At 69.4% G+C, this 110,985-nt stretch carries 105 protein-coding genes, 1 pseudogene and 1 riboswitch (1 of these 107 only partly in view); of the genes and pseudogenes, 46 read left to right on the top strand and 60 right to left on the bottom strand.

Annotated features, from left to right (window positions below; all coding sequences use genetic code 11):
* Window positions 1–2,255, bottom strand: the 5' portion of a protein-coding gene (locus CDN99_RS21785) for a S41 family peptidase (RefSeq protein WP_088387010.1). It extends 1,093 nt beyond the left edge of the window; only the first 2,255 of its 3,348 coding nucleotides appear in the window; the start codon lies at window positions 2,253–2,255; the stop codon falls past the left edge of the window.
* 332 nt (window positions 2,256–2,587) lie between these two features.
* Here CDN99_RS21785 and CDN99_RS21780 point away from each other — a divergent pair, with 332 nt between their 5' ends.
* Both CDN99_RS21780 and CDN99_RS21775 read left to right on the top strand, forming a co-directional pair.
* Window positions 2,588–2,986 (top strand): hypothetical protein, encoded by a 399-nt coding sequence (locus CDN99_RS21780; protein WP_141100912.1) that lies wholly within the window; start codon window positions 2,588–2,590, stop codon window positions 2,984–2,986.
* Between the two features lie 75 nt (window positions 2,987–3,061).
* Entirely contained in the window at window positions 3,062–3,787 is a 726-nt protein-coding gene (locus tag CDN99_RS21775; RefSeq protein WP_088387008.1) for an aspartate/glutamate racemase family protein, read from the top strand.
* 16 nt (window positions 3,788–3,803) lie between these two features.
* On the opposite strand, the gene CDN99_RS21770 is transcribed toward CDN99_RS21775, so the two are convergent.
* Window positions 3,804–4,373: a hypothetical protein gene (locus CDN99_RS21770; protein ID WP_088387007.1), complete on the bottom strand. Its 570-nt coding sequence runs from the start codon at window positions 4,371–4,373 to the stop codon at window positions 3,804–3,806.
* Window positions 4,374–4,510: 137 nt separating this feature from the next.
* Here CDN99_RS21770 and CDN99_RS21765 point away from each other — a divergent pair, with 137 nt between their 5' ends.
* Together CDN99_RS21765 and CDN99_RS21760 are read left to right on the top strand one after the other, a co-directional pair.
* Window positions 4,511–5,254: a T3SS effector HopA1 family protein gene (locus CDN99_RS21765; RefSeq protein WP_088387006.1), complete on the top strand. Its 744-nt coding sequence runs from the start codon at window positions 4,511–4,513 to the stop codon at window positions 5,252–5,254.
* 56 nt (window positions 5,255–5,310) lie between these two features.
* Window positions 5,311–5,964, top strand: a complete 654-nt coding sequence (locus tag CDN99_RS21760; RefSeq protein WP_088387005.1) for a LysE family translocator — start codon at window positions 5,311–5,313, stop codon at window positions 5,962–5,964.
* 9 nt (window positions 5,965–5,973) lie between these two features.
* Here CDN99_RS21760 and CDN99_RS21755 read toward each other — a convergent pair whose 3' ends face one another.
* Entirely contained in the window at window positions 5,974–6,732 is a 759-nt protein-coding gene (locus tag CDN99_RS21755) for a DUF481 domain-containing protein (protein WP_088387004.1), read from the bottom strand.
* A 177-nt stretch (window positions 6,733–6,909) separates the two neighbouring features.
* Window positions 6,910–8,967, bottom strand: coding sequence for a beta strand repeat-containing protein (locus CDN99_RS21750; protein WP_238139648.1), 2,058 nt, complete (start codon window positions 8,965–8,967; stop codon window positions 6,910–6,912).
* Window positions 8,968–9,373: 406 nt separating this feature from the next.
* On the opposite strand from CDN99_RS21750, the gene CDN99_RS21745 reads away from it, so the two are divergent.
* Window positions 9,374–10,366, top strand: a complete 993-nt coding sequence (locus CDN99_RS21745; RefSeq protein ID WP_088387003.1) for a Bug family tripartite tricarboxylate transporter substrate binding protein — start codon at window positions 9,374–9,376, stop codon at window positions 10,364–10,366.
* 107 nt (window positions 10,367–10,473) lie between these two features.
* Here the strand turns inward: CDN99_RS21745 and CDN99_RS21740 are convergent, their stop codons facing one another.
* Complete coding sequence (locus tag CDN99_RS21740; protein ID WP_141100911.1) at window positions 10,474–12,063, bottom strand: hypothetical protein; 1,590 nt, start codon at window positions 12,061–12,063, stop codon at window positions 10,474–10,476.
* A gap of 235 nt (window positions 12,064–12,298) precedes the next feature.
* Between CDN99_RS21740 and CDN99_RS21735 the strand changes: the two genes are divergently transcribed.
* Window positions 12,299–14,569 (top strand): ATP-binding protein, encoded by a 2,271-nt coding sequence (locus CDN99_RS21735; RefSeq protein ID WP_088387001.1) that lies wholly within the window; start codon window positions 12,299–12,301, stop codon window positions 14,567–14,569.
* Between the two features lie 14 nt (window positions 14,570–14,583).
* Here CDN99_RS21735 and CDN99_RS21730 read toward each other — a convergent pair whose 3' ends face one another.
* Both CDN99_RS21730 and CDN99_RS21725 read right to left on the bottom strand, forming a co-directional pair.
* On the bottom strand, window positions 14,584–15,630 hold the full coding sequence (locus CDN99_RS21730) for a cell wall hydrolase (protein ID WP_088387000.1): 1,047 nt from the start codon (window positions 15,628–15,630) through the stop codon (window positions 14,584–14,586).
* Window positions 15,631–15,743: 113 nt separating this feature from the next.
* Window positions 15,744–17,588, bottom strand: a complete 1,845-nt coding sequence (locus tag CDN99_RS21725; RefSeq protein ID WP_158218919.1) for an HAD family acid phosphatase — start codon at window positions 17,586–17,588, stop codon at window positions 15,744–15,746.
* 130 nt (window positions 17,589–17,718) lie between these two features.
* On the opposite strand from CDN99_RS21725, the gene CDN99_RS21720 reads away from it, so the two are divergent.
* On the top strand, window positions 17,719–18,822 hold the full coding sequence (locus tag CDN99_RS21720) for a hypothetical protein (RefSeq protein WP_088386998.1): 1,104 nt from the start codon (window positions 17,719–17,721) through the stop codon (window positions 18,820–18,822).
* A 19-nt stretch (window positions 18,823–18,841) separates the two neighbouring features.
* Here CDN99_RS21720 and CDN99_RS21715 read toward each other — a convergent pair whose 3' ends face one another.
* The 3 genes from CDN99_RS21715 to CDN99_RS21705 all read right to left on the bottom strand — a co-directional run bounded on the left by CDN99_RS21715 (window position 18,842) and on the right by CDN99_RS21705 (window position 20,764).
* Window positions 18,842–19,138: a hypothetical protein gene (locus tag CDN99_RS21715; protein ID WP_141100909.1), complete on the bottom strand. Its 297-nt coding sequence runs from the start codon at window positions 19,136–19,138 to the stop codon at window positions 18,842–18,844.
* A gap of 77 nt (window positions 19,139–19,215) precedes the next feature.
* Window positions 19,216–20,367 (bottom strand): NADH:flavin oxidoreductase, encoded by a 1,152-nt coding sequence (locus CDN99_RS21710; RefSeq protein WP_088386996.1) that lies wholly within the window; start codon window positions 20,365–20,367, stop codon window positions 19,216–19,218.
* 1 nt (window position 20,368) lies between these two features.
* Entirely contained in the window at window positions 20,369–20,764 is a 396-nt protein-coding gene (locus tag CDN99_RS21705; RefSeq protein ID WP_088386995.1) for a RidA family protein, read from the bottom strand.
* A 159-nt stretch (window positions 20,765–20,923) separates the two neighbouring features.
* Here CDN99_RS21705 and CDN99_RS21700 point away from each other — a divergent pair, with 159 nt between their 5' ends.
* Window positions 20,924–21,832 carry a LysR substrate-binding domain-containing protein gene (locus tag CDN99_RS21700; protein ID WP_088386994.1) on the top strand — a complete coding sequence of 303 codons (909 nt, stop codon included), beginning with the start codon at window positions 20,924–20,926 and terminating at the stop codon, window positions 21,830–21,832.
* Window positions 21,833–21,862: 30 nt separating this feature from the next.
* The gene (locus tag CDN99_RS21695) at window positions 21,863–22,411 is read left to right on the top strand and encodes a TlpA family protein disulfide reductase (protein ID WP_088386993.1); all 549 of its coding nucleotides are present in this window, start codon (window positions 21,863–21,865) and stop codon (window positions 22,409–22,411) included.
* Window positions 22,412–22,473: 62 nt separating this feature from the next.
* Here CDN99_RS21695 and CDN99_RS21690 read toward each other — a convergent pair whose 3' ends face one another.
* Window positions 22,474–22,656, bottom strand: a complete 183-nt coding sequence (locus tag CDN99_RS21690; protein ID WP_088386992.1) for a hypothetical protein — start codon at window positions 22,654–22,656, stop codon at window positions 22,474–22,476.
* A gap of 86 nt (window positions 22,657–22,742) precedes the next feature.
* Between CDN99_RS21690 and CDN99_RS21685 the strand changes: the two genes are divergently transcribed.
* Both CDN99_RS21685 and CDN99_RS21680 read left to right on the top strand, forming a co-directional pair.
* Window positions 22,743–23,315 (top strand): GNAT family N-acetyltransferase, encoded by a 573-nt coding sequence (locus tag CDN99_RS21685; RefSeq protein WP_088387062.1) that lies wholly within the window; start codon window positions 22,743–22,745, stop codon window positions 23,313–23,315.
* A gap of 112 nt (window positions 23,316–23,427) precedes the next feature.
* Window positions 23,428–23,814 (top strand): VOC family protein, encoded by a 387-nt coding sequence (locus tag CDN99_RS21680; protein ID WP_088386991.1) that lies wholly within the window; start codon window positions 23,428–23,430, stop codon window positions 23,812–23,814.
* A gap of 12 nt (window positions 23,815–23,826) precedes the next feature.
* On the opposite strand, the gene CDN99_RS21675 is transcribed toward CDN99_RS21680, so the two are convergent.
* On the bottom strand, window positions 23,827–24,408 hold the full coding sequence (locus CDN99_RS21675) for a CcdC protein domain-containing protein (protein WP_088386990.1): 582 nt from the start codon (window positions 24,406–24,408) through the stop codon (window positions 23,827–23,829).
* Between the two features lie 85 nt (window positions 24,409–24,493).
* Complete coding sequence (gene mntP / locus CDN99_RS21670) at window positions 24,494–25,066, bottom strand: manganese efflux pump MntP (RefSeq protein ID WP_088386989.1); 573 nt, start codon at window positions 25,064–25,066, stop codon at window positions 24,494–24,496.
* 14 nt (window positions 25,067–25,080) lie between these two features.
* A riboswitch (yybP-ykoY riboswitch) is annotated at window positions 25,081–25,252 on the bottom strand.
* 163 nt (window positions 25,253–25,415) lie between these two features.
* Between mntP and CDN99_RS21665 the strand changes: the two genes are divergently transcribed.
* Window positions 25,416–27,311: a PAS domain-containing hybrid sensor histidine kinase/response regulator gene (locus tag CDN99_RS21665; protein ID WP_088386988.1), complete on the top strand. Its 1,896-nt coding sequence runs from the start codon at window positions 25,416–25,418 to the stop codon at window positions 27,309–27,311.
* Window positions 27,312–27,511: 200 nt separating this feature from the next.
* Here the strand turns inward: CDN99_RS21665 and CDN99_RS21660 are convergent, their stop codons facing one another.
* Window positions 27,512–27,742 (bottom strand): hypothetical protein, encoded by a 231-nt coding sequence (locus tag CDN99_RS21660; RefSeq protein ID WP_088386987.1) that lies wholly within the window; start codon window positions 27,740–27,742, stop codon window positions 27,512–27,514.
* Between the two features lie 355 nt (window positions 27,743–28,097).
* On the opposite strand from CDN99_RS21660, the gene CDN99_RS21655 reads away from it, so the two are divergent.
* Window positions 28,098–29,315: a GAF domain-containing sensor histidine kinase gene (locus CDN99_RS21655; RefSeq protein ID WP_088387061.1), complete on the top strand. Its 1,218-nt coding sequence runs from the start codon at window positions 28,098–28,100 to the stop codon at window positions 29,313–29,315.
* Here CDN99_RS21655 and CDN99_RS21650 read toward each other — a convergent pair.
* The 14 genes from CDN99_RS21650 to CDN99_RS21585 all read right to left on the bottom strand — a co-directional run bounded on the left by CDN99_RS21650 (window position 29,312) and on the right by CDN99_RS21585 (window position 43,354).
* Entirely contained in the window at window positions 29,312–30,286 is a 975-nt protein-coding gene (locus CDN99_RS21650) for a glucosamine inositolphosphorylceramide transferase family protein (protein ID WP_193531741.1), read from the bottom strand. The two genes, CDN99_RS21655 and CDN99_RS21650, sit on opposite strands and share 4 nt — an antisense overlap.
* Window positions 30,279–31,352, bottom strand: coding sequence for a glycosyltransferase family 4 protein (locus CDN99_RS21645; protein ID WP_088386986.1), 1,074 nt, complete (start codon window positions 31,350–31,352; stop codon window positions 30,279–30,281). Before CDN99_RS21645 ends, CDN99_RS21650 begins: the two co-directional genes overlap by 8 nt.
* A gap of 274 nt (window positions 31,353–31,626) precedes the next feature.
* Complete coding sequence (locus CDN99_RS21640; protein ID WP_088386985.1) at window positions 31,627–32,193, bottom strand: cytochrome b/b6 domain-containing protein; 567 nt, start codon at window positions 32,191–32,193, stop codon at window positions 31,627–31,629.
* Complete coding sequence (locus CDN99_RS21635) at window positions 32,193–32,513, bottom strand: PepSY domain-containing protein (RefSeq protein ID WP_088386984.1); 321 nt, start codon at window positions 32,511–32,513, stop codon at window positions 32,193–32,195. Before CDN99_RS21635 ends, CDN99_RS21640 begins: the two co-directional genes overlap by 1 nt.
* 98 nt (window positions 32,514–32,611) lie before the next feature.
* On the bottom strand, window positions 32,612–33,298 hold the full coding sequence (locus CDN99_RS21630; protein WP_088386983.1) for a Fe2+-dependent dioxygenase: 687 nt from the start codon (window positions 33,296–33,298) through the stop codon (window positions 32,612–32,614).
* 103 nt (window positions 33,299–33,401) lie between these two features.
* Window positions 33,402–35,705 (bottom strand): TonB-dependent receptor, encoded by a 2,304-nt coding sequence (locus tag CDN99_RS21625; RefSeq protein ID WP_088386982.1) that lies wholly within the window; start codon window positions 35,703–35,705, stop codon window positions 33,402–33,404.
* A gap of 149 nt (window positions 35,706–35,854) precedes the next feature.
* On the bottom strand, window positions 35,855–36,274 hold the full coding sequence (locus tag CDN99_RS21620) for an ExbD/TolR family protein (protein WP_088386981.1): 420 nt from the start codon (window positions 36,272–36,274) through the stop codon (window positions 35,855–35,857).
* Between the two features lie 13 nt (window positions 36,275–36,287).
* Window positions 36,288–37,031: a MotA/TolQ/ExbB proton channel family protein gene (locus tag CDN99_RS21615; protein ID WP_310732490.1), complete on the bottom strand. Its 744-nt coding sequence runs from the start codon at window positions 37,029–37,031 to the stop codon at window positions 36,288–36,290.
* On the bottom strand, window positions 37,028–37,819 hold the full coding sequence (locus CDN99_RS21610; RefSeq protein ID WP_088386980.1) for an energy transducer TonB: 792 nt from the start codon (window positions 37,817–37,819) through the stop codon (window positions 37,028–37,030). Before CDN99_RS21610 ends, CDN99_RS21615 begins: the two co-directional genes overlap by 4 nt.
* A gap of 7 nt (window positions 37,820–37,826) precedes the next feature.
* Window positions 37,827–38,393, bottom strand: a complete 567-nt coding sequence (locus CDN99_RS21605) for a Fur family transcriptional regulator (protein ID WP_141100908.1) — start codon at window positions 38,391–38,393, stop codon at window positions 37,827–37,829.
* Window positions 38,394–38,673: 280 nt separating this feature from the next.
* Complete coding sequence (locus CDN99_RS21600; protein ID WP_088386978.1) at window positions 38,674–41,121, bottom strand: TonB-dependent siderophore receptor; 2,448 nt, start codon at window positions 41,119–41,121, stop codon at window positions 38,674–38,676.
* 60 nt (window positions 41,122–41,181) lie between these two features.
* A complete protein-coding gene (locus CDN99_RS21595; RefSeq protein ID WP_088386977.1) occupies window positions 41,182–42,150 on the bottom strand; it encodes a FecR domain-containing protein in 969 nt (322 codons plus the stop codon).
* 1 nt (window position 42,151) lies between these two features.
* Window positions 42,152–42,649, bottom strand: a complete 498-nt coding sequence (locus tag CDN99_RS21590; protein ID WP_088386976.1) for a sigma-70 family RNA polymerase sigma factor — start codon at window positions 42,647–42,649, stop codon at window positions 42,152–42,154.
* 141 nt (window positions 42,650–42,790) lie between these two features.
* Window positions 42,791–43,354, bottom strand: a complete 564-nt coding sequence (locus CDN99_RS21585) for a (R)-mandelonitrile lyase (protein ID WP_375134457.1) — start codon at window positions 43,352–43,354, stop codon at window positions 42,791–42,793.
* Between the two features lie 141 nt (window positions 43,355–43,495).
* Between CDN99_RS21585 and CDN99_RS21580 the strand changes: the two genes are divergently transcribed.
* Window positions 43,496–44,476: a LysR family transcriptional regulator gene (locus CDN99_RS21580; RefSeq protein ID WP_088386975.1), complete on the top strand. Its 981-nt coding sequence runs from the start codon at window positions 43,496–43,498 to the stop codon at window positions 44,474–44,476.
* Window positions 44,477–44,499: 23 nt separating this feature from the next.
* On the opposite strand, the gene CDN99_RS21575 is transcribed toward CDN99_RS21580, so the two are convergent.
* Window positions 44,500–44,910 carry a RidA family protein gene (locus CDN99_RS21575; protein WP_088386974.1) on the bottom strand — a complete coding sequence of 137 codons (411 nt, stop codon included), beginning with the start codon at window positions 44,908–44,910 and terminating at the stop codon, window positions 44,500–44,502.
* A 129-nt stretch (window positions 44,911–45,039) separates the two neighbouring features.
* Here CDN99_RS21575 and CDN99_RS21570 point away from each other — a divergent pair, with 129 nt between their 5' ends.
* The 8 genes from CDN99_RS21570 (at window position 45,040) to eutC (ending at window position 51,589) form a co-directional block, all read left to right on the top strand.
* Window positions 45,040–45,948: a LysR family transcriptional regulator gene (locus CDN99_RS21570; RefSeq protein WP_088386973.1), complete on the top strand. Its 909-nt coding sequence runs from the start codon at window positions 45,040–45,042 to the stop codon at window positions 45,946–45,948.
* A gap of 142 nt (window positions 45,949–46,090) precedes the next feature.
* Window positions 46,091–46,417 (top strand): ArsR/SmtB family transcription factor, encoded by a 327-nt coding sequence (locus CDN99_RS21565; protein ID WP_088386972.1) that lies wholly within the window; start codon window positions 46,091–46,093, stop codon window positions 46,415–46,417.
* 13 nt (window positions 46,418–46,430) lie between these two features.
* Complete coding sequence (locus CDN99_RS21560) at window positions 46,431–46,925, top strand: arsenate reductase ArsC (protein ID WP_088386971.1); 495 nt, start codon at window positions 46,431–46,433, stop codon at window positions 46,923–46,925.
* Window positions 46,926–46,928: 3 nt separating this feature from the next.
* Window positions 46,929–47,417, top strand: coding sequence for an arsenate reductase ArsC (locus tag CDN99_RS21555; protein ID WP_088386970.1), 489 nt, complete (start codon window positions 46,929–46,931; stop codon window positions 47,415–47,417).
* Between the two features lie 67 nt (window positions 47,418–47,484).
* Entirely contained in the window at window positions 47,485–48,564 is a 1,080-nt protein-coding gene (arsB, locus tag CDN99_RS21550; RefSeq protein ID WP_088386969.1) for an ACR3 family arsenite efflux transporter, read from the top strand.
* Complete coding sequence (gene arsH, locus CDN99_RS21545) at window positions 48,557–49,279, top strand: arsenical resistance protein ArsH (protein ID WP_310732489.1); 723 nt, start codon at window positions 48,557–48,559, stop codon at window positions 49,277–49,279. Before arsB ends, arsH begins: the two co-directional genes overlap by 8 nt.
* 145 nt (window positions 49,280–49,424) lie before the next feature.
* The gene (locus CDN99_RS21540) at window positions 49,425–50,819 is read left to right on the top strand and encodes an ethanolamine ammonia-lyase subunit EutB (protein ID WP_088386967.1); all 1,395 of its coding nucleotides are present in this window, start codon (window positions 49,425–49,427) and stop codon (window positions 50,817–50,819) included.
* Window positions 50,816–51,589, top strand: a complete 774-nt coding sequence (gene eutC / locus CDN99_RS21535; protein WP_088386966.1) for an ethanolamine ammonia-lyase subunit EutC — start codon at window positions 50,816–50,818, stop codon at window positions 51,587–51,589. Before CDN99_RS21540 ends, eutC begins: the two co-directional genes overlap by 4 nt.
* A gap of 15 nt (window positions 51,590–51,604) precedes the next feature.
* Here the strand turns inward: eutC and CDN99_RS21530 are convergent, their stop codons facing one another.
* A complete protein-coding gene (locus CDN99_RS21530; protein WP_158218918.1) occupies window positions 51,605–52,135 on the bottom strand; it encodes a DUF2867 domain-containing protein in 531 nt (176 codons plus the stop codon).
* A gap of 108 nt (window positions 52,136–52,243) precedes the next feature.
* Here CDN99_RS21530 and CDN99_RS21525 point away from each other — a divergent pair, with 108 nt between their 5' ends.
* Window positions 52,244–53,359 carry a zinc-binding metallopeptidase family protein gene (locus CDN99_RS21525; protein WP_088386964.1) on the top strand — a complete coding sequence of 372 codons (1,116 nt, stop codon included), beginning with the start codon at window positions 52,244–52,246 and terminating at the stop codon, window positions 53,357–53,359.
* Entirely contained in the window at window positions 53,356–54,495 is a 1,140-nt protein-coding gene (locus CDN99_RS21520; protein WP_088386963.1) for a transglutaminase-like domain-containing protein, read from the top strand. Before CDN99_RS21525 ends, CDN99_RS21520 begins: the two co-directional genes overlap by 4 nt.
* On the opposite strand, the gene CDN99_RS21515 is transcribed toward CDN99_RS21520, so the two are convergent.
* From CDN99_RS21515 to CDN99_RS21485, 7 genes are read right to left on the bottom strand one after another with little or no spacing between them, the layout of a single operon-like run.
* The gene (locus CDN99_RS21515) at window positions 54,447–55,055 is read right to left on the bottom strand and encodes a DUF3299 domain-containing protein (protein ID WP_088386962.1); all 609 of its coding nucleotides are present in this window, start codon (window positions 55,053–55,055) and stop codon (window positions 54,447–54,449) included. The two genes, CDN99_RS21520 and CDN99_RS21515, sit on opposite strands and share 49 nt — an antisense overlap.
* Window positions 55,055–55,771 carry a DUF3299 domain-containing protein gene (locus tag CDN99_RS21510; RefSeq protein WP_238139647.1) on the bottom strand — a complete coding sequence of 239 codons (717 nt, stop codon included), beginning with the start codon at window positions 55,769–55,771 and terminating at the stop codon, window positions 55,055–55,057. Before CDN99_RS21510 ends, CDN99_RS21515 begins: the two co-directional genes overlap by 1 nt.
* Before the next feature lie 2 nt (window positions 55,772–55,773).
* The gene (locus CDN99_RS21505) at window positions 55,774–57,072 is read right to left on the bottom strand and encodes an ABC transporter permease (RefSeq protein WP_088387057.1); all 1,299 of its coding nucleotides are present in this window, start codon (window positions 57,070–57,072) and stop codon (window positions 55,774–55,776) included.
* 14 nt (window positions 57,073–57,086) lie between these two features.
* Window positions 57,087–57,797: an ATP-binding cassette domain-containing protein gene (locus tag CDN99_RS21500; protein ID WP_088386961.1), complete on the bottom strand. Its 711-nt coding sequence runs from the start codon at window positions 57,795–57,797 to the stop codon at window positions 57,087–57,089.
* Window positions 57,794–58,444, bottom strand: coding sequence for a DUF2796 domain-containing protein (locus tag CDN99_RS21495; protein ID WP_088386960.1), 651 nt, complete (start codon window positions 58,442–58,444; stop codon window positions 57,794–57,796). The genes CDN99_RS21500 and CDN99_RS21495 overlap by 4 nt, the downstream gene beginning before the upstream one ends.
* A gap of 15 nt (window positions 58,445–58,459) precedes the next feature.
* On the bottom strand, window positions 58,460–59,758 hold the full coding sequence (locus CDN99_RS21490; protein ID WP_088386959.1) for a GTP-binding protein: 1,299 nt from the start codon (window positions 59,756–59,758) through the stop codon (window positions 58,460–58,462).
* Between the two features lie 26 nt (window positions 59,759–59,784).
* Window positions 59,785–60,546, bottom strand: a complete 762-nt coding sequence (locus CDN99_RS21485; RefSeq protein WP_158218917.1) for a ZIP family metal transporter — start codon at window positions 60,544–60,546, stop codon at window positions 59,785–59,787.
* Between the two features lie 141 nt (window positions 60,547–60,687).
* Between CDN99_RS21485 and CDN99_RS29420 the strand changes: the two are divergent.
* Window positions 60,688–61,056, top strand: a pseudogene (locus CDN99_RS29420) (Fur family transcriptional regulator); the annotation flags it as partial.
* A gap of 249 nt (window positions 61,057–61,305) precedes the next feature.
* Here CDN99_RS29420 and CDN99_RS21475 read toward each other — a convergent pair.
* The 5 genes from CDN99_RS21475 to CDN99_RS21455 all read right to left on the bottom strand — a co-directional run bounded on the left by CDN99_RS21475 (window position 61,306) and on the right by CDN99_RS21455 (window position 67,522).
* On the bottom strand, window positions 61,306–62,601 hold the full coding sequence (locus tag CDN99_RS21475) for a DUF3526 domain-containing protein (RefSeq protein WP_088386957.1): 1,296 nt from the start codon (window positions 62,599–62,601) through the stop codon (window positions 61,306–61,308).
* The gene (locus CDN99_RS21470; protein WP_088386956.1) at window positions 62,598–64,001 is read right to left on the bottom strand and encodes a DUF3526 domain-containing protein; all 1,404 of its coding nucleotides are present in this window, start codon (window positions 63,999–64,001) and stop codon (window positions 62,598–62,600) included. The genes CDN99_RS21475 and CDN99_RS21470 overlap by 4 nt, the downstream gene beginning before the upstream one ends.
* Window positions 63,998–64,864 carry an ABC transporter ATP-binding protein gene (locus tag CDN99_RS21465; protein ID WP_088386955.1) on the bottom strand — a complete coding sequence of 289 codons (867 nt, stop codon included), beginning with the start codon at window positions 64,862–64,864 and terminating at the stop codon, window positions 63,998–64,000. Before CDN99_RS21465 ends, CDN99_RS21470 begins: the two co-directional genes overlap by 4 nt.
* Entirely contained in the window at window positions 64,864–67,071 is a 2,208-nt protein-coding gene (locus CDN99_RS21460) for a TonB-dependent receptor (RefSeq protein WP_238139646.1), read from the bottom strand. The genes CDN99_RS21465 and CDN99_RS21460 overlap by 1 nt, the downstream gene beginning before the upstream one ends.
* Before the next feature lie 73 nt (window positions 67,072–67,144).
* On the bottom strand, window positions 67,145–67,522 hold the full coding sequence (locus CDN99_RS21455; protein ID WP_088386953.1) for a DUF1090 domain-containing protein: 378 nt from the start codon (window positions 67,520–67,522) through the stop codon (window positions 67,145–67,147).
* A 240-nt stretch (window positions 67,523–67,762) separates the two neighbouring features.
* Between CDN99_RS21455 and CDN99_RS21450 the strand changes: the two genes are divergently transcribed.
* A complete protein-coding gene (locus CDN99_RS21450) occupies window positions 67,763–67,987 on the top strand; it encodes a hypothetical protein (RefSeq protein WP_088386952.1) in 225 nt (74 codons plus the stop codon).
* A 66-nt stretch (window positions 67,988–68,053) separates the two neighbouring features.
* Here the strand turns inward: CDN99_RS21450 and CDN99_RS21445 are convergent, their stop codons facing one another.
* On the bottom strand, window positions 68,054–69,256 hold the full coding sequence (locus CDN99_RS21445) for an esterase-like activity of phytase family protein (RefSeq protein WP_088386951.1): 1,203 nt from the start codon (window positions 69,254–69,256) through the stop codon (window positions 68,054–68,056).
* A 161-nt stretch (window positions 69,257–69,417) separates the two neighbouring features.
* On the opposite strand from CDN99_RS21445, the gene CDN99_RS21440 reads away from it, so the two are divergent.
* Window positions 69,418–69,870 (top strand): hypothetical protein, encoded by a 453-nt coding sequence (locus CDN99_RS21440; protein ID WP_202820308.1) that lies wholly within the window; start codon window positions 69,418–69,420, stop codon window positions 69,868–69,870.
* A 98-nt stretch (window positions 69,871–69,968) separates the two neighbouring features.
* Window positions 69,969–70,349: a hypothetical protein gene (locus CDN99_RS21435; RefSeq protein WP_088386950.1), complete on the top strand. Its 381-nt coding sequence runs from the start codon at window positions 69,969–69,971 to the stop codon at window positions 70,347–70,349.
* Window positions 70,350–70,421: 72 nt separating this feature from the next.
* On the opposite strand, the gene CDN99_RS21430 is transcribed toward CDN99_RS21435, so the two are convergent.
* From CDN99_RS21430 to CDN99_RS28355, 3 genes are all read right to left on the bottom strand, one after another.
* Window positions 70,422–70,814, bottom strand: coding sequence for a VOC family protein (locus tag CDN99_RS21430; protein ID WP_088386949.1), 393 nt, complete (start codon window positions 70,812–70,814; stop codon window positions 70,422–70,424).
* 57 nt (window positions 70,815–70,871) lie between these two features.
* Window positions 70,872–71,339 (bottom strand): hypothetical protein, encoded by a 468-nt coding sequence (locus tag CDN99_RS21425; RefSeq protein WP_141100907.1) that lies wholly within the window; start codon window positions 71,337–71,339, stop codon window positions 70,872–70,874.
* Window positions 71,340–71,451: 112 nt separating this feature from the next.
* On the bottom strand, window positions 71,452–72,711 hold the full coding sequence (locus CDN99_RS28355) for an SPM autocatalytic domain-containing protein (protein WP_141100906.1): 1,260 nt from the start codon (window positions 72,709–72,711) through the stop codon (window positions 71,452–71,454).
* A 409-nt stretch (window positions 72,712–73,120) separates the two neighbouring features.
* Here CDN99_RS28355 and CDN99_RS21420 point away from each other — a divergent pair, with 409 nt between their 5' ends.
* Together CDN99_RS21420 and CDN99_RS21415 are read left to right on the top strand one after the other, a co-directional pair.
* On the top strand, window positions 73,121–74,311 hold the full coding sequence (locus CDN99_RS21420) for an efflux RND transporter periplasmic adaptor subunit (RefSeq protein ID WP_088386947.1): 1,191 nt from the start codon (window positions 73,121–73,123) through the stop codon (window positions 74,309–74,311).
* 33 nt (window positions 74,312–74,344) lie between these two features.
* On the top strand, window positions 74,345–77,578 hold the full coding sequence (locus tag CDN99_RS21415; RefSeq protein ID WP_088386946.1) for an efflux RND transporter permease subunit: 3,234 nt from the start codon (window positions 74,345–74,347) through the stop codon (window positions 77,576–77,578).
* Window positions 77,579–77,727: 149 nt separating this feature from the next.
* On the opposite strand, the gene CDN99_RS21410 is transcribed toward CDN99_RS21415, so the two are convergent.
* A complete protein-coding gene (locus tag CDN99_RS21410) occupies window positions 77,728–78,978 on the bottom strand; it encodes an MFS transporter (RefSeq protein ID WP_088386945.1) in 1,251 nt (416 codons plus the stop codon).
* A gap of 142 nt (window positions 78,979–79,120) precedes the next feature.
* On the opposite strand from CDN99_RS21410, the gene CDN99_RS21405 reads away from it, so the two are divergent.
* Window positions 79,121–79,612, top strand: coding sequence for a winged helix-turn-helix transcriptional regulator (locus CDN99_RS21405; protein ID WP_088386944.1), 492 nt, complete (start codon window positions 79,121–79,123; stop codon window positions 79,610–79,612).
* A 66-nt stretch (window positions 79,613–79,678) separates the two neighbouring features.
* Here the strand turns inward: CDN99_RS21405 and CDN99_RS21400 are convergent, their stop codons facing one another.
* From CDN99_RS21400 to CDN99_RS21390, 3 genes are all read right to left on the bottom strand, one after another.
* Window positions 79,679–82,720: a sensor histidine kinase gene (locus CDN99_RS21400; protein ID WP_141100905.1), complete on the bottom strand. Its 3,042-nt coding sequence runs from the start codon at window positions 82,718–82,720 to the stop codon at window positions 79,679–79,681.
* A gap of 175 nt (window positions 82,721–82,895) precedes the next feature.
* A complete protein-coding gene (locus CDN99_RS21395; protein ID WP_238139645.1) occupies window positions 82,896–84,344 on the bottom strand; it encodes an FAD-binding oxidoreductase in 1,449 nt (482 codons plus the stop codon).
* Window positions 84,341–84,748, bottom strand: coding sequence for a DUF2069 domain-containing protein (locus CDN99_RS21390; RefSeq protein WP_238139644.1), 408 nt, complete (start codon window positions 84,746–84,748; stop codon window positions 84,341–84,343). The genes CDN99_RS21395 and CDN99_RS21390 overlap by 4 nt, the downstream gene beginning before the upstream one ends.
* 19 nt (window positions 84,749–84,767) lie before the next feature.
* Here CDN99_RS21390 and CDN99_RS21385 point away from each other — a divergent pair, with 19 nt between their 5' ends.
* Entirely contained in the window at window positions 84,768–86,030 is a 1,263-nt protein-coding gene (locus CDN99_RS21385; RefSeq protein WP_238139643.1) for a YihY family inner membrane protein, read from the top strand.
* On the opposite strand, the gene CDN99_RS21380 is transcribed toward CDN99_RS21385, so the two are convergent.
* Window positions 86,014–86,322 (bottom strand): hypothetical protein, encoded by a 309-nt coding sequence (locus tag CDN99_RS21380; protein ID WP_141100904.1) that lies wholly within the window; start codon window positions 86,320–86,322, stop codon window positions 86,014–86,016. The genes CDN99_RS21385 and CDN99_RS21380 overlap by 17 nt on opposite strands.
* A 407-nt stretch (window positions 86,323–86,729) precedes the next feature.
* A complete protein-coding gene (locus tag CDN99_RS21375) occupies window positions 86,730–87,308 on the bottom strand; it encodes a helix-turn-helix domain-containing protein (protein ID WP_088386939.1) in 579 nt (192 codons plus the stop codon).
* A gap of 144 nt (window positions 87,309–87,452) precedes the next feature.
* Here CDN99_RS21375 and kbl point away from each other — a divergent pair, with 144 nt between their 5' ends.
* The 4 genes from kbl (at window position 87,453) to CDN99_RS21355 (ending at window position 91,437) form a co-directional block, all read left to right on the top strand.
* A complete protein-coding gene (gene kbl, locus CDN99_RS21370; protein WP_088386938.1) occupies window positions 87,453–88,682 on the top strand; it encodes a glycine C-acetyltransferase in 1,230 nt (409 codons plus the stop codon).
* A gap of 89 nt (window positions 88,683–88,771) precedes the next feature.
* Complete coding sequence (locus CDN99_RS21365) at window positions 88,772–89,716, top strand: NAD-dependent epimerase/dehydratase family protein (RefSeq protein ID WP_088386937.1); 945 nt, start codon at window positions 88,772–88,774, stop codon at window positions 89,714–89,716.
* An 87-nt stretch (window positions 89,717–89,803) separates the two neighbouring features.
* Window positions 89,804–90,523: a hypothetical protein gene (locus CDN99_RS21360; RefSeq protein WP_088386936.1), complete on the top strand. Its 720-nt coding sequence runs from the start codon at window positions 89,804–89,806 to the stop codon at window positions 90,521–90,523.
* Window positions 90,524–91,023: 500 nt separating this feature from the next.
* Window positions 91,024–91,437, top strand: a complete 414-nt coding sequence (locus tag CDN99_RS21355; RefSeq protein ID WP_088386935.1) for a hypothetical protein — start codon at window positions 91,024–91,026, stop codon at window positions 91,435–91,437.
* Window positions 91,438–91,710: 273 nt separating this feature from the next.
* Here the strand turns inward: CDN99_RS21355 and CDN99_RS21350 are convergent, their stop codons facing one another.
* Window positions 91,711–92,787, bottom strand: a complete 1,077-nt coding sequence (locus CDN99_RS21350) for an ATP-binding protein (RefSeq protein WP_088386934.1) — start codon at window positions 92,785–92,787, stop codon at window positions 91,711–91,713.
* A gap of 630 nt (window positions 92,788–93,417) precedes the next feature.
* A complete protein-coding gene (locus CDN99_RS21345; protein ID WP_088386933.1) occupies window positions 93,418–94,101 on the bottom strand; it encodes a hypothetical protein in 684 nt (227 codons plus the stop codon).
* A gap of 315 nt (window positions 94,102–94,416) precedes the next feature.
* Here CDN99_RS21345 and CDN99_RS21340 point away from each other — a divergent pair, with 315 nt between their 5' ends.
* From CDN99_RS21340 to CDN99_RS21325, 4 genes are read left to right on the top strand one after another with little or no spacing between them, the layout of a single operon-like run.
* The gene (locus CDN99_RS21340) at window positions 94,417–94,917 is read left to right on the top strand and encodes a hypothetical protein (protein ID WP_088386932.1); all 501 of its coding nucleotides are present in this window, start codon (window positions 94,417–94,419) and stop codon (window positions 94,915–94,917) included.
* Window positions 94,918–94,932: 15 nt separating this feature from the next.
* Window positions 94,933–95,727, top strand: a complete 795-nt coding sequence (locus CDN99_RS28730) for a protein-glutamine glutaminase family protein (RefSeq protein ID WP_158218916.1) — start codon at window positions 94,933–94,935, stop codon at window positions 95,725–95,727.
* Window positions 95,728–95,741: 14 nt separating this feature from the next.
* Window positions 95,742–95,996, top strand: a complete 255-nt coding sequence (locus CDN99_RS21330; protein WP_088386931.1) for a hypothetical protein — start codon at window positions 95,742–95,744, stop codon at window positions 95,994–95,996.
* Window positions 95,997–96,028: 32 nt separating this feature from the next.
* On the top strand, window positions 96,029–96,376 hold the full coding sequence (locus CDN99_RS21325) for a hypothetical protein (RefSeq protein ID WP_088386930.1): 348 nt from the start codon (window positions 96,029–96,031) through the stop codon (window positions 96,374–96,376).
* Between the two features lie 2 nt (window positions 96,377–96,378).
* Here the strand turns inward: CDN99_RS21325 and CDN99_RS21320 are convergent, their stop codons facing one another.
* The 5 genes from CDN99_RS21320 to CDN99_RS21300 all read right to left on the bottom strand — a co-directional run bounded on the left by CDN99_RS21320 (window position 96,379) and on the right by CDN99_RS21300 (window position 101,683).
* Complete coding sequence (locus tag CDN99_RS21320) at window positions 96,379–96,870, bottom strand: DUF6265 family protein (protein WP_088386929.1); 492 nt, start codon at window positions 96,868–96,870, stop codon at window positions 96,379–96,381.
* A 210-nt stretch (window positions 96,871–97,080) separates the two neighbouring features.
* A complete protein-coding gene (locus CDN99_RS21315; protein ID WP_088386928.1) occupies window positions 97,081–98,964 on the bottom strand; it encodes an ATP-binding protein in 1,884 nt (627 codons plus the stop codon).
* A gap of 142 nt (window positions 98,965–99,106) precedes the next feature.
* A complete protein-coding gene (locus tag CDN99_RS21310) occupies window positions 99,107–99,460 on the bottom strand; it encodes an Mpo1-like protein (RefSeq protein ID WP_088386927.1) in 354 nt (117 codons plus the stop codon).
* 64 nt (window positions 99,461–99,524) lie between these two features.
* Window positions 99,525–100,373 carry an alpha/beta fold hydrolase gene (locus CDN99_RS21305; protein ID WP_088386926.1) on the bottom strand — a complete coding sequence of 283 codons (849 nt, stop codon included), beginning with the start codon at window positions 100,371–100,373 and terminating at the stop codon, window positions 99,525–99,527.
* Window positions 100,370–101,683, bottom strand: coding sequence for an O-acetylhomoserine aminocarboxypropyltransferase (locus CDN99_RS21300; RefSeq protein ID WP_088386925.1), 1,314 nt, complete (start codon window positions 101,681–101,683; stop codon window positions 100,370–100,372). Before CDN99_RS21300 ends, CDN99_RS21305 begins: the two co-directional genes overlap by 4 nt.
* A gap of 92 nt (window positions 101,684–101,775) precedes the next feature.
* On the opposite strand from CDN99_RS21300, the gene CDN99_RS21295 reads away from it, so the two are divergent.
* The 5 genes from CDN99_RS21295 (at window position 101,776) to CDN99_RS21275 (ending at window position 109,394) form a co-directional block, all read left to right on the top strand.
* Entirely contained in the window at window positions 101,776–102,234 is a 459-nt protein-coding gene (locus tag CDN99_RS21295; protein ID WP_088386924.1) for a CBS domain-containing protein, read from the top strand.
* Between the two features lie 159 nt (window positions 102,235–102,393).
* The gene (gene aroC, locus CDN99_RS21290; RefSeq protein ID WP_088386923.1) at window positions 102,394–103,503 is read left to right on the top strand and encodes a chorismate synthase; all 1,110 of its coding nucleotides are present in this window, start codon (window positions 102,394–102,396) and stop codon (window positions 103,501–103,503) included.
* 319 nt (window positions 103,504–103,822) lie between these two features.
* Window positions 103,823–104,977 (top strand): efflux RND transporter periplasmic adaptor subunit, encoded by a 1,155-nt coding sequence (locus CDN99_RS21285; protein WP_088387053.1) that lies wholly within the window; start codon window positions 103,823–103,825, stop codon window positions 104,975–104,977.
* Window positions 104,978–105,115: 138 nt separating this feature from the next.
* On the top strand, window positions 105,116–108,382 hold the full coding sequence (locus CDN99_RS21280; protein ID WP_088386922.1) for an efflux RND transporter permease subunit: 3,267 nt from the start codon (window positions 105,116–105,118) through the stop codon (window positions 108,380–108,382).
* 109 nt (window positions 108,383–108,491) lie between these two features.
* Complete coding sequence (locus tag CDN99_RS21275; RefSeq protein ID WP_088386921.1) at window positions 108,492–109,394, top strand: hypothetical protein; 903 nt, start codon at window positions 108,492–108,494, stop codon at window positions 109,392–109,394.
* A gap of 21 nt (window positions 109,395–109,415) precedes the next feature.
* Here CDN99_RS21275 and gntR read toward each other — a convergent pair whose 3' ends face one another.
* Window positions 109,416–110,456, bottom strand: coding sequence for an HTH-type transcriptional regulator GntR (gntR, locus tag CDN99_RS21270; protein ID WP_088386920.1), 1,041 nt, complete (start codon window positions 110,454–110,456; stop codon window positions 109,416–109,418).
* A 296-nt stretch (window positions 110,457–110,752) separates the two neighbouring features.
* Between gntR and CDN99_RS21265 the strand changes: the two genes are divergently transcribed.
* A partial coding sequence (locus CDN99_RS21265) for a hypothetical protein (protein ID WP_141100903.1) occupies window positions 110,753–110,985 on the top strand: 233 nt, incomplete at its 3' end.

Raw genomic sequence — 110,985 nt, 5'->3', positions numbered from 1 at the left:
TCGAACATCTGCGCGCGCTCGGCCGCGTGGTCGATGCGCAGCTCGGCCAGGAACTTGACCGGCTCGGTCTTCACGTCGCCCTTGCCGTCGCCGCCGGGCACCTTGAACTTCTGCACCTGGCCGCCGGCCATCACGAAGCCGTTCTCGCCCTTGGCGTCCAGCCACAACGCGACGGCCTCGCCGCGTCCTTCCGGCAGCAGGCCGACGCGGCGCGTTTCCTTGTCGCGCAGGCGGGCCTGGGAGACCTCGTAGCCCTCGCTGGTCTTGGCGACATAGAACAGCTGCTCGCCGTCCGGCGTGAGCGCGAAATCGCGGATATCGCCGGAGGCCGTCGTGAGCCGCGCGACGCGGTTCTCGAGGCCTTCCATCTCGATGACGACGGGCTTGACCGGCTCCTTGGGCTCGGCCTTCGCGTCGTCGGCCCTGGCGGTGTCCTTCCTGCCGTCCTTCTTGTCGGCGTCCTTCTTCTCCGCTTCCTTCTTGTCGGCATCCTTCTTCTCGTCGTCCTCGCGCTGCTTGAGCTGCGCGTACTCGGCCTTGTCGAGCTTGAAGCGGTCGTAGGCGGCGCGGGTCAGGAACATGCCGAAGATGTCGGCGTCGGTGCGCGCGCCGCCGCCGCTGCCGTGCAGGCCCTGGCGGTCGCTGAGCCAGATCATCATCTGGCCGCCGCGCCCGAACAGCGGGCGCACGTCGTCGTAGCCGCTGCGCGTCAGGTTGACCAGCTTGCCGCTGCCGTCGGCCGGCACCACGCCGAGCTCCTGGCCCCAGCGGGTGTGGTCGACGAACTGGACCAGCAGGCTCTTGCCGTCCGGCGCCCAGTCGAAGGCCTGATCGCCATCCTCGTAGGAGTAATTCCATTGGCTGGACAGCACCTCGCGCGTCTTGCCCGAGGCGACGTCCAGCACGTGCACCGCCGACCGGTCCTGCAGATACGCGACCTGCTTGCCGTCGGGCGAGTAGCGCGGCTGGAAGTTCTGATGCTCGTTCTTCAACAGCACCCGCGTGGTGAGTCGCGGCGCGTTGAAGAAGCTGGGCACGGCCTTCTTGTCACCGGCGATGGCGGACTCGCACAGGCTCCATTGGCCGTCCTGCTCGCAGGCGTAGAGCAGCTTGCGTCCATCGGGGCTGAAGCTGATCGAGCGCTTCTGGCCCGGGCCGTCGGTGATGCGGCGCGTGTTGCCGAACTCCGTGGACGTGACGAAGACCTGTCCGCGCACGATCACGGCGACCTCGCTGCCGTCGGGGCTCGCCGCCAGGTCGGTGGCGCCGTCGCCCAGCTTGAGGTTCTCCACGCTGGGCACCAGCGCGTCGGCGGCGATGCTGACGCTGAGCTTCCTGGGCGTGGCGGTGTCGCCGGCCATCGTGTACAGCTCGCCGTCGTAACCGAAGGACAGCGTGCCGTCCGCGGCCACCGACAGGAAGCGCACCGGGTTCTTGCTGAAGTGGGTGATCTGCCGAGTCGCCTCGGGCTGGTTCGCCGGCATCTTCCAGACGTTGAAGGAGCCGCTTTTCTCGCTGAGGTAGTAGATCGACTGCTCGTCGGCCGACCAGACCGGGTTGCGGTTCTCGCCGCCGGTGCTGGTGAGCTTGCGGTGCTGGCCGGTCCTGGCGTCCCACAGCCAGATGTCTCGGGCGACCGGCGAGATGTGGTGCTTGCGGAAGGCGTTCTCGTAACCCTTCCAGTCTTCGTAGACCAGGCGCGTGCCGGCCTTGTCGTAGCGGCCGGCGAGGGCGGGGTCGCTGAAGATCTGCTCGGGGCGGCGACCGCCTTCGATGCTGGTCTTGTAGAGCTCGCTCAGCGCGGGGGAGGGGAAGGCCATGCTCGCGCGCACGTCCTGGCGCTGGGCCGAGAACAGCACCGACCGGCCGTCCGGCGTGAAGGCCACCGGCAACTCCGACGCGGAGTGCGTCGTCAACCGGCGCGACGGGCCGCCCTCGGCGGAGACGAGGAAGACGTCGTCGTTGCCGTAGAGGTTGGACGCGTAGGCGATCAGCTTGCCGTCGGGCGACCAGAGCGGGGCCGAGGTGTGCTTGCCGTTGGACACCAGCAGCCGGGCCGCGCCGCCCGCGGCGGGCACCAGGTAGAGGTTGCCCTGGAAGGTGAAGGCGATCTGTCGCCCGTCGGGGGAGATGGCCGACTGGCGCAGCCACAAGGGATTCGTCAAGGGGCCGAGCGCCCCGGAGGCCGCCTGGGCGTTCGCCGCGGTGAAGGCCGTCATCAATGCCAGGGCAGTGCCCGCGAGTTTGAATCTCATGACGATGAAGGGAAAGCAGTCGGAACGGAGCAGTCTAGGCCTGGGGAACGAGGGTGTCTGGAGTCACGGATCGGGTAAACGCCAGGGCGTTTGAGGTCCAATGGGGCCGATTCGCCGTGCCGCGTTGGCAAGATGCAAAGCCTTGTGCGAATACCTGTTCAGTCGAAGCTCACCATGCCCATCACCGCCTTTGAAGTCCGGCGCTCCGTCGCGCCGCGAGGGATCGTTTCGCCGTGATCCGTCGCCATTCATTTCTCCGTCGCTCCGGCCTTGTGCTGGTTGCGTCGACCTTGCTCTCCAGCGCTGCCGTCGCGTCATCGGCCGGTGGCGACATGCTCGATCAAGAGAGCCCATCGGCGTCCGGTCAATCGCAGACCTACTTTCAGGACAGATCCCGCGACGCGCGCGGCCAGCGCGTGACGATGGCGGGCGTGACACTGCTGATGCCGGAGGCCGAGATTCAAAAGCGGACCACCGTCCAGGATCTCGCGGCCTTCGTCAAGACGGCGGAGGCCAGCGCGTCTCGCGTGCTCGAACTCAATCCGTCGGCGATGTCCGCGCGAGTGCAGTTCGAGTGCCGTGTCGCCAGATGCGGGATCAAGCTGGCGACCAAGGGCGATGTGGAGAAGACGGTCCGGCAGGCGCTGCAGGACGCGCTGGTCAAGCTGCCGCCGCTGAAGACCTCGGGCGAGGTCCACTTCCAGGTGGAGTTTCGGGTGGCGGCGCGATGAGGTGATGGCGTGCCATTCACGTTGGTGGCCGGCGATGCCGTGGCAAGCGCCGCGGACCTTCTCTAACATCGACCCATGTCCGCCTCCGCACCGTCCACCCCCTCCGCGCCTCTTCACATCGGCATCGTCGGCTGCTCGGCCGAAGGCGCCGCGCTGTGTTACCGCACGATCTGCGCCGAGGGCGCGGCGCTGCTGGGGCCGCATGCCCATCCGGAAGTGAGCCTGCATACGCCGTCGCTGCATCGTTACGTCGAGGCACTGGAGCGCGGTGACCGCGCCGGCGTGGCGGCGTTGATGCTGGACTCCGCCCGCAGGTTGAGCGCCGCGGGCGCGCAACTGCTGATCTGCCCCGACAACACCATCCATCAGGCCTTCGACCTGGTGGAGCCGTCTTCCCCGCTGCCCTGGCTTCACATCGCCCGTGTCGTCGCCGACGAGGCGCGCGCCCGCGGCTTCCGGCGCGTGGGCGTGCTGGGCACGCGCTGGCTGGTCGCCAGCGATGTCTATCCGCGGGCGCTGTCGGCCCTCGGCCTGGACGCCGTGCGGCCCACCGATGCCTGGCGTGACGAGCTTGGCGACCTGATCATGAACGAGCTGGTGCCGGGGCGGGTCGGTCCCGGCACGATCGCGCGCTTCCAGCAGGCCATCGAGGATCTGCGCTCACGCGGCTGCGACGCGGTGGTCCTGGGCTGCACCGAGATCCCGTTGATCATCGACGACAGCAACGCCGCGCTGCCGACGCTCGATTCGACGCGACTGCTGGCGCGGGCCGCGTTGCGGGCGGCGACGTCGGCGGCCTGACGGTCCGGCCGCGCGCCTACTTGCAGGCCCGCTCGGGGTTCCTGTTGTCGCACACGCGCACCGCGCGCAGGTACTCGATCCACGGCGCCATCTGCTCCGGCGTCGGCTGGTACGCGAAAGCCTTTTGCACCAGATAGAAGGCGTCCGCGCCCTTGATGGCCTTGAACCAGGTCAGCTCGTCCTTCGAGGGCGTGCCCTTGTGCTCGCAACCCTGGAACCACACCGACGTCGCATAGCCGCGCTCCACGCCGTCCGAGACCGGGAAGGACTGGCTGGTCTTGCACTGGCGCTTCCACGCCGCGCCCATGAGCTCCTGGAACTGCTTCGGCGTTGCGTTGTCGAGCTTGGCGAACACCTGGATGGTGACCATCTCCGTCCACGCCGGCAGTTCTTCGTTCTTCGGAATGAACTCCGTGATCGTCATGTTGCCGGCGGTCTTCTGTGTCACGACCTTGTAGCCGGCGGGCGGCGCGACGAGCAGGGTCTCGCCTTGTGGCTGCGGCTGCGACGGCGCCTGCGGCGGGGTCTGGGCGAAGGCGGAGGCGCCGGTCAGGAGGGCGGCGAGCAGCAGGGGAAGGGTGCGCATGAGGGGGGGAGGTTGGCAAGACTGAGCCTGCGATTCGCGCATTGTGGTTGAAACCTTGGCGGCATCGCGGCATTGCCTCGCGATCGCGCACGGGCCGCTACCATGCGCCGTGTCGTTGCTGCGTCATGGAGGAGCCCATGCCTTGCCTGCTGTGCGGTGCGAATCACACCTTGCTCCACTGCTCGACCTTCGCGCGTGTTCCCCAGCCTGTCAAAGACGCCGTCAAGCAGTTGTGGGACGCCGATCCGCAGGGCATCGCCGTCGGCTCGCCGCTGGAGGACTGGATCTACGAGAACGTCTACTCGCCGGGGTCGGGGCAGCAGCCGGCGCTCGGATGGACGTACCACTACAGCCCGTCCTACCAGGGCAGCGATATCGTGGCGTGCATCGAAGAGCGCGTCTACCTGTCGGTCAAGGGGGCGCGTCTGCTGTATGTCTGGCAGGCCATCCAGCCGCTGTTTTCCGGTATCGGCAACACCGACGTGATCCAGGCCAAGCATTGCCCGCATTACATCGCCGACGGCCGCCCCGATTCGATCGTGATCTACCTGCGCAACAAGGCGGCAGTCTGGCGCTTCTGTGACGGCCTCAGGGACCTGAGGCGGCAAGCGAAGATCACCGACACCGATTTCAAGACCGACACGCCGCCGGGCGCGGGCCGCATCGCTGACCTGCCGGGCGTTTCGACGGCTCGCCAGCCAGACGATCCCGGGCAGAGCTTCGGCGGCGAGTTGTGTCACTTGCTGGGCGAGACCTTCGATGCGAAGAACCGCCCGATGCGCATACCGTATTTGGACTTCCTGGCACTGTGCCTCGCCTCGATGAAGCAGGCCGGCATCGACATCACGAAACCCTGGAATCGGCCCCGGCAGATCCTCTGAGACGATCACACCCTGACCCGCTCAGGTCGTCTTTCATCGCGCATTGGGAGCCCCCCTTGGATTGGACCAGCTGGATCGGTTTTGTCGGAGTGGCGCTGTTCGTCACCTTCACGCCTGGCCCCGCGGTGCTGATGGCCATCTCCAATTCGCTGAGCGTCGGACCGCGCCTGGCCATGGTGGGATCGCTGGGCAACGCGGTCGGATTGCTGGCCGTGTCCGCCGCCACGACGGCGGGGCTGGGCGTGCTGCTGCGCACGTCCGCCCAAGCCTTCCTGGTGGTGAAGCTGCTGGGCGCCTGCTACCTGATCTACCTCGGCGTCAAGCAATGGCGGCAAGGCGACCAGGGCCTGTCCATCGCGTCCGGCGAGCCTGCCGCCAGCGCGGCGCCGATCCTGTCCCGCCGCGCGCTTTTCGGCCGCGGCATCGTCGTCGCGTTGACGAATCCCAAGGCCATCCTCTTCTTCGCCGCGCTGTTCCCGCAGTTCATGAACCACCCCGAATCCGCGGCGCGCGACTTCGCGGTGCTGACGGTGACGTTCTCCGGCTGCGCCGTGCTGGCGCATGCGTTCTACGTGGTGCTGGCGCGCGCGCTGCGGCGCGGCCTGTCGTCGTCCCGGCGCGTGAGGGCGCTGAACCGGATCTTCGGCGCGTGCTTCGTGGGATTGGGCGTCAGCCTGCTGGGGTGGCGCGGGCGGGTGGCGGCAGGCTGACGCCCGCCGTCAATCGATCCTGAACGACACCCCCGTGATGAAGAGCACGTCGCTCTTCTTCAGTCCGGGTCCCGGATCGCTGTCATAGCGATGTGAGACCGTGGCCGTGAGGCTCAGCCGTTTCGTCATCGCCACCGACACGCCGGCATCGAACACCGTCCGGTACTGATCGCTGTTGCGCAGGTTGGGCAGGAAGGTCAGCTTCTGGCGGAAGGTGGTGGTCTCGCTGAACTTGTGCGTCGACTCCTCCGCGAGCAGGACCTCGGTGTTGCCGTATGCATCGCGCGGCTGCCCGTCGACGATCTCCGGCTGCAGGTAGCGCTCGCGCGTGTAGCCCAGACCGCCCGAGACATCGAAGGTGAGGTCGTCCCGCTTGATCACGTGATACCCCAGGCCGCCGCCCAGCGAGTAACGCGACGACAGGTTGGCGGGCTCGTCACGCAGCGCGTCGAACTGGCCGAAGCCGAAGACGCGCTCGTTGAGGTCGCGCTGGTAGTGCGCGCCGGCGGCGTAGCGCTGTTCAGAGTCGGTGTCGTCGTTCTTGACGTAAAGCACGCGGCCGTTGAACGTGAGCTTGTCGGTCTTGGTGGCCTTCACCGCTTCACCGCTCAGGTTCACGGTGGTGGAGTCGCTGTTGCCCGAGGACAGGCTGGCGCCCGCGGTGAGCAGGGCGCGCCACTGGCCGTCGTCCTTGACGGTGACCTGGGCCCAGGAGGCCAGGGGCAGGGCGGCGAGGCAGGCGGTGGCGAGGAGGCGCGTCGGCGGCATGGAAGGTCCTTTCCAGAAAAATGGTGGCCTCCTTTTGGCAACTGCCGCTCCCGCGGCCTCCCCGCATGGCGAGGAGCGGATTGCAACGACGTGTGCGTGCTCGCCGCCCGCGCCGCCTCACGCCCTCACGCGCCCGTGCGGCGTCGCACCCTCGGGCCCTCTGGCCCCGATGGCGACTCAGGCCGCTGCTGTGGCCACCGCGGCGCGCCGACGCGCCCAGGGCAGCAGCACGGCCAGCCCGCCCAGCATCAGCACCAGGCTGCCCGGCTCGGGCACGGCGCTCAGCGTGGTGAGGCCGCCGTTGAAGCGGTAGGTCGCCGCGAGGCCGTTGACCGTGGTCACGGCCACGAGGTTCAGGAAATTGGCGTTGTGCGACAGGTCGCCGACGAAGCTCAGGCCACCGGCACCGTTCAGCAGCACGGTGAGCGTGCCGCCGACCGCGCCTACCGAGCCGAAGCTCAAGGTCGCGTTGCTCAGGTCGAAGACGCCGTGGCCGAGCAGCGCCAGGCTGGAGAAGCTCTGGTCTCCGCCGACGACCTTGAGCGTGCCGCCGGCCACTTCCAGTGCGCCGGCGTTGCCCAGGCGCGCGTTGCCGCGCAATTCGAGCTCGCCGCCGTTCAGCGCCACGGTGCCGATGCCGCGGCTCTGGCCGGTCATCACGATCTGGCCGTTCTCGACCTGCAGTCGGTCGAAGTTGACCAGCGCGTTGTCGTACTGGAAGCGATTGCCGGCGCCGACCTCGAAGCGCAGCGTCGCGCTGCCGCCACCGCTGGCGCCGTGCACGTCGCCCAGGATCGCGGCCTGCCCACCGCTCACCACCAACGTGTTGCGTCCCGCGCCGAGGTCCATCGCGACGCCGCTGGCGCGGCCGTCGATGGTGCCGGCGTTGACGACGGTGGTGTCGTAGTCCGAGGCCGAGCGCACCGCCGCGGCGGTGCCACCGCCGACGATCGTCGCGCCGGCCTGGTTGTCGATGCGCACCAGCTTGCCGCTGCCCCGCAGGCCGCCGATGTAGATGGCGGAATCGCTGTCGCCGCGGATCACGCCGCCCGCGCTGTTGATCACGGTGGCGTCGGCGTAGAGCGCCTCGCGCTGGCCGCTCAGCGGGCCGCTGGTGATGTCGTTGCCTACCAGCGAGATGCCGCGGCCTACCGCGTTGGTGTTGCCCACGGCCACCAGGCCCTCGATCAGCCCGGCGTTGCGGATCGTGCCGCCGCCCACGGACACGCCTTCGCTGAAGGCCAGGCCGTTGCCCAGCGCGGAGAACGCGTTCAACGAGCGGATCGTGCCGGTGTTGGTCAGGTTCACCAGCCCGTCGATGTCGACGCCGTCGCCATCGCCGGTGAGGCCGTTGCCCAGGATCGTCCCGGCGTTGGTCACCGTCACGACCTGCAGCGCGTTGTAGCCGTCGAAGTTCAGGCCCGCGCCATTCATGCCGCGGATGGTCGCGCCGGCCGCGTTGTTCACCAGGGCGGTCCAACTGACGGCGGCGCTGTCCGGGCCGCCGGTGAGGCCGTGGCGCGCGCCTTCGATCAGGCCGCCGGACAGGTTGTTGACGGTGATGCCGCCGTTGGCCTGGAAGTCGACGCCGTCGCTGCTGGAGCCCGTGGTGGTGATCGAGCGAATGGTGCCGGCGTTGTTCACCACGCCGTTCACGCCCGGCCGCACCGCGTCGGCCTCGTAGGACAGCATCAGCGCGCCCGCGCGGTTGGTGACGACATTGCTGCCCGAGGCGATCGCGTTGAAGTCGACGACCTGGTTGCCGGCGCCCGACGCGTTGAGCGAGATCATCTGCCCCCAGTTATCCAGCGACACGCTGGCGGGGGACTTGTTCATCTGGATCACGTCGCCGTCCTGCGTGCGGATCAGCGCGCTGCCGTTGAGGGCGCTGCCGTTGACGATCACCAGGTTCTGCACGCCGGTGTTGTCGCGGATCGCGCGGCCGGTGCCCGTCTGCAGGAGGCTGCCCAGGTTGGTGAGCGAGGCGTTGTTGCCGCTGACCGTGACGGCCACGGTCGAGCCGCCGACGGTGAGCGCGGAGCCCTGGCGCACCACGCCCGTCTGACCGCTGCCACTGCCCAGCGTCTGCGCGGTGGTGCTGTTGCCGTTGATGTCGAAGGACGCGGCACCGGCGCCGCCCGTCTGCAACATCAGCGCGGCGAGCGCCAGCCCTGTCAGGCGGCAGGCCGGGGCACGGCGGAGAAGGACGGAACGCAAGGTCGGGTGGCGCGGCATGGCGGGGCATTCGGCACGTGAGGATGCCCGCGATGCTAGGAGGCCTGACGGCGGCGCGGCACCGCCCATGCGGGGTGCCGGGCCGGGGTGTGTTGACACATCGTCGTCATCGAGCGATGGCAGAGGGGCGGTGTGCGTGACGCTGCCTCACGCTGCGCGGCCGACGCGGCCGACGCGGCCGACGCGGCTGACGGGGTTGATGGGGCTGACGGGGCTGACGGGGCGCCGGGCGGTCCTCGCGCGGCATGTGCCGACGATGCCGCGTTTCGCCCGGGCTGATGGGATCGAGGCCGGCCGGGCGGCGATCCTATGGTTCACTGCCTGGCAACGGGGTGGGCGATGACCGGCGAAGGCCGAGCAGGGCGGCCGGGGCCTGCCGCCGTCATCGATCAAGCAAGGAGACCGCATGAACCACCAACGATCTTCCCGTCGCCACTGGCTTCGCCTGGCCGGTGCCGTCGCCGTCCTGGGCGGCGTCGCCACGATGCCGGCGCTGGCGCAGACCTTCCCGTCCAAGCCCATCCGTTTCATCGTGCCCTACGCGGCCGGCGGCACCACGGACCTGGTCGCCCGCACGGTGGGCGCGCACATGTCGCAGACCCTGGGTCAGCCGGTGATCATCGAGAACCGCGGCGGCGCCGGCGGCAACCTCGGCATGGACGCGGTGGCCAAGTCCGCGCCGGACGGCTACACGGTGGGCATGGGCGCGATCTCGACCAACGCGCTGAACCCGCACATCTACCGCAAGATGCCCTTCGACCCGCGCAAGGACTTCACGGCGGTCGGGCTGCTGGGCAACTCCACCATCGTGCTGGAGGTCGGCCCGGCCCTGCCGGTGAAGAACGTCGCGGAGCTGCGCGCCTACGCCGCCAAGAACCCCGGCGTGCCATTCGCGACGGCCGGCGCGGGCACCTCGATGCACCTGGCGGGCGTGCTCTTCGCGCAGCTCAGCCACACGGAATGGGTGCACGTGCCCTACAAGGGCAGCGCGCCGCTGATCACCGACCTGATCGGCGGCCAGGTGCCGGTCGCCTTCGACAATCTGCCCGCGTCGCTGCCGCACATCCAGGCCGGCAAGCTGCGCGCGCTGGCGGTGGCGGGCTCCAGGCGCTCGCCGGCGCTGCCCGACGTGCCGACGCTCGCCGAGGCGGGCCTGTCGGACTATGCGATCGAGCCGTGGTTCGGCGTCTATGGCCCGGCGGGCCTGCCGGCGCCCGTCGTCAAGCGCTTGCAGCAGGCGCTGCAGAGCGCGCTGGCCGATGCGGGCGTGAAGGAGAAGCTGCTGGCGGCGGGCTTCTCGCCGCGCTCGTCGACGGCGGCGGAACTGGAGACCCTGACCGCGCATGAATACGAGCGGCTGGGCAAGGTCGCGGCGGGCGCGAAGATGACGGTGGATTGAGCACCGGAGCAGACCCAAAGGGGGCGTGAGCCCCCGGGGCCACCGTCCACGGGCCGGTATCAGCAAAATGCTGACCCTTCGCGGCTCCGGGCTTCCCGGCCGTCGAATCAGAAACCGGTGTCGGTCGACGCGGCCGTGCTCGAACTGGTCGTCGTCGGCACGTCCGAAGGCGGCGACAGCGTCAGGGGCATCGCGGCGGCGGAGGACGGCCCCGACCGGTCGGGGCGGTCCTGGTCGATCGGGACGCGGGTCTTCGATCGCTTCGATCGCTCGTCAGACCCTCGACCGACGGTCACGTGATCCCGGGCTATCGCCCTGTTCAGCGCGAGCAATCCGGGCTCGAACTCGTTGGAGAAGAGATCGACCTTCCCGAGCTGTTTTGCGAACTTCGATCGATACGCTTCGGGAATCTTCTTGATCTCCCCGATCAGGCTCAACAGGTGCTCGAAGTAGAACTCCTCGTCGTGCCGAATCGCTTCGGGGTCCTCGTCGTCGGCGACCCGGGGCAGGGACAGGCTGGAACTCGAGGACCCGGTGGTGGCGAGCGGCAATGAGATGGGCTCCCCGGTGGAGACGATCGGAGACAGCAGCGCCGAGCTGTCGTCCGCCAGGATCGAGTCCGGCAGAACGGTGGTCGAGGTCGTCGGAGCAATCGACGACGACAGCGGGGGAGAGGACGACAGGGGATTCGACGACGAGAGGACCGGAGTCGCGGTCGGCGTCGTCGCCAATGGCGATGCCGAGGAGGGGAGCGGCATCGACGCCGACGAGGAAGACGCGGATCCCTGCGGCAGCAGGGTGGTGCTTCGGTCCGTCACCCGTTTCCTGAAGGCCTCGTTGCGGGCGCGATAGGTCTTGGTGGCCACCGCCCCGGAGGCGGTCAGCCATTCCTTGTTGGTCACGGTTCTGTGGTTCCAGCGGGGATGCACGGCCACGGGCTCGACCCGCCCGGCTTGTGGATTGTCGACCTCGGCCCCCTTGTCGTCGGCGATGGTCGACGTCATCTTGAATCGGACCGGGGCGAGGTCGGCGACGGAGCTGACGGCGTCGCTCGGCATCGGATCGACTTCGACGCTGACGCGCAAGCCCACGGACGTTCCGTCCGGTGCGCCCTCCGCCAGTTCATGCACCTGATGCAGCTTGGCCTTGGTGTGATCCTCCTGTTGCTTGGAGTGCGCCGCGTTGTACTCCGTGGTGTGCGGGAACATGTTCTCCTGGACGCCGGCGCCCCCCAGATCGTGATTGAGCAGATGGCAGGCGATCAGCGACTTGCCGCTGGCCTGCCTGAGGCGCTCGACGTCGTAGATGCCGCGGCGTTCTTCATCCAGCGGGATCGAGCCGAGCACGATGTCGTCCGGGCAGAGCCAGGCCTCGGTCTTCCTTCCCACGTCCATCTCCTGCTCCGCGTCGTCGTCATCCACGTACTTGAGTTTGGCCGCGGAGGTCGAGAACCACGACTTCCCCGCCAACTGGGCGACCGCGCCGGCATCGACGCCAGGCGCGTGGCCCGCGATCAAGGTGTCCATCGCCCGGCGCTGGGTCAGCATGCGTGGGGACGCCATGAACCTGGCCACCACGGGCGTCGGTCCGCCCGTTGTCGGCATGCGGTGTGCCGTGCGAGTCGTACGCCCGGTCGTCGATTCCGCGATCGATCCGTCCGCCATTGCGCTTGCCGCGCGTTCGGCCCATTCACCCATCGTGGTTCTCCCCGCCGCTGTCGGCTGGTGGCAGCTTGAGCAGGCGATTCGGATTCGGCAATCAGCAATTTGCTGAAACGTCGCGGCGGACCGGCGACGCGGCGGGCGGGAGGGTCGGTGGGTGGGGCGGCCGGTGGGGCAACCCGTGGGCCGATGCCCGGTCCGAGGGGTGTCGTTCCTGGATGCGATACTGATTTTTCAATCCGAAACACCGACGCCCAGGCCCCGTCCAGCCATGACCCACGACGACATGCGACCCGCCGGATCGGCCGGCGAGCCGCCCCTCAAGCCCGACGGCACGCCAGACTTCCTCCACCGCAACGACTGGGCCGGCTCCGCGCTGGGCTCGCCGCTGCACTGGCCGCGTCCGTTGCGGGCCGCGGTGTCGTTGATGCTGGACTCGCAGGTGCCGATGTGGCTCGGCTGGGGGCCGTCGCTGAGCATGGTCTACAACGAGCCCTATGCGCGGATGCTCGGCCAGAAGCATCCCGCGGCGCTCGGCGCGCCGCTGAGCGAGGTCTGGGCCGAGATCTGGTCCGACGTCGGCGACCTGGTCGCCACGACCATGGCCGGCCAGGCGCTGTACCGCGAGGACATGCCGCTGGTGGTCCGCCGTGACGGGCAGGACCGCCAGGCGTGGTTCACCTTCTCCTACTCGCCGCTGCGCGACGACGACGGCGTCATCCGCGGCCTGATCTGCACGGTCTGGGAAACGACCGAGAAGGTCCTCGCGCTGCGCCGCGTGGCCGAGAGCGAAGCGGCGCTGCGGCAACTCGTCGCCGCCAACGAGCGGCTCGACGCGCAGCGCCGCGAGGAGGCGCAGGCCGCCTCTGCCCGCGATGCCGCCCGGCATGCCATGGCCGAGCGTTATCGACAGGAGGCGCTGGCCTCGGATGCCGCGCTGCGCGAGAGCGAGCGGCAGTTCGAGACCTTGTTCGATCGCATCGACGAGGGCTTCTGCGTCATCGAGTTCTTCGACGGTCCGCACGGCCCGCTCAGCGACTACGTGCACGTGATGGCCAACCCGGCCTATGCGGCCAACGCGGGCATCGCCGGCGTCGTGGGCCAGAAGGTCCGCGAGATGGTGCCGGACGAGGCGGACGCCTGGGTCGAGACCTACCGCCACGTGCTGCTCAGCGGCGAGCCGATCCGCTTCGAGCGCGAGCTGGAGAGGACCGGGCGCTACCTGGAGCTCGCGGCCTTCCGCGTCGAGCCGGTCGAGCGCCGGCAGGTCGCGGTGCTGTTCCAGGACGTGACCAAGCGCCATCGCGCGGAGAAGGCGCTGCGCGAGCTGAACGACACGCTGGAACGCCGCGTCGAGGACGAGGTCGCGCACCGCCTGCGCGCCGAGGAGGCGCTGCGCCAGGCGCAAAAGATGGAGGCGGTGGGCCAGTTGACCGGCGGCATCGCGCACGACTTCAACAACATGCTGGCGGTGGTGGTGAGCTCGCTGGACCTGCTGGGTCGCAAGTTCCTGGCCGACAACCCAGGCGCGATGCGCTACGTGGACGCGGCGCGCAACGGGACCAAACGCGCCGCGCAGTTGACGCAGCGGCTGCTGGCGTTCTCGCGGCAGCAGCCGCTCAAGCCGGAGGCGGTCAACGCCAACAAGCTGGTGGCGGGCATGTCGGACCTGCTGCGCCATTCCCTGGGCGGCGCGGTGCGGCTGGAGACGGTGCTGGCCGGCGGCTTGTGGCGCACGCACGTGGACCCCAACCAGCTGGAGAACGCGATCCTCAACCTCGCCGTCAATGGCCGCGACGCGATGCCCGACGGCGGGCACCTGACGATCGAGACCGCCAACAGCCACCTCGACGAGCGCTACGCATCGGAGCATGTCGGCCTGGTGTCCGGCCAGTACGTGATGGTGGCGGTCACCGACACGGGCTCCGGCATGCCGCCGGAGGTGGTCGCGAAGGCGTTCGATCCGTTCTTCACGACCAAGGAGGTCGGTCGCGGCACGGGCCTGGGATTGAGCCAGGTCTACGGCTTCGTCAAGCAGTCCGGCGGTCACGTGAAGATCTACTCGGAGCTGGGGCAGGGCACGACGGTGAAGCTGTACTTCCCGCGCCATCTGAGCGAGACGGAGCGGGACGCGCAGTCGGACCTCGTGCCGGACGTGCCGATCGGGCAGGGCAACGAAGCGGTGCTGGTCGTCGAGGACGAGGACGCGGTGCGGCTGCTGTCGGTGGACTCGCTGCGGGAGCTTGGCTACCGGGTCTTCGAGGCCGACGGCGCCGAGGCGGCGCTTCAGGTCCTGGACGCGCATCCCGACATCGACCTGCTGTTCACCGACATCGTCATGCCGGGCGTCAACGGCCGCAAGCTTGCCGACGAGGCGCAGCGGCGCCGCCCCGATTTGAAGGTGCTGTTCACGACCGGGTACACGCGCAACGCGGTGGTGCACAACGGCGTGCTCGACGCGGGCGTGCACCTGATCGGCAAGCCGTTCACGCTGGAGGAGCTGGCGGCGCAGGTGAGGAAGGTGCTGGATTCGGCGGGGTGATGCCGGGGCACGCATCAGGAAGGATTTCTGTAGAACAGATATCCGCCGATGTTCCGCGTGATCAACGCGGTCTTGGACCAGGCCGGGACTGGCGCCACCTGCATGGAGTGATACAGCGTCGCGCCGTCGGTCCGATCTCTCAGTTGGCCATCGATCGTCGCCGTGGCGATTGCCAGGCTTTCAGCGAATCTCTGGTCCGATGCGGTCACCCGCCTCGCGAGGGGACCGTTGGGGTCGTTCTCATTCCAGGTCGAGAACTGCCAGGGCTTGAGGCAGGTCTCCTCGACGGTGGATCCGAACGCCGGCGATGCCTTCGGCCCCGCGTTCGTGCGGTTGGCCACGACCGCGGCGATGGCCTCCATGCCTTCCTTGCCGATGCCTCTGGCCTCTCCCCAGATCGTGCGCGCGAGCAGGTCGATGGCCCTCTCCCGGTCACCGGTCTTCGGCGCGGGAAGTCGCTTTTCGATCTCCTTGATCTGGGATTGGATGTACGCGATGGAACGGCTTTGCCTGTCCAGCTCGCGGATGGCCAGGGCGCTCTGCGCGAGCGTCGCGGAAGCGGCCTGCATCTGCGCTTGCAGCGCGTTGGCCATCACGCCTGCCTCGGTGGATTTCGCCTTCGCGGAGGCGGCTTGGCGCTCGGCCTCCGAGACCATCGTGGCGGCGGAATCCGCCTTGGCGCGCAGCGTGTCGAGCGACGTCAGCAGACGTTCGTGGGAACGCGACAGATCGAGCGAGGCCTGAATCCCAAAGAAGCTGAGGCCGGCCACCACGACGCCGACGGGGATCCCGATGTACTTGATCCACTTCGAGAGCCGTTCCGCGACGCGTTCCGCCAACTGAAGCTCCACGAGATTCGAGTCGGTCAGGCGATCCTTGATCGCATGGGGCAATGCCGCCTGGATGGCGAGTTCGACGCTGGCTTCGAGGGTCCGGCCGGACAGCGAGAACTCGTGGCCGCAACGTCCGCAAAAACGGTTGCTCGCGGGGTTGCCCCCGCCGCAGGCCAGGCAGGTCGCCCACCGATCGATGCTTGCCGCCGAGGATTCCGCCTTGTCCATGTCAGTGGAGGCGTGGCGCCGCACTGCCTCGCCAGAAGCTGGGGAAGCCCGCAGCCTAGATCAGCCGGGGACGCGAGGCATCCTTCGACTTTGGGATGAGACGGGTTCTCCAGTTACCGCAGGCGCAGCACCGTGTCGATCCGGCAGTGATCCGAAGCACCGCTTTCGCCCAGCACCAGCTTCGCCGCCGGCACGCCGGCGGTCAGCGACGAGGCGTCCAGCTGATTCAGCAGCAGGTCGCTCACCACCAATTGATCGAGGTGCTCGTGACAGGCCTTGCCGGCCGAGGCCCGGCGGTCGATGGCGACGACGCGCATCCGGCTGCTCACCGGCTCGCCGTCATTGATCTCGGGAAAGAGGTTGTTGACGTTCTGCGGCTGGATCGGACCTTTCGGGTCCGACCCGTCGTTGCGCGCCGGATAGTGCCCATTGACCTCGGCTTCGAGGTCCCGGTTCCAGTCGCCGATGATCAGGAAGGGCATGCCGGCCACGGCCTGTTGCTCGACCCATGCCTCCAGCGGCTCGGCCTGCCGCTGCAGCGTCCGGCAATTGGCGTTCGACGCGGCGTCCATGCGGCCGGTCGGGCAACTGGCCTTGAGATGCACGTTGAGCATCACGACCTTGCGGCCCGCCACGTCGAGCGTCAGCTCCAGGCCGCGCCTCACCGAGCCGGGCGGCGTGGCGTCCTCCAGGCTCAGCGACCGCAGCTCGCGGCAGGAGACGCCGAAGGGCGCGCCGTCCCGCACCGCGAAGCCGATGTTCTGCGCGTCGGCGCGGGTGGTGAAGCAGGCGACCTTGAACCCCGCCGGCAGCACCGCCCGGAGCGCCGCCTCGTTCTGAACCTCCTGCACGGCCAGCACGTCCAGCCCGAGCGCCGCCTGGGCCGCGAGCGTCCGGCGCAGCGGCTCGACGCGCTTGGCGAGGAAGTCGGCCGCGCTGGTGATGTTGTCGCGCTTGTAGACGTCGCAGTAGGGAAGCTCGTTGCTCAGCCGCTCGTTGGGCCAGCCCTTGGCGGCACAGGTCGACCAGTAGGACGCCGCGTCGAGCGCCGCCGCGGAGGCGAGCCATTCCATGTTCCAGGAAGAAACCCGCACGCGCCGCGCCGCGGTGGCCGGGTCCCGCCATGGCTTCAAGCCGTCATAACGTTGCTGCAGCGACAGCGCGTCGCCCCAGGAGCCGTACATCGGATTCGGGATCGCGAACCAGGTGGTGCCCCAGCGCGTGCCGTGCTGATCGGGGTCATAGGCGGCCGGCAGCACGAAATCGTTGAGGTCATCGCCGAACAGCATCGCGATCCGGTGCGTGGTGGCGACCGCCAGGCGTCGGGCGCTCTTGTCCGATGTGTCCCAGTCCTGCCGCTCGCCGCGCAGCATCAGGTCGGCGTCATCCGGGCGGTAGCCGAGCGCCGCTTCCAGGTTGTCCAGCGTGGCCGTCTTCTGCGGGCAATGGGTGTGGCGCCCGTCCGCGCCGTAGGTCGCGGGCGCGGGGCAGGCGCGGTTGGTGATGAAGACGACCCGATACCGGAGCGCGCGCGCCTTCGCGATCATCGCCTTCACGCCGGGGATCGCCACGGCGCGCCTGGCGGCGATCCAGGCCTCCCAGGTCGGGCCGGTGTAGGACTCGCCGTCGGCCACCAGGCCGGCGTTGTAGGCGGAGTTGTCCAGCACGGTCTCGTCGATGTCCAGCACGATCGCCGGCGGCTTGCGCGAGAAGTGGCCCTGCCGGGCCTGCTCCAGCGATGCCGTCTGGCTGGTGGCGTGCCGCGCCGCGACCAGTTTGGCCGTGGCGTCCCGGTAGACCACCAGCGTCACCGCGGAACGCTCGACGGCCTTCTGGTACCAGAGCGTCGCGTTGAGGTTCTCTCGGGATTCGACGGGCTGTGCCAGCGATGCCGTCGAAACGGCCAAGGCGGCGAACGTCAGCAGCGCGACGCGTGCGCGCTGAATGGGCATGTACATGGATGATCCTTCCGCGGGCATGGCGCGAACGTTAGCAGGAGCGGTGAGTGGGGCGCATCCCATGGGGTGAGGATCGGAAAATGCGCCGCCCCACGGCTACAGTCGCCGCTTCTGCACTCCTCCCGATCCGATGCACTGCCTTGCCGATTCCCATCGTGTCGCGTTCGGTGGTCGTGACATTCGCATTCAAGCGGGGCTGCTCCTCGTCGCCTGCTGGGCGCTGCCGCAGGCCGCGACGGCCGCCTGCGCCGCCGGAGACTGGGTGGGCACGATCGGTGAAACGCCGGCGGCATGGAGGCTGGCGACCACCGAGCATGCGGACCGCGAGGCCAGCGTCGGCCGCTACTACTACCGTCGCGCGCTGAAGGAGTTGTATCTGCGCGTGGACGCCGCAGACCCGACGACCTGGCGCGAGACCGACGAGAAAGGGCGTGCCACCGGCAGCCTGACGCTCGATTGCCGCGCCGATGCGCTGTCGGGCATGTGGCGGTCGCCGGACGGCCGCAAGACGCTGCCATTGCGCGCGCGTCCGGCCGGCGCGAACGACGGCTACGACGAGCGCCGCACGCGCGGCCTGCGGCCCGACACGGCCACCACCAAGGTCGTCGACGATCGGTACTACGACCAGATCGGCCATGCGGGCGTGGACGGGGTCTCCACGGTGTCGCTGTGGGGCGAGGGCGCCGGCATCGCACGCATCAATGCGAGCCTGTGGCGCGAGGCCGTCGACGCCATGGCCCTCTCGCTGGCGTGCACCGGTGACGGACGCATGTGGCGCGGCGTGGGACATCCCTTCGAGTACGGCTGGGATCAATCCGTCGCCGCCTGGAACACGCGCTATGTCGTCATCGGCACCAGCCAGGGCGGCTATTGCGGGGGCGCGCATCCCACCTACGGGACGTCCACCGCGGTCTATGCGACAGAGACCGGCCAGGAAGTCGCCGTGGACCAGTGGCTGTTGCCTGCGCATCGGCAGGACATCGACGCGCGGTCGATGCTGGGCCGGATGATCATCGGCCTCTACCTGTCCAAGGAAGACGGCGAGACGGAATGCCTGGACCGCATCGCCATCAGCGGGCGGCGCATGCATCCCGAGCGCCAGGGCCTGGTCTTCGAGGTCGACGGCCGGGCCTACGTCGACACGCCCTGCGCGCGCAGCGTCACGGTGCCGTGGGCGCAGGCCGTCGCGTTTCTCAGCCCCGAGGGCATCGAGGCCGCCAAGGCGTTCCGTTGAGCAGGCGGGCGCCCGGCCCTCAATCCTGCGCCTCGACCTCGACAGTGTCCGCGTCGGACGTCAGTTCACCCGCCGCCATCTCGTCATGCGACGGCACCGCCACGCTGAACGACCGGGAGGCGCTGGCGCCCTCGAAGCGCTCCAACTGCCCCCGCCGCACAGGATCCGCCTGGATGATGCGGCGTGCCTGACCGATCGGGCCGCGCACGTCGGGCCGCCGACGCTCCCAATCGCGCAGCAGCGCGCCGTGCCTTTCCGGGAACACGGACCACCACTGGGCAATGCTTTTGGGGTCGTTCAAATCGAGCAGCATCACTGACCTCCGTCGGTTGGTTGTCTGCATGGTACTGTATGCATGTACAGTATTCAAGCGAAACCCGAATTGCGCCGGATTCAGCCTTGCCGGCGAAGGCGGTCGGCATTCGCCAGGTCAGCGATCGGCGCCAGCAATGCGCGGTCGAAGGGCGCCAGGGTCGCTCCGGTCCGCAGCCGCAATGGCCAGTCCGCGTGCGTGAGCGCGCCGCGTCCCAGCGACACGAAGTCGGCCTCCCCGCGGGCGAGCATGCCGGCCGCATGCGCCCCCTCGTGCAGGGCGCCATTCGCCAGCACCGGCACCGAGACGTGTCGCCGGGCCAGTGCCGCCAGGCTCGGGCCGGCGTCGCCGAATGCCGGTTTCCAGGCTTCGAATTCGGTCGTGTGCAGGTAGTCGATCGACGACGCGGCCAGTGCGCCGAAGACGCCGGCCGCGTCGTCCTCCGCGCCGGCCCACTTGTGCGAGAAGTCGTTGACCTTGCCTTGAGAGATCCTCAGCCCCACGACGAAGTCCGGGCCCACCGCGCCGCGAATGGCCTGGACGACTTCCATCGTCAATCGCAGGCGCTGGACCAGGCCGCCGCCGTAGCCGTCGTCGCGCCGGTTGGTGTGGGCCGTGAGGAACTGATCGAGCAGGTAGCCGTTGGCGCCGTGGATCTCGACGCCGTCGAAACCCGCCGCTTGCGCGTGTCGCGCCGCCTGCGCAAAGCCGTCCACCGCCGCGTCGATCGCCGCGATCGACATCGGCTCGGGCATCCGGTACGGCCCGTCGCCGCGGTAGAAGGTCATTTGTCGGCCCTTGGGCAACACGGCCGACGGCGCCATCGTGCCGGCGCGATGGGGATTGCCCTGCGAGAGCGCTCCGGCGTGCATCAACTGCGCGACGATGCGGCCGCCGTGCGCGTGCACCCGGGCCACCACCGGGCGCCAGGCGTCGCGCTGAACCGCGTCCGCCAGCCCTGGCTGGAAGAGATAGCCCTGCGCATGGGCCGTGTCCGTGTAGACGCCCTCGGTGATCACCAGCCCGAAGCCGCCCGCCGCGAAGGCGCCGTAGTAGTCGACCATGCGCGGCGTCGCGTGGCCGTCCGCCGTGGCGCTGACGCGGGTCATCGGCGCGACGGCCAGCCGATTGGGCACCGTCAGCGCGCCGATCCTCAGCGGCTCGAAGAGCGGGGCCGTGGCGGCATCGACGGTGTGCCGCGTGTCCGGCAGCGGATGGAAGGGGACGCTCATGTCACCGGGCCTCCGGGCGACGCACGGCGGCGATGGCCTCGATCTCGATCATCGCGGCGGGGTCGTAGAGCGCCTTGATCTCGGCGATCGTGTCGGCCGGGTAGGGGGCGGAAAAAAACCGGCGGCGCAACGCCACGACGTCCTCGAAGTGCGCCATGTCGGTGACGAAGATCGTCACCTTGATCACGTCCTTCAAGCTCGATCCGCCGGCCTCCAGCGCGCGGCGCAGATTGGCGAAGGCCTGCTCTCCTTGGGCAAGGAAGCCGCCCGCGACGATCTTGCCGTCGTCGCCCGCGCCGGCCTGGCCGGAGATGAACAGCAGGTCGCCGAATCGAATGCCCTGGGAGAGCAGGAAGGGCTCGTAGGGATCCGGATGGGTGATGACGCGTTCTAGCATGATGAATTTCCTTTCATTCGTGATCGGCTGCAGAGAATGGGGAAGCGCTTGAAGCGATGGCCGATCCGTGCTCTGACGATAGGGATGGCCGGCGATCACGACAAAGGTTCATTTGTCAGCCGTAAGATGAGCAGGATTCATCCATTCGCCCCTTCGCCGATGCAGCGTCGATCGCTTCCACTTTCCGCCTTGCGCGCCTTCGAGGCCGCCGCGCGGCTGGGCAGCTTCAAGGCCGCCGCCGAGGAACTGGCCGTCACGCCGACGGCCGTCAGCCATCAGATCCGCGCGCTGGAGGCGCAGACAGGGCTGATGCTGTTCGAGCGACAGGTGCGCAAGGTGGCGCTCACCGAGGCGGGCGCGCAGCTCTATCCGGTGCTGCGCGACGGCTTCGACGCCTTCGAGGCGACGCTGTCGCGCCTGTCGCAGCAGCGGACGCGGGCCCAGGTCGGCATCTCCGCCACCAACGCCTTCACCGTGAAATGGCTGGTGCCGCGCATGGCCGACTTCCGGCTGCGACATCCCGACATCGACTTGCAACTGCAGGCGAGCGACGACGTCGTCGACTTGCGGTCGACCGCGATCGACATCGCCATCCGTTACGGCCGGGGGCCGTATACCGGCCTATCGGTCGAGCCGCTGTTCACCGACCAGTTCGCGCCGGTGGCGAATCCGCGGCTGGGCGTGCTGTCGCCGGAGGACCTGGCGCGCGTGCCGCTGATCCGCTTCGACTGGCGACGCGCCCAGCCGGAGAACCCCACCTGGGAGCGCTGGTTCGCCGCCGCGGGACGGCGCCGCCCGCCGCAGGCGGCGCAGCTTCGTTTCTCCGACGAGGGCCACGCGATCCAGGCGGCGGTGGCCGGTCACGGCATCGCGCTGGTCAGCCTGCCGCTGGTCGCGGAGGAGCTGGCGGCCGGGCATCTGGTGCAGCCGTTCGGGCCGATGATCGAGGGGCACACGTATCACCTGGCGATGCATGCGGACAGGTCGCCCTCGGCCGCCGTGGTGGCGGTGGCGGCGTGGTTGCGCGCGCACGCGGCGCGGCCGGGAAATGAGGCTGCCGGGAAATGAGAAGATCGCGCCTCGCAAAGGGAGAAAACAATGAGACCACTCATCCTGGCCCTCGCCATCGGCCTGGGTTTCGCCGCGACAGTCGACACCGCGAGTGCCGCCGAGCGGACGTATCGGGCATTGCCCAATTTCTCGGTGGCCGCGGGTGAAACCTTCCCGCTCGATGGGATGACGGACCCCCAGGGGCAGGTGTTGCCCAGGAAGCAGCTGCTGGGCAAGTTCCTGCTGATCAATTTCTACACCCGCCATTGCGCGCCGTGCGTCAAGGAAGTGCCCAAGCTCAATCAGGTCAAGGCGCGCCGCGCCGACCTGAATGTCCTGGCCATCACGCCGGATGCGAAGGACGAGGCGGGCAAGTACGTGCAGAAGCATGGCCTGACCTGGCCCGTCGCCGCGGACGCGGAAAAGCTGTTCAACCAATTGAAGGTGGATGCGTTCCCCGCCTTCGCCTTGCTGGATGCCAACGGCCGCCTGGTGGCGACGACCTTTGCCAATCAACTGGGCGGCGAGGACGGCCACGCCACCGTCGAGGGCATCGAGGCGTGGGTGGACGCACAGGTGAAGAAGGCGTCGCTCTGAATCGACCGGGCGGCCGGGGCCGCCCTTGGGAAGCCGTGCAGAGCTGCCCTTGAAGGTCTTCTTCAGCAGAACGTCTGTTTCGGCAGCAGCGCGGTCGGCGCGATGCCGGGCGCGCGCTGCACATGCGCCTCCATCAGCGCCGCGCGAGACATCGTCTGGCGCCGGGAGCAGACGGTCCGCGAGGTCCTCCAGTTGCCGCGATGCCGCCGCGTGGCGGTGTGGCGGGCACGGCTGTCCGCGGCCATGACGAGCGGCGCCCGGCGCGGCGCTTCCTAGAATTTCAGCTCCGGGGTCATCCCGGGGCTCCCAGCGGCATCGCGCCGCGATGCCCATGCCCGCCTTCGGTCCACCCGCCTTCGACCAACTCACGCTGGACACCGACCGCCTGCATCTGCGGCCGCTTCGCGACGCCGACGCGCCCGCGCTGTTCGCGATGCTTTCCGACCCGTTGGTCACGCGCTACTGGAGCAGCCTACCGTGGACCTCGATCGATCAGGCCCACGCGATGATCGCGCGCGACCGCCAGGGCATGGCCGACGGAGACAGCGTGCGACTCGCGCTGGAGCGCAGGGAGGACGGGCGCTTCCTCGGCATGTGCACGCTGTTCGCGATTTCGGCGCAGTGCCGGCGCGCCGAGATCGGTTACGCGCTGCTGACCGACGCCGGGCGGCAGGGCTACATGGACGAGGCGCTGCGGTCGCTGCTCGCGTACGGTTTCGATGTCCTGGGGTTGAATCGGGTCGAGGCCGACATCGACCCGCGCAATGTGCCGTCCGCGCGCACGCTGGAGCGTCTGGGCTTCACGCAAGACGGGCTGCAGCGGGAGCGCTGGATCGTCGGGGACGAGGTGTCGGATTCGGCGCTGTATGGCTTGCTGGCGCGGGAGTGGCGGCGGGACACCTGAACTTCGCCCACCGCCGACGGGTCGCCTTGAACGGGGGCAAGACCTGACCCCGCGCGGTCATCCGCCTGGCTTACGATCCTCGGCCTGTCCTTACCCCGAGCGGGAGCAACTGATGATTGACCACACCGGCGTGACCGTGAGCGATTTCGAGAAGAGCAAGGCGTTCTACGTGAACGCGCTCGCACCCATCGGCTATGAGCTGCTGGCCGAGCTGTCGGCCGCGGTGACCGGACACACCGACGTGGCCGGTTTCGGGGAGGCGCCCAAGCCGGATTTCTGGATCAGCCGCGGGGATCCCAACCGGCCGGCGATCCACGTGGCGTTCCGGGTCGCGACGCGGCAGCAGGTGCGGGACTTCCATCAGGCCGCGCTCGCGGCCGGCGGCACGGACAACGGCGGGCCGGGGATTCGGGCGTATTACCACCCGAACTACTACGGCGCCTTCGTGCGTGACCCGGATGGGCACAACATCGAGGCGGTCTGCCACGCCCCCGAGTAAGGCCGTCGAAGGCTAGCCAATGGCCGCCGCCAGCGCGGCGGCGTTACGGCTGCGCCACCGCAGCAGGCCGATGGCATAGCAGACGTAGTACCCGGCCAAGGTGCCGAAGATCAACAGCGTCCAGCCGCTGAGCAGGAAGCTCGGGTCGCCGAACGGGCTGCCGCCACGCGGCGGCGCGTCGGCCATGCCGCCCGACAGGTGGGCCACGCCGCTGCCCAGCAAGTACACGGACGCGAGTCGATAGGCGAGGCGACCGATGAACAGCAGCGACAGCGCGATGCCCAGGTGCGCGTTGGGCGTGTAGAACGCGCCTTGCGGCGTGATCTCGAAACGGGTCAGCCGGTGGCCGTAGAGGCCCAGCCCCGCACCGACGAGCACGCCCCCGATCAGCATCGCCGTCTTCTGCGGCTGGGGCAGTGTCGCCATGCCGATCACCATCACCAGCAGCGGGAACAGCACGACGGTGAACCAGGGCCGCGTCGGCGACAGCTGCTGCCGCCCGACCAGGCGGCGGATGCGTTTGTAGACGCGCCACACGATCAGGGCCGACACGCCCAGGGACATCAGCATCGTTTGCGGGGCCGGAATGTTCACGTGAGCGCTCCTGAAAGCCGGGGCAGGTGGTGATGCGCGCGATCTTAAGGTGTCGTGGACGTGAACCCGGAAACACAGGCGCGCGTCAAACCGCCGCGAGATGCTCGTACAGGATCGCGGCGCCGACACCGAAGAGCACCACGCCGCCGATGATCTCGGCGCGCTTGCCCACCACCGCGCCCATGACGCGGCCGAGCATCACGCCCAGCGTCACCATCACGAAGGTCGCGAAGCCGATGGCGGCCGCCACGGGCACGATGTTCACGTCGATGAAGGCCAGGCCCACGCCCACCGCCATCGCGTCGATGCTGGTGGCGAAGCCGGTGAGGGCCAGCCTGGCGAAGCTGTGGCGGGTGGGTTTGGCTGCCTCGCTCTCGGCGGGGTCCGCCCGCAGGCCGGCGATCACCATGTGCAGGCCCAGCGCGCCCAGCAGCGCGAAGGCGATCCAGTGGTCCCAGGCCTTGACGGTGTTGACGGCGGCCAGACCCAGCGCCCAGCCGGCCAGCGGCGTGATCGCCTCGATGACGCCGAAGATCGCGCCGGTGCGAAGCGCTTCGCTCCAGCGCGGTTTCTGAAGCGCGGTGCCCTTGCCGATCGCGGCGGCGAAAGCATCCGTGGACATCGCCATGGCGAGTGCGGCTGTGGAGATGAAGTTCATGAGGTCGTCCAAGGGTCGGGCGGAGTCGCAACGACATGCCACCACTGCCCGACCCGAAGTCGCGCTGGCACGTCGTTGGTCTCGCCAACCAGAACTGGCTACCTGCGCCATGAGCCCGGAGAAGGCTCAAGTGTGTTGACGCAGGCGCTTCCATGCGAATGGAAGCCGGCTACTCCCCAAGAGAGGTCGGCATCCTAACCCGACGACAAGCGGTCGGGCGAGCAGGCAGGCGGGCAGCAGGGGCTTGCCGGCGGCGCCGACATCGCGCCTTCCCCTCGAATCGAGCAGGATCGGGCGAGTGGAATGCCCTACGATCGCGTCTCCGCGGAACGGCCGGCATCTCCCCCTCATGAGCACACCCCCCGCCACCGGCGATTTCCTTGCGCGAGGCGACAGCGAAGCCTTCCGCTGGCTGGTGGACAGCGTGCAGGACTACGCCATCTTCCAGCTGAATCCGGACGGCATCATCACGTCCTGGAACCTGGGCGCGCAGCGCATCAAGGGCTATACGGCGGAAGAGGCCATCGGCCGGCACTTCTCGATGTTCTATCCCGAGGAAGCGCGCCTGAGCCGCTGGCCCGAGGAGGAACTGCGCTGGGCCAGCGTCCGTGGCCGCTTCGAGGACGAGGGCTGGCGCCTGCGCAAGGACGGCGAGCGCATCTGGGCCAACGTCGTCATCACCGCCATCCGCGACGCGTCGGGCCGCCTGGTCGGCTTCTCGAAGGTCACGCGCGATCTGTCCGAGCGGCGGCGCCAGGAAGTGCTGCTGCGCGAGCGCGAGGAGAACCTGCGCTCGCTCGTCGAGGGCGTGCACGACCAGGCGATCTATCTGGTCGACCCGCAGGGCCGCATCCGGACCTGGAATGCCGGCGGCGAACGGCTGCTGGGCCATCTGGCGGCGGACGTGCTGGGCCGCGAGGTCGGCGCCGTGGTCGAGCCGGCGCTGGCGGCCATCGCCACGATGCAGCCCGGCGGCGCCGCGGGGCCGGAGGCGCGCGTGGTGTGGGAAGGCTGGCTGCGCCGCGTCGACGGCTCGACCTTCTGGGCGCAGGTCGCCACCACCGCCGTCAAGCGTCCCGACGGGACCGTCAAGGGCTTCGTGCAGGTGGTGCAGGACATCTCCGACCGGCGCCGCGCCGCCAGCCTGGAGACCGAGGGGCGGCGCCTCACCGAATTCATCGCCATGCTGTCCCACGAGCTCCGCAATCCGCTGGCGGCGCTGACCAACGTGCTGTCGCTGCTGCGCGCCGAGGCGCTGACCGAGCGCGGCCTGTGGTCCGTGGGCGTGGCCTCGCGCCAGGTGTCCCACGTGACGCGCCTGATCGAGGACCTGCTGGACGTGAGCCGGGTCAGCACCGGCAAGATCCGGTTGGACCTGGCGCCGCTGGACCTCGCCAAGGTCGTGCACGACGCGGTGGAGGGCGTGCGCGCCATGGTGGACAGCCACGCGCACGACCTGATCCTGCGGCTGCCGGCCGAGGGCCTCGCCACACAGGGCGACGCGACGCGGCTGACGCAGGTGGTCGTCAATCTGGTGTCCAACTCGGCCAAGTACACGCCGCGCGGCGGCAGGATCGAGGTCGCGCTGCACGCGGCGCACGGGCTGGCGTTGCTGTCGGTGTCCGACAGCGGCATCGGCATGGCGGAGGACTTCATCCAGGTCGCGTTCGAGCCCTTCGTGCAGGGCGAGCGGCAACTGGACCGCTCGGAAGGCGGGCTGGGCATCGGGCTGACGCTGGTCAAGCGCATCGTCGAGTTGCACGGCGGTACCGTCGCCGCGATCAGCCCGGGGGTGGGCAAGGGCGCCACGGTCACCGTCGCGCTGCCGCTCGCGACCCGCGCGGGCGCGCCGCCGGCGACGGCCGGCGCCGACGGCGCCCACGCGGAGATGCTGCGCATCCTGGTCGTCGACGACAACGCCGACGCGGCCGAGTCGCTGGTCATGATCCTGCGGATCGAAGGGCACGACGTGAAGGTGGCGCATGGCGCCGCCGAGGCGCTGGCCATCGCCGCCGCCAGCCGGCCGCAGGTGGTGCTGCTCGACCTCGGCCTGCCGGGCGCGAGCGGGCTGGAGGTGGCCCGGCAACTGCGAGCCATCCCTGGGCTGGGGCAGGTCCGCCTGATCGCCGTGACCGGCTACGGCCAGCCGAGCGATCGGGAGGCGACGCGCCAGGCGGGCTTCGACGTCCACATGGTCAAGCCGGTGGACATCGACACGCTGCTGCGGCACCTCTATGCCCGTTGATCGCCCCTTGACCCCCTGTTGAACGGCCACGACCGGCGCCAGGCCGGGCATGGCAGGCTGGCGCAAGCGACCCAGCCCGGTGGCGGACCGGGGGGATGCGCGGCCGGCCACGCCCGGCGGCAGGCCGGGCATGGGCGGCTTCGCGGAAGGGGCTGGTGGGAAAGGACGCGTGGAAGTGGCGCGTGAGCCCGCCGGGAAGGTCAGTCCCGGGAGGCGGGCGCGAGCTCGCGCAGGCGGGCCAGTTCCTGGCGGCAGATATTCTCGCCGACGGTGGTCAGGCGCAGGCCGCCGCCATGCCATTCGAGCCAGTCCAGCTTGACGTAGTCCTCGATCAGGCTTTCCTCGATGTCGCAGGCCCGGCGGCGGTAGAGCGCGTCGACGGACGCTTGCAACGAGTGGCGCAGGACTTCGGGGGTATTCACGGTGAGCATGGCATTTCCTCGCGTTTCGAGCGACGACATGTCGCCCGACCAGATTCGCTAAGCGATCAACGGCGAGGACTCGGGGCATCGCCACCTCGCCAAGGCGGCAACAACGCGAAGACTTCGAGGTGACAACCTCACGGGTCCATCGGTGGATAGTACCGGCTGGGCATGGCCCATGCCTTCTTGATTCAAGAGGCGTGGGGCAAACGGGACACCCGATGCGGCGGAATCGGCGCCGGAACGCAGTACCCTGTCGGCTTCAAAGCCATTCAACCCGCGACGATGCCGGGGAGCGCTCCCGATGGGGCGCCCGCGGCGCGTCGCCGTGACCCATTCGCCGGGCCCGGAGCCCCAGGTGCGCATGACGGATCCAGACCCAGCACAACAGCCCGCCTTCAATCCCGTCCAGGATCTCCGCGACATCGAGTCGCTGGACATCGTGACAGCCTTGCTCGAGGTGGTCTGCGAGACCGCGGGCGTCGGTTTCGCCGCGATCGCGCGTGTGACCGAGACCACCTGGACCGCGATGGCGGTGCGGGATGCCATCTCGTTCGGCCTGAAGCCGGGGGAGCAGCTCGACATCCACTCGACGTTGTGCAAGGAAGTGCGCCAGTCCCGCCAGGTCATCGTGATCGACCAGGCCAGCCTGGATCCGGTCTACGCCAACCACCACACGCCGCGGCTGTTTGGCATCGAGAGCTACATCTCGGTGCCCATCGTCCTGAGCGACGGCATGTACTTCGGCAACCTCTGCGCGCTGGACCGCCGGCCGGCCCGCATGTCGGAGGCACGCATCGTCAACATGTTCAGCCTGTTCGCGCGCTTGATCGCGCTGCAGCTCGAGAACCACCGCCGGGCGAAGGAGGACGCGGCCGTCCTCGGCGTGGAGCGCGCCAACAGCGCGCTGCGGGAGCAGTTCATCGCCATCATGGGCCACGACCTGCGCAATCCGCTGGCCGGCATGCAGGCGGGCGTGACGGTGCTCCAGCGCGTGCCCAACGACCCCGACATCGTCGGCAGGATCGCGAACCGCATGGCGGGCAGCGTGCGTCGCATGAGCCTGCTGGTGGACGACGTGGTCGACTTCGCGCGCGGCCGGCTGGGCGGCGGTTTCGGCCTGGACCTGCGGTGGGAGGAGGGCCTGGACGAAGCGCTGGACCATGTCGTCGCGGAGCTCCGCTCGATCTATCCCGATCGCCGTGTCGAGGCCCGCATCCGCATCGATCAGGCCGTGCGCTGCGACAAGTCGCGCGTCGAGCAATTGGTGTCCAACCTGCTGGCGAACGCGCTGTTCCACGGCGACGCCACGAGTCCCGTCGAGTTGAACGCCGACGTGGACGGCGACCTGCTGCGGATCGCCGTGACCAACCAGGGCGAGGCCATCGATCCGGCCTTCCTGCCGCGCATGTTCGAGGCCTATTCCCAGGGACGGATGAGCGGCAGTCGCAACGGACTGGGGCTGGGCCTGTTCATTTGCGCCCAGGTGGCGCGGGGCCACGGCGGGACGATCGCGGTGAGCTCCAGCGTCGCCGACGGCACGCGCTTCGTGGCGGCACTGCCGCTGGCGGGGCCGGCTTAGTCGGCGAGCGAGCGGGCGCCGGGCGCGTCGGCCGTGGTCGCCATGGTCGGACCGCCGGGCTGCAACCAGCGGCGCACCCGGCGTTTCCAATCGAGCCATTGGCGCTGGCGCGAGCGGTCCACACGCTTGACGTCGATCAGCGTGAACTCGCCGCAGGCCGACATCGTGTGCAGGCCCTCGGTGAAGTCGGGATGGGCGAGGTCGCCGGTGAAGGTGGGCGTCATCAGGCGCGCCGACACGGCCTCGCGCGACAACTGATCGAACACGACCCAGCGCGTCGCGCCGCCGTAACCGGCGCGGCTGTCCTGCACCGGCTGGACCACGAAGCCTTCCGCCGAAACGAAGGGCGTGCCCGCCGGCCGGGCGCCGTCCAGCGCGGCGCGCACGGGGTTGGCGCCGTGGGGCGTCCACGGGCCTTGCAGCGCGTCGGCATGGGCCACGTGCAATTCCCGCTGATCGCGTTTGTTCGGGCCGATGATCGAATAGAACATCCACCAGGTGCCGTCGTGGCACAGCACCGAGGCGTCCACCGCCGGCACGCCGGTCAGCAGCGGGCCGACGCGCTCCCAGCGGTCCAGGCCGTCGGTCGCGCGGTAGAGCGCGACCTCGCCGGCCTGGCTGGTCTCCGGCACCATCCACGCATGCCCGTCATGCTCGAAGACGAACGGATAGGACAGGTGGAACGGACGACGCAGGACCACGGCCGGCGCGCTCCACGAGCCGGTTTCCAGGTCCAGGTTGAGGCGCCGCAGATCGGCGCGTTTGGAGCGGTAGTCGAAGGCCTCGACGAACACGCAGAGCGAGGCGCCCTCCTGCAGCGCGAAGGGGTCGGCGTAGTAGCACCAGGGGTCCGCCGCCGGCATCCAGACGATCCGGTCGCGCAGCGCCTGCAGACGTTCCGGCGTCAGGCGGTCGATGCGCTCCGGCACGACCCCCACCGTCCAGAAGTCCGACTTGGGACGTTTAACCACGGACTTCTTCAGGCGAGAACGCCAGGTCCGACGCCACCACCGGCAGGCGCGCGAGCACCTCGCGGTACAGCCCCAGCGTGGACTGCACGGCCGCGCCGCGGTCGAAGCGCTCCATCGCGTAGGCGATCGGTGCCCGACCCGTCCGAGCGCGCGCCCGCAGGGCGTCCGCGATGCCCTGGCCCAGCGCCTGGATGTCGTCCAGCGGCACGATCGTGGCTTGCTCGTCCTGCAGCATCTCGCGGGCGCCGATGGTGGCGGTGGCCACGATCGGCAGGCCGGCGCGCATGGCTTCCAGGATCGCCAGCGGGAAGGCCTCTTCCAGCGACGACGACACGTACAGGTCCATCTCGGCCAGCAGCTCGTCGACGTTCCAGCGGAAGCCGATCAGGTGGATGCGGTCCTCGCCCTCGCACTGCGCTTCCAGTTCGGCGCGCTGCGGGCCTTCGCCGATCAGCACCAGGTGGGCGTCGGCGGGCGCCTGCTGGCGGAACGCTTCGATCAGGCGGTGCATGCCCTTGGTCTCGTGCAGGCGGCCGACGCAGCCGATCACCGGCGCAAGAACGGGGATGCCCAGTTCCTGGCGCAGCGTGCCCACGCGCTGGGTGCGCTCGCCCGTGCCTTCGCGGCGGTCCGGGGCCCAATTGTGGATCACGCGGTGCAGGCCGTCGAAGTCCTTGAGGTCGCCGACCTGCCGCGAGTTCACGCACACCAGGCCGTCCAGCCGCGCATGCTGATGCGCCTTGAACCCCACATGCAGCGTGCCCAGGCGCGCCGCGTCGGCGACCCAGGAGACGGCCTTGCAGGCGGGGCCCAGGTGGCCGTGCACCACGTCCGCCTGCAGCCGCTGCGCCAAGCGGCGCACGCGCAGCCCGCGCATCAGCGGCAGGGCCAGGCCGTGGAATTGGACGTTGGGATTCAGCACCCCCTGCACCGCCGACTTGGCGGGCGCGATGACGTGCACGGTGTGACCGAGCGCCGCCTGCGCATTCGCCAGGTCCACGCAGTGATGCTCACCGCCGGCGATACGAGAAGAGAAGACCACATGAACGATCGAAAGCGCACGCATGGAACTGACCGTATTGATAAAACCGGCGCAGTCTACGCTTAACAAACAGAAACATTGGGAAACGTCCCCTCGGACGAGGGGGGAAATTTCCCCTGTTTTGGATTTTCCAGAAAGTGATAGAAGCGCCTGCTTATGTTGCTGGAAGGTTTCTTGCGTGTAACGTGGGACGGTTTTTGCAGATCCGCAGATCGCCCGTCGGGCCAGGGGCGGGCGCAGGCGCAGGGGGAACCGACGGATGCGAAACGGCGCCGCGAGACCGCGGCGCGGAGGGGTCTCAGCGCTGCCGCGCCTCGGGGCTGGCGCGGTCGGCGCGCTTCTTGCCGGTGACCATGGCGAGCGCCAGGTTTTGCTGCTCCCGCAGCGACATGACGACGACCCCGAGCAAGTGTCCCGCGACCAGCGTCGCGAGCAGCCAGGCCAGCGCGGCGTGCGTGGCCTCCAGCCAGCCGTAGCCCCAGAACAGGTCGGTCGTGTAAAGAAAGCCCGTGAAGCTGGTGAGCGCCACGGTGCCCAGCAGCGCGACGATCATCCAGCCGCCGAGCGGGTTGTGACCGAGGTGATGCGGCTCGCGTCCGCCGATCAGCAGCCGCGCGTAGCGCCAGGTCGCCGCGGGACCGCGGACGAAGGCGGCGAAGCGCGCGTGCGGCGAGCCGGCGAAACCCCAGAGCGCGCGCGCGGCCACGATGGCGGCGGCGATGTAGCCCAGCGCGTGGTGCAGCGGGTGGAACCAGTGGCCGGTCACCCAGGCCGCGATGACGCTGGCCGCCAGCGACACATGCAGCACGCGCACCAGCGGATCCCAGACCGGGATCGCGGCGCGGCGGGGGGCCGTGCCGGGCATTACTTCTTCGCGGGCTGAGAGGCGGTCGCGGCCGGCGCCGACGACTCGGCGCGCGGCTCGATGCGCTCGAAGGTCTTGGGGTTGAAGAAGGCCTCGACGCGTTCCCCCTTGTTGTCGAAGCCGTAGACCTCGTAGCAGGTGGCGAAGGTCTTCACTTGGCGCACGCGCCAGCCCTGGTCGACGAGCTTGCGTTGCAGCTCCATCTGCGGGCGCCATTCGGCCTTGGGCTCGTTCGGGCAGGCGACGTCGCCGTGGGCCGACGCGGCGAAGGAGGCCGCGCTCAGCACGAGCAGCGACAGGAGGCGGTGGGTCGACGTCATGGGGATTCCTTTCTTCGAAGCGGTCTTCGGTGGGGTCTTCGGTGCGGTCCGCGGCGTGGTGCGCGTTGCGATGCCGATGCGGACGAGGGCGGCGCTGCTCAGAACTCCAGCCACATGCGCAGCAGGTTGTGATACGTCGCCGTCAGGCCGATGACGGCCGGGTCGGACTCGCCGTTGCGGGTGCGCAGGCTCATCAGGTGCTGGTCCATGTCGAACAGCAGGCGGCGCTGGTCGTCGCCGCGCACCATGCTGTGGATCCAGAAATAGCTGGCCAGGCGGAAACCGCGCGTGACCGGCTCGACGCGGTGCACGCTGTGGCCGGGGTACAGGACCATGTCGCCGGCGGGCAGCTTGACGCGGTGCTGGCCGAAGGTGTCCTCGACCATCAGCTCGCCGCCGTCGTACTCGTCGGGATTGGCGAAGAAGACGGTGCAGGAGATGTCGGTGCGCACGCGCCCGGTGCCGTCGCGCAGGTAGCGCACGGCGCTGTCGACATGGTTGCCGAAGCTGTTGGCCTGGCCGCCGTAGCGGTTGAACAGCGGTGGCGAGATCTGCTTGGGCAGCGCCGCCGAGAAGAACAACTGGTGCCGCGCCAGGCCGTCCAGCACCAGCTTCTGCAACCGCAGCGTCGCGTCGCAGGTCTCGGGCAACTGGGTGTTGTTCTTGGCCTGCGCCGATTGCGAGCCGGCGGTCATGCGGCCGTCGGCCCAGGGTGCGCTGGCCAGGATCTCGCGGGCTTGCCGGAGCTCGTCGGGCGTGAGGACGTTGCGGACGTGCAGGAGCATGGTGCGGAAACCTCGAAGGCGCCGAAGCGCCGGGGACCTTGCGGCCGATGACGGGACCACGCGGTCGGCCACGCGGCGTCACCGCGCGGCCGACCGCGGACGATCAGAAGCGCAGGCCCAGCGTGGCCTTCACCGATCGCGCTTCACCCGGCGTGTAGAAGCCCGGGTAGAGCTGGTCGCCATAGACCTTGTCGGTCAGGTTGTTGGCGTTCAGCTGGACATACATGTCCTGGTTGATGGTGTATTCCACCATCGCGTCGTAGGCGACGTAACCCGGCGCGCGCGCCGTCAGCGACGCCGCCGCCGTGCCGCCCTGCAGCGGACGGTTGGTCGACGCGCCGCGCGCGCCGCCCGCGACGCGCCACTTCGGCAGCACCTGGTAGCTCAGCCACACGGCACCGGTGTGCTTGGGGCTCAGGCCGACCTCGCGGGTCGTCAGCGTCACGGCGGTGCCGACCTTGTCGATCCACGCGCGATGAATCCAGGAGTACGAGAGGTAGACCTCCACCGCGTCGGTGACGCGGCCGATCACGTCGAACTCCGCGCCCTGCGAATGCCGCTTGCCGGAGAGCACCGGGAATTGCGTCGCGAAGTCGGAATCGGTGGTGCGTTCGTTGTACTTCTCGGTGCGGAACAGGGCGCCGCGGGTGGACAGTGCGCCGTTCAGCCAGTCCAGCTTGGCGCCGACCTCGATGTTGCGGCTCTTCTCCGGGCCCACGTCCGCCTGTTGCTGCGTCGTGTACTGGTAGGTGTCGGCCGAGGTGTTGAACGAGGTGCCGTAGGACACGTGGTACGACTGCGACGGCGTCGGCTGGTACAGCACGCCGAAGCGGCGGCTCCACAGGCCGGGGTAGGACAGCCGCGATTCGGTGGAGCCGCTGGGCGTCGTGGCGGTCGTGTTGTTGGCATAGGTCAGCGTGTGCATCGTCGCCTTGACCTTGTCGTAGCGCAGGCCGGCCAGCAGCTTCCACTGGTCGGTCAGCGAGATCAGGTCCTGCGCGTACACGCCGAAGGCGCGGCCGGCGTAGTCGGTGGTCTTGCGGTAGGTCGGCAGGGCCGGCGTGACGCGGCCGTCGTTGGGCGTGCCCACCGTCGTGCCGCCCTTGGCGTAGTTGGTGCCGACGGTGCCGTAGGCGGTGAAGCGGTCGGCCGATTCCCTGGAGGCGTCGACGCCAGTCAGCACGTCGTGGCGCATGCCGAACCAGTTGAACTTGTTGCTGTAGTCGCTCTGGACGTAGCTGCCGTCGATGTCGTCTTTGCGCGGCGACAGGCCCAGGCGGGCCATGACCGTGCCGTCGGTGACGGCGGTCACCGCGGGGGACGGGTTCGGGCAGGTGGCCGCGGCGGTCAGCGCCAGCGAGCAGTAGGCGCCGGTGGTGCCCCAGCTGTCGCGCTTGTAGTTGCCGGTGCGGAACTGCGTGCGCAGCTCGCCGCCATCCGCGAAGCGGTGCGTCCAGATGCCGGAGAGGTAGGCCGCCTCGCCGCGCAGGTAGTCGCTGCTGGTGCCGTAGAAGTTTTTGGCCGGGATGCCGGCGGCGACGCTGCCGGCCAGGTAACGCAGGCTGGACATCGGGACGTTGTTGACGTTCAGGTAGAACGCGCCGAGCGTGAACTCGTCGGTGCCGCCGATGCCCCAGGTGATGGTGGGCGCCACGCCCTGCTTGTCGATGCGGGCGCCGTGGTTGTCGGCGGTCTGGCCCATCACGTTGACGCGGATGGCCGTGTCCTCGCCGATGCGCTTGTTGAAGTCACCGGTGAAGCGCAGGTTCTCGCCGGTGCCGGCGGTGGTGATGACCTCGTTGAGGTCGGCCAGCACCGGCTTCTTGGTGACCTGGTTGATCACGCCGCCGGTGGAGCCGCGGCCGAACAGCATCGAGGCCGCGCCGCGCATGACTTCGATGCGGTCGTAGTTGAAGCTGTCGCGGTCGTACTGGGACGGATCTTTCATGCCGTCGATCAGCAGGTCGCCGGTGGTGGCAACCGGGAAGCCGCGCATGCGGATGTCCTGGTCGGTGCCGTTCTCGGTCGCCGCGAAGGTGATGCCGGCGGTGTAGTGCAGCGCCTGCTTCAGCGTGTCGAGCTTGACGTCGTCGATCAGCTTCTCGGTCATCACCGTGATCGACTGCGGAATGTCACGGATGTCCTGCTTGCCCTTGCCGATCGTGGTCTTGGTGGTCTGCAGCGATTCCTTGGCGGTTTCCTCGGCGGCGGCCTTCACCTTCACTTCGGGCAACGTGGCCTCGGCCGGCGCGGAGGCGGGCGCGGGCGGCGGGGTCGGCACCTTGGGCGCCTGCGACTGGGCCACGGCCGAGCCGGCCGCCAGCATGACGCCGAAACCGGCGGCCAGGGCGCCCAGCGGCAGCACCGCGGGCGCGGCGTCGCGGGGGCGATCGTTCTTCTTGGACATGAGTTTCTCCGTGAGTTCTGAATCGTTGTGATGGACGGAGGCTGGCTGGCACGCGGGGCGGCACTGGCTGGCGGAGCGTGGGTCCGGCGCCGGCGGGGCGGGCCGCCGGCGTGGGTCATCGGATGGGAGTCGGGCGGTCAGGGGGGCGGTCAGGGGGCTTCCGGCTCGCTGACGAAGCCGACCTTGGACAGGCCGGCGCCGGAGGCGTCGCCCAGGACCTGCGCGACGTGGCGATAGGCGGTGTCCTGGTCGGCGCGCAGGTGCACCTCGGGCTGCGGATCCTGGCGGCCGGCCTCGGCGAAGCGGCGGCGCGCCTCGGCGCGGTCGACGGGCTCGCCGTTCCAGAACATCTGGCCGTGGGCGTCGATCGCGAATTCGATCTTGTCCGCCTTGGCGACGTTGGCGGCGGCGTCCACCTTGGGCAGCTGCAGCTTGACCGCATTGGTCAGCAGCGGCGCGGTGACGATGAAGATCACCAGCAGCACCAGCATCACGTCGATGAGCGGCACCATGTTGATCTCGGCGGTGGGCGCGTTGCCGCGCCGGGAGTCGAAGCTGGCGAAGGCCATGCGTGTGCTCCCGTCAGGCGCGGGCGGCCTTGAGCGCCACCGGCTGGGCCGGCGTGCTCGCGGCGGCCAGCGGCTGGCCCATCGCCACGAAGGTGTGGATCTCGTAGGCGAAGGCGTCCAGGCGCGACAGGATCACGCGATTGGCGCGCGTCAGCCAGTTGTAGGCCACCACCGCGGGGATCGCGACGGCCAGGCCGACGCCGGTCATGATCAGCGCCTCGCCCACCGGGCCGGCGACCTTGTCCAGCGTGCCGGCGCCGCTCATGCCGATCGCCACCAGCGCGTGGTACACGCCCCAGACGGTGCCGAACAGGCCGACGAAGGGCGCCGTCGCGCCGACCGTGGCCAGCACGGTCAGGCCGTTTTCCAGGCGCGTGGTTTCCTCGTCCAGGACCTTCTTGATGGTGCGGGTGACGAAGTCGCCGGCGCTGCCGGCCTCCTCCAGCTTGGCGGCGCCGTAGCGCGCGTGGTGGGCCTGCGCGTGCATCGCATGGCTGGCCAGGTGGGAGAAGGGATCGCGCGCGCCGTGGGTGGCGATCTCGTGGGCGACGGCGTCCAGCGAGGTCGCGTTCCAGAAGAAGTCCAGGAAGCGCGTGCTGCGGCGCTTGCTCAGTTGCAGCACGATGCCCTTGATGAGGATGATGGACCACGAGGCCACCGACATCAGCACGAGGATCACCAGCAGCGTCTTGCCGACCGCATCGCTCTGCGCGATGAAGTGGCCGAAGCCGAGGGAGGCGTCATTGTTCACGGTCAATTCTCCAGATCGAAGCTCAAGGGGATGAAGGCCCAGCCCGCCGTCGGCTGGCCGTTCTCGGTGTAGGGGCGGAAGCGCGCCTTGCGCACCGCGTTGACGGCGGCCTCGTCCAGCAGCGGGAAGCCGGTGGAGCGGCTGACCTGCACGGACTGCGGCAGGCCGGCTTCGTCGATGTAGACGCGCACCATCGCCTTGCCGGTCTCGCGCAGGCGGCGCGAGGCGCGCGGGTACTCCAGCTGCGGCGGCACCAGGTACTGCACGGCGGAGGCCGGGATGGTCCTGGGCGGCGCGGGCGGCGCCGGGGGCGCCGGCGGGGCGGGCGGCGTGGGCGCGGCCGGTGGGGCGAGCACGGGCGGCGGCGGCACGGGCTCGGCCACGAAGGTGGGCGCCGGGGACGGCTGCGTCTGCGCGGCCGCGATCAGCGGGACCTTGGGCGGCGGCGTCCTGGGCGCGGGCGGCGGAGGAGGTGGCGGCGGCTTGGGCGCGGCGGGCGGGGCCTCGATGCTGACGAAGATCGGCAGCGCCTCGGCCACGGACTGGCGCACGGCGTCGATCTGCATCAGACCCCAGCCGGCGAGCAGGTGCGCGCCGACGGTGCCGACGACCACGCCGCGCCATTGCGCCGGGGACAGCGCGTCGCGCGAGGCGGGCGGCCGTCGCGCGGCCGAGACGGCCGGACTGCCCGAGCCGTTCGGGCCGGCCGTGCTGGCGGTGGTGCCGGCGCCAGCGTCGGCGGTCGAGCCGGTGGGCGCCGCCGCGACGGCCGGAGAGGGGAGGGAGCTGGACATGTCGGGATCAGGAAAGCCGGCCGGGCGTGCCGCGGCGGGCGACGTGCGCGGGACCGGCGGGGCTCGCGCCGCAGGCGCAGGCGTTGCACAGGCCGCGCAGCACGACGGTGGTTTCGGCCAGGGTGAAACCTTGCTCCCCGGCCAGCGCGCGGATCTGCGCCTCCAGCGCGGCGGAGCGGCGTCCGCTGACCTGGCCGCAGCCGCCGCACACCAGCAGCGCGCCCAGGCGCTCGGCGCGGCGGGCGCTGAACAGCGCCGGGCCCTCGCCGAGCCGGTAGCGCTCGATCAGGCTCACGTCGGCCAGCAGCGACAGCACGTTGTAGATCGACGGCAGGCCGATCGAGCCGCCGTCGCGGCGGATCTCGCTGTAGATCTCGTCCGGCGTCATGAGCCGGTCGCCGGGGGCGTGGGCGCGCAGCACCTCGTAGACCTGCACGCGCATCGCCGTCGGCTTCACGCCGAAGCGGCGCAGCACGGCGGCGCCGTCGCCGCCGTCGAGGGCGTCGACGGCGGCGAGCTCCGGCGACGCGAAGGCGCCGCGGACGAACCGGGAAGGCGATGACAGGTGAGGCACGGCGGACTCGACGGGCTGGGGCGGAAGGGAGGGGCTCCGGGCGGCGTGGCCGGCTCGAAGCTGCTTTCCCTTCCATGCCGCGCGAGGTCCCGAAAAGGGGAACCGCGGCCCTCCACTTTTTTTCGTCGCTGGTGGCCATCGAGTCCCGCGCATCGATCGATGCCAACCCGGGTGGGTGCGGCCGTGTCGGCGGCACGACCGTGGGCACGGGCCTGTGCCCGTGCGTGCGTGCGTCGTCGGCGGGCGGGCGGGCGGGCGGGCGGGACTGCCGCGGGGCCCGTCAGAACTTCAACTGCAGTCCCAGCCGAACGCCCAGCGGCGAGCCCGGCGTGATGTTGTTGTTGCTGTGCGCGAAGGCGTAGTAGCGCCTGTCCAGCAGGTTCTCGACGTTGAGCTGCCAGCGCCAGGCCGGCGCCGGGGCGTAGTACAGCGCGGCGTCCAGGCGCGCGTGGCCGGGCAGGCGGACGGTGTCGTCGGTGCTGGTGAACTGGCTGCTGCGGGCCTGGACGCCCAGGCCCGCGGACCATTGCGGCGTCAGCGTCCAGCGGCTCCAGATCGACAGGTTGTGGCGCGGCACGTGCGGCATCGTCGCGCCGGCCGGCGCCAGCGGCGACAGCGACGCCCGCACGCGGCTGCGCTGCAGCGTGTACGCGGCCATCACCTGCCAGCCCGCGCCGACCCGGCCGGCGGCGCCGAGCTCCAGGCCACGCGTGCGCTGCCCGTCGACCAGCAGCAGCGCCTGCGTCGGCGCCGACGGGTCGGCGACGGCGACGTTCTGCCGGTCGAGCTGGTACAGCGCCGCGCTCAGGTCCAGCCCCGTCGACGGCGCCCACTTCACGCCGCCTTCCCAGTTCTGGAAGCGCTCGGGGGACAGGCTCTGCGTGCCGGGGCTCAGCACGTTGAGCTGGTCACCGGCGCGCAGCGCGTAGCCCAGGCTGTAGTTCGCGTAGATCGACAGCGCCGCCGTCGGCTGGTGCAACAGGCCGATCCGCGGCGACCACAGCCGATCCTGGCTGCGCAGGCGCTGGCCGAGCTGGTGGTCGTCGACATCGACGCGGATCCGGTCGTGCCGCAACCCCACCGTCGCCTGCCATCGCGGCGACAGGCGCAGTTGGTCCTGCCAGTAGGCCGCCACGACATGCACCTCGCTCGCGTTGTCCGGATCGGTGGCGCGGCGGCGGAAGCTCAGCGGGACGCGCGAGACGGAGTCGGTCAGCGGCACCCACAACGAGGTGCTCTCGGGCGTGGTGGCGAAGTAGCCGGTCTCGCGCCGGTTGTCGCCTTGCTGATGGCCGATCTCGACGCCGGCGAGGAAGCGGTGCTCGATGCCGGCGAGCTGCCGCGTCCAGGTCAGGTCGGTCTGGTGAAAGACGTTCTGGCGCCGCATGCGGCTGTTGTGCGCGACCAGCGCGACTTCGAGCGCGCCGGTCGAGGCGTTGGGCCGGACCGAGCCCGGGAAGGCGTTCTGGAAGAACTTGTCGTAGTCGGCCAGCCGGAACTTGTGCTGCAGCGACAGCCCGGGCTGGAGTTCGGCGTCCAACTGGGCGGTGAGGGCGTTCAGGCGGATCCAGGTCGTGCTGACGTCGGGGTTGCCGAAAAAGCGCGCGGGATCGACGTCGACCGGCCGGCCCTGCCACGCGGGGATGCCGCGGTCGGCGGTGCGGCGGTCCTGGAAGTGTTCGTAGCCGACGGTCAGCAGCGTGGCGGCGGCGGGCCGCCACGCGAGCACTGGATTGACCCCGTCGCGCCGCAGGTGGAAGCCGTCGCGGTAGCCGCCGGAGTCCTCGGTCATCAGGTTCAGCCGGGCGGCCAGCGTGGGCGCCAGCAGGTGATCGGCATCCAGCGTGACGCGGCCGTGGCGCCAGCGGCCGGTTTCCAGCGTGAGCTCGTCCTCGTCGCGCCAGCGCGGCTGCTTGGTGATGCGGTTGATCAGGCCGCCGACGGCGCCGTGCCCGACCGCCATCGCGTTGGGGCCGCGCAGCACCTCGACCTGCTCGATGTTGTAGACGTCGCGGTAGTACTGGACGTCGTCGCGCAGGCCGTCCAGCAGGAAGTCCGAGGTCGATGGCGTGCCGCGGAACACCGGCGTGTCGCGGTTGCCCTCGCCCTGCGCGGCGCCCAGGCCGGGCGCGTAGCGCAGCAGGTCGGCCATGCTCTGCGGCGCCTGGTCGCGGATGAAGTCGCGGGACAGCACGCTGACCGATTGCGGCAGCTCCAGCAGCGGGGTCTCGGTGCGGGTCGCCTGCTGGGCGCTGGGCGTGCGGTAAGTGTCGTCGCCGCCGGCGCTGGAACGGATGCGGACTTCGGGCAGCGTGACCGGCGGAGGCGGCGCGTGCTCGGTGGATCCGGTCGGCGTGGCGTCGGGGCGCAGCGTGAGCACGGCGCCATCCTGGACCAGCGCCAGGCCGGAATCCCGCAGCAGTTGGCGCAGGGCCTCGCGGGCCGTGAGGCGTCCGCGCAGGCCGGGCTGGCGGCGGTCGCCGATCAGGCGCAGGTCGACCGAGAACAGCACGCCCGCGTCCGACGCGACCTGGCTCAACGCCGCGGACAGCGGGCCGGGCGGCAGGTCGAAGGCGCGGGGTTCGTCCAGGCCGGCGCGCGGACGCGCGGTGTCCGCCTGGGCGGCCGACGGCGAGCTCGGCGCGGCGCTCCACGCGGCGCCGGCCGCCGCCAGGAGCATCCAGGCGGGGCGGCGGGCAAGGCGGAGGATCGAACGCGAACGGGCCATCCTATGCTTGCCGCATGAGATCGAAAAAGGGGAACGCCGTGCGGGACGAGGCCCGCGCGGTCAGGCCGGCTCGATGCGGATCCACCAGGGCAGGGGCCGGGTGACGCGGACCGGCAAGGTCCTGGTGAGGGCGTCGAAGGTCCGTTCCGGCGCGTCGAGCGGGAAGGCCCCGACGACCCGCAGCGATGCGACCTCGTCCGCGCAACTGATCACCGCGTGCTGGTAGCGGCGCAGCTCGCGGCAGACGGCGGCCAGCGGCAGGCCGTCGGCCACCAGCATGCCGCGCGTCCAGGCGTCGAGGGTGGGCGCGGCGACGGCCGTGTCGCCCAGCCCGTCGCGGGTGAAGCGGACCAGCTCGCCCGGCGCCAGCACGCGCCCCGACGGCGCCGCGGTGGGGCGTACGTCGACGCGGCCGGAGAAGACGGCGAGCCGGCACTGGCCGTCGTCGCGCCGGACGCTGAAGCGCGTGCCCATCGGCCGCAGCTCGCCTTCCGCGAGCGCCAGCAGCCAGGGGCGTCCGGCGGGGTCGTGGCCGGTTTCCACCAGCACCTCGCCGCGCAGCAGGCGCACGCGGCGCTCGGTTTCGTCGTAGCGGACCTGCACGGCGGTGTCGGTGTCCAGCCAGAGCCGGGTGCCGTCGGCCAGCACCAGATCGCGGCGCTCGCCGGTGGCGGTGTGCGCGTCGGCGATCCAGTTCTGCCAGGGCTCGGTGCGCATCGTCAGCCAGCCGGTGGCGCCCAGCACGCCCATCGCGCCGAGCAGCTTGAGCCCGCGTCGGCGCGCCGGCCGCCGCGTCTGCATCGCCTGCAGCGCGCGCGACGCCGCGCCGCGGTCCACCTGCTCGTCCAGCTGGCGCAGGCGGGCGTTCAGGGCCTCGACGCGTTGCCAGGCGGCGGCGTGGGACGGATCGGCGTCGATCCAGCGCTGCCAGTCGCGGCGATCATCGGGGGTGGGGCTGCCGGCCAGCAGGGCGAACCATTCGGCGGCGCGGGCGAGGGGGTCCGGCGGCGCGTCGGGGCGGGCCGACACGTCAGTTGCTCCGGCGCAGCAGCTTGTCCATCACCTGCGCCATGTACTTCTTGACCATGCGGTCGGAGACGCCCAGCTCCTCGGCGATCTCGGCATAGGTGAGCCCGTCCAGCTGCGCCATCAGGAAGGCGCGGCTCGCCTTGGGCGGCAGGCCGTCGAGCAGCTCATCGATCTCGACCAGCGCCTGGACCGCCTCGGCGCGCGCCTCGGGCGAGCCGTGCAGCGTCTGCCCCTGCACCTGCAGCGCGTCGATGTAGGCGCGCTCCAGGTCCTGCCGACGCCACAGCGACACCACCAGCCCGTGGGCGACGGTGGTCAGGAAGGCGCGCGGTTCCTGCAGGCTCTGCATCGCCTTGTTCGCGAGCACCTTCAGGAAGGTGTCGTGGGTCAGGTCCTCGGCGCGATGGCGGCAGCCCAGCTTCTTGCTCAACACGCCGCGCAGCCAACCATGGTGGTCGGCATAGAGCGCGCCAAAGGCTTGACTGGAATCGGATCGCATGGGGCCGGACGGGTGAGGAGCAGGCGCTCGGAGGCGAAAGGCGCAAATGATAACAATTTGCATTGGAGCGCGCCATCGGGCCAATCCGGGGTGGGCGTCAGACGGCCATGCGGCGATCCCGCCGGACGCCGAGGGCCTGGGTCAGGGCAAGGCTTGCGCGGGGCCCGCGTACTGCGCGTCGCTGACCTGCTCCAGCCAGGTGACCGGGCTGCCGGCCACTTCCTCAGCGATGGCGATGTGGGTCATCGCCGCGCCGGGCGACGCGCCGTGCCAGTGCTTCACGCTAGGCGGGATCCAGACGACGTCGCCGACGCGCATCTCGCGGATGGGGCCGTCCTGGAACTGCACCAGGCCGACGCCTGCGGTGACGATCAGCGTCTGCCCGAGCGGGTGCGTGTGCCAGGCGGTGCGAGCGCCGGGCTGGAAGGTCACCGAGGCGCCCGAGGCGCGCGCCGGCGCGTGGGCCGTGAGCAGCATCTCGACGCGCACCCGACCGGTGAAGTAGTCCGCCGGCCCGTCGAACGCGGCGCGCTCGTGCGGGCGGGTGAGGTTGGCGACCGTCGTCGAGATCGCCGGCGCGCCGGGACTCGGCGCCGCCTCGACCTCCGCCGGCGCGGCGCCGGCGGCCGCGCCGGTGACGAGCAACGCGCCCAGCGCGTGCCGCGTGGCGGCTTGAGCGGCGTCGCCGCGAGTCTTCATGACCATGGGGTGTCCTTCGATGAAACGATGCGATGCACGGCTTCAATGTAGGCAGCCGATTGACAAGCCACTAGCCCCTGGATCATTGAAGGATTGACAAGCTGGAGTTGCCAATGAAGCAGGGCCGCGGGGATAAGATCCCGCGCCATGCCGATCAACGAACTCCGCGCCATCGGAATCTTCATCCAGACCGCCGAGCAGGGCAGCCTGCGCAAGGCCGCCGCGACGCAAGGCGTCACGCCGCAGGCCGCCAGCCAGGCGCTGGCGCAACTGGAGCAGCACCTGGGCGTGCGGCTGTTCCATCGCACGACGCGCAACATGGCGCTGACGGCGGAGGGGCAGCAGCTGCTCGATGCCGTGCGTCCGCCGACCTACGCGCTGCAACGGGCGCTGCAGGGCGTGCGCCTGGCCCGGGACGACATCGCCGGCCCGTTGCGCATCATCGGCCCGCGCTCGACCTTCCGGCCGGTGATCTGGTCGCTGCTCGACGAGTTCTGCCAGGCGCATCCCGACATCCAGCCCGACGTCCAGCTGGACGACCGCATCGGCAACTGGGTCGAGGACCGGGTCGACGTCGGCTTCCGCATCGGCGCGTCGGCGGCGGAGGGCGTGGTCGCGCGGCGGCTGTTCCCGCTGCAGCTGATCATCTGCGCCGCGCCCGCCTACCTGGAGCGCCACGGCGCGCCCGCCGGACTGGAGGACCTGGGCCAGCATCGCTGCAGCGCCTTCCGTCATCCGGTGACCGGGCGGGTGGTGCCCTGGCACCTGAAGATCGGCGACGCGATCGTCGATCACGAGGTGGTGCCGGCCCTGTTCACCAACGACGAGGACCTGGAGATCGACGCCGTGATGGCCGGCCAGGTCATCGGCGTGCTGACCGGCGTGACGGCGGCGGCGCACATCCGGTCGGGCCGGCTGGTGCCGCTGCTGACGCCGCACATGGCCGATCACATGAGCCTGCACCTGTACTACGGCAGCCGCTCGGCGCAGCCCTCGCGCGTGCGAGCCTTCATCGAGCTGGCGATCGCGCGCCTGACCGACAGCGCCGAGTTCACGCTCGGCGCCAAGGAACTGGCCGCGGCGGAAGCGCGGGGACGCAAGGCCGCGAAGGCGCGTGCCCGGGGCTGAGCCTCGCCGGCGCGCCGGCCGCATCAGGCCGCGACGGTCGCGGTGTCGGGCAGCTTCGCGATCACCTTGATCTCGAACTGGAAGCCGTAGAGCCAGGTCACGCCGATGCCGGTCAGCGTGGGATGGGGTGCCTCGCCCCAGTACTCGCCGACCACCTGCCAGATGGGCTCGAAACGCGTCTCCGGGTCGACGATGAACACCGTCACGTCGACCACGTCCCGGAAGCTGCAGCCGGCCGCCGCCAGGATCGCGTTCAGGTTGTCGAAGGCAAGGCGGACTTGCGCCGCCAGGTCGGGCTCCGGCGAGCCGTCGGGGCGGCTGCCCACCTGGCCGGAGACGAACAGGAAGCCATGGGAACGAATGGCCGGCGAGTAGCGGTTGCGCTCGTAGAGTGCCTGGCGACCGGAGGGGAAAACGACGTCGCGTGTGGACATGGCAAAGGGGGCCTCGAAGGCGGAAGTGAAAGGATGGACGGAACTCTAGGAGGCCGGCCGCCGCCGATAAACAGGCAGGTCGCACAATCACTGTTTGGATTCGCCAAACAATCTTCGAGGGCACGTGGCATGGACCGTTTCGATGCGCTGCAGGCATTCGCCCGCGTGGTGGAGGCGGGCAGCTTCACCAAGGCGGCGCAGACGCTGCACATGAGCAAGACCACGGTGACGCAGCTCATCCAGCAACTGGAAGCGCGGCTGCGCGTGAAGCTGCTGAACCGCACCACGCGGCAGGTCAAGGTCACGGCCGACGGCGCCGCGTATTACGAGCGCGTGGTGCGTGTGCTGGCCGACCTGGAGGACGCCGATACCGGCCTGTCGAGCGCGCTGTCCACCCCGCGGGGCCGGTTGCGCGTGGACGTGCCCAGCCCCTTCGCGCGGATGATCCTGGTGCCCGCGTTGCCGGCCTTCCACGCGCGTTATCCGGACATCCAGTTCGACCTGGGCGTCAGCGACCGCAGGGTCGACCTGATCGGCGACAACGTGGACTGCGTGCTGCGCGGCGGCGAGCTGACCGATGCCTCGCTGATGGCGCGTCGCGTCGGGGAGTTGCAGCTTGGCGTGTACGCCGCGCCGTCGTACCTGGAACGCGCCGGCATGCCGACCCATCCGCGCGAGTTGGAGGACGCGCATCACCGCGTCGTCGGTTTCCTGAGCACCCGCACCGGCAAGGTGGCACCGATCGCGATGCGGCGCGAGGGCGAGCACCTGGCGGTGCAGGGGCGTTACGTCGTGGCCGTCGACGACGGCAACGCGTACCTGGCCGCGGGGCTGGCGGGCATGGGCGTGCTCTGGCTGCCGCGCTACATGGCCGAGCCGCATGCGGCGCGCGGCGAGCTGGCGCCACTGTTCGGCGATTGGCGCTTCGACCCGATGCCGATGTACGTGGCCTTTCCGCCGAACCGGCATGTCAGCGCGAAGCTGCGGGTGTTCATCGACTGGGTGGATGAACTGATGGCGCAGTCCGCCTCGGGCTGATTGGCCAAAACGGAGCCGGAGCCCCGGCCTCGGGGCGTCGAGCATCGAGCATCGAGCGCGGCTCGCGGCTCGCGGCTCGCGGCTCGCGGCTCGTCGCGATGACCGCCTTGCCTCTATTCAATAATTCGACTATTATCGAAATATGGAAGAAAACGATGTTGTCCGCGCGCTGGGAGCCCTGGCGCAGCCGCTGCGCCTGCAGGTGTTCCGCGCGCTTGTCGTCGTCGGCGAGACGGGGCTGACGCCCGGCGCGATTCAAGAGGCGCTCGGCGTTCCGGCCGCGACGCTGTCCTTCCACCTCAAGGAACTGGTGGCGTCGGGCCTCGTGTCGCAGGAGCGCTCGAGCCGCAACCTCATCTATCGCGCCGCCTACGGGCGCATGAACGAGCTGCTGGGCTACCTCACGGAAAACTGCTGCCAGGGCGCGGCATGCGCCGTGGAATCAACGTCGACGAACTGCGGCTGCTGAAGAAGGAATACCCATGGCATCGAAGGTCTACAACGTGCTGTTCATCTGCACGGGAAACTCCGCGCGTTCCATCCTCGCGGAAGGGCTGCTCAACCGCATGGGCCATGGGCGTTTTCACGCCTTCTCGGCCGGCAGTGAACCGAGGGGCGAGGTGCATCCGCTGGCGTTGAAGGCGCTGCGCGACCTGGGCATTGCCACGGATGGATTGCGCAGCAAGAGCTGGGAGGAGTTTGCCCGGCCAGGGGCCCCCGTGATGGACTTCGTGTTCACCGTCTGCGACCAGGCCGCTGGCGAGGTCTGTCCCGTCTGGCCGGGCCAGCCGCTGACCGCGCATTGGGGACTGCCCGACCCCGCCGCGGTCGAAGGCAGCGAAGACGCGAAGCAGCAAGCCTTCCGCGCCGCGGCCGTGACGATGAAGCGCCGCCTGGAATTGATGATGGCCTTGCCGCTCCAGACCCTGGACGCCATGGCCATTCACAACGAAGTCCGGCACATCGGGACACGCTGAATCATGACCACCAACGTGCTCATCCTGTGTACCCACAACTCGGCCCGCAGCGTGCTGAGCGAGGGCCTGCTGAACCACTGGGCCCGGCGTCTGGGCCGGGATATCCGGGCCTTCAGCGCCGGCAGCGCGCCGAGCGGCCGCGTCAACCCGCATGCCTTGCAGGCGCTGGCCAAGGCCGGCATCGACACCGACGGCTGTCGGAGCAAAAGCTGGGACGAATTCATCGCCGAGGGCGCGCCACGGATGCGTGCCGTCATCACCGTCTGCGACAGCGCCGCGGCGGAGCAATGCCCGTACTGGCCGGGCAGCCCGGTGAAGGTGCACTGGGGCTACGCCGACCCGTCGAACGCGCCCGAGGCGGACAAGCCGCAGGCCTTCGAGCTGACCCGCGACGCCATCGGCTACCGGATGCTGCAACTGGCGCTGCTGCCGCTGGACACCATGAGCGACGCTGAACTGCAGCAGGCGCTGCATGCTATCTCCACCTCCTGAAGCTCCGAGCTCCGAGCTCCGAGCTCCGAGCTTCGATCCCCACTCCCTGACGCCCCGAATCCCTGCCATGACCTCTGCCGTAGTCGATTCCTCCGTCGACGCCGGGAAGCCGAGCATCGGCTTCTTCGAGCGTTACCTCAGCGTCTGGGTGGCGCTGTGCATCGTCGTCGGTGTCGCGCTGGGGCAGTTCTTCCCCGGTTTGTTCCGGGCCGTCGCTTCGTTCGAGGTGGCGCAGGTCAATCTGCCGGTGGGGCTGCTGATCTGGCTGATGATCGTCCCGATGCTGCTGAAGATCGACTTCGCGGCGCTGGGCCAGGTGAAGGCCCATGCCCGGGGCATCGCCGTCACGCTGTTCATCAACTGGGCCGTGAAGCCGTTCTCGATGGCGCTGCTGGGCTGGATCTTCGTGCGGCAGCTCTTCGCCCCGTGGCTGCCGGCGGACCAGCTGGACAGCTACATCGCCGGGCTGATCCTGCTGGCCGCCGCACCGTGCACGGCGATGGTCTTCGTCTGGAGCCAGCTGTGCAAGGGCGACCCGTACTTCACGCTGTCGCAGGTCGCGCTCAACGACGCCATCATGATCATCGCCTTCGCGCCCCTCGTGGCCTTGCTGCTGGGGCTGTCCGCCATCACCGTGCCGTGGGACACGCTGCTGGTCTCGGTCGGTCTGTACATCGTCGTGCCGGTGATCCTGTCGCAGCTGTGGCGCCGACGCCTGCTGCGTCGCGGCGCCGATCACTTCCAGGCGGTCGCGGCCGGGCTCGGTCCGCTCTCGATCGCGGCGCTGCTGCTGACGCTGGTGCTGCTCTTCGCCTTCCAGGGCGACCGCATCATCGAGCAGCCATTGGTCATCGCCTTGCTGGCCGTGCCCATCCTCGTGCAGGTGGTCTTGAACTCCGGCCTGGCCTACTGGCTCAACCGCAGGCTGGGCGTGAAGCACTGCATCGCGGGTCCGTCGGCGCTGATCGGCGCGAGCAACTTCTTCGAGCTGGCCGTGGCCACGGCCATCAGCCTCTTCGGCTTCCAGTCCGGCGCCGCGTTGGCGACGGTGGTCGGGGTGCTGATCGAGGTGCCGGTGATGCTGGCGGTCGTCGCCGTCGTGAACCGGTCGCAAGCCTGGTATGAACGAGGAGCCCTGCGTGCTTGAACTGGATCAGACCTTCCCGGCGTTGCTGCCGGAGCTTTTCGATGTACCGGACGCCGGGCGGCTGGCAGCCCATGAGCCGTCAAGGCACCGCCCCCGCTTCCTGATGCTCTACGGCTCGCTGCGCGCCCGCTCGTACAGCCGCTTCGCGACATTCGAGGCGGCCCGCCTGCTGCAGGCCATGGGCGGCGAGGTGAGGATCTTCGACCCGTCAGGCCTGCCACTGCCCGACGACGCGGCCGACACGCACCCCAAGGTCCAGGAACTGCGCCAACTGGCGGCCTGGGCCGAAGGCATGGTCTGGTGTTCCCCCGAGCGTCATGGCGCCATGACTGGCGTGATGAAGTCGCAGATCGACTGGATACCGCTGACCTCGGGCGCCATCCGTCCGACGCAGGGCAAGACGCTGGCGGTGATGCAGGTCTCGGGCGGGTCGCAGAGCTTCAATGCCGTGAACCAGATGCGCGTGCTGGGGCGCTGGATGCGGATGCTGACGATCCCCAACCAGTCGTCGGTGGCCAAGGCCTATGCCGAATTCACCGAGGAGGGCCGCATGAAGCCGTCCTCGTACTACGACCGCGTGGTGGACGTGATGGAGGAACTGTTCAAGTTCACGCTGCTGACGCGCGATCTCGGGCCCTATCTGGCCGACCGCTACAGCGAGCGCAAGGAGTCCGCCGAGCAGCTGTCCGCGCGGGTCGATCAGGGCGCGATCTGAGCGGCGGCCCACCCGTCACGGGCCAGGCGTCAGGCCAGCCGTCCGGATGACGCGCCACGCGCCCGGATGACGCCGACACGCACGCCGCGTATAAACCGTGCCAACGCCCGCCGTCGCCGGAGCGCCTTCCGCCTCAGGACGTCCCTTGGCCTACACCCACACGCTGCTGCGCGAGACCTACCGCTTCCCCGACCTGAAGGCGCTGCTGGCCAAGGCCAGCCCGCCGCGGTCGGGCGATCAGCTCGCCGGCATCGCCGCCGCCAGCGAGGCCGAGCGCGCTGCGGCCCGGTTGGCGCTCGCGGACGTGCCGCTGCGGCGCTTCCTCGACGAGGCGCTGATCCCCTACGAGTCCGACGAGATCACCCGGCTGATCCTCGACGACCACGATCCCGTCGCCTTCGCCGGCATCGCGCATCTGACCGTGGGCGAGTTCCGCGACTGGTTGCTGCGCGCCGAGACCGACACCGCGGCGCTGACCCGTGTCGCGTCCGGCCTGACGCCGGAGATGGTGGCGGCGGTCTCCAAACTGATGCGCAACCAGGACCTGATCGCCGTGGCGCGCAAGCGGCCGGTGGTGACGCGCTTCCGCAGTACCGTGGGGCTGCCGGGCCGCCTGGCGGTGCGGCTCCAGCCCAATCACGCGACCGACGATCCGAAGGGCATCGCGGCGTCCATGCTGGACGGGCTCATGTACGGCTGCGGCGACGCCATGATCGGCATCAACCCCGCATCGGACCAGCCGGCCGCGATCGGCGATCTGCTGCGCATGGTCGACGAGCTGCGCCAGCGCCACGACATCCCGACGCAGTCCTGCGTGCTGACGCATGTCACGACCACCCTGGCCGCGATCGAGCAGGGCGCGCCGGTCGACCTGGTGTTCCAGTCCATCGCCGGCACGGAGCAGGCGAACGCCGGCTTCGGCGTGTCGCTGTCGCTGCTGGCACAGGCGCACGCGGCCGGGCTGTCGCTGGCGCGGGGCACGGTGGGGCGGCAGTTGATGTACTTCGAGACCGGGCAGGGCAGCGCGCTGTCGGCCGAGGCGCACCACGGCGTGGACCAGCAGACCTGCGAGACGCGGGCCTACGCGGTGGCGCGCAAGTTCGATCCCTTCCTGGTCAACACGGTGGTCGGCTTCATCGGGCCCGAGTACCTGTACGACGGCAAGCAGATCATCCGTGCCGGGCTGGAGGACCACTGCTGCGGCAAGCTGCTGGGCGTGCCGATGGGCGTCGACATCTGCTACACGAATCACGCCGAGGCCGACCAGGACGACATGGACACGCTGCTGACGCTGCTGGGCGTGGCCGGCGTCAACTTCATCATGGGCGTGCCGGGCGCGGACGACGTGATGCTGAACTACCAGAGCACCTCGTTCCATGACGCGCTGTATGCGCGCGAGGTGCTGGGGCTGCGGCGCGCGCCGGAATTCGAGGACTGGCTGGCGCGCATGGGCATCACCGACGAGCGTGGCGCGCTGCGGCGCGCGGGACCGACGCAGCCGTTGCTGGCGGGCGCGCGGGACTGGGTGAGGACGGCATGAGCGACCTGATCGAGCCGGATCCCTGGACGTCGTGGCGGCAGTTCACGAATGCGCGCATCGCGCTGGGCCGGACCGGCCACGCGCTGCCGACCGCGCCGTGGCTGGCCTTCAACCTGGCGCACGCACAGGCGCGGGATGCGGTGCATCACCCGCTGGATGTGCCGGCGTTGGAGGCCGTGTTGCGCGAGCACGGTCACGAGGTCGTGACGGTCAGCAGCGCCGCGCCGGATCGGGCGCATTACCTGCGCCGGCCGGATCTGGGACGAAGGCTGTCCGACGAGAGTCGCGCGTTGATCGGGGCGGTGGCGGCAGGGACGACGGTGGAGGCGCCGCCGCCGGAGCTGGTCTTCGTCATCGCCGACGGGCTGTCGGCGACGGCCGCGGCGAAGCAGGCGGCGCCGGTGCTCGACGCGGTGCTGCCGCGTCTGGACGGCTGGACGATCGGCCCGATCGTCATCGCCACGCAGGCGCGCGTCGCACTGGGGGACGAGGTCGGCGAGTTGCTGCACGCCCGTTTCGTCGTGATGCTGATCGGGGAGCGGCCCGGGCTGAGCTCGCCGGACAGCCTCGGCCTCTATCTCACGCACGCGCCGCGGGTCGGCTGCCGGGACGCGCAGCGCAACTGCATCTCCAACGTCCGCCCCGAGGGCCTGAGCTTCGCCGCGGCGGCGTACAAGCTGCATCACCTGCTGACGCAGGCACGGCGGCTGGGCCTGACGGGCGTTGGGCTGAAGGATGAGAGCGGGCCGTTCCTGGACGACCGGACCTGAAGCACGCGACGGGCGTCAGGCCCGATCGCGCTTCTCCCCGAACTGCTCCCCCGCCCGCGCCAGATTCGCCTTCACCACCAGCACGTGGAACGGCAGGATCAGCGCCAGATAAAACTTCCCGAGCCAGTTGTGGCAGTTCACCACGGTGGTGGCGACGACCTCGCGCCGCGCCGATCCCGCTTGCGGGCGGATCAGGATGGACAGCTGGAAATCGAGGTGCCGGTCGTTCTCGCCGAACAGCACCTCGGTGGGCGTGGTCGAGAGGATGCGGAAGAACGCCACGTGCGGCGTGCCGCTCTTCGCCAGTTCGTCCTGCATCGCCGTGGCCGTCTTCAGGCCGAAGGGCTTGACCATCGCGTCCCGCATCCGGATCAGCGCGAGAAACCAGCCGGGCGGTCGCTCCAGCGTCGCGCGCGCCAGGGTCAGCGCGTCGTTCGGGGCGTCGTCCGCGAGCGTCATCGCGAAGGCGTCGCTCATGCTCGCCGTGGCGTAGCGGGAGGCCAGTCGGCTTTCGGCGGGCGGGGCGACGCGACGGCTGCGGGACATGCGAGGGTTCCTGGACGAAGGGGCCGGCGATCTTCGCATGCCCATCGCCGCCGCCCGTGACGGACCGATGTCGCATCACCCCGGCGCGCCCCTTGCCATGGCGGTCTCATGCCCCTCGTCACCTCCCGCGCGTACCGATGCGCCTGCGGTCACCGCGTCTTTTTCCGCAACAGCGAATGCCTGGCCTGCCGGGCGCCGCTGGGCTTCCTGGCGGACGACCTCGCGATGCATGCCCTGCTGCCGGGGCCGTCCGCCGGCACGTGGCTCCTGCACGGCCGCGACGGTCGCTACGCGCGTTGCGGCAATTTCGCCACCGCGGCCGCGTGCAACTGGCTGGTGGCGATCGACGGTGCCGGCCGCCGCTTCTGCCCGGCCTGCGCGCTGAACCGCACCATCCCCAACCTCGCGGATCCGGAGAACGCCGAGCGCTGGGGCCGGCTGGAGCGCGCCAAGCGCCGGCTGGTGTCGCAGTTGCTCGGCCTGGGCCTGCCGGTCACGCCCCGCTCGACCGATCCGGCGAACGGGCTCGCCTACGACTTCCTGCGCGCGATGCCGGGTCAGCCGCCCGTGACGACGGGACATCGCGCCGGCGTCATCACCATCGACGTGGACGAGGCCGACGAGGCCGCCTGCGAGGCGGCTCGCAAGGCGCTGGGCGAGCCCTACCGCACCTTGCTGGGGCATTTCCGGCACGAGGTCGGTCACTATTACTGGGACCGGCTGATCGCCGGCGGCGCCTGGCACGAGCCGTTCCGCGAGCTCTTCGGCGACGAGCGGACCGACTACCAGGAAAGCCTGCGCCGCAACTACGGGCAGGATCGGCGCCCCGACTGGCGCGACCGCTTCATTTCCTCGTACGCCAGCGCGCATCCCTGGGAAGATTGGGCGGAGTCCTGGGCCCACTACCTGCACTTGCGTGACACCATCGACACCGCCGCCAGTTTCGGACTGGTGATCGGGACCGACCGACGCGGCGACGGACCGTTCGCGCCGCATCACCTCTGGCGGTCGGACAGCCCCTCCAGCGCCGATTTCCTGCAGTTGCTGCACGACTGGCTGGAGATCACCAGCGTGATGAACGAGATGTCCCGCGCGATGGGACAACGCGACTTCTATCCCTTCGTGCTGGCCCCGCGGGTCGTCCCGAAGCTCCATTTCATCCATTGCGCCATCGATGCCGCCGCGCGGCGGATCGAGCCGCGCCCCATGAGCCTGACCGCATGATCCGCCTGGACCTTCACGTCGAACTGGACTACCAGATCGAAGCGCCCCACGGCGACTTCCTCTTCAACATCCAGCCCGCCCGGACCGCGGCGCAGACCGTGAGCGACGAGCGTCTGAGCTTCGTGCCGGCGGTGCCGTGGCGCAGCGAAACCGTGCCCGGCACGACGAACCGCCTGATCCGCGTGCAGGCGCCGCCGGGGACGTTGCACCTGACGTACTCGGCGACGGTGACGATCCGGCACTTCAGCGCCGATCCGGCGACGGTGCGCGAGACCCCGTTGCACGAGCTGCCCATCGACGTGCTGCCGTACCTGATGCCCAGCCGGTACTGCGAGTCGGACCGGCTGGGCAACCTGGCGAGCGCCGAGTTCGGCGCGTTGCCGCTCGGCCATGAGCGGGTGCGGGCGGTGATGGCCTGGGTGCGGCGGAACCTGACCTACGCGGCCAACTCGTCGACCTCGCGCACGACGGCGGTAGAGACGCTGACCGAGCGCAGCGGCGTGTGCCGCGACTTCGCGCACGTGATGATCGCGCTGTGCCGTGCGCTGAGCCTCCCGGCGCGTTTCGTGACGGGCACCGACTATGGCGCCGACCCGTCCAAGGCGGCCGACTTCCACGCCTACGTCGAGGTCTACCTGGACGGACGCTGGTACCTCTTCGACCCCTCCGCCACCGGCATCCCCCAGGGCTTCCTGCGCATCGGCACCGGACGGGATGCCGCCGACGTGCCGTTCGCGATGATGTTCGGTCAGGTGGTGTCGCATTACGCGCCGCTGGTGCGCGCGGTGGCCGTGGCGGGGCCCGGCCTGGAGCTGCCGACCCTGAGCGATCTGGCCCTGTCGACGGACGCCGGGAGCGACGCGGCGGTGCCCGGCATCGCCTGGGCCGCGACGACGACGGACGCGACGGGCGTGATGAATGCCGCCAGCGCGGCCAGCGCGACGAATGCGATGAGCACGCCGAACGGCTTGAGGGCGATGAACGCAGGCGGCCCCGAGATCGCGTGGAGCGCTTCCAGCCCATCGCTCGCCGTCACCACCGCCGGCGCATCGAGCGCCGCCGATGCCGGGACGCCTGGCGTCGACCCCTATCGAGCGGTCGACGCCTCGCGCACGCCGTCCGCGTTCAGCGCGTAGCCGCTGACCGCCAGCCCCGCATCGGCCCGGGCGACGCGCAGCGTGCCCTTCGCGGTGACGACGTCCATTGCGTGGAGACCCGGCACCTTGGCCGCCGCGCGCACATGCACGATCTGGTTGGGCGGTGGCGGCGGGGAGTGGATGCAGGCGCCGAAGTAGGGCACGAGCAGGAACTCGTCCAGCCCATCCCAGCTCACCTGCAGCGGGACGACATAGCCGGTGATCGCCACCTTGCGGCCGTCCAGGTCCTGCCGCAGCGGTGCGTCCTGGAAGGCCTGCGCCATGTCCTGCTGCCAGGCCTGCGCGGTGGTGTCGCCGTCGCGGATGGTGGACAAGTCCAGCCCGCGATAACGCGCCAGTGGATCCCATCCGGGCGGCACGAGCTCCGACCAGGGCAAGGCGTCGTAGCCCGGCGTGGCCGCGCCCGGGGCCTCGGGCAGGTCGGCGGCGGCCGGCGCCGGCGGCAGGCGCGCATGCGGCGCCGCCTGGAACCTCAACGCCAGCGGCACGGCGCCGAGCACGGCGATCAGGCTGGCCGCGCCCAGCAGCGCGCGCCGCATCAGCGCCGGCCTTCGCGATAGGGCGCCACCTGCGCGGCGTCGAGCCGGTAGCCGCTCATGCCCATCTCGGTGGCGACGCGCTCCAGCCGCATCACGCCGCTGGTCCAGACCGTGTCCATGGCCCGCACGTTCTGCGCCGGGCGGGCCAGGCGCACATGGACGATCTGGTTGGCGGGCGGCGGCGGCGTGTGGATGCACGCGCCGAAGTAGGGGACCAGCAGAAACTCCCGCAGCCCTTCCTTGTCCGATTGCAGCGGCACCACGTAGCCGGGCAGCTTCACCGCATCGCCGTCCAGCGTCTCCACCAGCGGTGCGTTGTCGAACTCGGCGCGCATCTCGTCCATCAATTCGATGATGCGAGGGTTGGCGTCGCCCAGGCGATCCAGGTTCATCCCACGGAATTTCTTCATCGGGTCCCAGCCCATCGGCACCAGATGCCGCCACGTGAGCTCGCGATAGCCGGAAGCACCCCCGGCGGCGCTGGCGCCAGCACCGCTGGCTGCGGCGGAGCTTGTACCGATGCTCGCGCTCGCGCTCGCGCCCGTGCCCGTGCCGCTGGCGCTGGCGCTGGCGCTCGCGCCCGACGCGGGCCCCGCGGCCGGCCTGGGCCGGACGCTGGGAGCGCCCTGCGTGGCTGCGCGCGCCAGCGGCATGAGCGAGGTGAGCGGCGCGAAGCCGCTCGCCAGCGTCGCGATCAGGGCATGTCGTCGTTGCATCGTCAGGTCCTCGGCGACAGGCCGTCGCTCAGTGAAAGCGCATAGGCCCGCAGGCCGGGCAGCAGGCTCGCGAGCCAGCCGCAGCCGAGCACGACGAGCAGCAGTCGCCATTCATCCGGGCGCGGCGGCGCGGCGCTCAGGCGCAGGCCGTAGTGCGCCTGCACCCACGGGCCGGCCAGGTAGACCGTCGCCAGGCTGAGCAGCGTCCCGGCCGCGACGCCGATCAGCGTGATCGCCATGCCCTCCAGCGCCAGCAACGCCAACACGTGACGCGGCCCGGCGCCGACGGCGCGCAGGATGGCCAGCTCGCGGCGGCGCTCGTTCAGGCCGGCCCAGATCACCGCCACCAGCCCGGTCAGGCTGACCAGCGCGACCAGGCCGCTCATCAGCTGCAGGCCGCGCTCGCCCAGCGCCACGGCATCCCACAACTCGTCCAGCGCCACGCCGGGCAGCACCGCCAACAGCGGCTCGGCGCCGAAGGCGTTGACCTTGCGCTGCACCGCGAAGACCGCGCTGCGCTGCTTGAGGCCCACCAGCGCCGCCGTCACCTGGCGCGGGGTCAGGTCGTGCCGGCCGACATCGTCCGCCGCCACCGCCATGCCGGGCAGCGGTGCGCCGGCCACCCAGTCGAGATGGATCGCCTCCATGCCGGCCAGCGTGATGTGCACCGACCGGTCCACCGGCGTGCCCGTGCGCGCCAGGATGCCGATCACGCGGAACGGCTTGTCCGCGTGATCGTTGGCCGCGAGCGCGCCGTCGCCATGGCTCAGTACCAGCGCATCGCCGAGCCGGTAGCCCAGCGCGGCGGCGACCTCGGCGCCCAGGACCGCGCCGAAGATGTCCGTGTGAGGCTGCGTCGGATCGGCCTCGGCGGCATCGCGGAAGGCACGGCCCTGGGCGAGCGTCAGCGGCAGCGCGTCGCCATAACGGAAGTGCTCGAAGTAGCCGCTGCTGGTCGCCACCACCGGAAAGCCGCGATGCGAGTCGCCCAGCGAGATCGGTACCACCCACGCCACCGCCGGCAGCCGCGACAGCGCCTGCACGCTGGACCAGCCGATGTTGTTGGTGGCGCTGCCGATGCGGAACACCGAATACAGCAGCAACTGGACCGGCCCGGTGCGCGCGCCGACGATCAGGTCGGTGCCGGAGACGGATTCCGAGAAGGTCTCCCGCACGTCCTGCTTCACCCGTGCCATGCCGAACAGCGCGATCGTGGACAACGCGATCGACAGCGCTACCAGCGACAGCACGAAGCGGCGGTTCCAGGCGCTCTGGGCCGCCAGGCGCCACAGCGTGCCCATCGCGTTCATCGCGCTCATGCGGCCTCCGTCGCCGTCGCCGCGGCGGCGCGGTTCAGCCGCGCCAGGTCCAGCACGCGGCTGAAGGCCGGCGCGAGCCGCCCGTCGTGGCTGACGAAGAGCAGGGCGCTGCCGGCATCGCGACAGGCCTGATGCAGCAACGCCATGAACCGGTCGCGATGGTCCTCGTCGAGCGCGGAGGTGGGCTCGTCGGCGATCACCAGCTCGGGCCGCCCCAGCAGCGCGCGCACCGCGGCCACGCGCTGCTGCTGGCCTACCGAGAGCTGGTCGGCGCGGCGTCGTTCCGTGTCCGCGTCGATCCCCATCCGCGCCAGCAGCAGCGAGGCCTGCGCGCCCGCGTCGCCGGCACGCCGGGCACGGCGCCGCGAGAAGGCGCAGGACAGCAGGGCGTTGTCCCGCGCCGATCGATAGGGCAGCAGGTTGAACTGCTGGAAGATGTAGCCGACGTGATCGGCGCGATGACGGTCGCGCCGCGCGCCGGACAGCGCGCGCCAGGACTGCCCGAGCAGCGCGACCTCGCCCGCCTCGGCGGTCAGCACCCCCGTGATCAGCGACAGCAGCGTGCTCTTGCCGCAGCCGCTGGGGCCGCGCAGGAAGACGGATTCACCGGCATGCAGCGTGAACTCGGGGATGTCCAGCGTGTCGCGGGCGGCGCCCGGCCAGCGGAAGCGCAGATCGCGCACGCTCAGGAGCGGCGCTTCGCTCATGGCGCGAGCCTCACCGTGTCCACCGGCCGTTGCAGCGTGCGCTTGCGTTGCCCCTTGGGACCGGCGATCTGCACCTCCAGGCGCTGCAGCCGGGGGAAGTCCCGGAACAGCGTGTGGGACAGCGAGTTCAGCCTGGCCGGCTGAGCGCAGCGGAAGGTGTAGCTCGCGTCGAGGTCCATGTGCTTGCCGGCTTCCGACGCCCCATCGGCCGGCGTCTTGTTGGCCCGCGCCCCGTCGGTTGGCGCCGTGATCAGGGCGGAGTCGAGCCGGGCGGACTCGAAGCGGCAACCCGCCTCGGGCGCGGGGCGCCACAGCGTCGCGCCGTCCCGCATCCGCGTCAGCATGCGTTGCGTGGCGGCTTTCTCTGCATCGGTGCGAGGCTGATGCTCGAAGCCGAGCAGGCTGTCCAGCGGTGCCTCGAGCGCGACGGTCAACTGATCGCCGTCGACGACCACGTCGACGCGGATCACGCCGTGTTCATGGGCGCCGTGGCCCGCGTGCGATGCTTCCGCGTCGTGCGTCATCTGCGCTTCTTCCGCCAGCGCGGAGGCGCCGGCGAGCAGCGATGCGGAGGCGGTCAACGCGAGCAGGCCGGTGCGCGCCATGGCGGTGAATGCGGCCAGCGGTGCGGGGAGGCGATCGGTCATGGACAAGTCCTGTTTTCAGTGAGAGAGGTCCCAGGCGGGAAACGGATCGGGCAGGTGGCGCCAGTGGCCCGGGCCGAGCCGGTGGCGTTCGTCGGACAGCAGGCAGTCGTCCAGCGCGCGGGACAGCGCGGCGCGGTCCAGCGATTGGCCGATGAAAACGAGCTCCTGGCCGCGCTCGGCCGGCGGCACGTTCCACTGGCCCACGGGGTCCAGTTGCGTCATCGCGCCGGCGCCGGACAGGCAGCCCAGCCACTCGGGGCGGCTGGCCAGCCACACGTAGCCCTTGTGCCGCAGCAGCCCCGGCGGCGGCTCGCAGATCAGGCGATGCAGGCGCTCCGCGTCGAAGGGGCGCGAGGCGCGATAGACGAAGCTGGCGATGCCGTACTCGTCGGCCTCCGAGTGGTCGTGGCCCTCCAGCGCCTTGACCCAGCGCGGCATGGCCTCGGCGCGCTCCAGGTCGAACAGCCCGGTGCCGAGCACCTGGTCCAGCGGCACGTCGCCGCGGCGCGCGTCGATGATCTCGGCGTCCGGGTTGAGCGCGTGCAGCAGCGCATGGACGCGTTCCAACTGGGCCAGGCCGACGAGGTCCGTCTTGGACACCACGATGACGTTGGCGAATTCGATCTGCTCGACCAGCAACTGCACCAGCCGCCGCCCGTCGTCGTCGCCGGCGACGGCGCCGCGATCGGACAGGAAGTCCTCGCTGTCGAAGTCGCGCAGCAGGTTGAAGGCGTCGACAACGGTCACCATCGTGTCGATGTGGGCCAGGTCCTTGAGGCTCCGGCCCTGCTCATCCGTGAAGTCGAAGGTGGCGGCGATCGGCATCGGCTCCGAGATGCCGGTGGATTCGATCAGCAGGTGGTCGAAGCGGTCCTCCTCGGCCAGCCGGCGCACCTCCACCAGCAGGTCGTCGCGCAGCGTGCAGCAGATGCAGCCGTTGCTCATCTCGACCATGCGCTCCTCGGTGCGGGACAGCCCGACGCCGTCGCGTCGTGCGCTGTCACGGACCAGCGAGGCGTCGATGTTGACCTCGCTCATGTCGTTGACGATCACCGCCACGCGCAGGCCTTCGCGGTTGCGCAGGATGTGGTTCAGCAGCGTGGTCTTGCCGGCGCCGAGGAAGCCCGACAGCACCGTGGTCGGCAGGCGTCGGCGGGCGCGCCGTGGGGCGTGGCCTGGCGCGTGAGCCGGTACATGCCCTGGGACGTGACCTGGAACAGGGCCCGGCACGTGACCGGGCGCGTGGCCCGAAGCGCGAGGCGTCGGCTCGTCGCCGTCCGCGACGGTGTCTTGAAAGGGAGGGGGCGTGCTCATGGGAGGAACTCCGCGTCGGTTGGAAATCAGTGCAGCCAGTGCGCGGCCATCGGCAGCGCCACCACGCCGGCCGACATCGCCAGGGCATGCGGCGCCGCGCCGCCGCGTCCGTCGCGCTGGTGCAGCCACGGCATCAGGTCGGCGACGGCGATGTAGATCAGACTGGCGGCGGCCAGCGCGAGCGCATGCGGCAGCAGCCCCTGCATGCCGTCCAGCGCCAGCCAGCCGACCAGCCCGCCGAGCACCGACGTCAACCCGGACAGCGCGTTGCCCAGGACGGCCTCGCGGCGCGGCCAGCCCGCCGCCGACAGCACGACGAAATCGCCCAGCTCCTGCGGGATCTCGTGCAGCGTGACCGCCACCGCCGTGGTCAGGCCCAGCCAGGGATGGACCAGGAAGGCGCCGGCGATCAGCACGCCGTCGACGAAGTTGTGCAGGCCGTCGCCGATCAGCACGGTCCAGGGCGCGCCGCGGAGACTGTCCGACGCGGGCGGCGCCGCCGCGACCGGTGCCTGCGCCCGCGCGCGGCGGTCCCGGGACCAGCGCTCGATCAGGTGAAAGAGCAGCAGCCCCGCCAGCACCGAGCCGAGGATCTGTTGCGGCTCGCTGGTCGAGGCCAGTGCCTCGGGCAGCAGGTCCAGCAGCGCGGCGGCCAGCATCACGCCGGCGGCGAAGGCGACCAGCCGCTCACGCATGCCGGAGGAGAGCCGATGCGTCAGCGCGGCGGCGATGGCCAGGCTCAGCACCGAGCTCAACAGGCAGGCGGCCAGGATCATGCCGATCAGCATGGGACGCCTCCCGGCAGGCCGCGGTTGCCTGGCGGGCGGCTCGTCGCCGCCGAAGGTGATGTCAATTGGTAATGAGAAGTCATTTGCATTAGTGAGCATGCCAGAATCCGCGCATCGAGGCCAGACCTCCCGCCGAAATCCATGGAACGATCTACCCGCCAGCGCGCCGCTATCCGCACCGTCATCGATGAATCCGGTCGTCCGCTGTCACCGCAGGAGGTGATGGAGGCGGCGCAGGCGGAGGTGCCCGGCCTGTCGCTGGCCACCGTCTACCGCAACCTCAAGCAACTGATCGAGGCGGGTGAGATCGCGTCGGTCAGCCTGCCGGGCGACAGTCCGCGCTACGAGTCCGCGCAGCACTCGCACCACCATCACTTCCAGTGCACCGAATGCCAGCGGGTCTTCGACGTGCACGAGTGCCCGGGCGACATGACGGCGCTGGCGCCGGCCGGCTTCACGGTCGAGCGTCACGAGCTGACGCTGTATGGCCGGTGCAGCGATTGCGCCGCCGCGACGGCGAAGGCGCGGCGCCCGGCTGCCGCGAAGGTGCACGGGAAACCGGCGGCGACGCCCGCGAGGGCCACGGCCAGGAGCGCCGCCGCGCAGGCCGGTCCCGCCGCGAAGGGCGGCGCAAGGGCGGCTACCGGGATGGCGACCAGAACGGCCACGAAGACCGCCACGAAAGCGGCCGCGACGAGAGGCGCGAAGACGCCCCCCGAGCCCAGGACGAAGGTCGCGGCGCGCTGACGGATCGCGCGGTCAGCGCTTCATCTCGAAGCGGGGCAGCGCCGCCAGCGCCTGTGCGTCGGCGCCTCGCCCGTCCATCACGCGCGGGACCAGGAGGTCCCGCCACCGGTCCTCGAAGGCGTCCACCTCGCGCAGGTAGGCGACGTGGCGTGCGGTGTCCGTGCCCGCCAGCCGTTCACCCACCAGCACCAGCTTCAGCCCCGGGGACAGCCACGCCCACCGCGCCATCGACGCGGCCTGACGCTGGCGGCTGTCGTCGAAGCGCCGCATCAGGGGACGCAGACGGTCGTCCTGCGCCAGCACGCGCGGCACGAAGCTGGCCGGCCAGACCGCCGGCAAGCGCGGCGGGATGTCGGGATGCGCCGCGTACCAGGCCTGCGCCAAGGCGGCCTCGCGGACTTCGCCATCCTGCTGCGCGGCGCGCAGGTCCACGATCGCCGCCAGGCGGGATGGCATCGGTGCCTCGCGTTCGGCGGCCCACATCAGCGCGGCGGGCACGGCGAAAGTCGACAGCAGCCACGACCCCAGCGCCGCCAGCATCGCCGTCGCGCCGGAGACCGGCGCGCACGACAGCAACCCGCCGATGCCCACCCACACCGCGCAGAACGCCACCAGCGCGACCAGCCATTGCAGCGCCACCGTCAGGCTGGCGCCAGGGTCGAGCGCCAGCGCCGGCAGCGTGCCGACCGCCACCACCACGCACAGCGCGCCCAGGCGCCAGCCCAGCGCCGCGGCCAGCACCGGGAAGAGGCCGCGCCGTGACTGGACCCGCAGCAGTCCGAGTCGGCCCTGCTCGCGCTCGTCCTGCAGCAGGCCCGCGCACAGCACCAGTGCCACCAGCGGCAACACCAGCGCGACGATGGCCGGCAGGCCAGGCAGGCCCGTGTCGGTCAGCAGCGGATTGCGCAGCGGGCCGGGGTCGCGGGCGTCGGCATGGCGGCTGTCGAGGCTGACGCGCAGGCGGGTGGGCATCGTCTCCAGGCGATGCAGGCCCAGCGCGAGGCCGGGCAGCATCGTCATGCGCGTGGCGCCCAGCTCGCCGCGGCCTAGCTGGTAGGTGGCGAGCGCCGCGCCGGCGCCGGCCGGTGGTCCGTCCCGGAACTGCGCGATCGCCGCCGCCCGCTGCCGTGACAGTTGCTGGTCCTGCCGGGCGGCGTCTTCGCGCCAGGCGCGCGCGTCCAGTCCGGCGACGACGGCGGCGGCCAGCAGCACCGCCAGCAGCGTGCCCAGCGCGATCCAGGCCAGCGGCTGCCGCCGCAATCGCAGCGCCTCGGCGCGCCAATGGTGCGGGGTCGGCCAGGGGCTCATGGCGTCAGCTTTCTTGCGCTCAGCAGCAGGCCGCCGAGCGCGGCGGCGAGCCACAGCGCGAGCACGCCGAAGTCCGGGCCGGCGGCATTCAATGCGAAACGGACGCCGGGCGCCGCGTAACGCAGCGGCGGCATCGCCTGCCACTGCGCATCGCCCGCGTAGCGCGTCTCGTAGGACACCACGCCGCGCGTGGCCTGGGCGTCCCATTCGTCCATCAGCGTGGTGAAGCGCTGCCGGTAGCGCTCGGCGGCGTCCTCGAAGTCGCGCCGATGGGCGAGGTCGGTGCCGGCCAGCGCGGCGCTCACGCCTTGCATCGCCGGGAACGGGCTGACGGCCGTCAAGCCGCGCAGCAACGCCTGTTGCCGCAGTTGGGTGTTCCACAGTCGGGAGAAGTGCAGGGCGTGGATTCGCGTCGCGTAGGCGTCGCGGAACAGGCGCCGCCTGGCGTTGGCGCCCACGGGCAGATCCTCCGGCCGCGTGACGCCATGTTCCGTGAGCAGCCGGGCGTCGAAGGCCTTCAGGCGTTGGCGGGCGTCGCTGTCGCCGGGCAGGCCCTGCTCGATGTCGCGATGGATGGCGGACCAGAACGCCTCGCCGGTGGGCAGCGGGTCGATGCGCTCGACGATCGCGGCGCCCAGGCGCGGCACGACGAAGACGGCACCCACCCACAGCGCGATCAGGACCAGCAGCGCGCCGCGCGAGGTCTGGCATCGAGCTGATACGAGGACGGTCAGCGCCGCCCAGATGCCGAGGTAGGTCACCAGCGCCGCCAGCAGCAGCGCGGCCTGAAGGACGTTGTGGCGGTCGACGATCAGCCACGCGCCCATTGCCAGCGCTGGCGCGAGCACGATCGCCAGACCGGCGGACAGGCCCAGCCACTTGCCCACCAGCAGCGGGCGCCCTGGCATGCCGCAGGCGTGGAGCATGCGCAGCGTGTCCGTCTCGCGCTCTCGCGTGACCGAGCCGTGCCCGAGCAAGACGACCAGCAGCGGCACCAGCGCCAGCAGGATGAACGCCGGTACGGGATCGCCCAGTCCCAGCGATGGCGCGGCATCGACGGCGGGCGCGAACAAGGCCAGGTTGCGCTTGTGCGGCTCCAGCCACAGCGCCTGGCCGGCATGCGCGTCGATGCCGGGGTCCAGGCTCGCCAGCGCGGACCGGGGCTTGAAGGCGTAGAGGCCGAAGTGGGCCGCGCGGTGCGGATGCTTCTCGCCCTGATGGTCCCATTGCGCGCGGGCGGCGAGCTCCACCTGATGGCGTTCCTGCTCCGCGCGCTGCCGCTGTTGCGACGCGGTGGCCAGCATCACGACGAACAGCAGCATCAGCGCGAGACCCAGTCCCCACAATCGACCGTCGCGCAGCAGCGCGCGGGTCTCGGCGAGCGTGACGGCGGCGATCATGGCGAGGTCCTCTCCGTCGCCTTCGCTTCCGCTTCCGCTGCCGTTGCCGTTGCCGTTGCCGTTGCCGTTGCCGTTGCCGTTGCCGCTGCCGATGTTGGGGTTGGCGCGATCTCCGTCTCCGTCCCGGCATGGACTCTCGACGGCGCCACGTCCCGTGCATGGCGCAGGTAGATGCGCTCCAGTTCGTCGTGCGCGACGTCGCGGGCCGGCAGCTCGGCGACGAGGCGACCCTCGCGCAGGATGCCGATGCGATCGGCGACCTGGAGGGCGTTGAACAGGTCGTGCGTCGCCATCAGGATGGCCATGCCCGCGGCGCGCGCCGCCAGCACGCTTTGCGCGAACTCGTTGGCGGCCGCCGGATCGAGGCCGGAGGTCGGTTCGTCCAGCAACATCGCGCGGGCCTGCCGGGCCTGCGCGATCGCCAGGCCCACCTTCTGGCGCATGCCTTTCGAGTACCCCGCCACGCGCCGTCCCTGCGCCTCCACGGCCAGTCCCGCGGCCGTCAGCAGCCCGCGGGCCCGCTCCGCGTCGAGTCGGACCTCCGACAGCGCGCAGAAGTACTGCAGGTTCTCCACGCCGCTCAGGTAGGGATAGAGCGCGACGTTCTCCGGCAGGTAGGCCAGGCGCCGCCGGGCTTCCATCGGCTGGCGCGACGCGTCGACGCCGTCCACCAGCGCCTGGCCGGATGCCGCCGCGACGAAGCCCAGCAGCGCGTTCAGCGTGGTGGTTTTGCCGGCGCCGTTGCCGCCCAGCAGCGCGTAGACGCAACCGGCGGGCACGGCCAGGTCCAGCCCGTCGAGCGTGACGCGGTCGCCACGGCGGATGACGAGGCGGCGCGCCTCCAGGATGGGCGCGGTGCTCATCAGAAGAAGTAGCGCAGCGACGCGCCGACCGTGCCGCGCGGTACCGGCGAGATCATCAGGCCGGCCGCGCTGCCGTAGGCGATCTCGGTGCCGAAGCGCTGCGGCTGCAGCACGGCGTAGACCGACATCTGCAGTTGCCGCCAGTCGTAGCTGGCGCGCAGGTCGTAGCGGATGTAGGTCGGCATCTCGCGCTCCTGGGTGGCGGGCGTGCCGACGTAGTAAGGGATGTCGGAGATCAGGTAGGCATCGGCGTTCAGCGTCAGCTGGCCGTCGCCCAGCGCCCGGCGGTGCTGGATGCCGCCCTTGAGCTGGCGGCCGGGCACCGACAGCTGCGCGCCGGTGTTGGCGGCCGGGTTGTTCACCTTGGCTTCGAGGATGCGGCCGAGGCTGGCATACAGACGGGTCGAGCCGCTGATTTGCCAGCGCGTTTCCAGCTCGAAGCCCTTGCGCGTGGTGTCGCCGACCGACTTGAAGGACCCGTCGGGCTGGCCGACGATCTCATCGCTGTTCTGGATGTAGTAGGCCGAGCCGGACGCCGTCCAGCCCGCCAGCGGCGCGGTGGTGAAGCCCAGGTCGTACGACCGCACCTTGCTCGGCGCCACGGCGCTGACGATGCCTCCGGCGGCGCCCAGCGGCCCGGTGGCGCCGCTGCCGCTGATCTGCTCCGCGGCTGGCGATCGCATGCCCTGCGCCACGTTGGCGAAGAGCTCCAGCTCCGGCATCACCGTCCAGGACGCGCCGATCCTGGGCGTGGTGACGCCCCGGCGATAGGTTGTGCTGGCCGCGGGCAGCTTGAGGTTGTCGATGTCGTAGTCGAAGCGGTCATGGCGCACGCCGGCGCTGAGCTTGACGTCGCGCGCGGGCCGCCATTGCCCCTGCGCGAAGACGCCGTAGGTGAGCAGGTCCAGATCCTGCGCGTTGACGTAGTTGGCACTCGGCGCGCGGTTGACGTCGATGCGGCGGTAGGCGTCGCCGCGATCCCGGCGCGCCTCGGCGCCGACGATCAGCGCGGCGTCGTCGCCCAGCCGGACGTTGTTGGACAGGCGGGCGCCGAAGATGTCGCGGTCGTCCACGCCGACCGTGTGCTGCGTGGCGCTGGTGGTGATGCCCCGCGTGCGCTCGAGGGTCTCCGCGTAGGCGGTGGCGTACCAACCGCCTTCACCGTCGGCGGGCGCGCGGTTGAAGACCAGGCTGCTGCGGCGCGCGTTGCCGAAGCCGGGGTTGTCCGCCTGCGTCGAGCGTGGATCCAGACCCTTGTCGAGGTCGGGCAGCAGCAGGTAGCCGGCGGCCTGGAAGTCGGCCACGTAGCGGGTGAAGCGCAGGCTGTAGCGGGCGTCGTCCAGGCGGGTGGAGAGCTTCCAGAACAGCGTGTCGCGATCGGTGGAGGAGGCGCGCCGGTAGCCGTCGTTGCGGTAGAGGTCGGCGATCAGCAGCGAATCGATCGGCGCGACGTGGGTGGCCAGCGTGTTGGACAACACCAGCGATGTGCGGCGCAGTCCGTAGGTTTCCAGGCCGACGCTGATGCTGGAGGGGGTGGCGGCACCGCCGTCGCGCGTGCGGATGTCCACGGCACCGGCACGGTTCTGGTCGCCGTAGAGCGCGGAGATCGGCCCCTTGACGACGTCGATGCCGCCGATCATGTCGCCGGTCAGCCATTCCAGGAACACCGGCCCGTGGCCCGCGCCGCCCTGGCTGGAGGGCACGTTCTGCGGCACGCCGTCGACGTAGACGGCGGTGTCGGCGCCATGCGTGCCCTGCGTCGCGAAGCCGCGCATGCGGAAGCCGTTGCCGGTCTCGCCCTGGTCGATGTTGTTGGCCAGCACGCCGGGCACGCGCCGGAACACGTTGGAGATGTCGCGGCCGATGTTGGTGTTGCTGATGTCCTCGTCGCTGATGTGCTGCACGGCGGTGGGCAGCGCGCCCGGCTTGAGCGTCAGCTCGGATCGGTCACCCGGCTGGCGGGCGCTGGCGGCGCCGCCGCGGCCGTTGACCTCCACGCGATGCAGCGCCCGCGCCCGATCGTCGTTCGAGCGGGTTTCCTCGGCGGCGGCGGTGCGGGTGGGGTCGACGTCCTGGGCCTGGGCGGCCTGCCCGCACAGGGCCAAGGCCAGGGCAAGGGGGCTCAGCGCGGGCGCGGACGTCGGGCGGCGGGTTTGGAGACGGGCCGGGAGGCGGAGGAAAGGGCGGGCGTGCAGGGGTGAAGTCATGTCTCGATGCTTAAACGTTAATGCGAATGCATTATCACTTAAGCGTCGAGCCTCCTTCCTGAAGTCATGCGTGTCAGCGTTCGAGCGGCTTCTGCGCTTCCTCCAGCTCACGCTGGGCGGCGTCCAGCTTCGCGCTGCGCTTGGCGATCTTCTTCTCGTTGCCGTCCTGCTGCTCCTTGGCCAGGTCGGCCTCACGGGCCGTCACCTCTTTTTGCGCCTTGCGAATGCGGGCCTCGCGCTCGCGCGCCAGGCCTTCATCGGTGCAATGGGCCTTCGTGGCCCGCAGCGCACGCTCCAGGCCGGCCAGTTGCGGCTTGTTGCCGTGGGCCTTGGCTTCGGTGATCTGCGTCTCGATGCTGGCGCGCTTGGCGGCGCAGGCGGGACCGGGCTCGGCGGCGAAGGCCGGGGCGGCCAGCGCGAGCAGCAACAGCACAGGGGGCGGTCGTTTCATCGCGGCTCCTTCGGGTGATTGGGAAACCCCAGGATAGGCGAGGACGGCCGGGTCATGAGAGGCTTGGGCGCCGGCGTCGTGCCGGCTGCCGGGAACGATGCGGGGCGTGCTCGGGCCAGGGGCCCGGCGGTCGCTCATCGCCCGCCAGCGGGCGCGGCAATGAAACTTGATGCAACCCGCATTGAAGTTGCTGCGCTGCAGCATAGAGTGGCAGGGTTGCCCAAAACAGCAGAGGTCCTCATGAACTCCATCGCCATGGACGTGTTCCTCGATTCCTCGCCCGGCGAGCTCACCGAGCTCCCGCATGCCGGCTCCGGGCTGGAGCATCCCCTGGTCTTCGACAGCGCGGCGCGCGAGATCCAGCGGCTGGCGGCCGACGGCCGCGCCGAAGTGGTGCGGCAGACCCTGACGCGGGAAGGGGATGCGACGCTGATCCAGGCGCTGCAGTTCCGGCGTCTGACTTAAGGCGAGCAGCCCCGGACGGCCCGTCGCCATCGGACCGTCCGGGGCGCCGGCGTCAGCATCCGCGCATCAGGGCTGGATCTCGAAGACCAGCATCTGGTTGCGGTCGGTCGCCGAGTCGGCGGTCGGGAAGTTGTCGTCGGCCACGACGACCAGGCTGCGACGGCCGTTGGCGAGCTTCGGGCCGAAGGTGATGCCTTCCAGGTTGGCGATGCCGCCAAGCTGCGTCTTCAGCGTTTCGAAGTCCAGAACCAGGCGCTTGGTGACGGGCGTCGCGCCGGTCAGCGAGGCCGCGGTGAGCACGTTGGTGGCGGCGGCGGTGTCGATCTCGTAGAGCCGCACCTGGTTGCCGATCACACCGACCGAGAAGCTGCGCTCCAGCACCAGGAATCGAGTCGCGGACAGGGCGAGGATCTCGGTCGGTCCGTTGACGGTGAACGCGTCTGCGGGCACCGGCGTCGCCTGCACCTTCTCGATCGGGTAGAGGTACTGCGCGTTGGCCTGGCCGCTGGCACGGTCGAAGCGCGTCAGGCGCGACGCGCTGCCGGTGGTCGTCGTCGGCGCGTTGCCGTCCTGCAGCAGCGCGCCTTCCATCAACACCCAGGCGGACTTCATGTCCGGCGAGAAGCTCAGCCCCTCGAAGACCAGGTTGCCGCGCGGGCCGGTGTTGTTGGCGCTCATCGTGAACATCGACGGCAGCGCGTATTCGCGGACGTGCGTGCCCTGTGGCGTCACTTCGCGGATGAAGGGATTGATGATGCGCTGCGGCGTGCTGGTCAGCGTGCGGTCGCCCTCGCTGAGCCAGACGTAGTTGCCGTTGACGGGGTCGATGCGCACCGACTCCGGATCGGCGACCTTGGCGTCGGGCACCTTCGGATAGACGCTGCCGTCGGGCTGCTTCATCGTCACCACGCCGGTGAACTGCACCGCGCTGAAGGTGCTCGCGTCGAAGGTCAGCTTGGCCGTGTACATGCGCGGCGCGTTGGACGAGTCGGTCGTCGTGCGGTCGTCGCTGATGAGCAGGTAGCTGTCCGACTTGGCGTCGTAGTCGATGCCGGACAGGCCGCCCACGACGGTGCCCTGGTACTCCATGCGCCGCGGCAGCACCTGCTGGCCGATCAGGCGCAGGCTGGAGATGGTGACGTCGGTGCTTGTCTCGTCGTCATCGTTGTTGCAGCCGGCGAGCAGCGCGGCGGCGGTGAGCGCCAGAAGCGCCAGGCGCGGCGCGCGGCGGACGGGCAGGGGTGAAGGCGTGACGGTGAAGAGCGACATGACAGCGATCAAGGTGAGGGATGCGTGTCATGTTCTTTGCTGGAGGTTGCGGGGTGGTGACAGCGCCGCGACGGTCGTGAGGTCAACGATCTAGGGGCTTTCAGCACAGCAACGACCTGTTACTTTCGGCTCCTCGACCCGACCCCCGAATGGAGGATGCGATGAAGCAGATCGTCATGAAGGCTTTGCTGGCCGCGAGCGTCTCTCTCGTTCCCTTGATGACGCCGACCGGCGCACTGGCTGGCGATTGGCCGATGGTGATGGGCGAGTATTGGGAGATCACGGGCGTGCATTTGAAGGACGGTGGCGCCTTCACCTACGCCGGCTTTCTGGCCACGCAGTGGAAGGCGGACCAGGAGTTCGCGAAGTCCAAGGGCTGGATCAAGTCGTACACGGTGCTGAGTAACGTCTACCCGCGCAAGGGCGAGCCCGACCTGTACCTGCTCGTCATGACCGAGCGCCTGCCCAGCGGCCCCGAAGGCGAGAAGCGCGGTGACGAGTACCTGGCGTGGAAGAAGAAGACCGAAGCGCAGATGCAGAAGGAATCAGGCGACCGATTCGAGTTCCGCGAGATCGGCAGTTCGATGCTGCTGCAGGAGTTGAAGTTCAAGTGAGGTGAGAGGGGCGCCGACAGCGCCCTCCAGAAAACTCGCTGCGAGCCCCCAAGGCAGAATCCGCCCCCATCGAGCAATTGGAATCCTTGGAAGCGGCCATGACCAGCACCATCAACAACGGCATTCGCGTGGCAGTAATGGCCGCCGCGATCATCGCGACGGGTGTCTATTACGCGATCTGGAAGACGAGCGCGCTGAATCAAGAGGTGGCGACCGTCGAAGTGCAGCGATGGTTGGGCATGGGCCTTGGATTCGCGGTCATTGCCTTCATGCTGCTCGCCGCGACGCGTTGGCTGCCGATCGGCGTGCTGCCGATGGGAACGCGGGTGTTGGTGGCCGCGACGGTGTGCGCGGGAACCCTCGTCTATCAATCGCATCTGGCGCCAGGCGATCCGCGCTTCGCGCCGGACAGCGCGGGCGCGCGGCAGCTCAACGAGCCTGGTCAGAAGAACCCCGCGGCTTCAGGCGTGACCCCTTGAGCCGGGCTGGCGCGCGGAAGGTCGATTCGCTATCCCTTCATCCTCCTCATCAGAGACGCGATCGACCTTGAATCAGCGGGCCTCCGCTGAATGGCACGCCACGCAGAGCTTGTTGCCATCCGGATCGCGGAAGTAGGCGCCGTAGTAGTCCGCGTGATACTCCGGCCGCAAGCCGGGCGCGCCTTCGGACTGGCCGCCATGGGCCACGGCCACCGCGTGGGCGTGGTCTACGACGGCCCGGCTCTCCGCCAGGAATGCCGTCATCTGCCCGTTGCCGGGCGCGTGCATCGATTCATCGAAAGGGCGGCCGATCAGGAACAGCGGCCGCGGCGAGGATTGCCAGCCGGCCCACGGACGGCCTGGATCGCAGAATCGCTGCTGGATCCCGAGCGCCGACATCAGCGGTGAATAGAAGGCGAGGGCGCGCTCGAAATCGCTGACGCCGATGAAGACATGAGAGAACAAGCGGGGCCTCCTGATGGCGACACGGTGGAAGAGGCCGGCAGATTAGCGGCTCTCGCGCTAGTACGTGAGCTGGAAGGTGCCGTCGTCCAGCGCTTTCAGTTCCCGGCCGGGCCTGGCCTTGCGTGCCGCGCTCACAGCCGAACGAGTGGACAGCGAGAGGCCGGGCGTATGGGCGTCCACCGGCGCCGCGGCGGGGAGAAACTTCAGAGGAGCGGATACGGCCTCCTTCATTGACGCCATGATCGCCGGGTCGCGCGCGAAGGCCGCGAACCTCAAGCGAATGCAGCCGTTGTCTTTTGCGCAGGCGTCGACGCTGCTTTCGGTCGCGAGCAACTTGCACCGGTTGGCGAGCCAGTCCTGGCCGGTCTGCTGATCCGAGCAGAGTGCAGCCTCGGGCAGGTCGCTGAATATCTTCTTGAATTCAGCCCCTTTTGCATTCCTGATCGCATCCGCCTGACTGTCGCTGTAGTTTCTGCCCGATATCTTCAACGCCGCCGCCTGTTGCATGGCGTCGGTGATGCTCATTGCGACAGCGAAGCGGTCTGTCGATGAGCAGGCGATTCCGGGCAAGAGGGCCATGACAGCAAGCACGACTCGAGCGCCGAAGATGTTTATTCTGTTCATAGATCTGTTGGCTTTAAATGGCAAGAATTGCAGTGTCCGAGTGGTTGATCTGCAGTGTGTCTGTGGGTACATGACTGCCTACGATCCGATGATTCGCCATGGCGGTTTCGTCTGAAGTTGATCTATTGTCGGTGTGTTGTCGTTGGCGAGAATACTGAAAATAGATGTCGGCCATATCCCGCACTGTAGAACCTGACGCTTCTGAACGCTCTCCGATCAGGTTTCCGTGATCGACATCCGAAGTGGATCGATATCTCACGCTCAAAGAGTCGATGCCTGCGTCGCGCATGTCTATCAACTCGCCTGGGTCTGTGCGGCCGTTCATGTTTTCATCTCGCCACAAAGCGAGTGATTTGAACCCCGAATCCATTCTGGTAAGAGCGCCATCTGAATCTTCGTCAAGCAGCGCGAGTTCAGCATAACCCTCTCCGCGCAATAGCCCTCCAAACATCTCTCCGACATTGTCAATCAATCCGTTGCCATTGCGGTCGAGCACCAGAAATGCATCGTTTTTGTCTAGCCAGGCAGTCCGCTCCGCAAGGCCATCGCCTGTGATGTCGAAGTTGACGTTGGAGTCGGGAAGCGCGATTGTTCGCACGCCGTCGCCATTCAGATCAATTGCAATGGGCGAACCACCATTGGCCAGCCATTCGTCGTAGAAGTCGGTGAAGAAGCGCTCGTTGATTGAGAAGCCGATCTGATTCTGCAGAGCATCCATGGCTTGAAGGAGATCTCCAGTGAATCCCCAATCCATCGTTCGTTCATAGGTAGATTGGAACAATGATTCCACTGCGCTTCCGTCCGAGATTCCGATCGGAGCGTCAGGCGTGGAATACATGAGCGACTCCCGGTTGGTTGTGCAAATGAAGCGGGATAGCTCGGCATAGCTGTCCGCGAGTGAGCCACTCTTCAAGAAGTTTCCAATGGAGAACGGCGATTGTCCTACATGCATAAGCAGAAGGTCCGCGAAATCCACGCAGTTCCCGCATAGAGGGGAATAACTGGGGGCGGGCATCGAGCGCGCTGCCGCGATGGTTCGCTGCGCATAATCGACCGCGCGAATGCAGGCATCGTCGGATATCTGTAGATCCTTGAAGCTGTAGTCCGCAGGGTGCGCCATGATCCGCAGCCTCGTTGCCTCCCTCTCATCTTGTGGGCCAGACTGTGGCGAAAGGTTGGAGCCAAACGTGAACGTGCCGCTGCTGCAGGTCAGGGTCACATTCACGTGCCCGCTGGCGCCGTCGGTGAACTGATTGACGCGAAGATTTGCCATTTCTCACCTCAGAAGTTGGAGGTGATGATCTTTTCAGGTCGAGTTTTGCCAGCAATGACCCTGATTGATAGGGCGAAGTGTCATCTTTGACCCGTTTTTGGTATGTCGGACCGGGAACTGTTGTAGACGCAATCCTGGCAACGCAGTGGCGCCCAACGAGGCTGGGCGAAACGCGTGTTGCGCAGGTCAACCCTCGGTAAGGGTGCTCAGCCAGGCCCCACCCACATGTAACCACCCCGAAACCACCCCCGCCATCCCCTCCCGGTTCCCCTCCTGCGACGAGCTGCCGATTCCGCCGTACGAACGGAGGCCATGACCACCTTCATGTGGGGTTATTGAAGTTAAGCTTGCGCGCCTTTTTGCGCCTTGCGCACGAAAAGAAACTTTACGCCCCTCTGGAGCCCGCTAAATGTTGCGTCCGTCGCTGCTTGCCCTTGTCATCGCGTCCCTGCTTGCCGGTTGCGGCAAACCTCCAGAAGGTGACAAGAAGGCGACCCCCGCCAGCGCCGCGGCCAGCGCGCCCGCCCTGCTGGTGGCGCCGGAGGACGTCCAGACCCTGGGCGTCAGCGAGTACGCCAGCGGCCCCGTCATCACCGGCTCCATCCAGCCGGAACGCCGCGCCGACCTGCGCGCCGAGCTGCAGGCCATCGTCCTGCAGGTCTACAAGGAAAACGGCGAGCGCGTGAAGCGTGGCGACCTGCTGGTGCGCCTCGACGACACCGCCATCCGCGACACCGTCCAGTCCGCCGATGAGACCGCCCGCGCCGCGTCGCAGAGCTTCGATCAGGCCGAGCGCCAGTACCAGCGCCTGAAGACGCTGCAAGCCCAGGGCATGAGCTCCATCCAGGCGATGGAAGACGCCGAGATCCGCCGCAACAACGCGCAGAGCGATCTGGTGGCCGCCCGAGCCCGCGCGGCCACCGCTCGCCAGCAGCAGCAGCGCACCGAGGTCCGCGCGCCGTTCGACGGCGTCGTCAGCGATCGCAAGGTGTCGCCCGGCGACTCGGCGCAGCTCGGCAAGGAGCTGATCAAGGTGATGGACCCCGCCTCGATGCGCTTCGAGGGCCTGGTGTCCGCCGACCGCATGTCGGAGCTGAAGCTGGCCCAGACCGTCTTCTTCCGCGTCAACGGTTATCCGCAGGTCGACTTCCAGGGCAAGGTGCGCCGCATCGCGCAGGCCGCCAACGCCAGCACGCGTCAGGTGGAGGTGCTGGTCGACTTCGCCGGCCAGCAGCAGCCCGGCGTGGCCGGCCTGTACGCGGAAGGGCGCGTGCAGACGACCAGCGTCTCGGCGCTGATGGTCGCCGACGGCGCGCTGCAGCGCGAGGGCGACAAGGCCTATGTCTGGCGCGTCGACGGCGGCAAGGTCACCAAGACCGCCGTCCGCCTGGGCGCGCGCGACGATCGCCAGGGGCTGTATGTCGTCACCGACGGCCTCAAGCAGAACGACCGCATCCTGCGTCACCCCACCAGCACGTTGATCGACGGCCAGAAGGTCGAGCTGTCGAAGGCCGCCGTCCCCGCGCGGGGCGGTGCCGGCTCGAAGTCCGCCGCGCCGGGCTTCTCCACGCCCGCCGCGTCCGCCGCTTCGGGCATCTGACGCCGGCGTCGGACGCCCACAGGAGACTGAGCCATGTTCCTTTCCAATTTCTCGGTCAAGAAGCCGATCTCGATGGTGGTCATCATCATCGGGTTGATGGCGCTTGGCCTGCTCGCGCTCTCCAAGCTGCGGGTCAACCAGATCCCCGACGTCGAGCAGCCGCTGCTGGTCGTCGGCATCACCTATCCCGGCGCGTCGCCGGAGACGGCCGAGCGGGAAATCATCAACCGCATCGAGAAGTCGCTCAACAGCATTTCCGGCGTGACCGAGGTGCGCTCCACCGCGAGCGAGGGTTACGCGCAGCTGCTGCTGATCTTCAACTTCAACAAGAACATGATCGAGGCGGCCGACGAGGTCCGCAACGCGATCGCGGCGGTGCGGCACAAGCTGCCCACCGAAATGCGCGAGCCGGTGCTCCAGCGCATCGACCCCTCCGCGCAGCCGATCATGCAGCTGGCGCTGTCGTCCAGCAGCCAGACGCACGCGGAGATCTCGCGCCTGGGCGAGGACGTGCTCGCCGACCGCTTCCGCGGCATTCCGGGCGTGGCGACGGTGACGGTCAACGGCTCGCTGAACCGCGAGCTGTCGGTGCTGCTGAGCGCGCAGAAGCTGCGTGAGTTCAACGTCTCCGTCACCGAGGTCGTCACCGCGCTGCGGATGCAGAACACCACCGCGCCGGTGGGCAAGGTGCGCGGTCTGATGGAGGACCAGTCGATCCGCCTGCTGGGCCGCATCGAGTCGCCGGCCGACTTCAACCAGATCGTCGTCAAACGCAGCGGCGGCGAGCTGATCCGGCTGGGGCAGGTCGCCACGGTCAAGGACGGCTTCGCCGAGCAGACCGGGTTCTCGGTCCGCAATGGGCATCCCAACGTCGGCATCTCGGTGACCCGGGCGCGCGACGCGTCCACGGTCACCGTGGCCGACGCGACCCGCCACATGGTCGACGAGATCAGCAAGACGCTGCCCGCCGGCACCAAGCTCGAAGTCACGCAGGACGGCGGGCGCGACGCGCAGGACAGCCTGAACAACGTGATCCACGCGCTGGTCTTCGGCGCGGGCCTGACGGTGTTCGTGGTGTACGTGTTCCTGAACTCGTGGCGCTCGACGCTGATCACCGCGCTGTCGCTGCCGACATCGGTGATCGCGGCTTTCATCGCGGTCTGGCTGTGCGGCTTCACGCTCAACTTCATGAGCCTGCTGGGGCTGTCGCTGGCGATCGGGGTATTGATCGACGATGCCATCGTGGTGCGGGAGAACATCGTCCGCCACATGGAACGCGGCGCGGACCGCCGCACCGCGGCGCTCAAGGGCACGGCCGAGATCGGCATGGCCGTCGCGGCCACGACCTTCTCGATCGTGGCCGTGTTCATCCCGGTGGCCTTCATGCCGGGCGTGTCCGGCGAATGGTTCCGGCCCTTCGGCCTGACGGTCGTGGCCTCGGTGCTGGTGTCGCTGTTCATCTCGTTCACGCTGGATCCGATGCTGTCGGCGTACTGGGGCGACCCGCCCGGGTATCACCACGCGCCGAAGACGGGCATCTCCAAGCTGCTCCAGCGCTTCAACGACTGGTTCGACCATCAGGCCGATCGGTATGGCCGCGTGATCGAGTGGGCGCTGCATCATCGCCGCTGGATGGCCTTCTTCGCCGCGGCGAGCTTCATTCTGGCGATCGCGCTGCAGAACATGTTCGGCGGCACGAGCTTCCTGCCGGCGTCGGACTCCGGAACGATCGCCGTCGAGGTGCGTACCCCGGCCAGCTCCAGCCTCGAGTACGCCCGCCTGAAGATGGCGGCCGGCTCGGCGCTGGCGCGTGAACTGCCCGAGACCAAGGCCACGAACGAGTACGTCAACGTGAGCGGCGGCCGGATCTACGTCGACATCGGCAAGAGCACGCAGCGCAAGCGCAGCGCCGCCGAGGTCGCCGCGGACCTGCGCACCCGCGTAGCCCGCCTGGTTGGCGCCGAGTACGTGGTGCTGGACGACCTCAACAACGGCGCGCAGAAGCCGGTGCAGATCCGCTTCCACGGCGTCGACTCGCGCAAGCTGATGGAGATCACCACCGAGTACATGGCCAAGCTGCGCGATGTGCCGGGCGCGGTCGACGTCGGTCTGTCCGAGCAGGATCCGCAGGACGAGCTGCAGATCGAGATGAACCGCGGCCTGGCGAATTCGCTGGGCATCTCGGTGGGCGACGCGGCCAACGCGCTGCGCGTGGCCTTCGCCGGCGTGGAGGTCGGCGACTGGGTCGATCCGAGCGGCGAGACGCGTGACGTGGCGGTGCGCCTGGCGCCGGAAGATCGCGTCGACGCCAGCAACATCGAGCGCCTGCCGATCGCCGTGACCGGCGCCGGCGTGATGGTGCCGCTGGAGCAGATCGCCCGCGTGACCATGGGCAAGGGCCCGGCCAAGATCCAGCACGCGGACAGCAAGCGGATGATCGCCGTCTCGGCCAACGCGCATGGCCGCTCGCCGGGCGAGGTGACCAAGGATGCGAAGGCGCTCGCCAAGTCGATCAACTTCCCGCCCGGTTATGGCATCGAGCTGGCCGGCGCGTCCAAGGACCAGGAGGAGGTCTTCGGCGCGATGGGCATCGCACTGATGTCCGGCATCGGCCTGATGTACCTGATCCTGGTGATGCAATTCGGCAGCTTCTCGGCGCCGATTGGCGTGATGTATTCGCTCAAGTTGTCGCTGATCGGCGTGGTGGTGGCGCTGCTGCTGACCAAGGGCACGCTGAACCTGATGAGCTTCATCGGCATCATCATGCTGGCGGGCCTGGTGGCGAAGAACGCGATCCTGCTGCTGGATGCCGCGCGCCAGGAAGAGGCCGCCGGCGTGCCGCGCGAGGAAGCGCTGATGCACGCGGGCCGCAAGCGCTTCCGCCCGATCCTGATGACGACCTTCGCACTGATCGCCGGCATGTTGCCGGTGGCGGTCGGCGTGGGCGAGGGTGGCGAGTTCTATCGCCCGATGGCCGTGGCCATCATCGGCGGCACGATCACGTCGACCTTCCTGACGCTGCTCATGGTGCCGTGCTTCTACGACAGCATCCAGCTCTTCTTCGAGCGTCTGAAGGAAAACTTCCCCAAGCGCGCGGAGCGTTGGAGCACCGCTGGCGCATGGGCGCTGAGCATCGGGCAGACCTTGCTCGTGGCGTGGGCGTTCCTGACGTGGCTGCTGTTCCTGTACTGGATCGTCGAGTGGCTCTTCGGGCTGCGCAAGCCTCGCGCTCGCAAGACCGAGGCGCTTGCGGCTGGCGACGACTGATCGACGTCACGTACGGATGACGGGAAGGGCGCCTCGATGAGGCGCCTTTTTTTCATCAGGCCCAGGCAACCGCGGCGCCATCACGAGCATCGCCCCTCTGACATCGGCCACCCTGTCCCGGCCTTCGCCTGAATCCCGACACCGGACCGTCAACGTCGCCGGACGCCCCGCGTGCTCCGCCAGAAGACCAGCGCTACCCCGCTCACTCCGGCCCCCAGCGCGCAGACCCCCGCCCATCCCGCCTGCGCGTAGACGGCCGTCGTCCCCATCGCGCCCAGGCCGCTGCCGACGGCGTAGAACAGCATGTACAGGCCGATCAACCGGCTTTGCTCGTTGGGGCGGTCGCGCAGGATCAGGCTCTGGTTGGCGACGTGCAGCGCCTGGCCGCCGAGATCCAGCACGATCACGCCGATCACCAACGCCCACAGGGACGCGCCCATCATCGACAGCGGCAGCCATGCCGCGAGCAGCAGAAGCAGCGCTGCCGCGGTGACGAGACGTTCCCTGCCGGCGTCGACCCAAAGTCCGGTGCGCGCGGCGGCGAGCGCGCCCACGGCGCCGACCAGGCCGAAGGCACCCACGGTGGTGTGGGAGAAGTTGAACGGCGGCGCGCTCAGCGGCAACACCAGGGCGCTCCAGAAGATGTTCAACGCGGCGAACATGAGCAGCGCCAGCATGCCCCGCACCAGCAACACGCGATCGGTGCCGAGCAGCGTCAGCATGGAGCCGAGCAGGCGTCGATAGCTCATCGCGACGGGGCGCGCGGAGATCGCCGGCAGTCGGCGCCACAGCGGCAGCGCGAGCGCCGCCAGCAGGCCCGCCGCGCAGAAGTACACACCGCGCCAGCCGAGCTGATCGCTGACCACGCCCGAGAACACCCGCGCGAGCAGCAGGCCGATGAACACGCCGCTCTGCGCCGCGCCGACGACGCGGCCCTGCTCCCCGGGGCCGGCGACGCTCGCGGCATAGGCGATCAGGCCTTGCGTCATCGCCGTTCCGAGCAGGCCCACCGCCGTCATGCCCGCGAGCAGGACGGTCGTCGAGCGCGCCAGCCCGACCAGGCTCAACGCCGCGATCAGCAACAGCCATTGCCCGGCCATCAGCCGGCGTCTGTCGACGCGGTCGCCCAGCGGGACCAGCAGCAGCAGGGCGAGCGCGCACCCGACCTGCGTGGCGGTCACGACACCGCCGATCGCCGACGTCGGGATGCCGAAGTCCCGCGCCAACGCGTCCAGCAGCGGTTGGGCGAAGTAGACGTTCGCGACGCTGGCGCCGCTGGCCACGGCAAAGAGCCCGATCAACGCGCTGGGCAGGGCTGGCGGCCGTGTCGCGGTCGGTGGGAGTTCGGTGAGGGCGCCGGCGCCGGCGCCGGTGGGCGCGCAGGGATGATGGGTGGACATGGCGTGGGGTCACGGACTGGCGGAAGAGCCGCGTCAGGCGTGTGGTTTCAAATTACAACCAGTCGGATGTTAGGGTTGATGGTTTTAAACTGCAACCAATCGACGAGAAACCCCTTCGGTCGTCCGCCCACGAAAGGCCGCCATGAACACACGACACGCGCGCACCCAGCCCGGCGCCGCAGCGCCGCAGACATCGCAGACGCCGCCGATCGCCGAGACCTGCCCGGTCGCGCGGGCGGTCGACGTCCTCGGCGACCGTTGGTCGCTGCTGATCGTGCGGGACGCCTTCGACGAGAAGCGGCGTTTCGGTGATTTCCAGCGCAGCCTCGGCATCGCCAAGAACATCCTGGCCGACCGGCTGCGCCGTCTGGTGGAAGCCGAGATTCTGCGGACGCAGCCCGCGGCGGACGGCAGCGCGTTCCAGGAGTACGTCCTGACGGCCAAGGGGACGACGTTGTTTCCGGTGGTCGTCGCGCTGCGGCAGTGGGGCGAGCGCCACCTGTTCGCGCGTGGCGAGCGGCACTCGACACTGATCGACAAGGAGAGCGGCAAGCCCGTCCCGTTCATGGCGCCGCAGGGCGGGGACGGCCGCGTCCTGTCGCCGGATCAGGCGGAGGTACGCAAGGTCCGGTGACGGGCGGGCCCGGCTGGCGCTCCTGAGTCGTCGGGTCTTGCGCCAGAGACGGCGCCAGAGATGGCGCTAGAAGCGACGCCAGAAGCGGCGCCACCGGCCGCCGAGGGCGCGGGCGCGGTCCTCGCCGCGAGGACCGTAGGCCCGAGCCGCCGGCACACGCAACGCCACCTCCGTGCCCCGGTCCGGGCGGGACGTCAGCCGATAGACGGCACCGGCCAGCTCCGCGCGCTCGCGCATGCCGGACAGGCCCCAGTGGCCGGGGCGGCCGCCACGCGCCTGCACGTCGTCGGGCACGCCGATGCCGTCGTCCTGGACGATGAGGCTGAACGCGTCGGCGGCGTACTGGATCGACACGTCGATGCGCTGCGCCCGCGCGTGCTGGAATGCGTTGAAGATCGCCTCGCGGGCGATCAGGCACAACGACGCCGACAGCGTCGGATCCAGCGGCCGGGGCGCGCCATCGACGGTCAGCGCGAAGCGCGCCGGATGCGACTGCATCAACTGCTGGCCGAGCGCGTCCAGCGTCTGTTCCAGCCGGCCCGTGTCGGGCGGCGGCAGGCGCAGGTCGGCGACGCGATCGCGGCCTTCGATCAGCAGCGCGTCGGCGTCGACCAGCACGCGCTCCATCGCGGCCCGCTCCACGCCGGGCAGGCGCCGCGCCACGGCCTCGAAGCGCAGGATCAATCCGTACATGCCCTGCAGCAGCGTGTCGTGCAGGTCGCGCGCGATGCGCTCGCGTTCCTGCACGCGCGCGGTCAGGCGGTCCCGCGCGTGCGTGGCGACCTGCCGCGCGCGCAGCCAGGCCAGCGTGCTGAGCTCCGCGAGCACCGCCAGCACGCCGATCGTCCGGACCCACCAGGTCTGCGCGAGCGTCGGGGCGATCTCCACCGTCATCGTCGCGGGCGTGTCGCTCCATGGACCGTCGTCCTGCGATGCCTCGACGCGGAACTCGAAGCTGCCCGGCCCGAGGTTGGTGTAGAACGCGCGGCGCCGCGTGCCGGCCTCCTGCCAGTCGTGGTCCTGCCCGACGAGCTGGTAACGAAAGCGCACGCGCTCGGGCACGGCCAGCGTCGTGGCGGTGTAGTCGATCTCCAGGTCGCGGGTGCCGGGCGCCAGGCGCAGCCGACGGTCCGCCGGCACCGGGTGGCCGTCGCCGCCGCTGGTGACGCGCTGGATGTCGACCGGCGGCGCGGGCGCGTCGCCCGGCGGCACCTTGGCCGGATCGATGCGCACCAGACCGTTGTTCAGCGAGAACCACAGCAGTCCGTCCCGGGTCTGCACCGCGGTGCGCAGCGGCCAGGACTGCTCGGCCTGGCCGCGCAGGCCGTCGCGCAGGTCGATGCGGCGCGCCTTCGGTCGATATGCGGGATCGGCCAGCGCGCGGCGCAGCTCCGCCGCCGTGATCCGCGTGATGCCGCGCGCGCCGTTGAGCCAAAGGTCCCCCGCGTCGGTCTCGACGATGCCCGACACGCCTTCGAGCGCCGTGGGGTCGGCCAGCCGGATCTCCGGCATGCCGGGGGCGCTGACCAGTTGCACGCCGCTTTCGCCGCCGATCCACAGGCGCGGGCCCTTGGGCGCGATGACCTTGATGTCGCCGACGCGCAGGCCGTCGGCGGCGGTCAGTGTCGTGAGGCGCTGGCCGTCATGGCGGCGCAGCGAGCCGTCGCCGTAGCCGAACCAGAGTCGGCCCTCGGCGTCGCTGGCGATGCAGTTGGGCGGGCGGCGGGGGAAGCCGTCGCGACCGCCCATGCGCTGCAGCCTGCCGTCGACATAGCGGTTCAGGCCGTAGCGGTTGGCGGTGAGCCAGAGGACGCCCCGCGCGTCCTCGGCGATGTCCAGCACCGCGCCTGCCCACGGCTCGCCGTCCGCCGTCGGCATCTGCACGAAGGTCTTGCCCTCCTGCCGCCACACTCCGGTGCGCCCGCCGATCCACAGCCGCTGTTGGCGGTCGACGAACGCGGCGGTGAGCGATTCCATGCCGGCCGCGAACGGCACCGGCTGCAGCGGGCCGCCGTCGGCAGGCCGCTTCAGCAGCACGTCGCGCGCGGCGATCCACAGCGCGCCGTCCGCGTCCGTCGACAGCGCGATCCCGGAGCTGCGCTCGGGCAGGTCGACGAGGTCGACGGCGGCCCCCCGGAAGCGATCCAGGCCGCCGTTGCTGCCGACCCAGACGGTGCCTTCCCGGTCCTGGAATATCCGCATCACCTGGTCCCCTGCCAGGCCTTGGCCGCCGGGGCTCGCCGCCATGAACTGGGGGGCTTCGCCGGGGGCTCCCGCACCGCCCGGGCGCATGCGCGCCAGGCCGCCCAGCGCGCCGTACCAGAGCGCGCCGGCGCGGTCGAAGAACGGCATGAAGTAGCTCTTGGGGACCGGCAGGCGGCCGGGCGGGGCGGCGCCGGTGCCCGTCGCGGCGGGCGAGGGCAGGGGCGCGACGCCGCGCACCTGGTCCGACATGTCGTTGGCCCACACGCGGCCGTCGGGCCCGACCGCGAGCTGCGTCATGCCCAGCATCGGCACGCCGCTGTCGACGAAGCGATCCTGCCCCGCGGCCTTCACGAACACGTTGCGCGGCGTGACGGCCCAGACGTTGTCCTGCCTGTCGACGACGACGTTCATCGTGGCCGTCGGCAGGCCGTCGCCATAACCCGACTCGGGTCCGATTGCCGTCCAGCGATTGCCGACGCGCTTGAGCAGCGCCAGGCCGGTGGCCGTCCACAGCGTGCCGTCGCGTTCTTCGGCGAAGGCCCGCGTGGAGGCCTCGAACGGGCCGCCGGCCGGGTCGACATGCAGCACGCGGCCTTGCCGCACCAGCGCCGCGCCGCCCGCGAGCAGGCCGACCCACAACCCGTTGTCCCGCGTGGCATGCAGCGCGAGCACCTGGCGGCTCGGCAGCCGCTCGCCGGCCAGGGTTTCGAAGCGCTCGAAGCGCAGGCCGTCGAAGCGGTACAGCCCCATGCCCGTGCCCAGCCACAGGTAGCCGTCGGTGGTCTGCGCGATGGCCATCACCGGCCCGGGCATGCCGTCCTTCAACGTCCAGGTGGTGTGCTGCAGATGCGCCAGCGGCTGCTCCGAAGGCGTCGACGATTGCGCCGAGGCCAAGGCCGGCATCAGCAGCGCGGCGAGGCACAGGGCGGGCAGCCACGGCCGTGGAAACGGCCGCGCGGACCGGCATCGCCGGAGCGACCGCGGCAACCCGAGCGGACGGGGCAACCCGAACAACCCGAACGACCCGGGCGAACGAGACGAACGAGACGAGGCAGGCGGGGGCGTCATCGCGGGCAGATCACACCACCCGCCCCGGATTCAACAACCCGTCCGGATCCAGCGCCTGCTTGATCTGTCGCATCAGTTGCATCGCCACCGGGCTCTTGCGCTGCGCGAGTTCGTCGCGCTTGAGCTGGCCGATGCCGTGCTCGGCGGAGATCGATCCACCGTGCGCGATCACCTGGTCGTAGACGACGGCGTTCACCGCCGTCTCGCGCTCTCGCAGGAAGTCGGCCGGCGGCGTGCCTTCCGGCGCCTGGACGTTGTAGTGCAGGTTGCCGTCGCCCAGATGGCCGAAGTCCACCAGCCGCGAGCCCGGAAAGCGTTCCGCCAGCAGCGCGTCGCAGCGCTCGACGAAGTCGGGGATGCGCGATACCGGCAGCGAGATGTCGTGCTTGATGTTCAGGCCTTCCTCGCTCTGCGCCAGCGGGATGGATTCGCGCAGGTGCCACATGGCCTGGCTTTGCGCCAGGCTTTCCGCGACCGCCGCGTCGTCGATCACGCCGCGCTCCAGCGCCTGCTCCAGCAGCGATTCGAATTGCGCGCGGGCGTGGCCCTCGCCCTCGCTGTCGGAGAGCTCCAGCAGCACCGTCCACGGCCGCGGGCCCAGCGGTTGCGCCAGCTGCGGGAAGTGTTTGGCGACCAGCGCCAGTGACAGCGCGTTCATGACCTCGAAGCCGGTCAGCGCCGCGCCGCAGCGCGAGCGCGTCAGGTCCAGCAGCGTCACGGCATGCCGCAGGGAGTCGCACGCGGCCAGCGCCGTCATGCGCGCACGCGGTTGGGGGTGCAGCTTCAGCGTGGCCGCGGTGATCACGCCCAGCGTGCCCTCGGAGCCGATGAACAGGTCGCGCAGGTCGTAGCCGGTGTTGTCCTTGCGCAGGCCGGAGAGCCCGTCCCAGATCTCGCCGTCGGCGGTCACGACCTCCAGGCCGAGGCACAACTCGCGTGCGTTGCCGTAGCGCAGCACCTGCGTGCCGCCGGCGTTGGTCGCGAGGTTGCCACCGATCGTGCAACTCCCCTCGGCGGCCAGGCTGAGCGGGAACAACAGGCCCGCCGCGTGCGCGGCCTGCTGGGCGCTTTGCAGCACGCAGCCGGCCTCGACGGTCATCGTCAGGTTGGACGGGTCCATCTGACGGACGCGGTTCAGGCGCTGCAGGCTCAGCAGCAACTGCGTGCCCGAGGCATCCGGCACGCCGCCGCCGACCAGCCCGGTGTTGCCGCCCTGCGGCACCAGCGGCACGCGATGCGCGCGCGCGAGCTTCACGATGCCCGCCACCTGCGCCGTGTCGGCCGGTCGCAGCACCGCCAGCGCGCGTCCGGCGTAGCGCTTGCGCCAGTCGCGCTCGTAGGCGGCCAGGTCGTGCTCGCCCGGCAGCAGCACGTGCGCGTCGCCGAGCAGCGCGCGCAGCGCGTCGATCAGGGCGGCGCGGGCGGCGTCGTTCGGGGCGCCGCTGGGGATGCCGATCACGGCGCGCCCCTGGCCTCGGCCAGGCGCTGCCGGATCTGCGCGGCGCAGGCGATGAAGATCGTCACCGACAGCGCCACCTCGATCCAGGCCAGTCCCTGGCCGATGCCGGTCTCGGACGTGCCGCGCACCAGGCCCTCAGTGACGTAAAGCCAGATGAACAGGCTCAGCCAGCGGTAGGTGTACATGCGGTAGCGCCACAGGCCCGCCAGCGGCAGCAGCAGCGGCACGGCCTTGATCGCCAACGTGCCGCGGCCGACGGGCGCCAGCCACAGCTCCCAGGCCAGGCACAGCAGCGCCAGCGCGAGCGTCGCGACGAAGGCGGTGTTGCGGCTGCCGCGTTCACGCGCGGTGGGCTCGGTGCGAGGCGTCGGGGCAGGGCTCAGGGGCGCGTCGAGGCTTGACATGGCTGGCATCATAGCCAGCATGAATATCAGACAGAGGGTGGCGCGCCATGGGGTGCGCGAGAGCGCGCGGGAGATCGGCCGGAGCTTGCTCAAGTGGCCCTGGGCGCGCACCTTGCGCGTGTTCGTGCAGCGCTTCCGGGAGGAGCGCCTGGGCCTGACCGCGGGCAGCCTGACCTTCACCACGCTGATCTCGCTGGTGCCGCTGCTGACCGTGGCGCTGGCGCTGTTCACGGCCTTCCCGATGTTCTCCAGCTTCCAGGCCGCGCTGGAGAAATACTTCCTCAAGTCACTGATCCCGGACAACATCGCGCGCCCGGTGTTGATGTCGCTGACGCAATTCGCGGCCAAGGCCAACCGGTTGGGCGCGCTCGGCCTGGGGGTGCTCGGCTTCACCGCGCTGGCGCTGATGCTGACCATCGACCGCACGCTCAACCAGATCTGGCGCGTGCAGCGGCCGCGGCCGATCGCGCAGCGCGTGCTGGTGTACTGGGCCGCGATGACGCTCGGGCCGCTGCTGCTGGGCGGCAGCCTGGCGGTGACCAGCGTGCTGATCACCGCCAGCCGCGACTACGTCGACAACATGCCGCGCGGGCTGGTGGTGCTGCTCAACAGCGTGGACCTGCTGGTGCTCTGGGGCGCGGTCGCGGCGCTGTTCCACTACGTGCCCAACACGGACGTACGCTGGCGCCACGCGCTGATGGGCGCGGGCTTCGTCGCGGTGGCGTTCCACATCGCCAAGCAGGGGCTGGCGTGGTACGTGAAGCAGGTGCCGACGTATTCGACGCTGTATGGCGCGTTCGCGGCGGTGCCGATCTTCCTGATCTGGATCTACGTCGGCTGGTCCATCGTGCTGCTCGGCGCGATCCTGGCGGCGAACGCGCCGGCGCTGGCCGGCGGCGTGAGCGTGCGCCGCAACAAGCCGGGCATGCAGATGGAGCTGGCGCTGGACGTGGTGCGCGAGCTGGAGGCGGCGCGCATCGCCGGCGAATCCGGCCGCACGTCGCTGGCGCTGTCGCAACGCCTGTGCGTCGACCCGCTGCAGCTCGAGCCCGTCGTCCAGCAGCTTCAGCAACTGGACTGGGTCGGGCGGCTGGAGGAGGACGGCGCGTCGCGCCTGGTGCTGCTGTGCGAGCCGTCGTCGACGATGGCCGAGCCGTTGATCCGCGCGCTGCTGGCCGACCGCCAGGAGGGCCTGGCGATGCTGTGGGACAAGGCCGGCTGGGAGCAGACGACCGTCGGCGCCCTGATCGCGCGCGGCGCGCCGGCTACTTCAGGAACGTGAGCGCGGCGCCGCCGACCGCGGCCAGCAGCGCGACGACGGAGAACAGCGCGAGGCGATAGGGCGGCCTGGGGCGCGTCGCGGCGGTCGGCTTCATGCCGTACTTGGGCGGCTCGCCCAGCGGCAGCGAGTTCTTGTCGATCAGCGGCGACGTGCGGCCGTCTCGGGCGCGCTGTTCCGCCACGCGCAGGCGTGCCGAGCCGTCCAGCAGCTGCAGCTGCTTCATCTGCGTTTCGCTGTCGATGGTGGCGGGTTGGGTCGGGGTGGGGATGTGGTGGGACTTCTCTGAATTCATTGAGCGTTGCTGCATGGATGTACTGCCTTGACTGCCGTGAACGCTCCCTCGCCTCCGCGATCGGGCGATTGTGACGATCGAGCTCGCGAGGTCAAGTAACAGTGGGTGTGGTGGGGGGGCGCCGACTGCGCAACCGTCAAGCTCGGACCCTGCGAATCCCTCGTCGCCGCTCATGCATCTGTAGATTCGCCACCTTCCTCAGGTTGAGCAGGAGGCTGGCACGGCAGCGTTGAAAGAGACCCGTCCAACTTTCGGGGCGGCCGGGAGGCCGAAGGAGGGCATGGGAGCGGCCATTGCAACGATTGGCCAGCGGATAGGCGGAGCAGGGCTCCAGCTTCCGCGTCGAATAACCTATCTGAAGCCAGCGAAGTTCGGAAAGCCCTGAAGTATCAGCAACCTGTCGTGCATCACGCGTGCAACACCACCAGCAGCGCCGTCGCTGCCTTCTTCGACAGATTGCGGATCGCGTGCGCTCCGTCCACGGCGTAGCGCGCGGTCTCGCCGGTCTTGACGACGTGGCGGCTGCCGCAGGCGGTGACTTCGAGCTCCCCGGCGAGCACGCTCAGGTGCTCGCGCGAGCCCGGCTCGTGCGCCGCGGATTCCAGCGCGCCGCCAGGCTGCACCGTCAGCTCGTACCACTCGAAGTTGCCGGCCAGCTCGATCGGGCCGAGGATCCTCAGCCGGCACAACCCGTCCGGGCTCGACAGCCCCGGCGTGGCATGGGACGCGACCACCTCGATCGGCGGCGCCGCCGGGCGCTCCCCGCCCAGCAACTCCGACAACTCCACCCGCAGCGCATTGGCAAGCCGCCACACCACCGCCACCGTGGGATTGGCCTGATTGCGCTCGATTTGAGAGAGCATCGACTTCGACACGCCCGCCCGGCGCGACAACTCGTCCAGCGACAGGCCCTGCGCTTGCCGCAGCGATTGCAGCGTCGCGCCGACGCGCGGAGGTTCTAGCTTTTCGGAAGGAATGGCGGACATCGGGCTGTGGCGGCGAGAGGCAAGACAGCATCACGAGACAGGGCCGCACACCTTGACCGCGGCCCCTCGATTCCCTGATACTGCACGGCTGTTCGATATAACGAACGCGTTCGATTTAACGGATTGTGCCGCAGGAGCGCCCGCATGACCAACACCGCCACCCCCACGATCGCCCCGTCCACCGACGACTTCTATCGCCATCTGCAGAACGAGCTGCAAGGCATCCGCGACGCGGGGCTCTACAAGAGCGAACGCATCATCACCAGCCCGCAGGGCGCGATCGTCAGGACGCAGGACGGCCGCGAGGTCATCAACCTGTGCGCCAACAACTACCTGGGCCTGTCGGCCCATCCGCAAGTGCTGGAAGCCGCGCATGAGGCGCTGCGCACGCATGGCTACGGACTGTCCTCGGTGCGCTTCATCTGCGGCACGCAGGACATCCACAAGGAGCTGGAGCAACGCCTGGCGCGTTTCCTCGGCACCGAGGACACCATCCTCTACGCCGCCGCCTTCGACGCCAACGGCGGGCTGTTCGAGCCGCTGCTGGGCGAGCAGGACGCCATCATCAGCGACGAGCTGAACCACGCCTCGATCATCGACGGCATCCGCCTGTGCAAGGCCAGGCGCTTGCGCTACAAGCACAACGACATGGCCGACCTGGAGGCCCAGCTGGTGGCCGCCCGCGCGGCCGGCGCGCGCCACGTGATGGTGTTCACCGACGGCGTGTTCTCGATGGACGGCACGATCGCGCAGCTCGACAAGATCCGCGAGATCACCAACCGCCACGGCGCGCTGCTGGGCATCGACGAATGCCATGCCAGCGGCTTCATGGGCAGGACCGGCCGCGGCACGCACGAGCACCGCGGCATCTTTGGCAAGGTCGACATCATCACCGGCACGCTGGGCAAGGCGCTCGGCGGCGCGTCGGGCGGCTTCACGACCGGCCGCAAGGAAGTGATCGAGCTGCTGCGCCAGCGCTCGCGGCCCTACCTGTTCTCCAACACCGTGGCGCCCAGCATCGTCGGTGCGTCGCTGGCCGTGCTGGATCTGCTGGAAGGCAGCACCGCGCTGCGCGACAAGCTGGAGGCCAACACGACCTACTTCCGCGAGGCCATCCAGCAGGCCGGCTTCCAGATCAAGCCGGGCACCCACCCGATCGTGCCGGTGATGCTGTTCGACGCCGTCAAGGCGCAGCAACTGAGCGCGCGGCTGCTGGAGCTGGGTGTCTACGCCGTCGGCTTCTTCTATCCGGTCGTGCCGAAGGAGCAGGCGCGCGTGCGCGTGCAGGTTTCCGCCGTGCATGAGCGCGAGCACCTGGAGCGCGCCGTCGCCGCGTTCGCCCAGGCCGGCCGCGAACTCGGCCTGGTGGGCTGAGGCCCGGCGTCGCCGGCGTTGACGCCGACCTCGGACCGCCTGTGGGCGGTCCTTCCCAAAAAGACCAAGCAGACCGAAGAAAAAGTCCCATGACCAAGATCCTGTTGATCGGCGCGAACGGCCAGATTGGTTCCGAGCTGGCGGTGGAACTGGCCCGGCGCCACGGCAACGCCAACGTCATCACCAGCGACGTCGCGCCGCAGGGCCGCGTGCCGCAGCTGGCGCACGAGATGCTGGACGTGACCGACGCCGCCGCGCTGGCGGGCGTGGTCAAGCGCCACGGCATCACGCAGATCTATCACCTGGCCGCCGCCTTGTCGGCGACGGGCGAGAAGCATCCGATGTGGGCCTGGGACCTCAACATGAAGGGCCTGCTCAACGTGCTGGAGCTGGCGCGCACGGAGAAGTTGGAGCGCGTGTTCTGGCCCAGCTCGATCGCCGCCTTCGGTCCACGGACCCCCAAGCGCGACACGCCACAGACGACGGTCATGGACCCGACGACGATCTACGGCATCTCCAAGCTGGCCGGCGAGGGCTGGTGCCGCTGGTACCACGCCAACCACGGCGTGGACGTGCGCAGCCTGCGTTATCCGGGCCTGATCAGCTGGAAGACGCCGCCCGGCGGCGGCACGACGGACTACGCCGTCGAGATCTTCCACGAGGCGCTCAAGCACGGCCGCTACACCTGCTTCCTGGAGCAAGACCAGGCGCTGCCGATGATGTACATGCCCGACGCGCTGCGCGCGACGCTGGAGCTGATGGAAGCCCCCGCCGACCGGATCACCGAGTGGGGCAGCTACAACCTGGCCGGCGTCAGCTTCACGCCGGAGCAGATCGCCGCGTCCATCCGCCGCCGCATCGACGGTTTCACCATCGACTATGCGCCGGACTTCCGCCAGAACATCGCCGCCAGCTGGCCGCAGTCCATCGACGACACCGTCGCGCAGCGCGACTGGGGCTGGAAACTGGGCTACGACCTGGATGCGATGGCCGACGACATGCTGACGTCGCTGAAAACGCAACTGGCGGGCTGATCCTGTCGCGAGGGGTGAGATGCCGCGAACGTGCGGCCTGAGAGCGCGTAGAGTGCGGCCTCCATCCCCAAGCCTGCCGCGACTGCCGTGACCCGACTCGCCATCCAGCTCCAACGTCTCTACGCCGCCGACTCCACCTCGGGCGCGATGCGCGCGCTGGTGCTGGACGTCGGCCGCCCGGCGGATTGGGACCTGCTCGGCGCCGTCTGGCGCGGCGTGCAGCTCGACCTGGGTCTGCCCGCGCCGGGCATCGCGATCGCTGGCGAGGACAGCTACCAGCTGTGGTTCTCGCTGCAAGCGGGCTGCGAGGCGGGGCAGGGTGCCGCGTTCCTGGCGGGACTGAAGGCGCATTACCTCGGCGCCGTGCCGGCGTCGCGCGTCCGTTGCTTTCCGTCGGTGGAGGCGGCGGGTCTGCCGATCTCGGCGCCGCCGGTGCCCGCGCAGGTGCGCGAAGGGCAGTGGTCGGCGTTCGTGGCCGCGGACCTCGCGCCGGTTTTCGTCGAGTCGCCCTGGCTGGACATCCCGCCCGGCGCGGAGGGTCAGGCCGACCTGCTGAAGGAGCTGCAGAGCATCACGCCACCGGCGTGGGCGGCGGCGCTGGATGAGCTCGGCTCGACGCGGCCGGTGGCGCCCGCCGTGCCGGTTATCCCTATCCCGACTCCGACCCCGAGCGTGGATGCGGTCGCGGGTGGTCCGGCGACCGGCTTCACCGATCCGCGGGCATTCCTGCTCCACGTGATGAACGATGCGTCGGTCCCGATGCCGCTGCGCATCGAGGCGGCGAAAGCGCTGTTGCCGCGGGCTTGATTGGACGGAAGAGCTTTCGACGCCGGGTCGAGTGGCGACGCGAGCAACTCCGTCGTCTGTGACCGAAAGAGCCTTTGGGGCGGCTCCCAATTCTGGTGATTCTGGGCGCCTGTTTCGGCTGCTGCTCAGGCTGAGCGGCACCGTGGATGGGGAGCGCTATGTTGCGGGCAAGGTGCGCTCTAGGCTGTGTGTTGTCACCCAGTGGATTGCCCCTGGTCAGAGTCATTCGCGACCGACAGGCTGAGCAACCGCTGTGATCATCGGCGGCTGTTCGACGATCCGCTGCACGCATGGTCGCGGATCCCTTGCCTTGCGGATGACAGTAGCGTGGGCTGCTCGTATTGTGGCCACCAGATTGGAAGGTCTTGCCGTCAGAGCAGCCTCAACCATCGAGGGGGAGCACTAGGTTGAATGGCCGCCTTTGAACTGCGAGAACGTCAAGCCGCAGGTCGCTACGAGCACCAAGAACTGATCGATTCAACCTCAGGGAGGAACTTCAGATGTCATCCACACAGATGCCTGAACGCGGCGAGCTGCTGCGCGAGCGGGAGTTTCTTGAGAACCTCATGAACTCCCGCTTCAACTTCATGCTGGCGGTCTACGCCGCAGTGATCGCAGGCACACTGGCGACGAAAGAAGCCGTCACCGCCTACTTCGTCCTAGCCGTTGGATGGACGGCGTGCTCGGCTTTGGCCTTTGCTACGTATCGCGCCTACTCAGTAGTTCGGCCGATCATCGAAGAGCTAAAACGCGACAAGACGACCGCACTATCTTGGGCATCCGAAGCCGCGAGGGGAGAAAAGTTTTCATTCTCTGCAAATCACATGATTGGCTGGGTGGTTCCCGCCTTCTGCTCGGCTACGCTGATACTGGCATTCCTTGCTGTCGCCTGCAATCTGTGGAGGCCCTCATGAGGAGTTGGGGCGTCAGCGGCCATCGACAAGACGACTGTCAGAGAAGTCCTTGAGTTGCTCCATTGCCTTCTAACGTTGGCGCTCAGCAGGTGGCGTAGCCATCCACTGCAGCAAACGGTTACCCATGATGGTCTCCTATCGAGTTGAGGGCCCAGCAGGATGAGCCAGACGTTGGAAGTCGGCTTTAACGTGACCAGTCGAACTCACGGGTTCGGCCAAGACCGGAAGATCGTCAACGGCCGCTCCGCGGCACTCTGTCGACGGTGCGACTCTTCAGCCTAGGGCCCGCTTCAGCTTTACTAGGATCCGGTCAACAACCGATACATCGAAATCCTCTGAAAGCATGAGCGATGCCGACGAAGGGTCGATGCTCACGATCTCCTTGTATTTGCGTTGAATTTCGTAACCCTCTTCCCGATATCTCCCCAGCGCGTCACGCAGGCCTGTGAGTACAGAGGTATCGATGACCATGCGCACCGCAGTGCCGTCTAGACTGCAATCGTAGTAGCGTTTACCTTGCCCTCTGGTTAGAAGCATGGAAGTCGCGCCGCTGGCGATGAAGAAGTTGCCGCCGTTCCTGCAGATTCGGTTGGTCATGTAGAGACCGAATCCTGAGTTTGCCCAGTTTCCCTTTGTATTGACGCGAGAGCCCTTAAATGCCTTACCGGAAACCGCTGGCATCAAGGCGTAATTGAGAGCCTTCTTGTCATCCGATACATCAATGTATGGATTCCTGGAAAGGCTTGACCGGAGGCCCGAGCCGCGGTCCAAGATAGCCACCTCAACTCGCTTCTTCGTGGGCCAATGTTGCGCACAAATTCCAAATCTCTCAGCCCCGCTGTGCTCAATGACATTCCGGATGATCTCTCGAATGGAATAGGCCAAAGTGTCGAAAAGGTCGCCCTCGTCGCTGCCGCAGAGTACGGCTGACATTCGCTTGCTTATGGACTCCACTTGGTTCCCCACTTCAATTCCTTGCTCGAATGCTTCTCGCTCGACTTCGCGCGAATCGAAGATGGTGATGGGGAGGTAGTTCTCGCTGCCCTTAGCTTGTCCGGGCGCATTTCCGTAGGCCAAATCGAACGAACGGAAGAATCCCATATGGGCGGCGTATGTGCACTGCTTGAAGTCGGTGCACAGCAGCTTCGGCCCATGGTTCCGACGTGCGAGATTGCGGAGCTCGCTGGAAATCAAAAGCATCGAAAAAGGCTCGACGTGTCCCATGCCCGAGAAGTCGACGACGTACTCCTCCGCGTCTGGCGCAGCGGAAATCTGCTGCGCGAACGTAAGTGCAGAGGGGAGATCAAGCGAACGCGGGGCTTTGAACTGAATTGATTGCTGGGCGGTCATGAACCCATCCTAGCCGCGAAATTGCAGCACCATTTTGTGCGTCGATCGCCCGTCAGGTGTCCAGCTAATCATGCTGGGTCGCCGCAGTACTTATGGAAGTAGCCACACCGGAATGGATCTTGAAGCGCTGGTGCAGGCGCTGGAGGGCCTAACTCTCCGCGACCGCTAACCGGCGCGGTGATTGGCCGGACCGAGGACTGCTCAGGGTCGATAGCGCCATTCCGAACCGGCAAGCATCAGACATTCCGGCGCGAGTCGACGACTACAGCCGCGGGCAGCCGCACCAGATGAGCGCAGTACTCTCAATACCGGTCGTTGAAGCCGTCAGCCGGCAGAGTGTGCCGGCGACTGCTTCATGCCAAGCAGCGTGAACTCGGTGGCTTTTCGCCGATGGAGGCAACCGCTGCGAACCTGCCGTTGAAAGCTCCTGCTAAACGTGCTCAGCTAGCCCAACCGTGCGTTCAGGTTTGCTGAAGTTTGCAACCGCAGGCCGCACTTCGCCAGCCGAGTTCGAACGGCACCATTCCCACAGCTCATGGGGGGGCGACCCGGGGTGACCCCCTCAAAGGGGCTCTCGACCTCTTCCTGCAGACCACCGAGATCATGGCGCGGCGATCCTTTCCCAGGGTGTCAGCGCACGCCCGAAAGTCCATGCTCGAATATCCGGCGGCCCGATTCTTCGACAGCCTTCTTCAATCCGACGGTTTCGATGGACCCGGCTGCGCGAATCAGCGCCGCACCCAGCACCAACGATTCCTGCGGACGGGGAGGGCGGGGTGCGCCCGGGTCGCCCGGCTTCAGCGGGATAGGAACCAGAATGACGGTGCCGCACCAGTCCTCGGAGAAACGGTGCAACAAGTCGCTGCCCTTTTCGGCGCCGGCCTCGTGTGCTCGGCTCAAGGCGACACTGGCCAAGGTCCGCGCAAAGACAATGCCGGAATCCACCGGCGGCAGCGGTTGCGGATTGAGCGAGGCAAGGTCTCGCAGCATCGCGTTGATCGCCCAGTTGGGACGTGGCTGGCCGCCACCGAACGGGTTCTCGCGGTTGTCGACATGTCCAGCGAGGTTCGTCAACGCCGCGATCACGGCGCCCCAGTAGGGCGGCGGCCCAGGGTGATGCTCTTGCCACCAATGACCGTCTGAGGTTTGCGCGGCAGCGCGTGCGCGCCAGGGGTCGGGCAATGGCCCTCTCGCCAGCGCGTCCCGGATCCAGGGGCCCCAGGGTCCGATCGGTCCGGGGTCGTCCGGGTTGGGATAGACCGCGTCGGTCAGGAGATTGACCAGCGCAACGAGCTGCATCTCGTTCGATTCCATTGACGCTCTCCAAGAAGGTGGGCCTGCGGAACTGCATCGGGAGACATGAGCTGTGGCCGTCGTGGGAGTGCCGATGACAGGAACGCCATCGGCATGACAGGTCACCAGATGATGATGGGCAACGCACGGATGCCGTCATCATCAAGCCGAAGGAGGCAACGCCCGATTGATGAAGAGTCGGCAGGCGGCGTCGCATTCGCGGTCGAGGTCTCCGGGTGGCATCGTCAATCCGATGGATGCGCGCCTGTCCTTTCGTTTTCGGGTCGCATATCGTTCCCCTCGTCAAGGTTGACGTCATCAACCGGGGGATGCCTCATGGCCGCCGTCGTCGCCGCGTTTGGACACGTCGAAGCGATCGAAGAAGGCGCGGCGGTGCTCGCGCATGCCGACCTGCGCACCGCGCGGCCGGCGGGCATCGACCGTCCGGCGCTGGTCAGCCTCGGTCCGCAACTCACGGGCCTGCTGGACCTGGCCACGACGCGGGACGCGACCTGGCTGGACGTGATCCGCCAGCTCCGGGACCAGCGGCGTCCGATCTATGTCGAGCTCGATGCGAAGACGCGTCGGATCTCCCAGTTGCTTCAGCCGCTGCTGCAACCGGTGGGTGACATCCGGGAGAACGAACGGGGCGACATGCAGGTGAACTTCCTGCTCTCGCATGCCGTGCACGTCCTGCACCACGGCCATCCGCGCTTCAAGGAACTGCTGAGGCTGTTGCGGACCGCGCAGAAGGACGAAAGCATGGTGTGGGTCGTCGAAACGCTGGACTCGCCCACGATCGTCGACGTGAAGCCGGCGGACGAGCGCCTTCGGTAGCGGGAGGATTCATCCATGGGCACGGTGACATTGGGGCGGGCGCGCGAGCTGTTCAATCTGGTCAACACACGCGTGTGCTGCCCGGGCAATCCGGCCGCGCCGTGCATCCCCTTTCTCTACCCGGATGACGGGTGCTGGGGCCGCGCGCACGAGATGTGCCGGTTGATGCTGGCCGCGGGCGAGACGCCGCAGAAGATCTGGATCCAGGGCGCGTTGCGCGTGGCCTCGAAGAACAAGCCCGGCTGCGTCGTCAACTGGGGCTGGCATGTCGCGCCGACCTTGCAGGTGGTCGGCGGCGGCGGGGTGCAGACCCACGTGGTCGATCCGTCGCTGTTCGACGGGCCCGTGCCGCAGGCGACCTGGGCCGGCGCCCAGGGGGATCCGAGTCCCACGCTCACGCCGACGGGCCCGGAGATCTTCCACCTGTTCTATGCGCCGCAACGATTCGATCCCACCTACGCGCAGACGAATCAGGTGCTGTCCGACTATCGCAACCAGCTGCGGTTGCGGTCCGTGTCGACGTCCGGCCCACCGCCGTATCCGGATTGCATGGTGCGGGGCCCGGGCGTGCAGTGGCTGGGCACGATCGAGCCCAGCGCGCAAAAGCGTTGGTTCACCTTCGGGTGGCCGGCCAACCGGCAGGTGATCTGGACCGTCATGCCGATCACGCCATGTCCCGGCGGGCCGCAATTGAGCTGGAAGGTCGCGGTGGAGCGCGCCGACGCCAACAGCTGCACCTACTGGATCACGGTGAGCAACCTCACCGCCGAGGCGGTGCGCTTCGAAGGGCGCTTCAACTTCTTGAACTGAGCCGGGAGAGGACGATGTACACAGGTTCGCAGTGGACGGGGACCTTGCAGCCCAATCAGACGGCTCGCTGGTTCACCTGGGGGTGGGGCGCGGCGCAGCACGTGGTCTGGACCATGATGCCGACCTCGCCACGGTCCGGGGCCCCGCAGGTCGATTGGGAGGTCGCCGTCGAGCGCGCCAACAGCAACGACTGCACCTACTGGATCACGGTGCGCAACCTGACCAATGCGCCGGTGGTCTTCGAGGGCCGATATGCCGTGCTGTCGTGAATAGTGAAGGGCGAAGGGTGAAGGAGACCGCCATGAAGGTGACGATCGAGATCGATGGCAAGAGCATCGATGCCAAGGTCCTCGAAGCGCTCGAGGCCAAGCCCGATCACGCGTCGCGATCGACGGCGGAGCCGCCGCCCGAGTTGCTTGCGGCGGCGCGGCGGCTGGGCGCGCAAAGCGCGGGCATCGCCGCGTTCTCCATGTCGGCGGACAAGGCCGTCGCCTTGAATGCGAAGGCGGTGGGCGCGCTGCACGCCGATGAGGACGCCGGCGCCGCGCCGGGATACAAGCCCGCGCGTCGCGCGGCGGCGGCGAAGACGGCGAAGACGGCGAAGACGGCGAAGACGGCGAGACAGTCGAAGGCGTCGGCCAGGAAGTGAGGTCAGCGCCGGTGCGCCGGTTCCTCGCAACTCACCCGCTTCATGGGGAAGTCGATCCCCCGCGCCGCGCCGTTGCGCAGCCCCTCGATGCGCGCGGCCAGGCGATCGTCCCCGACCGCCCGGTAGCTGATCCGCTGAGGGAAATCGTGCGCCGGGTTCTCGAAGACGACGGCGCGGTCGCCGATCGACGTCGCGACGAACGTCGCTTCCTTCTGGCGCGACGGCAATGCGATGTAGACCGGCTTACCCTCGGCGTTGAGGCGGATCTGCAGAAACTCGTGCTCGACGGTGCGGCCGTTCTTGACCGTGCGGCCGATGCCCAGCATCGTGCCGCCGGCCAGCGGCAGCCAGTGCTCGACAGAGCCGGCCTCGCCGTTCTCGGCGGCCCAGCAGCCGGCGAGCCAGCTCAGTTGCTCCAGCGGTGAATCCTCGGCCCGCGCGACCATCGGCGAGGAAAGAAGGGCCGCGATCAGGGCGGCGATGAAGCAGCGCATGGCGTTGACTCCAAGTATCGATGCGCGAATCTAACGCGAACGGGTTCTCGGACGGAACCCCGCATCGGCGTGACTCGCCGGCGCGCCTGGACTGTGAAGGAAGAACACGATCCTGGCGCGATGACGCGATGACGCGATGACGCGATGACGCGATGACGCGATGACGCGATGACGCGGATGGCGCAGATGGCGCAGATGGCGCCGGCCCGCTCAGGCCGTCGGAAACTCGATCTCCAGCCGGCACCCGCGATCCGGCGTCGACTCCACCGTGATGCGGCCGCGCAGTCGCTGGATAACCGTGATCTGCGTGACGAAGAGCCCCAGGCCGCTGCGTCCGCGTCCGAATTGCGTGGAGACGTAGGGGTCGAACACCCGCGGCAACAGCTCGGGCGCGATGCCGCGGCCATGGTCGGTCACGCTCAGCCGGACGAGTCCGTCGATCACGCGCGCCTGCACCTCGACGACGCCGGCCTGCCCGGCGGCATAGGCGTGGCGCTCGACGTTCTGGAACAGCTGCAGCATCACCTCGGTCAGCGCCTCGGCGGGCAAGGCCAGCTCCAGGTCGGTCTCGCACCACAGCGTCAGCGCCGTGTCCGGGGACATCGCGCGCTGCCAGGCGGCCTCGACCAACGCCGCGAGCGCGACCTGCCGCGTCGGCTCCGCCGCGTGACGGGCGTCGATGTGCTGATAGCTCTGCACCAGGGCCAGGGCTTGCTCGACGTTGCGCCGCGCGAGCTCGGCGCTCTCCTGACAGCGCGTCAGATCGCTCGTGAAGCGTTGGCGCGACACCGAGCCCAACGCCAGCCGGTCGACCAGCGAGGCGTTCAGCTCCGTGACCGTGGACAGCACCGTCAGCGCCGATCCCAGCGGCGTGTTCATCTCATGCGCGACGCCGGCCAGCAGATGCCCCAGCGTCGCCAGCTTGCTGCGCTCGATCAATTCGGCCTGCATCTCGCGCTGCAGGTCCAGCGCCTGCTGCAAGGCCGCGGCCTTGTCGGCCAGTTCGTCGGCATGGGCCCGCGCCCTGGCTGTCAGTTGCTGCGCATGCGCGACCTCGATGCGCTGCAGCTCCGTGGCCGAGTCGAGCCGGCCGCTGACGCGCGTGTCCTCCAGCTCCAGCGCGTGCGCGTCCCGCAGCGAGGCCAGGGCGTCGGCCAGCCGGTTGCTGTCCTCCTGCCACTGGGAGAGTTGCTTGAGCCGATGCACGACCTGCCGGCGCATCGAGAATTTGTGGCTGTCCGCCACCACCCGCCGCATCAGCGCGATCGCCGAGTCCGCGTCCCCGCGCCGCCAGGCCAGCACGGCCTGCGCCGCGAAGAGCTCCTTGGCGATGCGCTCGCCGCCCGGACCCGCCAGGCGCAGGTATTCCTCGGCGTCGCGCAGCAGCGTCGCGGCTTCCTCGTCACGACCGTCGATCAGGAGTTCCTCGGCCAGCGAGGACCCGGTGTTGCAGGCCGATATCCAGCGGCGCTGCGCCACCGCGACGTCCAGGCCTTCGCGCAGCACCTTCTGTTCTTCGTCACGTCGGCCCAGATGCCGATGCGCGACCGAGATCGAGGCATAGATGTCGACCCAGCGTCCACGGTCGCCGCAGGCGCGGAAGATCCGGAGGGCCTCGCGCATCGCGTCGATCGCGGGCTCGAACTGGCGCTGCAGCGACAGCGCGCCGCCGATCGCGCGGGCGCAGTGCGCCTGATCCACGGGTCGGGGGCTGGCCGCCGCGCGGCGCGTGATCTGGTCCAGCAGCACCAGCGCCGGCCGCAATCGCCCGAAGCGCAGGTGCATGCGGCAGCGCAGGGCCATCACCGGCACCGCGGCCTTCTCGCCGAACCCCGCGCCGACCCAGGGCATCACCGCGTCCAGCACCGCCTCGATCTGCTCCGAGCGCCACAGCTCGCCGCACAGGTCGGTGAGGTACCAGGCCAGCTCGACGCCGAAATCACTGGGCTCGCCGTCGATCACCCGCGCGAACAGCGCCATCGTCGGCGTGACACGGTCCTGCGCGCTGCAGGGATCGTCGGCATAGGCGCGTGTCTCGGCGTCCAGCCAGGATCTGCAGGCATCGGCATCGGCGATGGGCGGCGGTTCCCTCACGTATTCGCTTCCACGGGTGGCGGACCATTATGGGCCGCGCGTCTTTCAGCCGTCGTGACGCTCCCCCGGGACAGGGGATGCGTCGCCGGGCGCCGATGCCTGGATGACGATCGGGCGCGCGCGCCCTCGATCGGTCGGTCGATCAGAACGGAATCCGCCCCAGCCAGATGTCCCGATACATGACCCAGTCGCCCATGAAGCTGTACAGCGGGCGCTTGAACGAGGCCGGCTTGTTCTTCTCGAAACCGAAGTGCCCCACCCACGCGAAGGCGTAGCCGCACAGCAGCCCGACGGGCAGGAAACCCCAGCGCTGCGACGCCAGCGCGTAGCCCATGCACAGCAGCCCCAGCGTCAGGCCCACGAAATGCAGCCGGCGGCAGGTCCGGTTGCGATGCTCGCCGAGGTAGAACGGATAGAACTCCGCGAAGCTGCGCATCGCCTTGACGCGGTCCGCCTCGGAGGACTGCGGCGCGTGGGGCAGGGGGCTGGTGCTCATGGGCGTCTCCTGGCGTGGCCGTCATGCGGCCCTCTCGGGAAGGTCCGAGGGAACTGTGCGGCGCTCAGGCCAGCGCCGCCTGGAGCGCATTCAACATCCCTTCCGGCGCCTCGGTCATCAGTGAATGCCCGGCGGGCAGCGTCCGCACGCGCGCATGCAGCAGTTCCGCCAGTTGCCGGGCGGCCTTGGGCGGCGTCATGGCGTCCTTCTCGCCCAGGATCAGATGGGTCTGGAGGTGCCCGGCCGCCGTCACCTGGGCGGCCGCCTCCGGCGCGCGCTGGTAGCGATCGCAGACCTGGAAGTCGTGCTCGAAGAGATTGCCGGTGGCCGCGTAGCCGTCCTGCAGCCGTTCCATCAGCGCCAGCCCGGCGCCATGCAACCAGGCGCCGGGGCCGGGGTAGGACGGCTTGGCCGCCGTCGTCGCGTGCGAGAACGCATTGACCATCGCCATCGCCGCCTTCGGCCGCTCGCGCGAGGTGCTCAGCAGCGCGTCGGAGACCTTCATCGGCCACGCGGTGCCCACCATCGCGAGCCGCGCCACGCGCGCGGGTCGCCGCGCCGCCGCCTCCAGCGCGATCAGCGAGCCCATCGAATGGCCGACCAGCGCCACCGACGCTTCGGCTGGCGCTTCGGCCGATGCCCCGGCGGACACCCCCGCCGCATCCAGCACGTCGTTGATCCAGCCGCCGAGCGACTCGACGTCGCTCAACGCCGGCCCCGCGCTGCGGCCGTGCCCGGGCAGGTCGACGGCCAGCACCGCGCGGCCGTGATGCGCGAAGTAGCGCGCCAGCAGCGTCCACACGCTGTGATCGTTGAGCGCGCCGTGGATGAAGACGACGCAGGGCAGGGCGGCGTCGAACGGCTTGCCGCCGGTGTAGGCATAGGCCTCGCGGCCTTGGACGGTCAGCTTCATTTGGCGGCCACCTTCAGCGCGGTCTTGAGGTCGGCGATCAGGTCGTCGGGATCCTCCAGGCCGATGGACAGGCGGATCGTGCCCGCGGTGATGCCGGACGCGGCCAGCGCGGCGTCGTCCATGCGGAAGTGCGTCGTCGACGCCGGATGGATGACCAGCGAGCGCGCGTCGCCGACGTTGGCCAGGTGCGAGAACAGCCGCAGCGATTCGATGAAGCGCTTGCCCTGCTCGCGCCCGCCCCGCAGGTCGAAGCTGAACACCGCGCCGCTGCCCTTGGGCAGCAGCCGCTGGGCCAGCGCGTGGTCGCGGTGCGAGGCCAGGCCCGGATAGTTGACGCGCCCGACGATGTCCTGCGCCTCCAGGAACTCCGCCACCCGCTGCGCGTTGGCGACGTGGCGCTGCATGCGCAGCGGCAGGGTCTCGATGCCTTGCAGCATCAGCCACGCGGTGTGCGGGCTCATGCAGGCGCCGAAGTCGCGCAGGCCCTCGCGCCGCGCGCGCAGCAGGAAGGCGCCCACCGTGCTCTCCTCGGTGAAGACCATGCCGTGGAAGCCGTCGTACGGTTCGCACAGCTCGGCGAAGCGGCGCTGCCCGCCGCTGGCGGCATGGGCGCGCTCCCAATCGAAGCGCCCGCCGTCAACGAGCAGGCCGCCCACCACGGTGCCGTGGCCGCAGAGGAACTTGGTCGCCGAGTGGTGCACCAGGTCCGCGCCCAGCGCGACCGGCTGCTGCAGGTAGGGCGTGGCGAAGGTCGCGTCCACCAGCAGCGGCCGGTGCGCCTCGTGGGCGATCTGCGCGATCGACGGAATGTCGAGCACGTCCAGGCCGGGGTTGCCCAGGCTCTCGCCCAGCAGCAGCTTGGTCGTGGGGCGGATCGCGGCGCGCCAGGCGTCGAGGTCGCCGGGGCGCACGAAGGTGGTCGAGATGCCGAAGCGCCTGAGCGTGTAGTGCAGCAGGTTGTGCGAGCCGCCGTACAGCGCGCTCGACGCCACGATGTGGTCGCCCGCGCTGGCGATCGTCGCGATCGCCAGATGCAGCGCGGCCTGGCCGCTGGCCGTGGCGATCGCGCCGACGCCGCCGTCCAGCGCGGCGATGCGTTCCTCCAGCACCGCCGTGGTCGGGTTCGACAAGCGCGAATAGACGTGTCCGCTGCGCTCCATGTTGAACAGGCCCGCGGCATGCTCGGCGCTCTCGAACACGAACGAGGTCGTGAGGTGCAGCGGTACCGCGCGGGCGCCGGTCGTGGGATCGGGCGCGGCGCCGGCGTGTAGCGCCAACGTATCGAAACCCGGGTCTGAGGGGCCTGGCATGCGTGTCTCCTGCGCGTCGTTCTGTCGAGTGGCGGGCATTGTGTGCTATGTTGGCCGCTTAGCCCTTCCTTCCGCCACTTTCCACGTCGGCCATGAAAGTCTCAGACATCCTGCGCGTCAAGGGCAACACGCTCTTCACTGTTTCCCCCGACCAGCCGCTGTCCCACGCCGTGGAGACCATGTCGGAACGCGACATCGGATCGCTCGTGGTGATGGAGTTCGGCGACCTGATCGGCATGCTGACCTTCCGCGAGGTCATCCAGGCCGTGGTCAAGAACGGCGGCAGCGTCGGCACCTCGCTGGTCCGCAGCGTCATGGACGACGCCCCGCTGACCTGCACCCCGGAAACCGAGATCGACGAGGTCCGCCGCATGATGCTGGGCCGTCACGCCCGCTACATGCCGGTGCTCAACGGCCGGCAGCTGATGGGCGTGGTGTCGTTCTACGACGTCGCCAAGACCGTCGTCGATTCGCAGGACTTCGAGAACCGCATGCTCAAGGCCTACATCCGCGACTGGCCGTCCGAGGACGGCAACGCCAAGGCGTCCTGAGCGCCCGGGCCGCCGCCACCCGGCGAAGGCTGGGTTGCCGATTGCTCATGCATTGCGATGGGCGGTCCCGCGGGACCGCTTCTGTTCGAGGTCGTCGCGGGAGCGGGCGGCTCGTAGAATCGGCGGCTTCCGTTCTCATCGCCTCGGCGGGTTCCCCAGATGTCCGGCAGCACTTTCGGCAGCTTGTTTCGCGTCACCAACTTCGGCGAGAGCCACGGTCCGGCCATCGGCTGCGTGATCGACGGCTGCCCGCCCGGGCTGGCGCTGGCGGTCGAGGACATCCAGCCGGAACTGGACCGCCGTCGCCCGGGCACCTCGCGCCACGTCACGCAGCGGCAGGAGCCGGACCAGGTCGAGATCCTGTCCGGCGTCTACGAGGGCCTGACCACCGGTACCCCGATCTGCCTGCTGATCCGCAATGTCGACCAGCGCAGCAAGGACTACGGCAACATCCTCGACACCTTCCGCCCCGGCCACGCCGATTACACCTATTGGCGCAAGTACGGCCTGCGCGATCCGCGCGGCGGCGGGCGGTCGTCGGCGCGCCTGACGGCGCCGATGGTCGCGGCCGGCGCGGTCGCCCGCAAGTGGTTGAAGCAGGAGCTGGGCGTCCAGTTCCGCGGCTGCATGACGGCGCTCGGCGAGATCGACCTGGCCTTCGAAGGCTGGGAGCACGTCGGCGACAACCCGTTCTTCGCCGCCAACGTCTCGCAGATCGAGGCGCTGGAGGCCTACATGGACCAGTTGCGCAAGGACGGCGACTCGGTCGGCGCGCGCCTCACGGTCGAGGCCACCGGCATGCCGGCCGGCCTGGGCCAGCCGCTGTTCGACAAGCTCGACGCCGACATCGCCTACGCGATGATGGGCATCAACGCGGTCAAGGGCGTGGAGATCGGCGCCGGCTTCGAGAGCGTGCGCCAGCGTGGCAGCCAGCACGGCGACGAGTTGACGCCCGAGGGCTTCGCCAGCAATAACGCCGGGGGCGTGCTGGGCGGGATCTCCAGCGGACAGGACCTGCGCGTGTCGATCGCGATCAAGCCCACCAGCTCGATCCGCGCGCCCAAGGCGTCGATCAACCGCGCCGGCGAGCCGACCATCGTCGAGACCTTCGGCCGCCACGACCCCTGCGTAGGCATCCGCGCCACCCCGATCGCCGAGGCGATGCTGGCGCTGGTCGTCATCGACCACGTGCTGATGGACCGCGCCCAGTGCGCCGAGGTCGAACTGCCGATCCCCGCGATCGCGGCGAGCCGCCCCGACGCCAGCTGAACCCGCCCCGATCCGGCGGCGCTTCGCCCCGTCGCCAACTGTCCGCCGAGCTCCCGTCCGGCGTGGGGTTTCATAGGGAGAAGGCTATCCCCGCTGGCATGCCCAGTGGGGGAATGCAATAGCTCAAGCAGGTCGCTTCATCCCCTGGGCTGGCATTTCATCGTCTGCGGCGCCAATTTCAGGCGCAAAGAAAAGCAGGCCATGACGCGCAATCTGCAATTCGTCGCAGTTCCGGCACGCGCCATATTGGGGATTCCTACACTGCGCCCCATTCAAGGATCATCGACTCGGTGATCCCGTCTCACGGATGGGGGAGAACATGCGCAAGCAGTGGTGGATTGGTGGAGTGGCGATCGCGGTGCTCGCGGCGGGTGCCGGGGTGTACGCCACCAGCAAGAGCGAGGCGCCCGTGGCCAAGAAGGACGACGCCAAGCCGGCCCTGGAATTCCAGGCCAATGAAGTGGTCAAGCCTTATCAGGCCCGCATGCCCGGGGTGATCGAGTTCTCCGGCCCGCTGGTCGCGCCCAACACGGTGATCGTTCGCGCCAAGGCGTCCGGCAGCCTGGTCAGCCTGGCGGTGGGCGAGGGCAGCCGCGTGCGCAGCGGCCAGAGCCTGGGCCAGCTCGATCTGGAGGAACTGCGCCACCGCGTCGCCGAGCGCAGCGCCGGCCTCGAATCCGCCCGCGCCCAGTACGAACAGTCCGAGCGCCAGTACAAGGCCAACCAGGGCCTGGCCTCGCAGAACTTCATCGCGCCGACTGCGCTCGACAACTCGCGCGCCACGCTCGAATCGGCCCGTGGCCAGATGCTGTCGGCGCAAGCGCAGCTCGGCACCAGCGAGGTCCTGCTGCGCCAGGCCGCGTTGATCTCGCCCATCGACGGCATCGTCTACAAGCGTCATGCGCTCCCCGGCGAGAAGGTCGCCGCCGAGCAGCAGGTGCTGACCATCGTCGACCTGTCCAAGCTGGAGCTGGCCGGCATGGTCGGCACGCACGAGGTGGGCAAGCTGTCGCCCGGCATGTCGGTGCAGGTGCGCATCGAGGGCGTGGACGACCCCGTCACCGCCCGCATCGCCCGCATCGCGCCGGCCGCCGAGCCGGGCACCCGCTCGATCGGCGTCACGCTGAGCCTGGACAACCCCGGCGAGCACTTCCGCGCCGGCCAGTACGCGGTCGCCCGCGTCGAGCTGCCCGACGACAAGCAACGCATGACCGTGCCCATCGCGGCGGTGGGCAGCGTGTCCGGCCAGGAGCATGTCTGGGTGATCGAGAAGGGCACGCTCGTGCGCCGCATCGTGACCACCGGCCGCCGCGACCCGCGCGAAGGCCGCGTCGAGATCCTCGCCGGGCTGACGCCGCAGACGCAGGTGCTGGGTGCCCGCTTCGACAACCTGAAGGAAGGCGATCGCGCCGAGATCCGTGCGCCCAAGGCCAGCGTGGCCAGCGCGGCGGCCAGCGGCGCCGTCGCCCAGTAATCGCCCAGTCAGCCGCCTCGCGACGCGAGGCCGACGGCGACCCCGCCGCCCGGGCCGAGCCCCGGGCGGGCAGCGCGCCGCCCGACACCGATACCTCTCCGGCTCCGCCGGCAACGATTACAAGAAGGGACCCGCACCATGTGGATGACCCGTGTCTCGATCAGGAACCCCGTCTTCGCCACCATGGTCATGGTCGCGTTGTGCGTGCTGGGCCTGGTCGCCTATTTCAAGCTGGGCGTCGAACAGATTCCCGACGTGACCTTCCCCGGCGCGCAGATCGACATCCGCTACCCGGGTGCCTCGCCCGAGGCGGTGGAGCGTGAAGTCGCCAAGCCGCTGGAAGAGGCGCTCAACACCATCGCCGGAGTGGAGCGCATCCAGTCCCGCAGCTTCGAGGGCCGCGTGCAGGCCAGCGTCGAGTTCACGCTCAACGCCGACATGAACCGCGGCATGCAGGAGATCCGCGACCGCGTGGCGATGGTGCAGGCCAGCTTCCCCAAGGACGTGAAGCCGCCGATGATCATCCGCTTCCAGGGCGAGAACGCGTCGCCCATCATCGTGGCCGCGCTGCTCAGCCCGACACGCACGCAGCGCGAGATCTCGATGATGGCCGACCTGGTCATCGCCAAGCGGCTGGGTCGCGTCGAGGGCGTGGCCAAGGTCGACGTGGGCGGCATGGCGCTGCGCGAGGTGCGCATCGACCTGGATCCGCAGCGCCTGCGCGCCTACAACATCACCCCGGCGCAGATCTCCGCGGCGCTCAACGATGCCAACAGCGACCAGCCGGTGGGCCTGCTGTCCGACGCTTTCAGCGACGCGATGCTGCGCGTGGAGGGTCGGGTCAAGGATCCCAAGCAGTTCGCCAACGTCGTCGTGGCGCGCCGCGGCGACCTGGCGCTGACGCTGGGTGACCTGGGCACGCTGAGCGAGCGCGAACGCGAGCGCGACAGCATCGCCCGCATCAACGGCCAGCCCGCCGTCAGCTTCAACATCTACAAGCAGCAGGACGCCAACATCGTGGCCACCGGCGAGGCCGTGAAGGCCGCCGTCGAGGAACTGCGCAAGACGCTGCCCAAGGACATGGAGCTGCGCATGATCTACGTCAACAGCGACTTCGTGAAGAACTCGCTGGACGGCCTGCGCCATACGCTGATCGAAGGCGCGCTGCTGACGGTGGCGATCGTGTTCCTGTTCCTGCACAGCTGGCGCTCGACCATCATCACGGGACTGACGCTGCCGATCTCGGTGATCTCCAGCTTCATCGCGATCTATGCCTTCGGCTTCACGCTCAACATGATGACGATGATGGCGCTGAGCCTGTGCATCGGCCTGTTGATCGACGACGCGATCGTGGTGCGGGAGAACATCGTGCGCCACGTCGGCATGGGCAAGGGCCACCGCCAGGCGGCCGAGGACGGCACCAACGAGATCGGCCTGGCGGTGATGGCCACGACCTTCGCGATCTGCGCGGTGTTCGTGCCCGTGGCCTTCATGAGCGGCATCATCGGCAAGTTCTTCTATCCGTTCGGCATCACCGTCGCGGTGGCGGTGCTGGTGTCGCTGTTCGTCAGCTTCACGCTGGACCCGATGCTGTCGTCGGTCTGGCCGGACCCGCCCAGCACCTACGTCAAGCGGGTGCCGGTGCTCGGCCACCTGATCCGTGCCACCGATGCCGGCATGGACCTGCTGCACCGCTGGTACGAGAAGACGCTGCGCTGGGTGTTCTCGGGCCGCCGCTACCGCCTGTTCGTGCCGCCGGTGCCGTCCTACGGCCATCCGTTCGACGCCGACGGGCAGCGCCTCAAGAGCGCGCCGCGTCGCCTGCGCCTGGCCACCATCACGCCGCGTGGCATCGTGACGATGTCGGGCCTGGGCAGCTTCGTGCTGGCACTCCTGCTGATGCCTTTCGTGGGCATGGAGTTCCAGCCGCAGGTGGACCAGAGCTTCACCCACCTGACGCTGCGCATGCCGGTGGCGACCAGCCTGGATCGTGGCGACGCCAAGGTGCGTCAGGTCGAGGAGATCCTGGCGAAGATGCCCGAGGTCAAGACCGTGTCGACCGTGGTCGGCAGCAGCGGCGAAGGCATGGCCACGGGGCGCAACCAGGCCGGCCTGGACATCTCGCTGGTCGATCGCAAGCAGCGCAAGCGCACGCAGACCGAGGTGGAGGATGCCATCCGCGCCGAAATCGCGCGCATCCCCGGCGTGGAGGTCAGCGTCGGTTTCAACCGCCCGGTGTGGGTGACGATCCTGGGGACCGATGCCGAGGTGCTCACGCAGGTGGCGCTGGACTTCGCCGCCAAGGTGCGCAAGATCAAGGGCGCGGTGGACGTGGACACGACGGTCAAGCCCGGCATCCCGGCCTTCGCGGTCAAGCTGCGCGACTCCGCCGTGCGCGAGCTGGGACTGAGCGCGCCGCAGGTGGCCTCGTCGCTGCGGGCCTACGTCAACGGCGACGTGGCCACCTACTGGACCACGCCCGACGGCAATCAGGTGGAAGTGCTGCTGCGCCTGCCCAAGCAGCAGCGCCAGAGCCTGGAGCAGATGCGCAACCTGCCGGTGGCCTTCGCGAAGGACGGCACGCCGATCTCGCTGGAGCAGGTCGCGACCATCGAGCCCGTGTTCAACCCCGAGGTCATCCGGCGCCAGAACCTGCAGCGCCGCGAGGCGGTCTATGCCGCCGTGCAGGGCCGCCCCAGCGGCGACGTCAACGCCGAGGTGCAGAAGCTGATCAAGGAAACGCAACTGCCCCCGGGCATCAGCTTCATGGTCGACGGCGAAGGCAAGCAACAGGCCGAGTTCCTCAAGGGGCTGGTCATCGCGATGGGGCTGGCGCTGATCTTCATCTACATCGTGCTGGCCAGCCAGTTCGGCAGCTTCCTGCAGCCGGTGGCGATCATGGCGTCGCTGCCGCTGGCGTTGATCGGCGTGATGCTGGCGCTGTTGCTGTGGAACACGACGCTGAACATCTTCTCGATGATCGGGCTGATCATGCTGATGGGCCTGGTGACGAAGAACGCCATCTTGCTGGTGGACTTCGCCAACCACGCGCGCAAGGACCACGGGATGACCGTGCCCGAGGCGCTGCTGGAGGCCGGCCTGACGCGGATGCGGCCCATCATCATGACGACGGCGGCGATGGTCTTCGGCATGCTGCCGATGGCGATCGCGCTCAACGAGGGGGGCGAGAGCCAGGCGCCGATGGGCCGCGCGATCATCGGCGGCGTGATCACCTCGACGATCCTGACGCTGGTGGTGGTGCCGGTGATCTACTCGTACCTGGTGCGCGGCGTGAAGACCTTCGGCGCGAAGGACGTGGCGACGCCGACGCCGCCGTCCGGGTCGCATTTGCCCGCGGCGGGTTCCGTGACACCGATCACGCCCACCCCTGGCATCGCGGACTGAACCCACCGATGCGCGCTAGCTGACAGCAGTGAGTTGACCGGTCGAGGCCATGGCGCCTCGACCCCTGGGGCGGGCACATTCGGCGGCTTCAAATCCGACACGCCGAACGATGCCCGCCCCGATTCCATTTCCGTTCCTCACCGCTCGTTCACGGCGGCTCGCCACCGCCGACCGCGCCGCGAACGCGGCGGTCTTCTCGTCGGAGGACGAGCACCACCACGTCCTGCGCCTTCGCGACCTGACGCTGCATCCCTCGCCGATGTTCATCGCGCTGCTGGTGCCGGTGGCGCCGCTGCTGATCCTGGCCGCGGTGCTGGGATCGATCGCGGCGGCGGGCCTCGCGGCGCTGCTGCTGACGATCGCGTTCGGATGCCTGTGGCGGTGCATCGAGACGCTGCGTGGCCTGCGGTTGCGCCTGTCGCCGCCGGCCCCGTGTTTCGCGGGCGACACGGCGATGCTCGAACTCTGCCTGGACAACCCCGGCCGCCATGCCCGATGGGACATCGGCATCGGCGGCGAACGCGCCGACCGTTCCGGTGCGTTGGGGCCGTCGGGCTGGCTGGACGTGCCGCCCCATTCCTACAGCGTGGCCCTGGTGCCGATACGGACCGCCACGCGCGGGTCGATGGCGCTGCCGGTGGTGCGCATCGAGACGCAGCATCCGTTCGGTGTCGTCCGGGCGTTGTCGCGGTGGACGCCGCCACGGCAGTTGCTGGTGTATGCCCGTCCGGAAATGGACGGGCCGCCGTTGCCCGGCCACGGCCAGGGCCGACATGGCGGCCAGCCGGTGTGGCTCGACGTCGCGACGGCTGTCGGTGAGGGCGACGCGAGCGCGTCCACGCCGGAGGCGATCGCTTCCCGCCTGACCGCCTGGGTGCTGCTTGCCGAACGTCAAGGGCGCGACTACGGCCTGCGGCTCGGGGCCGTCGTCGTGCCGCCGGCACGGGGCCTGGCGCACCGCCGCCGTTGCCTGCAACTGCTGGGCAGTTGGGACGGGGCTGCAGCCCGCTGACCGGCCGCGGACGACCGGCCTTCAGCAGCTCTCTCGCAGCACCAGCTCGAAGCCCAGGTCGACGCAGCGCTCCGGCACGGCCTCGCCGTGCATCAGCGCCACCAGCATCCGCGCCGCGTGCAGGCCGATGTCGCCACGCGGGGTGCGGACGGTGCTCAGCGGCGGCAGCATCTGATCGCCGCCGGTGAGGTCGTTGAAGCCGACGACGGCGACGCGCCCCGGCACCTGGACCCCGATCCGCAAGGCCTGCAGCAGGGCGCCTTGCGCCAGGTCATCGTTGTTGAAGAAGATCGCATCCGCATCCGGCGCCTGCGCCAGCACGCGGTCCAGCAACGCCGCGCCGAGCGCGAACGAGGAGGGCGCGGCGTCCATGAACTCCAGCGCCGGATCGTGCGCGTCGCCGAGCGCGGCGCGATATCCCTCGACACGCTGCAGCGTGCGCGGGTCCAGCTGCGCGGCGGCGAACGCGATACGCCGGTAGCCGCGCCGCATCAACTCGGCCGTCATCGCATGGCCGGCGGCCTGCTGCGAGAAGCCCACCGAATGCAGCGCGGACGACGGCAACGCGGGTCCGGCGCGGTTCTCCATCACATGCACGCAGGGGATGCCGCTGCCCTCGATCAGCGCGCGGGCCGCGTCGGTGCGGTCGAAGCCGGTGACGATCAGCCCGGCGGGGCGATTCATGAGGTAGGTGCGCAGCAGCGCCTCCTCTTCCTCGGGGTGGTAGTGGGTGACGCCGATCAGGCTCTGATAGCCGGCGGCGAGCAGCGTGCGCTGCGCTGCGTCGAGCAGGTCGACGAACAGGCCGTTCGACAGCAGCGGGATCAGCACCACGACCTGATTGCTGCGCGCCGACGCCAGCGCGCGCGCCGCGGGATCCGGCACGTAGCCGAGCTGCGCGACGGCCGCGGTGACGCGCTCCACCAGTTCCGTCGCCACGCTGCGCTCGCCGCGCAGCGCGCGTGACGCGGTGATCGGGCTCACGCCGGCGGCCTGCGCCACGTCGTGCAGCGTGACCCGGCCGGTGGCGCGGCGGCGTTTGGTGGCGGTCAAGGGCGTCATCGAAGCGCGGGCACGGAGCGGCCGCGAGGGTGGGGAAAACGACCTGGAGGATAGCGCTGTCCTCCCGGCTTGAGAGCCGGGTCTGACCCTGCGCGGACGATGCGGGCCGCGCCAGATCGGCGCATGGGAGCGAATATCGCCCGCGCAGGGATGATCTAGGGGAAACACCGAGTCATGACGGTGTCATGCCAGCAGGGATACTTGCCAGCAACAAACGAGAAGCTTTTTTCGCGGACCAGCCCCTGGCGCCTCCTGGCGACAGCGCGGCGGCACCGGCCGCGAACAAGGGAGGATTCATGATTCGACATGCTGGCGCGCCTCTGCGCGCCTGGCTGGCGCTCGCATGCGCCATGGGGGTAGGGGTGGTGGCGACGAGCGCCGCGGCCCAGGTCAGCGTTTCCAGCTCGGGCAGCCCGGCCTATGGGCAGGCCATCGCGGTGCCGCCGGGCATCGGCGGGATGCAGCCCAACCTGAGCCTGATGTACGCGGGCGGGGGGGTCAACGGGCCGGTGGGGCACGGCTGGTCGCT

Source organism: Roseateles aquatilis (assembly GCF_002205645.1).
Taxonomy (GTDB): Bacteria; Pseudomonadota; Gammaproteobacteria; order Burkholderiales; family Burkholderiaceae_C; genus Roseateles; species Roseateles aquatilis.
The sequence above is the reverse complement of the archived record's forward strand: the minus strand, read 5'-3'. Positions and strand labels throughout refer to the sequence as shown.

What these genes read in the sequence shown, in the direction of transcription:
- CDN99_RS21780 (WP_141100912.1), top strand. Translation starts at nt 2,588, where the DNA reads ATGCTCGATCAAGAGAGCCCATCGGCGTCCGGTCAATCGCAGACCTAC.
- CDN99_RS21775 (WP_088387008.1), top strand. Translation starts at nt 3,062, where the DNA reads ATGTCCGCCTCCGCACCGTCCACCCCCTCCGCGCCTCTTCACATCGGC.
- CDN99_RS21770 (WP_088387007.1), bottom strand. Translation starts at nt 4,373, where the DNA reads ATGCGCACCCTTCCCCTGCTGCTCGCCGCCCTCCTGACCGGCGCCTCC.
- CDN99_RS21765 (WP_088387006.1), top strand. Translation starts at nt 4,511, where the DNA reads ATGCCTTGCCTGCTGTGCGGTGCGAATCACACCTTGCTCCACTGCTCG.
- CDN99_RS21755 (WP_088387004.1), bottom strand. Translation starts at nt 6,732, where the DNA reads ATGCCGCCGACGCGCCTCCTCGCCACCGCCTGCCTCGCCGCCCTGCCC.
- CDN99_RS21750 (WP_238139648.1), bottom strand. Translation starts at nt 8,967, where the DNA reads ATGCCGCGCCACCCGACCTTGCGTTCCGTCCTTCTCCGCCGTGCCCCG.
- CDN99_RS21745 (WP_088387003.1), top strand. Translation starts at nt 9,374, where the DNA reads ATGAACCACCAACGATCTTCCCGTCGCCACTGGCTTCGCCTGGCCGGT.
- CDN99_RS21740 (WP_141100911.1), bottom strand. Translation starts at nt 12,063, where the DNA reads ATGGGTGAATGGGCCGAACGCGCGGCAAGCGCAATGGCGGACGGATCG.
- CDN99_RS21735 (WP_088387001.1), top strand. Translation starts at nt 12,299, where the DNA reads ATGACCCACGACGACATGCGACCCGCCGGATCGGCCGGCGAGCCGCCC.
- CDN99_RS21730 (WP_088387000.1), bottom strand. Translation starts at nt 15,630, where the DNA reads ATGGACAAGGCGGAATCCTCGGCGGCAAGCATCGATCGGTGGGCGACC.
- CDN99_RS21725 (WP_158218919.1), bottom strand. Translation starts at nt 17,588, where the DNA reads ATGTACATGCCCATTCAGCGCGCACGCGTCGCGCTGCTGACGTTCGCC.
- CDN99_RS21720 (WP_088386998.1), top strand. Translation starts at nt 17,719, where the DNA reads ATGCACTGCCTTGCCGATTCCCATCGTGTCGCGTTCGGTGGTCGTGAC.
- CDN99_RS21710 (WP_088386996.1), bottom strand. Translation starts at nt 20,367, where the DNA reads ATGAGCGTCCCCTTCCATCCGCTGCCGGACACGCGGCACACCGTCGAT.
- CDN99_RS21705 (WP_088386995.1), bottom strand. Translation starts at nt 20,764, where the DNA reads ATGCTAGAACGCGTCATCACCCATCCGGATCCCTACGAGCCCTTCCTG.
- CDN99_RS21700 (WP_088386994.1), top strand. Translation starts at nt 20,924, where the DNA reads ATGCAGCGTCGATCGCTTCCACTTTCCGCCTTGCGCGCCTTCGAGGCC.
- CDN99_RS21695 (WP_088386993.1), top strand. Translation starts at nt 21,863, where the DNA reads ATGAGACCACTCATCCTGGCCCTCGCCATCGGCCTGGGTTTCGCCGCG.
- CDN99_RS21690 (WP_088386992.1), bottom strand. Translation starts at nt 22,656, where the DNA reads ATGGCCGCGGACAGCCGTGCCCGCCACACCGCCACGCGGCGGCATCGC.
- CDN99_RS21685 (WP_088387062.1), top strand. Translation starts at nt 22,743, where the DNA reads ATGCCCGCCTTCGGTCCACCCGCCTTCGACCAACTCACGCTGGACACC.
- CDN99_RS21680 (WP_088386991.1), top strand. Translation starts at nt 23,428, where the DNA reads ATGATTGACCACACCGGCGTGACCGTGAGCGATTTCGAGAAGAGCAAG.
- mntP (WP_088386989.1), bottom strand. Translation starts at nt 25,066, where the DNA reads ATGAACTTCATCTCCACAGCCGCACTCGCCATGGCGATGTCCACGGAT.
- CDN99_RS21665 (WP_088386988.1), top strand. Translation starts at nt 25,416, where the DNA reads ATGAGCACACCCCCCGCCACCGGCGATTTCCTTGCGCGAGGCGACAGC.
- CDN99_RS21660 (WP_088386987.1), bottom strand. Translation starts at nt 27,742, where the DNA reads ATGCTCACCGTGAATACCCCCGAAGTCCTGCGCCACTCGTTGCAAGCG.
- CDN99_RS21655 (WP_088387061.1), top strand. Translation starts at nt 28,098, where the DNA reads ATGACGGATCCAGACCCAGCACAACAGCCCGCCTTCAATCCCGTCCAG.
- CDN99_RS21645 (WP_088386986.1), bottom strand. Translation starts at nt 31,352, where the DNA reads ATGCGTGCGCTTTCGATCGTTCATGTGGTCTTCTCTTCTCGTATCGCC.
- CDN99_RS21640 (WP_088386985.1), bottom strand. Translation starts at nt 32,193, where the DNA reads ATGCCCGGCACGGCCCCCCGCCGCGCCGCGATCCCGGTCTGGGATCCG.
- CDN99_RS21635 (WP_088386984.1), bottom strand. Translation starts at nt 32,513, where the DNA reads ATGACGTCGACCCACCGCCTCCTGTCGCTGCTCGTGCTGAGCGCGGCC.
- CDN99_RS21630 (WP_088386983.1), bottom strand. Translation starts at nt 33,298, where the DNA reads ATGCTCCTGCACGTCCGCAACGTCCTCACGCCCGACGAGCTCCGGCAA.
- CDN99_RS21625 (WP_088386982.1), bottom strand. Translation starts at nt 35,705, where the DNA reads ATGTCCAAGAAGAACGATCGCCCCCGCGACGCCGCGCCCGCGGTGCTG.
- CDN99_RS21620 (WP_088386981.1), bottom strand. Translation starts at nt 36,274, where the DNA reads ATGGCCTTCGCCAGCTTCGACTCCCGGCGCGGCAACGCGCCCACCGCC.
- CDN99_RS21610 (WP_088386980.1), bottom strand. Translation starts at nt 37,819, where the DNA reads ATGTCCAGCTCCCTCCCCTCTCCGGCCGTCGCGGCGGCGCCCACCGGC.
- CDN99_RS21600 (WP_088386978.1), bottom strand. Translation starts at nt 41,121, where the DNA reads ATGGCCCGTTCGCGTTCGATCCTCCGCCTTGCCCGCCGCCCCGCCTGG.
- CDN99_RS21590 (WP_088386976.1), bottom strand. Translation starts at nt 42,649, where the DNA reads ATGCGATCCGATTCCAGTCAAGCCTTTGGCGCGCTCTATGCCGACCAC.
- CDN99_RS21585 (WP_375134457.1), bottom strand. Translation starts at nt 43,354, where the DNA reads ATGGTCATGAAGACTCGCGGCGACGCCGCTCAAGCCGCCACGCGGCAC.
- CDN99_RS21580 (WP_088386975.1), top strand. Translation starts at nt 43,496, where the DNA reads ATGCCGATCAACGAACTCCGCGCCATCGGAATCTTCATCCAGACCGCC.
- CDN99_RS21575 (WP_088386974.1), bottom strand. Translation starts at nt 44,910, where the DNA reads ATGTCCACACGCGACGTCGTTTTCCCCTCCGGTCGCCAGGCACTCTAC.
- CDN99_RS21570 (WP_088386973.1), top strand. Translation starts at nt 45,040, where the DNA reads ATGGACCGTTTCGATGCGCTGCAGGCATTCGCCCGCGTGGTGGAGGCG.
- CDN99_RS21565 (WP_088386972.1), top strand. Translation starts at nt 46,091, where the DNA reads ATGGAAGAAAACGATGTTGTCCGCGCGCTGGGAGCCCTGGCGCAGCCG.
- CDN99_RS21560 (WP_088386971.1), top strand. Translation starts at nt 46,431, where the DNA reads ATGGCATCGAAGGTCTACAACGTGCTGTTCATCTGCACGGGAAACTCC.
- CDN99_RS21555 (WP_088386970.1), top strand. Translation starts at nt 46,929, where the DNA reads ATGACCACCAACGTGCTCATCCTGTGTACCCACAACTCGGCCCGCAGC.
- arsB (WP_088386969.1), top strand. Translation starts at nt 47,485, where the DNA reads ATGACCTCTGCCGTAGTCGATTCCTCCGTCGACGCCGGGAAGCCGAGC.
- eutC (WP_088386966.1), top strand. Translation starts at nt 50,816, where the DNA reads ATGAGCGACCTGATCGAGCCGGATCCCTGGACGTCGTGGCGGCAGTTC.
- CDN99_RS21530 (WP_158218918.1), bottom strand. Translation starts at nt 52,135, where the DNA reads ATGTCCCGCAGCCGTCGCGTCGCCCCGCCCGCCGAAAGCCGACTGGCC.
- CDN99_RS21525 (WP_088386964.1), top strand. Translation starts at nt 52,244, where the DNA reads ATGCCCCTCGTCACCTCCCGCGCGTACCGATGCGCCTGCGGTCACCGC.
- CDN99_RS21520 (WP_088386963.1), top strand. Translation starts at nt 53,356, where the DNA reads ATGATCCGCCTGGACCTTCACGTCGAACTGGACTACCAGATCGAAGCG.
- CDN99_RS21515 (WP_088386962.1), bottom strand. Translation starts at nt 55,055, where the DNA reads ATGCGGCGCGCGCTGCTGGGCGCGGCCAGCCTGATCGCCGTGCTCGGC.
- CDN99_RS21510 (WP_238139647.1), bottom strand. Translation starts at nt 55,771, where the DNA reads ATGCAACGACGACATGCCCTGATCGCGACGCTGGCGAGCGGCTTCGCG.
- CDN99_RS21505 (WP_088387057.1), bottom strand. Translation starts at nt 57,072, where the DNA reads ATGGGCACGCTGTGGCGCCTGGCGGCCCAGAGCGCCTGGAACCGCCGC.
- CDN99_RS21500 (WP_088386961.1), bottom strand. Translation starts at nt 57,797, where the DNA reads ATGAGCGAAGCGCCGCTCCTGAGCGTGCGCGATCTGCGCTTCCGCTGG.
- CDN99_RS21495 (WP_088386960.1), bottom strand. Translation starts at nt 58,444, where the DNA reads ATGACCGATCGCCTCCCCGCACCGCTGGCCGCATTCACCGCCATGGCG.
- CDN99_RS21490 (WP_088386959.1), bottom strand. Translation starts at nt 59,758, where the DNA reads ATGAGCACGCCCCCTCCCTTTCAAGACACCGTCGCGGACGGCGACGAG.
- CDN99_RS21485 (WP_158218917.1), bottom strand. Translation starts at nt 60,546, where the DNA reads ATGCTGATCGGCATGATCCTGGCCGCCTGCCTGTTGAGCTCGGTGCTG.
- CDN99_RS21475 (WP_088386957.1), bottom strand. Translation starts at nt 62,601, where the DNA reads ATGAGCCCCTGGCCGACCCCGCACCATTGGCGCGCCGAGGCGCTGCGA.
- CDN99_RS21470 (WP_088386956.1), bottom strand. Translation starts at nt 64,001, where the DNA reads ATGATCGCCGCCGTCACGCTCGCCGAGACCCGCGCGCTGCTGCGCGAC.
- CDN99_RS21465 (WP_088386955.1), bottom strand. Translation starts at nt 64,864, where the DNA reads ATGAGCACCGCGCCCATCCTGGAGGCGCGCCGCCTCGTCATCCGCCGT.
- CDN99_RS21460 (WP_238139646.1), bottom strand. Translation starts at nt 67,071, where the DNA reads ATGACTTCACCCCTGCACGCCCGCCCTTTCCTCCGCCTCCCGGCCCGT.
- CDN99_RS21455 (WP_088386953.1), bottom strand. Translation starts at nt 67,522, where the DNA reads ATGAAACGACCGCCCCCTGTGCTGTTGCTGCTCGCGCTGGCCGCCCCG.
- CDN99_RS21450 (WP_088386952.1), top strand. Translation starts at nt 67,763, where the DNA reads ATGAACTCCATCGCCATGGACGTGTTCCTCGATTCCTCGCCCGGCGAG.
- CDN99_RS21445 (WP_088386951.1), bottom strand. Translation starts at nt 69,256, where the DNA reads ATGTCGCTCTTCACCGTCACGCCTTCACCCCTGCCCGTCCGCCGCGCG.
- CDN99_RS21440 (WP_202820308.1), top strand. Translation starts at nt 69,418, where the DNA reads ATGAAGCAGATCGTCATGAAGGCTTTGCTGGCCGCGAGCGTCTCTCTC.
- CDN99_RS21435 (WP_088386950.1), top strand. Translation starts at nt 69,969, where the DNA reads ATGACCAGCACCATCAACAACGGCATTCGCGTGGCAGTAATGGCCGCC.
- CDN99_RS21425 (WP_141100907.1), bottom strand. Translation starts at nt 71,339, where the DNA reads ATGAGCATCACCGACGCCATGCAACAGGCGGCGGCGTTGAAGATATCG.
- CDN99_RS28355 (WP_141100906.1), bottom strand. Translation starts at nt 72,711, where the DNA reads ATGGCAAATCTTCGCGTCAATCAGTTCACCGACGGCGCCAGCGGGCAC.
- CDN99_RS21420 (WP_088386947.1), top strand. Translation starts at nt 73,121, where the DNA reads ATGTTGCGTCCGTCGCTGCTTGCCCTTGTCATCGCGTCCCTGCTTGCC.
- CDN99_RS21415 (WP_088386946.1), top strand. Translation starts at nt 74,345, where the DNA reads ATGTTCCTTTCCAATTTCTCGGTCAAGAAGCCGATCTCGATGGTGGTC.
- CDN99_RS21410 (WP_088386945.1), bottom strand. Translation starts at nt 78,978, where the DNA reads ATGTCCACCCATCATCCCTGCGCGCCCACCGGCGCCGGCGCCGGCGCC.
- CDN99_RS21405 (WP_088386944.1), top strand. Translation starts at nt 79,121, where the DNA reads ATGAACACACGACACGCGCGCACCCAGCCCGGCGCCGCAGCGCCGCAG.
- CDN99_RS21400 (WP_141100905.1), bottom strand. Translation starts at nt 82,720, where the DNA reads ATGCCGGCCTTGGCCTCGGCGCAATCGTCGACGCCTTCGGAGCAGCCG.
- CDN99_RS21390 (WP_238139644.1), bottom strand. Translation starts at nt 84,748, where the DNA reads ATGTCAAGCCTCGACGCGCCCCTGAGCCCTGCCCCGACGCCTCGCACC.
- CDN99_RS21385 (WP_238139643.1), top strand. Translation starts at nt 84,768, where the DNA reads ATGAATATCAGACAGAGGGTGGCGCGCCATGGGGTGCGCGAGAGCGCG.
- CDN99_RS21380 (WP_141100904.1), bottom strand. Translation starts at nt 86,322, where the DNA reads ATGAATTCAGAGAAGTCCCACCACATCCCCACCCCGACCCAACCCGCC.
- CDN99_RS21375 (WP_088386939.1), bottom strand. Translation starts at nt 87,308, where the DNA reads ATGTCCGCCATTCCTTCCGAAAAGCTAGAACCTCCGCGCGTCGGCGCG.
- kbl (WP_088386938.1), top strand. Translation starts at nt 87,453, where the DNA reads ATGACCAACACCGCCACCCCCACGATCGCCCCGTCCACCGACGACTTC.
- CDN99_RS21365 (WP_088386937.1), top strand. Translation starts at nt 88,772, where the DNA reads ATGACCAAGATCCTGTTGATCGGCGCGAACGGCCAGATTGGTTCCGAG.
- CDN99_RS21355 (WP_088386935.1), top strand. Translation starts at nt 91,024, where the DNA reads ATGTCATCCACACAGATGCCTGAACGCGGCGAGCTGCTGCGCGAGCGG.
- CDN99_RS21350 (WP_088386934.1), bottom strand. Translation starts at nt 92,787, where the DNA reads ATGACCGCCCAGCAATCAATTCAGTTCAAAGCCCCGCGTTCGCTTGAT.
- CDN99_RS21345 (WP_088386933.1), bottom strand. Translation starts at nt 94,101, where the DNA reads ATGGAATCGAACGAGATGCAGCTCGTTGCGCTGGTCAATCTCCTGACC.
- CDN99_RS21340 (WP_088386932.1), top strand. Translation starts at nt 94,417, where the DNA reads ATGGCCGCCGTCGTCGCCGCGTTTGGACACGTCGAAGCGATCGAAGAA.
- CDN99_RS28730 (WP_158218916.1), top strand. Translation starts at nt 94,933, where the DNA reads ATGGGCACGGTGACATTGGGGCGGGCGCGCGAGCTGTTCAATCTGGTC.
- CDN99_RS21330 (WP_088386931.1), top strand. Translation starts at nt 95,742, where the DNA reads ATGTACACAGGTTCGCAGTGGACGGGGACCTTGCAGCCCAATCAGACG.
- CDN99_RS21325 (WP_088386930.1), top strand. Translation starts at nt 96,029, where the DNA reads ATGAAGGTGACGATCGAGATCGATGGCAAGAGCATCGATGCCAAGGTC.
- CDN99_RS21320 (WP_088386929.1), bottom strand. Translation starts at nt 96,870, where the DNA reads ATGCGCTGCTTCATCGCCGCCCTGATCGCGGCCCTTCTTTCCTCGCCG.
- CDN99_RS21310 (WP_088386927.1), bottom strand. Translation starts at nt 99,460, where the DNA reads ATGAGCACCAGCCCCCTGCCCCACGCGCCGCAGTCCTCCGAGGCGGAC.
- CDN99_RS21305 (WP_088386926.1), bottom strand. Translation starts at nt 100,373, where the DNA reads ATGAAGCTGACCGTCCAAGGCCGCGAGGCCTATGCCTACACCGGCGGC.
- CDN99_RS21300 (WP_088386925.1), bottom strand. Translation starts at nt 101,683, where the DNA reads ATGCCAGGCCCCTCAGACCCGGGTTTCGATACGTTGGCGCTACACGCC.
- CDN99_RS21295 (WP_088386924.1), top strand. Translation starts at nt 101,776, where the DNA reads ATGAAAGTCTCAGACATCCTGCGCGTCAAGGGCAACACGCTCTTCACT.
- aroC (WP_088386923.1), top strand. Translation starts at nt 102,394, where the DNA reads ATGTCCGGCAGCACTTTCGGCAGCTTGTTTCGCGTCACCAACTTCGGC.
- CDN99_RS21285 (WP_088387053.1), top strand. Translation starts at nt 103,823, where the DNA reads ATGCGCAAGCAGTGGTGGATTGGTGGAGTGGCGATCGCGGTGCTCGCG.
- CDN99_RS21280 (WP_088386922.1), top strand. Translation starts at nt 105,116, where the DNA reads ATGTGGATGACCCGTGTCTCGATCAGGAACCCCGTCTTCGCCACCATG.
- CDN99_RS21275 (WP_088386921.1), top strand. Translation starts at nt 108,492, where the DNA reads ATGCCCGCCCCGATTCCATTTCCGTTCCTCACCGCTCGTTCACGGCGG.
- gntR (WP_088386920.1), bottom strand. Translation starts at nt 110,456, where the DNA reads ATGACGCCCTTGACCGCCACCAAACGCCGCCGCGCCACCGGCCGGGTC.